This window comes from Clostridium sp., assembly GCF_050717535.1.
Lineage (GTDB): Bacteria > Bacillota > Clostridia > Clostridiales > Clostridiaceae > Clostridium_AD.
On record NZ_JBOITM010000080.1, the window covers coordinates 1 to 81954 of the forward strand.

At 30.4% G+C, this 81954-nt stretch carries 77 protein-coding genes, 1 pseudogene and 1 other annotated feature; of the genes and pseudogenes, 55 read left to right on the forward strand and 23 right to left on the reverse strand.

The features are described from left to right. Positions 1-338 precede the first annotated feature (338 nt). The 9 genes from ACREVU_RS16095 (at position 339) to ACREVU_RS16135 (ending at position 9953) form a co-directional block, all read left to right on the forward strand. A complete protein-coding gene (locus ACREVU_RS16095) occupies positions 339-1820 on the forward strand; it encodes a spore germination protein (RefSeq protein WP_431552621.1) in 1482 nt (493 codons plus the stop codon). A gap of 47 nt (positions 1821-1867) precedes the next feature. Then, entirely contained in the window at positions 1868-2923 is a 1056-nt protein-coding gene (locus ACREVU_RS16100; protein ID WP_431552622.1) for a GerAB/ArcD/ProY family transporter, read from the forward strand. Positions 2924-2925: 2 nt separating this feature from the next. Then, positions 2926-4032 carry a Ger(x)C family spore germination protein gene (locus ACREVU_RS16105; RefSeq protein ID WP_431552691.1) on the forward strand — a complete coding sequence of 369 codons (1107 nt, stop codon included), beginning with the start codon at positions 2926-2928 and terminating at the stop codon, positions 4030-4032. A 2-nt stretch (positions 4033-4034) separates the two neighbouring features. Continuing rightward, positions 4035-5120: a GerAB/ArcD/ProY family transporter gene (locus tag ACREVU_RS16110; protein ID WP_431552623.1), complete on the forward strand. Its 1086-nt coding sequence runs from the start codon at positions 4035-4037 to the stop codon at positions 5118-5120. Beyond that, a complete protein-coding gene (locus ACREVU_RS16115) occupies positions 5117-6238 on the forward strand; it encodes a Ger(x)C family spore germination protein (protein ID WP_431552624.1) in 1122 nt (373 codons plus the stop codon). The genes ACREVU_RS16110 and ACREVU_RS16115 overlap by 4 nt, the downstream gene beginning before the upstream one ends. 38 nt (positions 6239-6276) lie before the next feature. After that, positions 6277-7422 carry a Ger(x)C family spore germination protein gene (locus ACREVU_RS16120; RefSeq protein WP_431552625.1) on the forward strand — a complete coding sequence of 382 codons (1146 nt, stop codon included), beginning with the start codon at positions 6277-6279 and terminating at the stop codon, positions 7420-7422. Between the two features lie 19 nt (positions 7423-7441). Beyond that, positions 7442-8530 (forward strand): GerAB/ArcD/ProY family transporter, encoded by a 1089-nt coding sequence (locus ACREVU_RS16125; protein WP_431552626.1) that lies wholly within the window; start codon positions 7442-7444, stop codon positions 8528-8530. Between the two features lie 114 nt (positions 8531-8644). Beyond that, a complete protein-coding gene (locus tag ACREVU_RS16130) occupies positions 8645-9370 on the forward strand; it encodes a hypothetical protein (protein WP_431552627.1) in 726 nt (241 codons plus the stop codon). Between the two features lie 163 nt (positions 9371-9533). Next, positions 9534-9953 carry an acyl-CoA thioesterase gene (locus ACREVU_RS16135; protein WP_431552628.1) on the forward strand — a complete coding sequence of 140 codons (420 nt, stop codon included), beginning with the start codon at positions 9534-9536 and terminating at the stop codon, positions 9951-9953. A 138-nt stretch (positions 9954-10091) separates the two neighbouring features. Here the strand turns inward: ACREVU_RS16135 and ACREVU_RS16140 are convergent, their stop codons facing one another. Next, a complete protein-coding gene (locus ACREVU_RS16140; RefSeq protein ID WP_431552629.1) occupies positions 10092-10700 on the reverse strand; it encodes a 3'-5' exonuclease in 609 nt (202 codons plus the stop codon). Positions 10701-10939: 239 nt separating this feature from the next. Between ACREVU_RS16140 and ACREVU_RS16145 the strand changes: the two genes are divergently transcribed. The 4 genes from ACREVU_RS16145 (at position 10940) to ACREVU_RS16160 (ending at position 16522) form a co-directional block, all read left to right on the forward strand. After that, the gene (locus ACREVU_RS16145; RefSeq protein WP_431552630.1) at positions 10940-12613 is read left to right on the forward strand and encodes a LytS/YhcK type 5TM receptor domain-containing protein; all 1674 of its coding nucleotides are present in this window, start codon (positions 10940-10942) and stop codon (positions 12611-12613) included. 4 nt (positions 12614-12617) lie between these two features. Continuing rightward, positions 12618-13319 (forward strand): LytR/AlgR family response regulator transcription factor, encoded by a 702-nt coding sequence (locus ACREVU_RS16150; RefSeq protein WP_431552631.1) that lies wholly within the window; start codon positions 12618-12620, stop codon positions 13317-13319. Between the two features lie 103 nt (positions 13320-13422). Continuing rightward, a complete protein-coding gene (locus ACREVU_RS16155; protein ID WP_431552632.1) occupies positions 13423-14874 on the forward strand; it encodes a carbon starvation CstA family protein in 1452 nt (483 codons plus the stop codon). A gap of 211 nt (positions 14875-15085) precedes the next feature. After that, entirely contained in the window at positions 15086-16522 is a 1437-nt protein-coding gene (locus ACREVU_RS16160) for a carbon starvation CstA family protein (protein WP_431552633.1), read from the forward strand. Between the two features lie 68 nt (positions 16523-16590). Here ACREVU_RS16160 and ACREVU_RS16165 read toward each other — a convergent pair whose 3' ends face one another. The 5 genes from ACREVU_RS16165 to ACREVU_RS16185 form a co-directional block, all read right to left on the reverse strand. Then, the gene (locus tag ACREVU_RS16165; RefSeq protein ID WP_431552634.1) at positions 16591-17751 is read right to left on the reverse strand and encodes an amidohydrolase; all 1161 of its coding nucleotides are present in this window, start codon (positions 17749-17751) and stop codon (positions 16591-16593) included. A 339-nt stretch (positions 17752-18090) separates the two neighbouring features. Then, complete coding sequence (locus tag ACREVU_RS16170; protein ID WP_431552635.1) at positions 18091-18270, reverse strand: asparagine synthase; 180 nt, start codon at positions 18268-18270, stop codon at positions 18091-18093. A gap of 101 nt (positions 18271-18371) precedes the next feature. Then, positions 18372-18827: an anti-sigma-I factor RsgI family protein gene (locus ACREVU_RS16175; RefSeq protein WP_431552636.1), complete on the reverse strand. Its 456-nt coding sequence runs from the start codon at positions 18825-18827 to the stop codon at positions 18372-18374. A 53-nt stretch (positions 18828-18880) separates the two neighbouring features. Then, positions 18881-19222, reverse strand: coding sequence for a sigma factor (locus ACREVU_RS16180; RefSeq protein WP_431552637.1), 342 nt, complete (start codon positions 19220-19222; stop codon positions 18881-18883). Between the two features lie 469 nt (positions 19223-19691). After that, positions 19692-20105 (reverse strand): hypothetical protein, encoded by a 414-nt coding sequence (locus tag ACREVU_RS16185; RefSeq protein ID WP_216155640.1) that lies wholly within the window; start codon positions 20103-20105, stop codon positions 19692-19694. 517 nt (positions 20106-20622) lie between these two features. On the opposite strand from ACREVU_RS16185, the gene proB reads away from it, so the two are divergent. From proB to ACREVU_RS21365, 8 genes and pseudogenes are all read left to right on the forward strand, one after another. Beyond that, positions 20623-21426: a glutamate 5-kinase gene (gene proB / locus ACREVU_RS16190; protein ID WP_431552638.1), complete on the forward strand. Its 804-nt coding sequence runs from the start codon at positions 20623-20625 to the stop codon at positions 21424-21426. Positions 21427-21448: 22 nt separating this feature from the next. After that, positions 21449-22705, forward strand: a complete 1257-nt coding sequence (locus ACREVU_RS16195; protein ID WP_431552639.1) for a glutamate-5-semialdehyde dehydrogenase — start codon at positions 21449-21451, stop codon at positions 22703-22705. A gap of 240 nt (positions 22706-22945) precedes the next feature. Then, positions 22946-23641, forward strand: coding sequence for a YoaK family protein (locus ACREVU_RS16200; protein ID WP_431552640.1), 696 nt, complete (start codon positions 22946-22948; stop codon positions 23639-23641). 99 nt (positions 23642-23740) lie between these two features. Further along, the gene (locus ACREVU_RS16205; protein WP_431552641.1) at positions 23741-24637 is read left to right on the forward strand and encodes a DMT family transporter; all 897 of its coding nucleotides are present in this window, start codon (positions 23741-23743) and stop codon (positions 24635-24637) included. A 162-nt stretch (positions 24638-24799) separates the two neighbouring features. After that, on the forward strand, positions 24800-25543 hold the full coding sequence (locus tag ACREVU_RS16210; RefSeq protein WP_431552642.1) for a glycerophosphodiester phosphodiesterase: 744 nt from the start codon (positions 24800-24802) through the stop codon (positions 25541-25543). A gap of 227 nt (positions 25544-25770) precedes the next feature. Next, on the forward strand, positions 25771-26532 hold the full coding sequence (locus ACREVU_RS16215; RefSeq protein WP_431552643.1) for a YdcF family protein: 762 nt from the start codon (positions 25771-25773) through the stop codon (positions 26530-26532). Positions 26533-27102: 570 nt separating this feature from the next. After that, complete coding sequence (locus ACREVU_RS16220) at positions 27103-27483, forward strand: hypothetical protein (RefSeq protein WP_431552644.1); 381 nt, start codon at positions 27103-27105, stop codon at positions 27481-27483. A 178-nt stretch (positions 27484-27661) separates the two neighbouring features. Continuing rightward, positions 27662-27889, forward strand: a pseudogene (locus tag ACREVU_RS21365) (glycoside hydrolase family 31 family protein). A 238-nt stretch (positions 27890-28127) separates the two neighbouring features. Here the strand turns inward: ACREVU_RS21365 and ACREVU_RS16230 are convergent. The 3 genes from ACREVU_RS16230 to ACREVU_RS16240 all read right to left on the reverse strand — a co-directional run bounded on the left by ACREVU_RS16230 (position 28128) and on the right by ACREVU_RS16240 (position 30081). Next, positions 28128-29156 (reverse strand): DUF7852 domain-containing protein, encoded by a 1029-nt coding sequence (locus tag ACREVU_RS16230; protein ID WP_431552645.1) that lies wholly within the window; start codon positions 29154-29156, stop codon positions 28128-28130. Positions 29157-29334: 178 nt separating this feature from the next. Beyond that, positions 29335-29928, reverse strand: coding sequence for a CsxC family protein (locus tag ACREVU_RS16235; protein WP_431552692.1), 594 nt, complete (start codon positions 29926-29928; stop codon positions 29335-29337). Between the two features lie 3 nt (positions 29929-29931). Continuing rightward, positions 29932-30081: a hypothetical protein gene (locus ACREVU_RS16240; protein ID WP_431552646.1), complete on the reverse strand. Its 150-nt coding sequence runs from the start codon at positions 30079-30081 to the stop codon at positions 29932-29934. A 269-nt stretch (positions 30082-30350) separates the two neighbouring features. Between ACREVU_RS16240 and ACREVU_RS16245 the strand changes: the two genes are divergently transcribed. Together ACREVU_RS16245 and clpA are read left to right on the forward strand one after the other, a co-directional pair. Then, the gene (locus ACREVU_RS16245; RefSeq protein ID WP_431552647.1) at positions 30351-30668 is read left to right on the forward strand and encodes an ATP-dependent Clp protease adaptor ClpS; all 318 of its coding nucleotides are present in this window, start codon (positions 30351-30353) and stop codon (positions 30666-30668) included. Positions 30669-30670: 2 nt separating this feature from the next. Then, a complete protein-coding gene (gene clpA / locus ACREVU_RS16250) occupies positions 30671-32968 on the forward strand; it encodes an ATP-dependent Clp protease ATP-binding subunit ClpA (RefSeq protein ID WP_431552648.1) in 2298 nt (765 codons plus the stop codon). 56 nt (positions 32969-33024) lie between these two features. On the opposite strand, the gene ACREVU_RS16255 is transcribed toward clpA, so the two are convergent. After that, positions 33025-33393, reverse strand: coding sequence for a VOC family protein (locus ACREVU_RS16255; protein WP_431552649.1), 369 nt, complete (start codon positions 33391-33393; stop codon positions 33025-33027). A 216-nt stretch (positions 33394-33609) separates the two neighbouring features. Between ACREVU_RS16255 and ACREVU_RS16260 the strand changes: the two genes are divergently transcribed. The 6 genes from ACREVU_RS16260 (at position 33610) to ACREVU_RS16285 (ending at position 39902) form a co-directional block, all read left to right on the forward strand. Next, complete coding sequence (locus ACREVU_RS16260; RefSeq protein ID WP_431552650.1) at positions 33610-34347, forward strand: MBL fold metallo-hydrolase; 738 nt, start codon at positions 33610-33612, stop codon at positions 34345-34347. 277 nt (positions 34348-34624) lie between these two features. Further along, on the forward strand, positions 34625-35488 hold the full coding sequence (locus tag ACREVU_RS16265) for a YitT family protein (protein ID WP_431552651.1): 864 nt from the start codon (positions 34625-34627) through the stop codon (positions 35486-35488). A 134-nt stretch (positions 35489-35622) separates the two neighbouring features. Continuing rightward, complete coding sequence (locus tag ACREVU_RS16270) at positions 35623-35868, forward strand: hypothetical protein (RefSeq protein WP_431552652.1); 246 nt, start codon at positions 35623-35625, stop codon at positions 35866-35868. A 236-nt stretch (positions 35869-36104) separates the two neighbouring features. Further along, positions 36105-36860 (forward strand): acyl-CoA dehydratase activase, encoded by a 756-nt coding sequence (locus ACREVU_RS16275; RefSeq protein ID WP_431552653.1) that lies wholly within the window; start codon positions 36105-36107, stop codon positions 36858-36860. A gap of 93 nt (positions 36861-36953) precedes the next feature. Beyond that, positions 36954-37226: a binding site (T-box leader), on the forward strand. A 67-nt stretch (positions 37227-37293) separates the two neighbouring features. Next, a complete protein-coding gene (asnS, locus tag ACREVU_RS16280; RefSeq protein ID WP_431552654.1) occupies positions 37294-38685 on the forward strand; it encodes an asparagine--tRNA ligase in 1392 nt (463 codons plus the stop codon). A 365-nt stretch (positions 38686-39050) separates the two neighbouring features. Then, positions 39051-39902, forward strand: coding sequence for a YitT family protein (locus ACREVU_RS16285; RefSeq protein WP_431552655.1), 852 nt, complete (start codon positions 39051-39053; stop codon positions 39900-39902). A gap of 63 nt (positions 39903-39965) precedes the next feature. Here ACREVU_RS16285 and fdxA read toward each other — a convergent pair whose 3' ends face one another. Continuing rightward, positions 39966-40136 carry a 4Fe-4S ferredoxin gene (fdxA, locus tag ACREVU_RS16290; RefSeq protein ID WP_125001991.1) on the reverse strand — a complete coding sequence of 57 codons (171 nt, stop codon included), beginning with the start codon at positions 40134-40136 and terminating at the stop codon, positions 39966-39968. 591 nt (positions 40137-40727) lie between these two features. On the opposite strand from fdxA, the gene ACREVU_RS16295 reads away from it, so the two are divergent. The 7 genes from ACREVU_RS16295 (at position 40728) to ACREVU_RS16325 (ending at position 51279) form a co-directional block, all read left to right on the forward strand. Beyond that, entirely contained in the window at positions 40728-41231 is a 504-nt protein-coding gene (locus ACREVU_RS16295) for a DUF8052 family protein (protein WP_431552656.1), read from the forward strand. 55 nt (positions 41232-41286) lie between these two features. After that, a complete protein-coding gene (locus ACREVU_RS16300; protein WP_431552657.1) occupies positions 41287-42918 on the forward strand; it encodes a carbon starvation CstA family protein in 1632 nt (543 codons plus the stop codon). 310 nt (positions 42919-43228) lie between these two features. Continuing rightward, positions 43229-44620, forward strand: coding sequence for a PTS mannitol transporter subunit IIBC (locus ACREVU_RS16305; protein WP_431552658.1), 1392 nt, complete (start codon positions 43229-43231; stop codon positions 44618-44620). Between the two features lie 372 nt (positions 44621-44992). Beyond that, positions 44993-47116 carry a BglG family transcription antiterminator gene (locus tag ACREVU_RS16310; RefSeq protein WP_431552659.1) on the forward strand — a complete coding sequence of 708 codons (2124 nt, stop codon included), beginning with the start codon at positions 44993-44995 and terminating at the stop codon, positions 47114-47116. Positions 47117-47130: 14 nt separating this feature from the next. Then, positions 47131-49041 (forward strand): PTS mannitol transporter subunit IICBA, encoded by a 1911-nt coding sequence (locus ACREVU_RS16315; protein WP_431552660.1) that lies wholly within the window; start codon positions 47131-47133, stop codon positions 49039-49041. A gap of 23 nt (positions 49042-49064) precedes the next feature. Then, entirely contained in the window at positions 49065-49994 is a 930-nt protein-coding gene (pfkB, locus tag ACREVU_RS16320; protein WP_431552661.1) for a 1-phosphofructokinase, read from the forward strand. A gap of 25 nt (positions 49995-50019) precedes the next feature. Further along, positions 50020-51279: a zinc-binding dehydrogenase gene (locus ACREVU_RS16325; RefSeq protein WP_431552662.1), complete on the forward strand. Its 1260-nt coding sequence runs from the start codon at positions 50020-50022 to the stop codon at positions 51277-51279. A 140-nt stretch (positions 51280-51419) separates the two neighbouring features. Here the strand turns inward: ACREVU_RS16325 and tkt are convergent, their stop codons facing one another. From tkt to ACREVU_RS16340, 3 genes are all read right to left on the reverse strand, one after another. Further along, positions 51420-53411: a transketolase gene (gene tkt, locus ACREVU_RS16330; protein WP_431552663.1), complete on the reverse strand. Its 1992-nt coding sequence runs from the start codon at positions 53409-53411 to the stop codon at positions 51420-51422. Between the two features lie 130 nt (positions 53412-53541). Then, complete coding sequence (locus tag ACREVU_RS16335; RefSeq protein ID WP_431552664.1) at positions 53542-54888, reverse strand: chloride channel protein; 1347 nt, start codon at positions 54886-54888, stop codon at positions 53542-53544. Between the two features lie 200 nt (positions 54889-55088). After that, positions 55089-55805: a YesL family protein gene (locus ACREVU_RS16340; RefSeq protein WP_431552665.1), complete on the reverse strand. Its 717-nt coding sequence runs from the start codon at positions 55803-55805 to the stop codon at positions 55089-55091. A 327-nt stretch (positions 55806-56132) separates the two neighbouring features. On the opposite strand from ACREVU_RS16340, the gene ACREVU_RS16345 reads away from it, so the two are divergent. The 14 genes from ACREVU_RS16345 (at position 56133) to ACREVU_RS16410 (ending at position 68769) form a co-directional block, all read left to right on the forward strand. Further along, a complete protein-coding gene (locus ACREVU_RS16345) occupies positions 56133-57035 on the forward strand; it encodes a Gfo/Idh/MocA family protein (RefSeq protein ID WP_431552666.1) in 903 nt (300 codons plus the stop codon). Between the two features lie 284 nt (positions 57036-57319). After that, positions 57320-57922 carry an SHOCT domain-containing protein gene (locus tag ACREVU_RS16350; protein ID WP_431552667.1) on the forward strand — a complete coding sequence of 201 codons (603 nt, stop codon included), beginning with the start codon at positions 57320-57322 and terminating at the stop codon, positions 57920-57922. 43 nt (positions 57923-57965) lie between these two features. Then, entirely contained in the window at positions 57966-58706 is a 741-nt protein-coding gene (gene ymfI / locus ACREVU_RS16355) for an elongation factor P 5-aminopentanone reductase (protein ID WP_431552668.1), read from the forward strand. A gap of 132 nt (positions 58707-58838) precedes the next feature. Then, positions 58839-59168 (forward strand): hypothetical protein, encoded by a 330-nt coding sequence (locus ACREVU_RS16360; protein WP_431552669.1) that lies wholly within the window; start codon positions 58839-58841, stop codon positions 59166-59168. A gap of 178 nt (positions 59169-59346) precedes the next feature. Continuing rightward, complete coding sequence (locus ACREVU_RS16365; protein WP_431552670.1) at positions 59347-60033, forward strand: response regulator transcription factor; 687 nt, start codon at positions 59347-59349, stop codon at positions 60031-60033. Then, positions 60034-61416: a sensor histidine kinase gene (locus tag ACREVU_RS16370; RefSeq protein WP_431552671.1), complete on the forward strand. Its 1383-nt coding sequence runs from the start codon at positions 60034-60036 to the stop codon at positions 61414-61416. It abuts the gene before it with no gap. Between the two features lie 36 nt (positions 61417-61452). Then, a complete protein-coding gene (locus ACREVU_RS16375; RefSeq protein WP_431552672.1) occupies positions 61453-62973 on the forward strand; it encodes a hypothetical protein in 1521 nt (506 codons plus the stop codon). Positions 62974-63146: 173 nt separating this feature from the next. Further along, positions 63147-63995 (forward strand): phosphatase PAP2 family protein, encoded by an 849-nt coding sequence (locus ACREVU_RS16380; RefSeq protein ID WP_431552673.1) that lies wholly within the window; start codon positions 63147-63149, stop codon positions 63993-63995. Between the two features lie 45 nt (positions 63996-64040). After that, positions 64041-64199, forward strand: coding sequence for a hypothetical protein (locus ACREVU_RS16385; RefSeq protein ID WP_431552695.1), 159 nt, complete (start codon positions 64041-64043; stop codon positions 64197-64199). Positions 64200-64567: 368 nt separating this feature from the next. Then, complete coding sequence (gene cysS / locus ACREVU_RS16390) at positions 64568-65974, forward strand: cysteine--tRNA ligase (RefSeq protein WP_431552674.1); 1407 nt, start codon at positions 64568-64570, stop codon at positions 65972-65974. A gap of 173 nt (positions 65975-66147) precedes the next feature. Next, on the forward strand, positions 66148-66438 hold the full coding sequence (locus tag ACREVU_RS16395) for a hypothetical protein (protein ID WP_431552675.1): 291 nt from the start codon (positions 66148-66150) through the stop codon (positions 66436-66438). A 192-nt stretch (positions 66439-66630) separates the two neighbouring features. Beyond that, positions 66631-67116, forward strand: a complete 486-nt coding sequence (locus ACREVU_RS16400) for a hypothetical protein (protein WP_431552676.1) — start codon at positions 66631-66633, stop codon at positions 67114-67116. Positions 67117-67145: 29 nt separating this feature from the next. After that, entirely contained in the window at positions 67146-67982 is an 837-nt protein-coding gene (locus ACREVU_RS16405) for a type I phosphomannose isomerase catalytic subunit (protein WP_431552677.1), read from the forward strand. A 49-nt stretch (positions 67983-68031) separates the two neighbouring features. Continuing rightward, positions 68032-68769 (forward strand): peptidylprolyl isomerase, encoded by a 738-nt coding sequence (locus ACREVU_RS16410; RefSeq protein ID WP_431552678.1) that lies wholly within the window; start codon positions 68032-68034, stop codon positions 68767-68769. 124 nt (positions 68770-68893) lie between these two features. Here ACREVU_RS16410 and ACREVU_RS16415 read toward each other — a convergent pair whose 3' ends face one another. Both ACREVU_RS16415 and ACREVU_RS16420 read right to left on the reverse strand, forming a co-directional pair. Beyond that, positions 68894-69316: a hypothetical protein gene (locus ACREVU_RS16415; RefSeq protein ID WP_431552679.1), complete on the reverse strand. Its 423-nt coding sequence runs from the start codon at positions 69314-69316 to the stop codon at positions 68894-68896. A 64-nt stretch (positions 69317-69380) separates the two neighbouring features. Continuing rightward, positions 69381-69824, reverse strand: coding sequence for a cell wall hydrolase (locus tag ACREVU_RS16420; protein ID WP_431552693.1), 444 nt, complete (start codon positions 69822-69824; stop codon positions 69381-69383). Positions 69825-70225: 401 nt separating this feature from the next. Here ACREVU_RS16420 and ACREVU_RS16425 point away from each other — a divergent pair, with 401 nt between their 5' ends. Beyond that, a complete protein-coding gene (locus ACREVU_RS16425; protein ID WP_431552680.1) occupies positions 70226-71167 on the forward strand; it encodes a serine/threonine protein kinase in 942 nt (313 codons plus the stop codon). On the opposite strand, the gene ACREVU_RS16430 is transcribed toward ACREVU_RS16425, so the two are convergent. Then, positions 71159-71902, reverse strand: coding sequence for an alpha/beta fold hydrolase (locus ACREVU_RS16430; protein WP_431552681.1), 744 nt, complete (start codon positions 71900-71902; stop codon positions 71159-71161). The two genes, ACREVU_RS16425 and ACREVU_RS16430, sit on opposite strands and share 9 nt — an antisense overlap. A 208-nt stretch (positions 71903-72110) precedes the next feature. On the opposite strand from ACREVU_RS16430, the gene ACREVU_RS16435 reads away from it, so the two are divergent. Then, the gene (locus tag ACREVU_RS16435) at positions 72111-73328 is read left to right on the forward strand and encodes a C40 family peptidase (protein WP_431552682.1); all 1218 of its coding nucleotides are present in this window, start codon (positions 72111-72113) and stop codon (positions 73326-73328) included. 115 nt (positions 73329-73443) lie between these two features. Here ACREVU_RS16435 and ACREVU_RS16440 read toward each other — a convergent pair whose 3' ends face one another. Next, on the reverse strand, positions 73444-74541 hold the full coding sequence (locus tag ACREVU_RS16440) for a DUF3810 domain-containing protein (RefSeq protein ID WP_431552683.1): 1098 nt from the start codon (positions 74539-74541) through the stop codon (positions 73444-73446). Positions 74542-74783: 242 nt separating this feature from the next. On the opposite strand from ACREVU_RS16440, the gene ACREVU_RS16445 reads away from it, so the two are divergent. Continuing rightward, the gene (locus ACREVU_RS16445) at positions 74784-75176 is read left to right on the forward strand and encodes a rhodanese-like domain-containing protein (protein ID WP_431552684.1); all 393 of its coding nucleotides are present in this window, start codon (positions 74784-74786) and stop codon (positions 75174-75176) included. Between the two features lie 59 nt (positions 75177-75235). Here the strand turns inward: ACREVU_RS16445 and ACREVU_RS16450 are convergent, their stop codons facing one another. The 5 genes from ACREVU_RS16450 to ACREVU_RS16470 all read right to left on the reverse strand — a co-directional run bounded on the left by ACREVU_RS16450 (position 75236) and on the right by ACREVU_RS16470 (position 79588). Further along, positions 75236-75592, reverse strand: a complete 357-nt coding sequence (locus tag ACREVU_RS16450) for a NifB/NifX family molybdenum-iron cluster-binding protein (protein ID WP_431552685.1) — start codon at positions 75590-75592, stop codon at positions 75236-75238. 18 nt (positions 75593-75610) lie between these two features. After that, positions 75611-75844: a P-loop NTPase gene (locus tag ACREVU_RS16455; RefSeq protein WP_431552694.1), complete on the reverse strand. Its 234-nt coding sequence runs from the start codon at positions 75842-75844 to the stop codon at positions 75611-75613. Positions 75845-75982: 138 nt separating this feature from the next. Continuing rightward, positions 75983-78457, reverse strand: coding sequence for a CoA-disulfide reductase (locus ACREVU_RS16460; protein WP_431552686.1), 2475 nt, complete (start codon positions 78455-78457; stop codon positions 75983-75985). Between the two features lie 35 nt (positions 78458-78492). Then, the gene (locus ACREVU_RS16465) at positions 78493-78777 is read right to left on the reverse strand and encodes an ArsR/SmtB family transcription factor (protein WP_431552687.1); all 285 of its coding nucleotides are present in this window, start codon (positions 78775-78777) and stop codon (positions 78493-78495) included. Positions 78778-79081: 304 nt separating this feature from the next. Continuing rightward, the gene (locus ACREVU_RS16470) at positions 79082-79588 is read right to left on the reverse strand and encodes a CBO0543 family protein (RefSeq protein WP_431552688.1); all 507 of its coding nucleotides are present in this window, start codon (positions 79586-79588) and stop codon (positions 79082-79084) included. A gap of 391 nt (positions 79589-79979) precedes the next feature. Between ACREVU_RS16470 and ACREVU_RS16475 the strand changes: the two genes are divergently transcribed. After that, on the forward strand, positions 79980-80987 hold the full coding sequence (locus tag ACREVU_RS16475) for a DUF3231 family protein (RefSeq protein ID WP_431552689.1): 1008 nt from the start codon (positions 79980-79982) through the stop codon (positions 80985-80987). 84 nt (positions 80988-81071) lie between these two features. Continuing rightward, positions 81072-81839 (forward strand): DUF3231 family protein, encoded by a 768-nt coding sequence (locus tag ACREVU_RS16480; protein WP_431552690.1) that lies wholly within the window; start codon positions 81072-81074, stop codon positions 81837-81839. Positions 81840-81954 lie beyond the last annotated feature (115 nt).

Below are 81954 nucleotides of genomic sequence, written 5' to 3' on the forward strand. Positions count from 1 at the left end.
TAGTTTCTATATCTGAGACATATTTATTAAAACATTAATTTCTATTGAACCGCCGTGTACCGAACGGTATGCATGGTGGTGTGAGAGGTCGCTAAATAAATTAATTATTTAGCTCCTACTCGATTGACCATAATTACTTCAAATAGCTTCGTTTAAACTACGAGTACAACCGTAACATCATAAAAATATATGCACGTGCACAGTCTAAATTAATATATAAGAAATAAAAGTGGATATTTTAGATTAAATGAGAGAAACTACATAATATATAAATCAAAGTTAAAGTATGAATTTTTATTTTTAAGGTGCTTACTTATGAGAAGGGCGGGGTGATTGCGATGGAAAATGGAGATCTAGCTTTAAATATCGAGTTAATTAGAGATGGGCTTGGCGCACAAAGCCCTATGGTGGTAAAGCATTTTTATATTGGCATAGATGAACCGTTGGGAGCTGCTATTATCTACGTTAACGGAATTACAAACAAGGACATTGTTGATAGAGATATATTGAATCCTCTTATGATTCATATAGGAGAAAATTTAAATGGAAAGGCAAATATAGCTGATTATCTTTGTAAAAGGTATATTTCTATGAGTAACACATTGGTAGAGTTGGATTTAGAAGTAGTGGTTAATCATCTTAAAAGAGGGAAAACTGCCGTATTAATAAATGGTGCTTTAGAAGTAATAATAGCTGACACTACAGGTGGACAACAAAGGGCGATTATTGAGCCCATGAATGAAACTGCATCAAAAGGTCCAAGAGATGGTTTCGTAGAGAATTTAGAAGTGAATATTAGTCTAATACGAAGAAAAGTAAAAGATAATAACCTGACCATTGAGATACTTAATGTAGGTAGTAGAATGCAGAGTGATGTGGCAATGGTTTATTTAAATGGTGTAGCTGATGAACAAGTAGTTAAAGAATTAAGAAAGAGAATAGAATCTATTAATGTAGATGGTGTACTTTCAGCGGGAGCGCTTGACCAGTTTATTGAAACCTATACCTATTCAATCTTTCCACAAGCTGATAATTCAGAAAGACCAGACAGGGCTATTGGAAATATGCTAGAAGGGAGAATACTAGTTGTTTTAGAAGGAACACCAATGGTGCTTATGTATCCAGCGACATTTATGGATTTTTTTCAGGCTGTGGAGGATTATTCACAAAGAACTATAATAGCCTCTTTTGTAAGATTTCTTAGGATTTTGGCTGCTTGCGTTGTTATTACGCTACCCTCTATTTATTTAACATTAATAAAGTTTAATGTAGAACTGATACCCATAAAATTCGTTACCCCAATTGTTCAGTCAAGGGTGGGAATTGCCCTAACTCCATTTTTAGAGATTATGGCCATGGAAATAGTTGTTGAATTTTTAAGAGAGGGTGGACTAAGACTGCCTACTAAAATAGCGCAAACCTTAAGTTTAGTAGGAGGTATTATTATAGGAGATACGGCAATTCAATCTAAAATGGTCAGTCCTACTACCTTACTTGTAGTGGGAATTACCGTAATTACTACTTTCTTAATCCCCAATTATGATATGTCTCTTTCTATTCGAATATTACGGTTTCCAATGCTGATACTAGCAAATATCATGGGCATATTTGGGATAGCTGTAGGGTGGTTTATACTTTTAGTTCATCTTTCCTCTTTAGATAGTTTAGGAGTACCATACTTTGAGTTTCATAAAAGTGATATGAAGGATACCTTTATCAGAGCACCCTTGTGGAAGATGAACAAGCGGCCAGTGGGAATTCCTAATACAAATCCAATAAGGCAAACAAATTTCAGAAATAAGTTTATGAAAAAAAGGTAGTGAATAAAATGGAGGGAAGCTCTAACAAAAGGCAAAACTACTTAACGGTGAGTCAGTTTGTCACTATTATTTTCGGTACTATTGTTGGAGTTGGTATTTTATCACTTCCCAATGGTGTAGTAAAAGTCGCTCATCAGGATGGGTGGATTTCCACTTTAATAGGTGGCATATATCCATTATATGTTGTAATTATTGCCAGCTATATTGGTAAAAAGTTTCCTAATGATAACATTTTAATTTTAAGTAAAAAGTATTTTGGTAAAGTCCTTGGAACTTGCTGTAATTTAATATTTGCAACTTATTTTATTTTTATTGCATCATTAATTGCTAGTTATTATAGCAATTTAATGCGAAGTTATATGATGGGATTTCTTACTTCTTTTAAATTTCTAGCTATCATATTTATATGTATTATATATGCTGCTTCTAAAGAGTTGAAAGTAATAGGAAGAATATGTGAAATTTGCTTTTTGCTTACTATAGCTCTGATACTAACACCTATAAGTGCTTTAAAACTTTCACAAATGACAAATATTTGTCCTGTATTTGGTTCTGGTTTTGGTTCAATATTGAAGGGGGCTTTGGAATCAACTTTTGCTTATTCAGGGGCGGAAATAATACTACTCATTTATCCTTTTTTGAAAGAGAAAAAAAAGATGCTAGTCTCGTCTATTATGAGTGTAACTATAGCTATAGTTATTTATGTTTGGTGCGTTTTTATAACAATATATTATTTAGGCCCTGATATTGTAAACAAAAGTTTTTGGTCGTTTTTGATAGTGACAGAAAGTTTAAGCGTATCAGTAATTAATAATTATAGATACATTTTTATGTATGTGTGGAGCATAATTGCACTTAAAACTATTACCATTAACGGTTATGCAAGCGTATTTATTTTAAAGGATTTTGCATATAAAATACAGAAGAAAAAAATTTACTTTTTAATGTTTCCAATACTCTTATATTTAGCTTTTAATTTTGGAAATGAAATAAGTAGGCAAAACATAAGTAATAATGTTTTACCGTGGTATACCTTATTTAATTTATTATACATGACTGTTATTGCTGCATTTATATTTTTTAAGAGAGGAGGCAAATCTTGAACATGAAAAAATACGTCATCATAATCATTGGAGTTTTTATTTATGTATTTATTATGATTGGACAAGAAAGATTTCCTATTGAAGCGGTAGCGACTATTAATGGTATTGGCTATGATATTGAAAGAAAAGGCGAAGATATCATTGAATATAGTATACCTATTAGTACAAACGTTTATAAATCAAGTGGTACACAAGAGAATATTTTATTTAATGATAATGGTCAAAATTTAGGTGAAGTAATTCAGAAAAGACAACAAAAGATGGATAAAAAATTTGTCCAAGGGCAAGAACAGATAGTTTTGATTAGCGAGGAATATGCAAGATATGGTTTGAAAACTTTGATAGATGATAGATTTAGAAATCCAGAGGCAAGCGACTGGGCTTATATGGCAATATGTAAAGGAAAAGCAGAAGATTACTTAAAATACAAGAAAAGTGGGTATAATAATGCTTCAGAGTATATGATGGGACTTATAGAATTTTATAGTAATTACAGCTTTTTCTCTAGCAACTACAAGGTAATAGATGCATATGTTAGGATTGGAGCTGAGGGTAGATGTCTTACTATTCCATATTTAGAATTAACAAATGAAGGAATAGAAATTACTGGTATGGCTATTTTCAATAATGATAAAATGGTACAACTTGCAGATATACAAAAATCTAAAATATTTAATATTTTAAAAAATAACAGTGTACGTGGGATATTATCCCTTCAAAAGAGTGCTAAAGAGTATGTTGATTTTGACGCAATAAGTAAAAAGAGAAAAGTGAAATGTTATAAAAAAGGTGACAAATACAGTTTCAATATATATTTGACCTTCACAGGTACGGTTACTAATAATGAAATGTATGCTGATATCAAGGGGGATATAAACAAAAGAAAAGAATTTGAAAAAGATATGGAGAAGAGTATAGAAAAAGAGTGTGATGAATTTATAAAAACGATGAAGAGTGATTATAAGGTAGATTGTCTTGCACTTGGAAGAGAAGCAGCTGCCAAGTATGGAAGGAACAAAAATATCGATTGGAATAAAGTAGTTTCTAATGCAGATATTAAAGTATATGCAGTAGTTAATGTAGATTTACAAGGTAGAGGAGATTATTAGGGATGCAGATAGAAAAGAAAAATCTACTAACTCCAAATGAAGTTACTTTTATATTAATGGGAATTGTAATTGATGTAACAGTAGCAGGTTTAGCTAATAGTGTAGCGGTTGCGAAACAGGATGGGTGGATTTCTGTAATAATAGGGGCTATATATCCACTATATGTTGCTCTCTTAGCTATATATGTAAGTGGAAAATTTCCTAAGGAAAATATTTTAGTACTGAGTAAAAAATACCTTGGGAACACATTTGGAACCATATTAAATTGTCTTTTTTTACTAAGCTTTTTCAGCTATTTCCCAGCTCTAATTTCAATTATTGGGATAATTGTAAGAACAGATGCGACACCTTCTTTAACTCCTTTAAAGATTTATGTAGTTTTATTTATTTTAGGAACATATGCATCTAGTAAAGGAATTAAAGTGATTGGAAGATTATGTACTATAACATTTTGGATACTGATTGCAACTATAATCCCTACTATTTCTATTTTAAAGTATGGAAGCTTTTTAAACATAAGCCCTATATTTGGAACAAAAATTGTAAACATTCTAAGGGGAGGCCTAGATTGTTTTGATAATTATGCATTATTAGAACTCATATTCTTAATTTATCCATTTATAAATGATAGTAGTAAGATAAAGAGTTCCGTTTTAAAAGCAGTGGGATTTACTACTATTATATACGTTTGGATTACTTTTATAAGTATATATTATATGGGAAAAGATATTATTCCTAAGACAATATGGAGCTTTTTTACAGTGACGGCGGCAGTAAAGGTTGAAATAATAACTAATTTTAGATATATTTTTATATATTGCTGGATAATTATAGCGATAAAATCTGTAGCCATTTTTAATTATGTGTGTGTATTTATTTTAGAGGATATTAAAAAAATAAAAAGTAAAAAAATAATATATCTAGTTATGGCTACTGTGGTTATAATTCTTGCAGAGATTTATTATAAAGATATGCTAGCAATTGTTGAGATTATGAAGTATACCTCACCAATAAGTACTATATACAATTTAATGTATATAACCCTCATCGCCAGCTTAATATGGATAAAAAAAGGAAGGGTAAAATGAAAAAAATTATGAGCATAATTCCTATAACTTTTTTATGCATTACATTAATTCTAGTGTTTTTTGGCGGTGAGAAAATACACTTACTAAGTGTGGAGGACTTGGGTATTTCTGTGGGAATAGGGATGGGCATAGATAAAGACGACGAAGGGAATATACTCTATAGGGTTACTTCCACTGCTAATTCATATAAGGAAGATTTAAGTGTTGAAACTTTAATAGGTACTGGAGTAGGCAGTACTATTGGTAAAACAAGAGAAAACAGGCAAAAAAAAATAGGAAAAGAATTTTTTTTAGGGCTTTCAAAAGTCTATGTATTAGAAGAAGAATATGCCAAATATGGAATAAGATCTTTAATAGATGTTAATTTTAAGAATACTGTGGTTAATGACAATTCATTTTTAGTGTTATGTAAAGGTAGAAGTGAAGAATATTTTAAATATACTATTCCAGGCTATGATAACTCAGCAGAGTATATAAGCGATATGATTGAAAATTCAGCAAGCTATAACTTTTTCAAAGATAATTATCTATTTAAAAATGCAATATTATCAATGGATGCAGAAGGTAAAAATATAGTTAGCCCATATATAGAACTAATGGAAGATGGAATTAAGATAGCAGGAATGGGAGTTTTTAAAAAGGATAAGCTTGCTGCTCTTTTAGATATAAATGATACAAGAATAATGAATATGCTGAGAGAAAATAAGGTAAAGGGCATATTAACTATACAAGATGGAACAGGAAAATATGTAAACTTCGAGGCGAAGTCGAAAAGAAAAATTACATGTACAAAAATAGGAGATAGATATACTTTTATTATTGACTTAAATTTACAAGGGGAAATTATAAATAATGTTCTATATAAAAATATGGCTGGAGATACAGCGGTAATCAAAAAGTTTGAAGGAGATATGTCAAAAAAAGTTAAAGATTTGTGTGACATTTTTTTAGATAGGATGAAGAATGAATATAAAGTAGATTGCTTACAATTAGGATGGGTGGCCGTGGCGAAATATGGAAGAGATACTGGAGTAGATTGGGATCAAGTCGTTTGTAATTCTAACATTATAGTAAATGTAAAGGTTGATGTTGATAAAGTAGGAAGAGGAGAGTATTAAATATAGGATAAGTATGAAGAAATAGAAGGTGATACACTGTGAAAAAAAATATAGTGATAATTATGTTTTTATTGGCCCTTATAGTTCCTATTTATGTAGAAGAATTGAATGTAGCTCCTATGGAGCAGTTAAATATAGCTGCAGGCTATGGGTATGATATTGTTAAAGAGTTAACCGGTAATGTGCAGTACAATATTCCATTTAGTATATATGATTTTAAAAAAAAGGCAAAGGAGGGTGCGAGGATTATTAATAAAAATACTAAAATAACTGAACAAGGCAGTAGTAAAATAGATGCAAGGGCAAGAAGTATTGGTGAAACAAGGGAAAAAAGACAATTAAGCTCTAGTAAGCCATTAATAATCGGAACTGAAAAAATAGCTATAATAAGTGAACAAGCGGCAAGGCATGGAATTAAAGATATAGTAAATATACAATTTGCCAATGCAAAAACAAATGATAGAGGCGTTTTTACAGTATGTAAGGGCAAGGCAGAAGATATATTGAAGGCTAAGGTTGACGGGTATGCTAGTTCTTCAGATTATATGGGAGGTGTTATCCGAAATGCTATAGACTATAATTTTTCATCTAAGAATTATACACTATTGAACATATATGTAGCATTGGCATCAGAAGGAGAAAATTTAGTGATTCCTTACCTAGAGATAAAGGATGAAAACATTGCGTTTACAGGTTTTGCCATATTTAAAGGAGACAAAATGGCTTATGTATTACCTATGGAGGATAGCAAAATCATGAGTATGCTCAGGGAGAAAAATGTAAAAGGAATATTAAGTTTGCAGGAAAGCCCTGATAAGTATATAAATTATGATGCATTTGTTAAAAGGAAAGTGAATTGTACTAAAAAAGAAGATAAATATGAATTTAGTATTGATTTAGATTTCCAGGGAGACATTATACATAACACACTATATAGTGATATAAAAAAAGAAAATGAAAGTAAATTTGAAGAACTTATGGAAAAAAAGATAGAGAAAATGTGTTATGGGTTTCTGGATAAAATGAAAAATGTTTATAAAATAGATTGCTTAAATTTAGGAATGATTGCTGCAGCCAAATATGGGAGGGAAACTGGGGTAGATTGGAATGAAGAGATAAGTAATGCAGACATTAAAGTAAATGTAAAGGTTAAAATTGATAAGATGGGAATAGGGCAGTACTAAAAGTACACGGAGAGTAAATATGATGGATAAAACAAAAAAGAACTTACTGGAAGAGAATGAAGCTATAGCAATACTAGTGGGATTTATGATAGGAACAAGTATTTTAGCATTACCTAATAGCATTGTACAGGAGGCAAAGCAGGATGGATGGATAGCTATATTGGTTGGAAGTATATATCCTCTATATTTAGCATTGCTTGCTATCTATTATGTAAAAAGTCATCCCAATCAGGATATATTAGCTTTAAGTAAAATATATCTAGGAAAGGTCTTGGGAACTATATGCAATATTTTATTTATGGTTCAATTTGGTATATTTTTAATAATTACCATTGTTAGTTTAAGTAATATTTTTAGAGTATATGCAACACCTTTTTTAACACCAATAAAGATTTTTATTCCTACCATATTATTAGCTATGTATTTAAGTAATAAAGGTATAAAAGTATTGGGGAAAATCAATGTAATTTCACTGTATACTATAGTTATTTTAGAAGGGGCACTATTAGCAACCGTAAAAAATGGAAATCATTTAAATTTTTTTCCTATATTTGAAACAGGAGTTAAGAATATTTTGAGTAGTAGCATGGAATCAGCGTTAGCTTATGGAGGAATAGAAGCTGTATTTTTAATTTATCCTGTTTTTAAAGAAAAGAATAAAATAAAAAATATAACTTTAAAAGCCGTGTTTTTTACTATGGCAGCTTATTTTTGGGTTACCTTTATATGTATATATACTTTAGGGTATAAGGTTACATCTATAGCACTATGGCCAGTTTTATTAGCAACAGAAGCGGTAAACTTACCATTATTAAATAGTTTTCGCTATTTATTTCTATTTTTATGGAGTATAGTAATGTTTAAGATTATAGCAAATGATCAATATGTAGTTATGTATATTCTAAGTGATTTATTAAAAATAAAAAATAAAAAGTATTTTTATTGGGCTTTATTCCCAGTATTAATTTGTTTATGTTTTTTATTTAAAAACGAAGTTCAAAGAAGAGACTTCCTTGGGTTTGTTACTCCTAAAATAACATTGTTTAATATTGCATATATATCTATCATTGCTATATTGATATTTATAAAACACAAAGCCAAAAAGTAAAATAATAATTCGGAAAATTTATATTTATGAATTTTAAATAGATGTATAATACTAATATGGAGTATTTTATATGTTTATTTAATTTGAAAATAATTTATGAGGAAGTGACCTAAATTGACGTTTAATGTATATGATAAAAATAAAAAATATTTAGGATTTATTCAATCTGCATATCCAAAATACACCAATGTATTTATGGTGGCTAGTACAGATGTTAAATTAGGTGATGAGGATTTTCAAATAAATAATATAAAATCTGAATTAGCCGGGTATTTGGGGTGTAAAAGTATTCTAGGGAAAATTAATGAGCCAAGATTAAGTAAAAGCATAGATAATATTATAATTAAAGAATTTAGTAAATTTAAAGATAATACCTATGATGAATTATTGAAACTGGTATATCTTAGAGTACTACGTTATGAAGAAAAATCTTATTTTAAAGATATTAAAAATGAACAAATAAATGCATATTTTTTGCTAGATGTTAATAAGGTTGTAATTAAAAATAATGCTATGATCATAGATGAAGAGATAGATTATCTTAACACAGAAAAATTAGAAAATAATGTTCCTATGGTTGCAAAGATTATGGATTATCCAAGAATACAGATTGATAGTATGTCATCAGGACAAGGATTATTATTAGGTGCAGACCTTGCTGATTTAGCGGGTAGAAATCATGTTCACAAGACAAAATTAAAAATAAAATCAGGAAATTTTGCTTATGAACTTAATTTACCTGTAGAATTGTACTTGAAAAAAGGTGATACGATTCAAATTTATGTAGATAATAGAGTAATTAAAAGGGTATTTTGTGATGGTATTATATATGATTTTTAATGCTTTTGAACTATGCGCTTTTTCTTGGATTATGCTATAACTAAAAGTATAATCTAAGAAAAATAGCTGAGTTTCAGAAAAATTATTATTATATGGAGGCAAACATGACGTTAATCTATTTAGGAGAGTTGCCTTAATATTTATGTAGATGGGAGAAGTGGACATGTATATTAATGAAACAAAAATAAAAGTAAGGTATGTGGAGACAGATCAAATGGGTATAGTTCATCATTCAAATTATTATGCTTGGTTTGAAGTAGGTAGAGGAGAATATATAACAGAAATAGGTATGACATATAGCGAAATGGAAGAAAATAATATTATGATACCAGTAGTAGAAAGTGCTTGTAAGTACATAGAAGGGGCAAGATATGAGGACATACTTATAATTCAAACATTTATACAAGTACTAAATGGGGCTAAGGTAATATTTAATTATAATGTTATTAGAGAAAAAGATGGAAAAATCATAGCTAAGGGTGCTACTACCCATGCTTTTGTCAATGAAAAATTTAGAGTTGTAGACCTTAAAAAAGCTAATAAAGAGATGTGGAGTAGGTTTCAAAAATTATTTGAAGACTGAGGGTAATGTCTTATTATGAGTTAAAATTTTTTAATATTCTGTTAACAAAAAGATATATCGCTTAGAATTCATTTCTAGCGATATATCCTTGACCTTATATCAGAATATTAGAAAAAAATCGTAAATCGTAATAGCACATTACTTAGCAAGTTGCGAAAAATAATGCTTTGGGATAAAACCTTTCTTGATTCCTTCTGTAACTAGTAAGTATGTTGCAGTAGTATCAAATCTAGCGTCATGAAAATTTGCAGTATCTCCAAAATATTCATTGCTCTTTAAATTTATTTTACTCTCATTTAATTTGAGGAATGTAATGGCTTCTGATAATTTTGGGTTTTTATATCCACCACGAGCTGAATAAAGTTTGCATACATCTTTATAATATTTCATTGTACAAAATGTATGGCTAGGGGTTAGAGTATGTCCACAATTTTTAAGCTCATGAGTTAGAAATTTTATATCAAAATTAACATTGTGGCCAATAAGAATATCTGCATTGATAAAATCATCAATGAAATCTTCATAAGAATCTTCAAAAGTTTTGCCATTACTTAATTCAAATAGTCTATCTACACTAAAACCATGTACATCTTCAGCAGAGGGTTCAACATAATCCACCGTAAAGAATATATTTTTACCTATGGTTTTTATAGGCTTATAACTAGTATCAACAAGTATGTAACTTAACTGACATATGTTTCCTGGTCTTATACCAGTAGTTTCTGTATCAAAAAAAATCATTTTCATTAAAAACCCTCCTGCTGTTCTCTGTGGAACATAACAATTATTAAATGTTATGCCTTCCTTTGTTTTTATATCGACTAAAAATAATGTTGCATTAATTATAACATAGATTTTATATCTTTATATATTAGAGAATATTGTATATAATAATTATAAAACTTTCTTTAAAATGCATTATAATTTAATAGGCTAGAATAGACCTAGATTTATATATGTATTTAGGTGAAGTGGAGGTGAAAAGTATGATTGAACTTTTAAGAAGTCTTACTAATAATTTAGGTTATGTGATTCTTATTGCTTTTTTTGTTTCTAGGATAGGAAGTTTTAAGGTTATTGTTCAAAAAGAGAAATTTAAGCGAAGAGATTTAATTATGCTTTCAATAATTTTTGGCTCATTTGGAATTTTGGGAACTTATACAGGCACAGCAGTTAATGGTGCTATTGCCAACACTAGAATTATTGGAGTAATGGCAGGTGGAATACTTTGTGGGCCTTTTGTAGGGATAATGGCAGGGGTCATAGCTGGAATGCACAGACTACTAGTAGACATAAGTGGAATTACATCAATACCGTGTACAATAACAACTATAATCTCAGGAATAGTTGCAGGAATAGTATTTAAGATATCAAACGAAAATAATAAATGGGTGTATGGATTAATTAGTGGACTTCTAATGGAAATTTTAGAAATGATTTTAATACTTTTAATGGCACATCCTTATAATAGTGCATTAACTATTGTTAAAAGTATATATTTTCCTATGAGTTTTACTAATGCAATTGGAATTGCAATTCTAATAGTAATAATTCAAAAAATGCATGATGAAAAGGAAGAGATTGCAGCAAAGCAAGCAAAAATAGCACTGGAGATAGCTAATAAAACCTTGCCATATTTTAGAGAAATGGATGAAAATTCACTAGAAGAAATATGCGGTATAATAAGAGAGTCAATTGCTGCGGATGCGGTAGCTATAACAAATACAGAGTATATCCTAGCTCACGTAGGTGTAGGGTCTGATCATCATATAAAAGGGCATAGAATTATAACAGAAGCTACAAAAGAAGTTATTAAAGATGGAAACTTGCTTTCTTTAAGTAATGCAAAGCAGATAGAATGCCCTAATTTAAATTGTAAATTAAAATCCGCAATTATTGCTCCTTTAAAGGAAGGAAATAAAATGATAGGCACCTTAAAAATATATTATTGTAAAGAGGATGCAATCTCCTTTAGAAATATAAATTTAGCAGTAGGGTTATCCCAAATTATTTCTACTCAACTAGAAATAAGCAAACTTGGAGAGCTTAAAGATATGGCAAATAAGGCTGAAATAAAGGCATTGCAAGCTCAGATAAATCCTCACTTTTTATTTAATGCATTAAACACCATAATTTCCTTTATTAGAATCAACCCCAGTAGAGCAAGAGAGCTAATTATAAATTTATCTACTTATTTAAGGTATAATTTAGAAGCAGGAGAAAAACCAGTAGATATTTATAGAGAGTTAGAGCAGGTCAAAGCTTATATAGAGATAGAAAAAGCAAGATTTGGAGAAAAGCTTCATATAATTTACAATATTGAAGATGATCTAGATATTAATATTCCAAGTCTAATAATTCAACCAATAGTTGAAAATTCTATAAAACACGGTATTTTGGAAGGCAAAGGATATGGAACAGTAACAATTGAAATTAAAAAAATTGATGAGGATAATATTATGATAGTAATTGAAGATGATGGAGTTGGCATTTCGGAAAAGACTATAGAAAAGGTTTATAAAGATGAAATGGAAGAGAATAGAATAGGTATGGCAAATGTTCATAAGAGGTTAAAATATATTTATGGTGAAGGATTAAAAATAGAAAGACTTATCAATGGTACAAGAATTAATTTCAATATAAGGAAAATAAGGGAGTGATGATGTGAACTGTATTATTGTTGATGATGAGTTTCCTTCAAGAGAGGAATTAAAATATTTTATAAACAATTTTAGTAGTATTAAAATATTGGAGGAATTTGATGATTCTATTAAGGCGCTAGAGTATATTGAATTAAATAAACCAGACATTATTTTTCTGGATATCAATATGCCCAAGTTAGATGGAATGGCACTAGGCAAAATTATTAGCCATTTTCCTAAACAATCTCTTATCATCTTTATTACAGCTCATAAGGATTTTGCTGTAGATGCTTTTGCAATTCAAGCATATGATTATATATTAAAGCCCTATTCAGAGGAGCGTATAGTTAGTACATTATTAAACATTGAAAAATGTTCAGATAAAAAATGTACAAATAATAAAATAACTCTTTGGAAAGATGGTAAAATGATGGTAAAGAGTATAAGTGATATTTCTTACTGTCAAGCAAGTGAACGAGAAACATTAATTTATATTAAAGGAGTACAGTATAATGTGAATTGTAGCATTTCAGAATTTTACAATAGACTTCCAAAAGAATTATTTTTTAGAAGTCATAGATCTTATATTATAAATATTGATAAAATAACAGAAATAGTTCCATGGTTTAATAATACATATATATTAAAGATACAAGGAGAGAAAATAGATATTCCTGTAAGCAGGAATAATATAATTGAATTTAAACAGATAATGAGCATATAAGAGCACTTCGTGTGCTCTTTTTTACATTTCATGTATAAAAGTGTATTAAAAATTAAAATAATATATTACAATTCTGTTAATAAATAATTTAGGAGGCGTTGAAATGGTATCTTTTATTTTAGCAATTATTGCTCTTGTTGTAGGTTATTTTATTTATGGTACATTCGTAGAAAAAATTTTTGGGGCAGACGAGTCAATTCAAACCCCGGCTGTAAGGTTGGCAGATGGTGTGGATTTTGTTCAGATGCCTGCTTGGAAAATTTTCTTGATTCAATTTCTTAATATAGCAGGACTAGGTCCTATATTTGGTGCGATTGCAGGAGCAATGTGGGGACCAGCAGCATTTTTATGGATTGTTTTTGGCTGTATATTTGCTGGAGGAGTTCATGATTATTTTTCAGGTATGTTATCGGTAAGACATGATGGTGCAAGTATACCTGAAGTTGTGGGAAAATATATGGGTAATGGATTTAAAAACTTTATGAGAGTGTTTTCAGTAATACTTTTAGTGCTTGTAGGAGTTGTATTTGTAAGTGGACCAGCAAGTATATTACAAGGGTTAACAGGAATGAATCTTCAAGTACTAATATATATTATATTCGCGTATTATTTGTTAGCAACAATGATTCCCATAGATAAACTTATAGGAAAAATATATCCTATTTTTGGAGCATGTCTATTCATTATGGCATTTGGAGTAGCTGGTGCTTTGATTTTAGGAGGATACCATATTCCAGAAATAATACCAGCTAATTTAATAAATATGCATTCAAAACCAGGCTCTAATCCAATATTTCCTATGTTATTCATAACCATTGCTTGTGGAGCTATTTCAGGTTTTCACGCAACTCAATCACCATTAATGGCAAGATGTATAAGTAGTGAAAAACAAGGTAAAAAAATATTTTATGGTGCAATGATAGCAGAGGGTGTAATTGCATTAATTTGGGCAGCAGCAGCAATGAGTTTCTTTGGAGGGGTAAATGAATTAAATGCTACTATGGCTATAAAAGGTCATACAGCAGCTTGGGTAGTAAATCAAGTTTCAATTAGTTTACTTGGAAAAGTTGGTGGAATCTTGGCTATACTTGGAGTTGTAGCTTGTCCTATAACTTCTGGAGATACAGCATTTAGAAGTGCAAGACTTACTATAGCTGATACGTTTAAATTTAAACAAGGTCCTCTTAAAAATAGATTCCTAATCAGTATTCCATTATTTGTAGTAGGATTCATGTTAACTAAAATAGATTTTGCTATAATATGGAGATACTTTGGATGGTCTAATCAAACTTTAGCTACTATAGTATTATGGACAGCAGGAATGTACTTGGTCACTATAGGGAAAAGACATTGGATTGCAACGGTGCCAGCTACATTTATGACAGCGGTATGTACTTCTTACATTTTAATAGCACCAGAGGGATTTAAGCTATCTCAAAGTATTTCCTACCCAATAGGAATTATAGGAGCAATTGCGGCTATGGTAATTTTCTTAATGGCAGCAAAAAAAATAGTAGTAAAACAGACACAAGAAAATAAAGTAGCAAACATGTAAAAATTAAACAATACAAATAAAAAAAACTTATCACCATAATATTATGGTGATAAGCTTTTTTATAGAATCCAAACTATATATTACAAATTTTGATAAAATAATCGATATAAAAGCATTCTATGTACATTTATTGTTTATTCATGTATGAAATCGTCTTCAAATCACAAAAATATATTACAATTATGTTAACAAATAAATAGGAGGCGTTCATATGATATCGTTTATTTTAGCAATCATTGCACTTATAGCAGGGTATTTTATTTATGGCACAATTGTAGAAAAAGTATTTGGGGCAGATGAGACTAAACAGACTCCAGCTATTAGGCTAGCAGATGGTGTAGATTTTGTCGAGATGCCTGAATGGAAGATCTTTTTAATTCAATTTCTTAATATTGCAGGGCTAGGTCCTATATTCGGAGCAATTGCAGGCGCAATGTGGGGTCCAGTAGCATTTTTATGGATTGTATTTGGATGTATCTTTGCAGGTGGAGTTCACGATTATTTTTCAGGTATGTTATCAGTAAGGCATGATGGCGCAAGTATTCCTGAAGTTGTAGGAATATATCTTGGTAAAGGTTTTAAAAACTTTATGAGAGTGTTTTCAGTTATAGTTTTAGTACTAGTAGGAGTAGTTTTTGTAACTGGACCTGCAGGTATATTAAATAGTTTAACAGGGATGAATGTTACAACATTAGTATATATTATATTCGCATATTACTTAATTGCAACAATGGTTCCAATAGATAAGCTTATTGGAAAAATATATCCTATTTTCGGTTTTTGTTTGTTAATTATGGCAGTTGGAATTGCTGGAGCATTAATTTTCGGAGGATACCATATCCCAGAAATAACACCAGCTAATTTGATAAATATGCATTCGGCTCCAGGCTCACACCCAATATTCCCTATGTTATTCATAACTATTGCTTGTGGAGCTATTTCAGGTTTTCACGCAACACAATCACCACTAATGGCAAGATGTATATCTAGTGAAAAGCAAGGTAAAAAAATATTTTATGGTTCTATGATAACTGAAGGTATAGTTGCATTAATTTGGGCAGCTGCAGCAATGAGCTTCTTTGGAGGAGTAGAACAGTTAAATGCTACTATGGCAATTCCAGGTCATACAGCAGCATGGGTAGTAAATGAATCTTCAATTAGTTTACTTGGCAAGGTTGGCGGAATATTGGCTATACTTGGAGTTGTAGCATGTCCTATAACTTCTGGTGATACAGCATTCAGAAGTGCAAGATTAACTATAGCTGATGCATTAAAATTTAAACAAGGTCCTATTAAAAATAGATTCCTAATTAGTATTCCATTATTTATAGTGGGGTTCATGTTAACTAGGATGGATTTTGCAATAATATGGAGATACTTTGGATGGTCTAACCAAACATTAGCTACTATAGTATTATGGACAGCAGGTATGTATATGGTTAATATAGGTAAGAAACATTGGATGGCAACCATTCCGGCTACATTTATGACGGCGGTATGTACCACTTACATTTTAATAGCACCAGAGGGATTTAAGTTATCTCAAATGATTTCACTTCCAGTAGGAATTATAGCAGCAATAGCAGCAATGGTAATTTTCTTAAAAGCAGCAAAAAAGGTAGAAGTGAAAAATAGCATTAAAATGTAAGCTTTTTATAAATCTCATTTATAAAATAAAAAAGCTGTTAACATAATTATTATGTTAACAGCTTTTACTTATATATTTTTTATAATTTCACCATTTACCATTACAAATTCTACTTTACTTCTTAAATCAAAGGGATGTCCATTATATATAACAATATCAGCATCTTTTCCAATTTCTAAGCTTCCAACCCTATCCGCTATATCAAGTATTTCTGCAGCATTTATGGTTATAGCTTTAAGAGCTTCTTCTTCGTCCATACCTTCCCTTGCCGCAATACCTGCACATACTGGAAGATATTGAAGAGGAATTACTGGATGATCTGTCATTATAGCTACCTTTAACCCGGCTTTGGAAAGGATTCCAGGTGTTTTAAAAGTTAGATTTTGAAGTTCTACTTTTGATCTAGTGGATAATGCTGGACCTAGGATTATTCCCTTTTGAATGCCTTCTTTTAAATAATCTATAATTAAGTGGCCCTCTGTGCAATGGTCAAGGGTTATATCTATGTCAAATTCCTTTGCAATTCTAAGTGCAGTAAGAATGTCATCGGCCCTATGAGCATGAGCTTTTAAAGGTATTTCTTTTCTTATAACCTTCGCTAGAGCTTCCATTTTTATATCAAAATCGGGTATTTTATCCGGATTTTCTTTGGATTTGTTCTGTTTTTCTACATACATCTTAGCTTTAAAAAGATTTTCTCGAAGGATTGCAGCAGTGCCCATTCTTGTACTTGGAGATTTTTTTTGGGCATGATATACTCTTTTAGGATTTTCACCAAAGGCTACCTTCATAGCAAGACAATCATTTACAATCATATCGTCAATCCTATCACCGTAGGTTTTAATAACTGCAAACTGTCCACCAATTACATTAGCACTGCCAGGACCGGTTGCAACAGTTGTTATTCCAGCTTGTACAGCATCATTAAAACAAAGATCTCTAGGGTTAATGGCATCTATTGCTCTTAAATGAGGAGTAACTGGGTCAACGGCTTCATTACCATCAGCACCTTCAAAGCCCATTCCGTCCTCCCACATTCCAAGGTGGCAGTGAGCATCAATCATTCCTGGCATAACAAATTTACCTTTAGCATCAATGAGTTCTGCATTAGCCGGTGGCCTTACGTCATCTCCAATAGCAATAATTTTACCTTGATCAACTAAAATCATTCCATTTTCAAAATTTTGCTTAGCCATTGTATGGATATTTGCATTTTTAATTAAAATCATATAAAAACCTCCTGAATTTTTAGCGACTTATAGCAAAATAAAGTAAAATAGTCATTTTGCTATAATAATATTAATATATTGGAAATAGTATACTGAGAATATTATAACATATTTTTATGACCACTAATAAATACAAATGCACAAAAATTAAGCATTATTTTTAAGATGAATTGTACCCCTGTAACTTTGATGCTAACTTACATGGGAGTAATGATATTATCAGGTAAAAGTAGATAAAATTTCAACAGATAAATAGTAATACTATAAAAAAGCTGATTAGAAAGTAAAATTTTCTAATCAGCTTTTTTATTAATTATTATGTTTAAAAGATATTATTTATTATCTTCTATGCTCCACAAGATCAATTGATCCTAGTACAATGTGTGCTAGTCCAAATCCAATTACACCTGCTTCAATCATAGGAAGCATATTTTTCTTTTTCATATTAGACCTAGATAGTGTAGCGCCGGTAGCAGTAACAACTGCGCCTAACATAGTTGGTATTAATCCTTCACGCATACTAAAAACCTCCTTTTTAATATTATATTATTATGTTTTACAAATAAGAGATTTTTAATACTGTAAAATATATAGAATATATGCTTTATATTTCTAGTGGATTAATCATTAAAATTTTTCAGAAATTTATTCAGTGAGTTATTTTTTGTTTTTTGACTTTCGTAATTAGAAGAATGATCATTATTATTATTGTCTTTATTTCCTTCCTTAACTATAGAGGGTTTTTCCTCTATAGAAATATTTTTATTACTCTTAATATGGATACTAATAATTTTTTTGTCATTTATATATTTATCATTTATGAAGTTTTCAGCTTTAGCCTCTTTAACTAAAAGCTCAAGACCATTGTCTATAGATTTATTAGTTAGTACAATATTATTAAGAATTAGAGAACCATCAGAATCTAGTGCTTTAGAGCCAATAATTTTATTCCATCTACTAGCTTCAATAGAAATGGAAGGATTAATGCTAAGTACTAAGGTTGTAACTGGAGTGTAGTATGCATATGCTACAATACTAGAGATACATATAAACATCAAGGATGCCGCAGTTACCATATATTTGTAAATGAATGCAGGTTTCCTACATAATTCTCCTGTGTGAATCTCACCTACTTTAGGTAATGCTTTACGGAATTCTTATTTTTTCGAAAAAAATCTATCAGCGCATTTTTAATAATGATTTTACTAAAACCATAAAAATTAACTTTAGTTTTATCATATTTATTGCAGGCTATGTTAAAAGCCATAAGGAAAATACTTAGTTCTTCATCATTTTCCCAAATCAAATGCCTTTTGCATATTTTACTTGTAATTGAATAAATAAAGCCTTTGTTAGCTTCAATAAAATTGTTGCGATTTTCGGAAGTTAATTCATCTATATTAAAACTTTGTTCTTCATCTAAACTGGAGATTGTTTTTTTCTTTTTATGAAAAAGAAGTTTTAAGTTCATTTGTACACCCCTTATATTCTGTATACGTAAATACTACCAATTATAAGAGGGAAAAGAAACACAAATAAATTTTTAAGAGGAATATAAGGAATTAGAGATGATAATATGAAAAACAATAGTAAATCATCAATGAAAGAAATTAATGTATTAATTTAGAATAAAAGTTTTCTTATAGGGTGAAATTTTGAGTAGTATAGGAATTAATAATGAACTTAGAGGGGAATAATATAAACTAAGTTATTAAATAAATTTAAGGAGAGAAAATTATGCCAAAAAAAGGAATGAGTAGACCACAAGTTCAACCTAAAGGTGATAATAATAAAAAAATGAAGAATAAAGATGTGAAAGAAGTTCCGGAAGTAGGAAAGTAAAAAAATTGGATTAAAGCAAATTAAACACCATGTTGGGCATAGCTCAACATGGTGTTTAATTACCAATAGTTGGTTAACGTGATTACTAAATTTGCGATTTATTCATATAACCCAAATCCAGTTATAACTAGTGTGTCCCAATCAGTTTCCTCATTTTTAACCCAATCATATTCAATGCAAAGTTGTTTTAACCAAGCATTAAGGCCACTACTTTTTTTACTTGCATTTGGCGCTTGTCTTCCAAAACTTTCTTTTATGGTTTCAAGTAATTCTATTTGATCGTCTTTTGCTAGTTCATTATCTAACATTTCTTCTATAACATCACAGCATTCTTCATAACATTTTTTATCCTCAGCATACAATTCATCGGCGAGTAACTGCCTTTTGTTATTTAGTGTATCTCGGACAACATTAATTTCTTCTAAGTTTGATAAGTACTTTTTAGCTATGTTCATAGCGGCAATATCATTATCTATTCTAATTATTGCTCTTTCTAACTTCGCATTTCTCATTTTAATCTTCTCACTTTACATTTTTTATTTAGTCATTGATTAAGGCATCTTGAAAAAGATAACTAGTATGAAGGCTTGTTATTTTTTTCAAGATGCCTAATGACAATAAATTAATTATATCATAAATTCACTATGATACAAAACCCTGTTTATATTCTTTTAAATTAAACTAATTTACTTAATAATTTAACAATTAGCTATTCGCGCAGCTAATACTTTATTTATCTTTTTAAAGAAAATAATCGCTTCTTACTTATTGTGGTGTTTAGCTGAATAATTTTTCAAAAAGTCAATAATACTATTAAAGTCATTACAATTAACTTATTTATTAGAAAAAGGTTAAGAAAAAAAAAAATACCTTTAAAAATTTTAAAAAGTATGTTAAATTTAGAAAAATAGATAAGTAAATGCAATTTTTAGGATTAGACAAGTTATTTTAGGAATAATTCATACATGTATAATTTGTTAGTAATAAATAAAGTTTATTCTCGATAATATGATGAGATGAGGGGTATATATGAATAATAGAAAAGAATATTTAAAGGATGTAACAAAAATTGTAGTGAAGGTAGGAACTTCTACATTAACTCATTCTACAGGATTATTAAATTTGAAACGTATTGAAAATCTAGCATGTCAATTAGCGGATATTCATAATGGTGGAATTCAAGTTGTACTAGTCACCTCTGGGTCTATAGGGGCTGGTATGGGAAGATTAGGGCTTAAAGTAAGACCAAAAACAATGAGGGAGAAACAAGCCGCAGCAGCTGTGGGTCAAGGAATCTTGATTCACATGTACGAAAAATTTTTTTCCGAGTATGGTAAAACTATAGCACAAATTCTTTTGACAAAAGAGGATATTGTAGATAAAAAAAGATCTTTAAATGTTCATAATACATTTAATACACTTCTTACACAAGGGGTTATTCCAGTGGTAAATGAAAATGATGCTGTAGCTATTGATGAGATAAAGGTTGGTGATAATGATACATTAGCTGCTATGGTTACAAGTCTAATTGATGCAGATTTACTTATAATACTTTCAGATATCGATGGTTTATACGATTCCAATCCAAGAACAAATCCTAATGCAAAAATTATTTATAATGTAAAAAAAATAACTGATGAAATTAAGTCTGCTGCGAAAGGTGCAGGGTCAAAACTTGGAACTGGTGGTATGGCAACTAAAATTAAGGCAGCAGAAATTGTGGTAGCTACAAATGCCTCTATGATTATTGCAGAAGGTGCTGAGCCGAATATTATTTATGATATTTTGGACGGCAGGGAAATAGGTACATTATTTGAGCGAAATACAAAGTAATGAATGATGAGGAGGAGAAAAATTGAATTTTCAAGATTATATTATAGATATAGGTAAAAGTGCTAAAGAGTCTGCTAGAATTATGGTTACGGTTAGCACTGATGTGAAAAATAATGCGCTTGTGAACATGGCACAAGCATTGAAAAATAATGAAAGTCTTATAATAGAAGCAAATACTGTGGATATGGAATTAGGTAGAAAAAATAATTTATCAGAGGCAATGCTTGATAGGCTAATGATTAACCAGCAGAGAATTGAAAACATGGCAACTGGACTTGAAAATGTAGCATCACTTCCAGATCCAATAGGTGAAGGGGTAAAAAGATGGAAAAGGCCAAATAACTTAGATATTTCCATGGTAAGAGTACCACTTGGTGTAATAGGTATGATATATGAGTCAAGGCCAAATGTAACTGTAGATGCAGCTGCACTATGTTTAAAAGCTGGCAATTCAATAATACTTAGAGGTGGTTCAGAAGCTATAAACACTAATATAGCTTTAGCTAAGGTTATTAAAAAAGCTGCCACGGAATCAGGGCTTCCAGAAGGTTGTATTCAGCTTATTGAAATGGTAGATAGAGAACTCGTAAATAGTTTAATAAAGCTAAATGATTATGTAGACGTAATTATTCCTAGAGGTGGAGTGGGTCTTAAAAAAGCTATTATTGCAAATGCAACTGTACCAGTGATTGAAACTGGGGCAGGGGTATGTCATATATATGTGGATTCAGAGGCTGATTTAAGTATGGCGGAAGAAATAGTAGTTAATGCTAAAACCCAAAGACCGGGAGTTTGTAATGCAGTAGAAACAATACTTGTACATGAAAATATCGCAAGTGAATTTTTGCCAAGACTTTCTCAAAGACTTTATGGACTAGGGGTGGAAATTAGAGTATGTAAGAAAGGAAATGAAATTCTAATAGGTGCAAAGGATGCAGTGGAAGAAGACTGGTCTACAGAGTATTTGGATTTAATACTTTCAATCAAAGTTGTTGAGTCAATGGAAGAGGCCATTGATCATATTTTCAAGTATGGAACAAAACATTCAGAGGTTATAGTAACAAACAATTATACTAAATCTCAAAAATTCTTGAAGGAAGTAGATGCTTCTTGTGTATATGTAAATGCTTCAACAAGATTTACTGATGGCTCAGAATTTGGATTTGGCGCAGAAATAGGTATAAGCACTCAAAAGCTTCATGCAAGGGGACCTATGGGACTTGAGCAACTTACAACTACAAAATATCTTATATATGGGGAGGGGCAAGTTAGAAAATAGGAAGATATTTGGATTTAAAGCACTATACATATTATTGAATTTTAATAGTATCTATAGTGCTTTTTAATAATTATAAATCATGTGGAAAAGCAATTCTTTTTTCATTTTTTGTATTTATATAGTCTAATAATATGTGTTAAAATAAAGATGAAGATATATATTTTTTATGTTTATACTATATTAAGATATTATTAATGTTTAATCATAAAAATATGCGACTATAAATGGAGGTTTAGAATTTTGATTGATAATGTTTTTAATATAATACAAAGAAATTTACATTCACAACATAAGATTCATGAATCTTTCCGATTTGCAATACTCCTTGCAATTGTGGGTGGATTTTTGGATTCTTATACATACATAGGAAGGGGCGGTGTATTTGCTAATGCCCAAACTGGAAATATTGTGCTCGTAGCTATATATGCTTCGAAAGGAGAATGGATGCATTCAGTGGCCCATATTCCACCTATATTCGCTTTTATAATTGGAATAATTACTACCCAATTAATACAAGATAATTCATCACGTTTATTTATACTAAGTTGGCAACGGGCAGTTTTAATTTTTGAAATTATAGTCTTTTTTATCATAGGATTTATACCTAACACCATACCGAATATTATTGTGACTGTTACAGTTTCGTTTATGGCTTCGGTTCAAGTAGCCTCGTTTCCTAAACTAGTTGATTCCGCATATAGTTCAACTATGTCCACAGGAAATTTGAGATCAGCTTCGAAGGCCGCATATATTGCTTTTGTTAAGAGGGATCGTGAATCAGCTATTCGAAGTATTCGTCTTTTTATTGTAGTTCTCTCATTTTTCTTTGGGGCCTTTTTAGGTGGAATTTTAACATTTGATTTTGGTGTCAAAGCAATATGGGGTGCTGTAATTGTACTGATTTTTGCTCTTATATTATTTAATATTTACGAATGAAAATAAAACAAATGCATTCTCAGTATCGAAGAAATATGGTGAATTTTAATATAAAATATGATACACTTAAATTAGTAATAAAGGATTGGGAGGATATACATGTTTGATTTGAATATAGGACAAGTAGCAGCATTTGTTACAGCTATTTGTTGGACAATAACTCCTATTGCTTTTGAAGCAGCTGGAAAAAGAGTAGGTTCACTTTCTGTAAATTTTATAAGACTTATTATAGCATTTTTGCTAATAGGTATATTTACTTTATTTACTAGAGGAATGTTTTTGCCACTTGATGCTTCGGGGACTACGTGGATATGGCTAAGTATTTCCGGAATTATAGGATTTGTTTTAGGAGACCTATTTTTATTTGAAGCCTTTGTGCTTATAGGTTCACGCATATCCTTATTAATTATGGCAGTAGTGCCACCAATAACAGCATTAATTGGATTTCTTATTTTAGGCGAAAGGCTTACAGTTTTAGATCTTTTAGGAATGTTTATAACTATGAGTGGTATTTTTCTTGTTATATTAGTGAAAGGCTCTAAGGGGAAAAAAGTAAAATTGTCTCATCCTATTAAGGGCATTTCATATGCATTCGTTGGTGCTATAGGGCAGGCTGCAGGTATGGTCTTCAGTAAACTAGGTATGGGTAGTTACGATGCTTTTGCTGCTACTCAAATTCGAATTATTTCTGCTACAGTTGTATTTGCAATAATAATTACCTTGAAAAAAAATTGGGGTAAATTAGCTTTAGCATTAAAAGATTTTAAGGCTATAAAATATATTATCATAGGGTCATTTTTTGGTCCCTTTATAGGGGTATCTCTATCCTTATTGGCTATTCAATATATATCTACAGGTGTAGCATCAACAATTGCCTCAACTTCACGTATATTAATTATACCTATTGCTATGATTGTATTTAAAGAAAAGGTATCAGCAAAAGAGGTATTGGGAGCAGCTATAACTATTGTTGGAGTTGCATTATTTTTTATCTGAAGATAATTTTAATAATTTAACAATAAATAACATAATATAAGGAATATTGATGATAAAATTAAATTATACTTTATTAACAATAAAAATTTTGGCTAAAGAATGAATAACTCATAATCAGATGCACATAAAAATTTCAGAATGTTTTGGGGAGGGGCTGGTATTATGACAATTAATTACGCACACAGAGGTGCAAGTGCATATTACCCGGAAAATACACTGATTTCATTTGAAAAGGCTATAGAAATGGGAGCTACAGGCATTGAAACAGATGTACAGCTAACGAAGGATGGTATATTAGTACTTATTCATGACGAGATGGTTAATAGGACAACTGATGGAGAGGGACTAGTAAAGGACTATACCTATAAGGAGCTAAATAAATTAGATGCTGGAAGCTGGATGGGTGAGAAATTTGCAGGAGCTAAAATACCTACTGTTGAGGAACTCATTTACTTAACTTTAGATAGTGATATTGTTATTAATTTCGAAATTAAAAATGGAATAGTAATATATGAAGACATTGAGCAAAAGTTAATTGATTTAATTTATAAGCATAAGATAAATCACAAAGTTATTTTATCAAGTTTTAATCATTACTCTATAGCTAAGTGCAATAAAATATCTAAAGCTATTAATACCGGAGTATTGTATATGGAAGGAATTTATAAACCATATAATTATGCAAGCACTGTTGGGGCGAAAGCTATCCATCCATATGTTCTTGCAATAAATGAGGAAGTAATTAAAGAAACTAAAAAGCACAAAACTCAGATTAATGTGTTCACTGTGGATGATGAAGAGAAAATGAAATTTTTATTAGATATGAAGGTTGATGGTATTATAACTAATTGTCCAGATAAACTCCATAAATTAATGTTAGATAATAATAGAAAAGCAGAATTATAAAAAAGCATTTTTGTTATGGATAGGATCTTCTAATTGGTATTATTAAAGAATGTAGGGTACATAATTGTACGATATGTTCTTTTTTTATTTATTAAAAACTTATAAAAATTACAGAAGTATTTACAATCTTTAATATGAATTGTTATTAATATGTCACCGTTTATGTGGGAAAAAATGATACTATATAAGTAAAATCATTATAATCCACAGAGAGGATAGGGGAAATCATGAAAAACAGGGGTAAGTTATACATAGCTTTAGGCTTATTATGTGAAGTCTATTTTATAGGAACAATAATATTTGGAGGGAGAGTAACTTTTGCAGAGTTTTATTTGGCTCTGGGGGTATTATTGATAACACTTGGATTAATTAGAACTAAAAGTAAAAAAGAATATATTTTACTGAAACCCGGCAAAATTCGAAGTGCAATAAAAATATGCTTTTTTATAGGACTAGCGTCCTTTGTAGTTATTGAAGGATGCATAATTGGATCGGCTGTATCAAAGCATAAAGAGAAAAGTGATTATTTAATGATTTTAGGTGCAGGTCTTAGAGGCGAAGTTCCTTCAACGGCACTTTATCAACGGCTTTATGCTAGTTTAGAATATATTGAAATCAATCCTAGTGTTAAAATAGTAGTTTCAGGAGGAAAAGGTTCTGGTGAGAGTATTACTGAAGCAGAGGCTATGAAAAGATTTTTAGTTAACCATGGAGTAGCAGGTGCTCAGATAATAAAAGAAGAAAAATCAACAGACACTTTAGAAAATATGAAATTTACAGCAGAGGTTTTGAAAAAACTAGACAAAAGTAAAAATATAGAAATAACAATTGTAACAAATAATTTTCATATGTTTAGAGCAAAATTTTTAGCACAAAGGCAGGGCTTAAAGGTATATGGTTATCCGGCACCACTTCATCCTATGCTAATTCCTACTTGTTTTGTCAGGGAGTATTTAGCGGTAATAAATTCCTATATATTCGATAGGTAATTGTGGACTGAAATTTTTCTTATATTATACTATAAAGAAAAGTATATATCACTAGGAATGCATTCATTTCGTCAAGTAATTCTAAAATTTATTTTATTTACAGTTGCTAAAAACCGCAAACTCGTTATCGCTCAAACATGCGATTTTCTTTACGCACCTGAAAATAAAATAAATTGTGAATTACTAAGGCTTATTCAAATGCATTTTACGTGATATATACTTTTGTTAGCATAATATAAGAAAAATAGTAGTTTCTGAATTGTTATTTAAGTAATTGCATAGGGTGTTATAAACTGGCTTAGCGATTTCATATGCTATCATTACTTGAATTTTAATTGATAACAATATACAGTTCAATGAATAATTATTCACAAATGATTGTTCAAAAAATAATCTTATGTCAATTAATTAGAATTTACACTGCGTTAAACGGCTTAAACACGAGAAGTGCGGCATAAATTAATTAAAATATATTTTTAGATATTACATTATACTATTGACTTATGTATTAAAATGCAATACAATGTATAAAAGAAACAATCTGGTTTAATAATTTAGGGGGTAATATAAATGCCAAATACACAATTATTTCAATCAAAGCAGGAATTAGTGGGTTTTATTTCGGAATATCTTATAAAACATGATGATACTATAGCAATCATAAAAAAAGATTTAAGAAAAGATGTTATTAACTCTTTACTTATAAATGAAAATTTTAATATCTTTAAAGATCTTTCTGATGAGGAAGAAAATGTTTTGTTCTTAATTAAGACTGGCGATAAGCAAGGAAAGAATTTAAGCATTAAGATTTGTGATGCGCATAATAAAAACACTAAAGCTTTTAAAATGGTGGATATTGATAATATACTACTTGTAGATAATTTAATCACAAGTGATGAAGCTAAAAGTATTACTTACTATAAAGAAATTACTAAAATGACATTACAATAAATCTTGTCTAACTTGCATTTAACTAATCTGAAATCAATTCATACAAGAGATCAAGAACCTTGGGCTTTTGATGAAATAACTGAGAAAATATATAAAATAACGATATAGGTTACTCCCATATCTTTATGACATGATGTGGACTTCAGAGAACAAGGGACTTCCAGTAATAAGGCCCTTAATGCTACATTATCAGCAGGATCAAAAAACTTATGAAATTAATGAAGAATTTATGTTTGGTGAAAACATTCTTGTGGCTCCAGTTTTAGAGCAAGGCTAAAAGGCAAGAACTGTATATTTACCACAAGGAACTTGGATAGATTATTGGACAAAAGAAGTTATAGAAGGAGAAAGATATATTATTCATTTTGAAATTGTTGAAGATAACAAAAAAAAACTACCTTTGTAGTTTCGGTTGGAAATTCAAAAATAGACATAAGATAATAAGAACCAAGGCAACGATAAAAACCCCAATTTACCTTGGGGTTTTCACCATTTGAAAGAGCTTTTAAAGAATATGATTTAGTATAATTGAGTCAACTGTAAAATGAAAATTATTTGTTAGGAGAATAAAATAAAGATCACTTAACATTTAATAGTTTTGCCATAATATATTTATTTATACAAATATTATTATACAAAAAAAATTACTCGGGATTGTTTTTATAATTTACGGCCACATCTTGTTCCTGCAGCAAGGTTATTGAAAGATTTACTATTATCTTTTCTTTGATAGTATGAAATTCCATTTCTATAGGAAAGTTTTTATTAAAGGGTGATTTATCCATAAGAGTATATGTTTCGTGAATTTTAGCTTCTTTTATTTCGCAATTTATAGGATGAATGCCATAATCAATATATTTTTTAATATTTACACAATGTGATGATATATATATGGGTATATAATCTGGATTTTTTTCTTTAGATAAAACTGGGGGAGTTTTAAACTGGATTAAAGTAGTACATTTAAAAGGAATATAAGTTATTACACTTTGAGAAGCTAAATTAATTATCCCATTATGAACATCTTTTGCTATATAAAAATCTAATTTATTTCTAATAAAGCCTTCCAAAAAAAGTTTTCCACTTAAGGAAGGAGAAATATCATGGTTATCATAGATTGGGAGCAGTATACTATTAGTTAAATATAAGTCCTTTTTAATGTTTTTTATATCTAATGCAGAATTTTCTGATTTAAGAATTGATTCAATAGGTATGTCTATGTTCTTTTCTGTTAGTACAATATTTAACATAGTCACTACGGGCTCATTAGTACCGACGGGTGCAATATTAATCCCACTATTTAAAGGAAATGTATGCGAATTAATAATTTCAGATTTTTCTTTGTAACTACAATTATTTGGGTTTACACTGTTTGTATTCTTAATATCGTCAGTGGTGTAAATACTATTATCAATTTCATTTTTTCCATTTATACATTTCGGTTCATTTCCAATATTTACTTGTTGTATAGGAGGTATGCATTCTGTATTGATTTTATCTTTCCATTCTTTTTCTACACTTAAATTATTTGAGTTCATGTTACTTTTATTATTCACTAAGTTTTTTTTGATTGGTTTATTTCCGAATACATTACAAGGCAATTGTTCTAATAGTTCCCAAATAATAAGTAGTTGTAACATGCCTAAATTATCATAGTTATTGAATGGTATCATTAAAATTCTCCTTTACTTTAGAAATTTGGCATCTTAAATAGACTAGAATATGCTGACTAGTTATTCTTTAGTTGTCTTATGTATTTAGGTATCATTAATATAAAACAAAACTATTTTATAATAATGGCCGTTCTTCTAACATAATATTAATTTTAGAAGAACGGCTATGATTAAATGACTATAAAATATTTACTTGTTGTAATTGTAATACTTTAACCGTTACATATATAACCATTTTTTCGATTACTTTATCATAAAGTTGTACATTAAATTCAGAATAAGTGTCTACGGGATTTCTATGAAGATCTTCTTCAATAATTCTTACTAATTCTAATTCACAGTATGGTTTTTCAGTAAAAGGTACAACATCTTCAAAAGATTGTTGACAACCTAACTTTCCAATAACAGTTCCGGTACAGTCATGACACGCACAACCACTTAAATAATCTATTTCAGTTTGAATTCCACGAACATTAATTATTGGTGCTATAGCATATATAACTTCTGTTACTGTTGTAAATGGGACATCTATTGTTGTATGAGCTATTCTACCACTTACAATTTTATCTTCTACACAGTCAGCAGTAGCATACTCTATATTTTTTCTTACAAATCCACTTATAAATAACTTCCCGGATATGGGGATGCCAATAGGGCTTACGTTTGTCCTTGGAAGTAGTTCACATTGGGTTAAATATACATTTTTCTTTATTCTTTTAATTTCAAAGTAGGGTTCTTGTAATCTAAACTCAGCTTCAACATCTATTTGAATCTGTCATTCGCCAAGAACAACAGGAATCTTAGCTACTAGCGGTCCATTAACACCAAGTGGGTTAATAGTAACTCCGCTGCTTAAAGGTAAGGTTTGTGAACTGATAATTTCTCCACAAACTTGATTAGGTTGAAGGACTTGATCGTTGCGCAAAGGTAATTCTTCCTTTTTTTAAGGTCTTAAGACCTACTACATAATATGTAGAAAACAAATAAAAGGTTACTTTGAATATGTGCATATTATAAATTTTACACATAAAAGAAAAAAGCATAGAATAGTTGATATTATATAGGTAAATGCAGTAATATATAAACAAGTAGGATATAATAGTCTTATAGTAAGATACTAGAAATAAAATAGACTAGTTATTATTTGAATAGGTACAAAGATAAAATTTGATTAAAACAGTGGAGTTGGTAATTATGTCGCAGCAAAGTATTTTTGATGAAAAGGTCGATATTAAGGATAAAATAGAAATGGAGATTAGAGAACCCAATAAGTACAATGTAATTATTCATAATGATGATTATACAAGTATGGAGTTTGTTGTGCAAGTATTGGTGGGAGTTTTTAAAAAACAGGTTGTGGAAGCCACGAAAATTATGTTTGATGTACATAAAAAAGGTAGAGGCATTGCAGGAATATATAGCTATGACGTAGGTGTAACAAAAATCATTCAAGCTATGGAAATGTGTGAGGAAAGTGGTTTCCCATTAAAATTGACCTTAGAAGAGGAGTAATTATGCAATTAGATAATATAGTAAATGAGATTATTACGGCGGCTTATAACGAAGCTCAAATGTCCAATCATGAATATTTCACCCCAGAACATATTCTTTATGCCTCTTTATTTTTTGATGAGGGAATTGATATAGTAGAGAATAGTGGTGGTAATGTTAAAACTCTAAAAAAACAGATAGTAAAATTTTTAAAGGAAAATATAGATGTTGTGGAAGATGCAGAGCCAATCCAAACAATTGGTATTCAAACAATTTTATCAACAGCAGAAGATCACGTTATGCTTTCGGGAAAAGAATTGGTTAGAATAGGTGATTTAATTGTAGCCATGTATGACGATGAGGAAAGTTTTGCTTCGTATTTTTTGCGTAAACAGCAAGTGAAGAGGCGGGATCTTCTTAATTATATAGCCCACGGCATATCTGTAGTAGATACTTTTGACTTTGCAGGTACAATAAACCATGAGGAAGAAGAGTCCGTTGAATTTGAAGAAAACGAAGAAGATGTAGACCAAGCATTTGAAGAAGATATGAATAACCCAAAGGGGGAAGAAAACTTTCTAAGCAATTTTACTGTGGAGTTAACACAAAAAGCTAGGAGAGGGGAAATGGATCCGCTTATTGGGAGACAAGACATTCTTCAAAGAACACTGCAGGTATTATGCAGGAGACTTAAAAATAATCCGGTGCACGTAGGAGAACCAGGGGTAGGTAAAACTGCTATTACTGAAGGACTTGCACAACTAATTATGGATAATAAGGTACCTAAGTTATTACAAGGAAGTAAGATATTTTATTTGGATATGGGGTCTCTAATTGCAGGTACAAAGTATAGAGGAGATTTTGAAGAACGTATTAAAAGAGTATTAAGAGAAATCAGTAAAGAGGAAAAACCTATAGTCTATATTGATGAAATCCATACTATAGTTGGTGCAGGGGCAGTTTCTGGGGGGGCCATGGATGCATCAAATATTCTTAAACCTTTTCTTGCAGATGGTAAGGTAAGATTCATTGGATCAACTACTTATGATGAATATAAGAAACATTTTGAAAAAGACAGTGCTCTAGCTAGAAGATTTCAAAAGATTGAAGTTCCAGAGCCTTCTACTAAAGATACTTTTGATATTCTTATGGGTTTAAAAGACAGATATGAAGATTACCATAATGTTATATATAAAGAAGAGGCTTTAAAAACAGCAGTTGGGTTATCTAGCAAGTATATTAAGGATAGATATCTACCAGATAAGGCAATAGATATTATGGATGAAGCAGGTGCTTATGCAAGGCTTAATGCACAAAATAATCAAGAACCTGTTGTTATTACGGTGAGTGCAGTGGAGAAAGTAGTAGCTTCAATTGCAAAAATTCCAGAGGAAAGTGTATCAAATAATGAAGTTCTTACACTAAAAAACTTAGACAGCGATTTAAAGAAGCAAGTTTTTGGTCAAAACGAAGCTATAGACACTATGGTAAGAGCCATAAAGAGATCTAGAGCAGGGTTTAATGAAGAAGACAAGCCAATAGCATCTTTACTTTTTGTAGGACCTACAGGAGTAGGAAAAACTGAAGTAAGTAAGCAATTGTCAAAAAATTTGTCTATTCCCCTCATTAGATTTGATATGAGTGAGTACCAAGAGAAGCATACTGTGGCTAGACTGATTGGTTCACCACCAGGATATGTGGGGTATGAAGAAGGAGGACTATTAGTTGAGGCTATGAAAAAGAATCCTCATTGTGTTCTACTTCTAGATGAGATCGAAAAAGCACATCCTGACATATTAAATGTGTTGTTACAGGTTATGGACTATGCAACACTTACAGATAATACTGGTAAGAAGGCAGATTTTAGAAATGCTATTTTAATAATGACTTCTAACGCAGGAGCAAGGGAAGCTAGTAAAAATATAATTGGATTTGGAGATAGAATAGGGTCAGGTGGAGCAATTACTAAAGAAGTTGAAAGGGTATTTTCTCCAGAATTTAGAAATAGATTGGATAATATAATTGTATTTAATAAAATTGATGAGGAGATGGCACTTCAAATTGCTAAAAAGGCAATGAAACAGTTTGAAGAAAAACTTTTAACCAAAAATATAAAATTAGTGGTTACAGAAAATCTATATGATTGGTTAAGTAAAAAAGGTTTTTCTGAGGCTTATGGAGCAAGAGAAATCAATAGAGTGGTCCAACAGGAAATAAAGACTTATTTTGTAGATGAAGTACTGTTTGGAGAACTTTCGCAGGGTGGTAGTGCTGTAGTTGATATTGTGGATGGTAAACTTTCAATTATTAAAGCAAAGTAAAAAAATGATAGTTTAAAAAAGATGTTGCTTTAGATGCAACATCTTTTTTATAATGATTACCTTCTTGGAATAATTTCTGTCCAATATCCATCTGGATCCATAATAAAATATATCCCCATAGGTTTATTTTCATAACATATACATTTCATCTTTTTATGGTAATCATAAGCTTCATCAAAGTCATCTGTAACTACAGCAAGATGGAACTCATTTTCACCTAGATTGTAGGCTTGAGTTCTATCTTTCATCCAAGTGAGTTCTAACTTATGTTTAGTTGATTCATCCCCTAAAAATGCAAGGGTAAAGCTATCATCTGGTGCATGAAACCGCCTAATTTCTACAAAACCCAATGCTTCTTTATAAAATTTCACACTTTTTTCTAAATCTAATACATTTATATTATTATGATCAAAGGAAAACTTCATTAATATAACCACCTTTTCTAAAAAGATTAATATATATACTATAACATTAATACATTTATTTTGAATTTTTAATTTGTAAGTTTTTATTGATTTTCATCATTCATTTTGGTAGTATCATAGCAAGATTAACATTTTAATTACTAATAAATATTTAATTATTTTAACATGTATATGATATTATTCCGATATAAGAAAAATATGAAGGAGAGATACTTTATGAGCGAAATGAGAGCTGAAATATACTATATATATCATAGCGGGTTTGCTATTAAAACTAAAAATCATTTTTTAATATTTGATTATTATAAGGAATCTTTAGAAAATGATGAAACACATCATAAGTTAGAGTTGTTATCACCTGAAAATATAAAGAGTATGAAAAACGTTTTTGTATTTGCGACTCATAGTCATGCTGATCATTTTAATTCTAAAATTCTAGAGTGGGAAAAGTATAATAGTAATATAAAATATATTTTTAGTGAAGACATAAAGCTAAATGTAAATAAACCTAGTTATAGCTTTATGGAGGAAGGCGAAGAAAAATCATTTCAAGGTATTTATGTAAAAGCGTATGGTTCAACAGATATTGGTATATCTTTCTTAGTTAAAGTGGATGGGTTAACTATTTTTCATGCTGGTGATCTTAACTGGTGGCACTGGAAAGAGGATAGTATAGAGGAGCAATCTTTAGCAGAATCTTCATTTAAAGCTCACATTAAGAAACTAAAAGAAGAAAAACCTATTGACATAGCATTTTTCCCCGTAGATTCAAGACTCCAAGAATTTTATTGTTTAGGCGGAGAGTATTTCTTGAAAAAAATCCATCCTAACTTATTTATTCCTATGCATTTTGGAGAGGATGTTGGAGTTACTAAAAAATTTGCTGATAAAATGAGAAAAAGCAAGGTGAAAACAGTTGAAATAAATTATTCAGGACAAGAGATAATTTATTGAAATTATTTTTAAACAATGTGAATAAATATAGTCATTTATGTTAATCATTTAAATAACAAAATAAAAAAGCACTACATGCGATATTTTTAGTCCCCCTAAATTAATATTGCATGTAGTGCTTTTTATATTGGGATAGATTTGTTGTAATAAATTCATACGAATTCAAAAAATAGTCAATATTAGTGGCTTTTTCATTTACAATAGGTAATAATTGTGATAACTTTATTGAGGGGAAATAATAGGTAGAAAGCATGAAAAAGGAAGCGGGTTAAAGCAAATGAGAATAGAAACTAAAAATGAAAATATTTTAAATTATATTTATATTATTATTGGAAGTACAATACTGGCAGCAGGGGTAAATATGTTTTTGGCGAAAATAAGATTAGTGACTGGTGGATTATCAGGTCTTGCCATTATAATTCAATATATTACAGAAAAACAATATGGAAGAGGAATACCTTTATGGCTTACTAATATTGTAGTGAATATACCATTAATTGCTATTGCTATAAAACTTAAGGGAAGAAAATTTGTAGGCAAATCTGTGTTCGCTGCAGCCTATTTATCTTTTGCATTGTTTTATACAAGCTTTATACCAGCACCAGAGGTCGATGTTTTGCTTTCAAGTATATTTGGTGGGGTGTTCGTTGGAATAGGATTAGGCTTTGTATTAAGAGCATCTGCTAGCACTGGGGGTACTGATTTAGCTGCAAATATAATAAAAGTTTATTTAAAGAATGTTCCAATAGCTAAGATTATATTAGTAATTGATTCAACTATAATAATAATAGGTGCTTTTGTATTTGGAATTGAAAAAGCTATGTACGCACTTATATCTGTATATATAGTTTCAAAAGTTATAGACAGCATACTTGAAGGAATAAATTTTTCCAAAGCGGTATTTATTATCTCAGATAATTCTAAGGAAATAGCGGAAGCATTATTGAAGGATTTAAAAAGAGGTGTTACTGGAATAAATGGTACAGGAATGTATACAAAGGGAGAAAAACAGGTGCTATTTGTAGTAGTTGGTAAAAATCAACTAGTGCCTCTGCAAAAAATGGTTAAAGAAATAGATGCTAAAGCATTTATCACTATTGCAGATGTTAGAGAGGTATTAGGAGAAGGATTTACAGAATAAAGTGGTTATTGAAATAATGAATTAAAATTTTTTTAGCTTTTTAATTTTATAAAGATGTAAATTAGGCAACATTTTCAAAGTATATTTGGATGACTTCCTGCACAAAATACTATTAGAAAGGAAGTGAATATACAATGAGTGATAGATTAAATAATAAGCCTATTACATTTGATCATCCAGAAAAACTTACACAAGGAGTAGCTTTAGAAAAAGGCGATGTTACAGCAAGAACTTTTATAAGTGAAGAAGATGGATGTGTAAAGTCTAACATTATTGTTGAGAATAAGGTTACTGGAGAAGTAGCTAAGAGTGATTCAGTTATTGGTGAAATAGTTGAAGATGAGTTTGAAGACGAAGATGAGTATGAAGATTTTGATTAATGGCACACAAAAGGTTGATAAATTAGGTTAAAGGATTAATTAGAAAATTAAATAAGATAGATTTATTAATAATATATCAGGATGTAGATAATAAAGATAGAATATGGAAGAACAACTATTAAATTGCTAATAGTTGTTTTTTCATTATAAATAGTAAAATAATTTGAGCATTTAAGATAAAATGTACTATAATCATATATATAGCTAAAATAAATATAATATAAGGAGAGACAAATATGTTTTACATAGGAATAGACATTGGTTCAACAGCAGCTAAAGTAGCAGTATTTAATGGCGATAAGTTAGAGAAATACTTTGTAATGCCCACTGGATGGAGTAGTGTCGCAACGGCTAATACTATCAAAGAAAAACTGAATTTATTAGGAATAAATAAGGGGAATTCAAAATCTGTAGCAACAGGGTATGGAAGAGTATCTGTGCCCTACGCAGATAAAACCATAACAGAGATAACTTGTCATGGTAAGGGTGCGGCATATTTATTGTGTACTGACTGTACAGTAATCGATATAGGTGGACAAGATACAAAGGTTATTACCGTAGAAAATGGTTTGATAACTGACTTTATTATGAATGATAAATGCTCAGCAGGCACTGGTAGATTTCTGGAGATTATGGCTAATGCTCTAGGCATGGATATAGATTCACTTTGTGATTTAGCAATTCAAGGTAGTGGAATTACAATAAGTTCAATGTGCACTGTTTTTGCTGAATCTGAAGTTATTAGTCTTATGGGTAGGGGGGAGAAAAAAGAGGATATAGCCTATGCTATTGTTGATTCAATAGTTAGTAAAGTTAGTTCATTATGTGGAAAACATTCTGAGGGATTTAATTATTTTCTTACAGGAGGGTTATCAGGGAATGATTATATTTTAAGTAGTTTATCAGAAAAATTAGGAAAAAAAGTTACTGCAAACTCATTAGGACGATATGCAGGGGCTATAGGGGCGGCAATAATGGCAAGTAAATTATAAAAAAAATTTGACAATTATTATTAAAAATATTATAATTCAAATTAGAATATAAAAATTAATTAGTTCAGATACTAATTATTATAATTTTCACATATAAAGACTGTGAAGAGAAGAGTAAATATAAGAGGTAGTCATAGCGAGTTGGTGGTGGTGAAAGACCAATACGAAGTTTATATTGAAGAACATCTCAGAGTTTCTAACCGAAATCCTCAAGAGAGTAGGCTTAGACGGGTCCAATCCGTTAATTATTGGTCATTATCGAATTATAATTCACAACATGAATTTTATAATTCTGTATTGAATAGAGTGGTCATATTTTATGACAAATTGGGTGGTATCGCGAAATTATAGTCTTTCGTCCCTTTATTTATTAAGGGAGGAAGGGCTTTTTTTATTATCTAAAAAAGTATAAAAATATAAGGAGGGCAATTTTATGGAAAAATTGTTAGTAAAACAAATTTACAGAGAAAAAGAAAAGTATGATGGATGCGAAATATCTATTTCAGGATGGATAAGAACTTTAAGAGCTTCTAAAGCATTTGGATTTATAGAAGTAAATGATGGAAGTTTCTTTAAAAATATTCAAGTAGTTTTTGAGGAAGGGTTAGAGAATTTTCCGGAAATAGCAAAGCTTCCTATAAGCTCTTCTTTGACTATAGAAGGAACACTACTTGTAACACCAGGAGCTAAGCAACCATTTGAACTTAAAGCTACTAAAATACTTTTAGAAGGAATGTCAGATACTGACTATCCATTGCAAAAGAAAAGACACTCTTTTGAGTATTTAAGAACTATTGCACATCTTAGACCTAGAAGCAATGCTTTTTCAGCAGTATTTAGAGTAAGGTCACTAACTGCTTTTGCTATACATGAGTTTTTTCAAAAGAGAAACTTTGTATATACACATACACCAATAATTACTGGTAGTGATTGTGAAGGTGCAGGTGAAATGTTTAGAATATCTACTCTTGATGCAAATGACATGCCTTTGGATAAAGACAAAAAAGTTGATTTTACGCAAGACTTTTTTGGTAAAGAAACTGGCTTAACTGTAAGTGGACAATTGGCAGCAGAGGCATTTGCACTGGCTTTTAGAAGTGTTTATACTTTTGGGCCAACATTTAGAGCAGAAAATTCTAATACAGCAAGACATGCGGCTGAGTTTTGGATGATAGAGCCTGAAATAGCTTTTGCAGATTTAAAAGATGATATGCAACTAGCAGAAGATATGATGAAATATATTATTAAATATGTTATGGAAAATGCTCCAGAAGAAATGGAATTTTTCAATAGTTTTGTAGATAAAGGTCTAATTGAGAGACTAAATAGTGTCGTTAATGCAGATTTTGGCAGAGTGACTTACACTGAAGCTATAGATATTTTACAAAAATCAGGAAAGAAATTTCAGTATCCAGTAAATTGGGGCTGTGATCTTCAAACTGAACATGAAAGATATTTAACAGAGGAAGTTTATAATAAGCCATTATTTGTAACTGATTATCCAAAAGAGATAAAATCTTTTTATATGAGAATAAATGATGACAATAAAACAGTTGCTGCTATGGACTTACTTGTACCAGGAATAGGGGAAATTATTGGTGGAAGTCAAAGAGAAGAAAGGCAAGATGTCTTAGAAGCTAGAATGGAGGAATGTGGTCTTGATAAAGAAGATTACTGGTGGTATTTAGAGCTAAGAAAATATGGCGGAACTAAACATGCTGGATTTGGACTAGGATTTGAAAGGGCTATTATGTATATTACAGGAATGAGCAATATTAGAGACGTTATTCCGTTCCCAAGGACAACTGGAAGTGCTGAGTTTTAATATTACCTTGTAATTAATTTATACTTTTTAAAGTAGCTCCTAATGTATATAAATTGGGAGCTACTTTAATTTAAGTACCTGAAAAAATAGCAAGAACGCAAAGAACACAAAGAACTCATATATAATTAGCTTAACAAAACTGATATTTTAGTGTATAATTTTAGATGTGCAGTTATATAGCCTATTAAAAAAAGAAAATAGATATTTTATATTAAGATTCTAAAGATCCAGTAAGTGAATACTGGTGATGAGTATACTCTTGACCTATGGTTAAGGGTTTTTTATGGTTATAAAATAATAATTATAAATATTAAATATATTTTAAGGAGTATATATAGAGAAATACAAATGAGGAGGGAATAAGTATGAAAAAAATCATTAAAGAGTACATCTTAATAACTATTGGACTAGCGCTCGTAGCTGTAGGAGTGTATTTCTTTTTAGTACCAAATAATTTAGCTGTAGGTGGAGTTAGTGGCCTTGCTATGATTATAAATTCGTATATGCCAAGTATTTCTATTGGGGCTATAATGCTTATATTAAATATAATCCTATTCATTATAGGGTTTATATTTATAGGATCTAGCTTTGGAGTTAAGACAATTTATTCTAGCTTGGGATTATCTGGTATGATATGGGGATTAGAGAAGATTTACCCTATGAGTGGTAGTATAACAAACGATTTATTTCTGGAGCTAATCTTTGGAATATTAATTGGAGCAGTGGGCATGGGTATGGTGTTTAACCAAAATGCTTCCACAGGAGGAACTGATATCATAGCCAAAATACTTTATAAGTATTTTCATTTAGATATAGGCAAGGCTTTACTTTTGTCTGATTTTTTTGTAACTATTTTCGCAGGTATTGCCTTTGGACCTAAAATTGGAATGTATGCATTGCTTGGAGTCATTATCAACGGGTTTACCATAGATGCAGTTATTGCAGGAATGAATATTTGCAAGAAAATTGAGGTTGTTAGTTCAAGAGGCGAAGATATAAAAAAATATATTATTGAAGAGTTAGATAGAGGGGCGACTTTATATACAGCTAAAGGAGCATATACTAATGAGGAAAAAGAAATTATAACTACTGTTTTAGGTAAAAAGGAATTTATAAAATTAAAGATTTTTATAAAAGAAATTGATAAAAAAGCATTTATAATCTCATATAATGTACATGAAATTCTTGGAGAGGGATTTAAAGATATAAATGATTGAAAAAATATAAGCTACTGACAAAGTCAGTAGCTTATATTTTAATTATGTGAAATATGTTTTTAATTAAGCTTCGACTGGAGCGCCTACAGGGCAAACACCAGCACAAGCTCCACAATCGATACAAGTATCAGCATCTATAACAAATATAGAATCTCCTTGGCTTATAGCGTTAACTGGACATTCTGGCTCACAAGCTCCACAACTTACACATGCATCAGTAATTTTATATGACATAATAATCAACCTCCTTTTTTAATAATCCACGTACATAATACCATAATTGGCCTAATAAATAAAGTATTAAGATTAATTATTTTTGATTTAGTTATGGATGGGCTAAACATTAGGTATAAAACTAAAACCATAGAATTTAATCTATGGAAAATTAGAGGTGCCTAATTTGTGGATATAAAAAAAGTGGGGTATTAAGTGAACTGAATTAAATGTAGTCACAGCTAAAAACTAGATTTAAAACAGTTAACTTAATACATTGGTAGTTAATAACTTTAGCTGTATATATATTAAAGATGAGCTCATCTATTTAGCTGCGAGTTAATAACTATCGGTAGTATTATATGTAGAAAATTAACAGACTATTCAGTATAAAATAAAAAAACATATTTTTATATTCAGCGCGAATAAGAGAAAACATAATAGTTTTTCCTCGTAAATGTAGAAAGGCGTAGGATTTATAGTTATTAAATAGTTTTTTTAAAATATAGTGTATATAATTGCTTGATTAATAAATAAAATAGAGGTATTATGTAAGAAAATCAATTATATAATGTATAGGTTTACCTAAATAAATAATAGGTGGTGTTTTTGATGATAGAAAACATTTACATGGAAAATTTATTTGCAAAATACAATAAAAATTTTGATATAAGTAAAAACATAGAGCTATGTGATAAAAAAATAAGTCTCTTCGCTGAATACAGAGGTGTAGGTGGGAGAACTTTTATGACGCAAACAGATATAATTGATAGATTTGAATTTAACGAATATTGTGTTGTAAAGGATTACAAAAATGTTAATATGGAAGATGTTGTTGAGTATACAGAATATTTGAAGACGGTGATTAATACTTTAGTAAAGCCGCATAGAGAGCATAAGAGTTCAACTATAACGGGAGTAATTGTATGTAGTACACCTATAGATAAGAGTACAGAAAATTTCATAGAAAAATTTAAATTTAATAAACCCTACAAATTCTATTTTCATGGCTGGAGTGAAATACGGCTATTATTAGTTGATTTAAGTAATAATCTAGTTATTTCAAATAAGCAAGGCAGAAGAGTGAAAAAGGTGTATATTCCTACATCTTTATAATAGATAAAAAGGTGTATATTTTTACATCTTTATATAAAAAGAAGGGGGACTATTAATGAATTCTATAGTACTATTACTTCTAGGAATTATTATTTTCTTAACCGCTTATGCTACTTATGGTGGATACCTTGCTAAAAAATGGGGTATAGACACTAAAAAAGAAACTCCAGCTTATACAAAACGGGACAATATAGATTATTGTCCTGCAGATGCAAAAATTCTTTTAGGACATCATTTTTCATCTATTGCTGGTGCTGGACCTATAGCAGGACCAATTCAAGCTGCTATTTTTGGATGGATACCAGTTTTATTATGGATTTTGATTGGTAGTGTTTTTATAGGTGGTGTGCATGATTTTGGATCACTATTCGCATCCATGAGACATGAAGGAAAATCCATAGGTGAAATTATTCGTATTAATATAGGCGAAAGAGGCAAAATGATATTTAATATTTTCGCATGGGTTACATTAGTCCTTGTGGTTGCAGCTTTTACAGATATATGTGCTTCAACTTTTGCCTTTGATGCTATGAAGCCGGAACTTATTACTGGGGCTCGTGCAGGGACTGCATCAATATTATTTATTTTCCTTGCAATGGCATTTGGTTTTGTTGTTTATAGAAAAAATGCAAGCATTGGTTTATCTACGGTTATAGGTGTTGCACTATTGTTTTTATGTGTATACCTTGGCTATACCTTCCCAATTGCTAAGCTTACAAAATTTCAATGGGATATCATTCTTTTAATTTACATTACGTTGGCATCTACACTTCCAGTTTGGATGTTATTACAACCAAGAGATTATTTATGCTCTTTCTTACTTTATGCAATGCTGGCTGGTGCAGTAGTGGGAATACTATTAACTCATCCTACTATGAAGTTACCAGGGTTTACATCTTTTACAGTTAAAAATCAAACACTATTTCCATTCTTATTTGTTACTGTTGCCTGTGGAGCCGTTTCAGGTTTTCACTCTTTGGTGGCATCAGGAACTACATCAAAACAAATTAATAAAGAGGGTGATGCGAAACTCATAGGTTATGGTGCAATGCTCATTGAAGGATTAGTTGCAATAATTGCTCTTATTTCTATTGGATATGTTGCTAAATCGCAAGGTACTCCAGCACAAATTTTTGCTAGTGGTGTTGCTACGTTTATGAATAGTTTTGGATTGCCAATGCAGGTTGGAAAAGTTTTTGTTATTCTTGCTTTCTCTGCCTTTGCTTTAACAAGCTTAGATACTGCTACACGAATAGGTAGATATATATTTCAAGAATTTTTTACAAATGCATCTGAGAAAACTAAGAAAACCTATGCAAACATGTATACCGCAACTTTTATAACGGTAGCTGCATCTGCTGCATTATTAGCATATGGGTATCAAAAAATTTGGCCAATATTTGGTTCAGCAAATCAATTATTAGCAGCCTTAGCTTTACTTGCAGTAACTTCATGGCTTGCGAAAGTTGGAAAGAAAACTATTATGACTTTAATTCCAATGGTCTTTATGTTTATAGTTTCGCTTTCAGCATTATTCCTACTTATTAAACAATATTTATTCAGTGAAAATAAAAATATGATTCTAGGTTGTTTTGCAGTTTTATTATTCATTCTTGCAATAGTATTAATAATAGAAGCTTACAAAGCCTTAAGTGGTAAATCAAAAGGCAAAAACGTAAGTGTTTAAAGAAATAGCCTAATTATTCAGATAAAAGGGTAGAGCAAGTTCGTGATTTTCATGGACATGATCTACCCTTTTTTATATTTTGGATCGTACTACAAGATGCTACAAGGTTATAATTGCCACCCACATGCCAATTGCCATGTGGGTGGCACTTTTTTAGATATTAAATAATGTCATCATCATATAATGACTAATTAGTTTATCTTTGGATTGTATGTAAATGTTTACTTGTATATAATTAAATTAAAGTAATTAAGAAATAGTTTCTGCAGAAATTTTCAGCAATTACGAAAAAATATAGGGGGCAATTTAAATGTCAAACCTTCAAGTAAATGCTAAAATAAAAACCAAAGGAAAAACTCAAGAAAGAGTACAAGGTTTCGGACGATTTTTAAGTGGAATGATACTTCCCAATATAGGTGCATTTATTGCATGGGGGCTAATAACAGCATTATTTATACCAACTGGCTGGCGCCCTAATTCTAATTTTGCTAAATTAGTTGGTCCAATGATAACATATCTTCTGCCTTTATTAATAGGTTATACTGGTGGTAAAATGGTAGGTGGGACACGAGGCGGAGTAGTTGGTGCAATTGCAACTATGGGTATTATAGTAGGAGCAGATATTCCAATGTTCATGGGCGCAATGATAATGGGACCATTGGGTGGTTATGTTATAAAGGAATTCGATAAATCTATCGAAGGGAAAGTGCCGGCTGGTTTTGAAATGCTAATTAACAACTATGCAGCGGGTATAATTGGAGCTATTCTAGCATTGGTTGCATTTGTAGGAATTGGCCCAGTAGTACTAGGGTTAAATGGTGTTCTAAAAAATGCAGTGGAAGTCATAGTAAAAGCAGGGTTATTACCACTGGCAGCTATATTTATAGAACCAGCAAAAATATTGTTTCTAAATAATGCAATAGGTAATGGAATTTTGGTGCCAATAGGTGCACAAGAAATTAAAACAATGGGAAAATCAGTATTTTTCTTATTAGAATCAAATCCAGGTCCTGGACTTGGAGTACTAGTAGCCTATTGGATGTTCGCAAAAGGCGCAGTAAAAGAATCAGCACCTGGAGCAATAATAATTCACTTTCTAGGTGGAATACACGAAATTTATTTTCCTTATGTTTTGATGAACCCACTACTTATAATAGCAGTAATTTGTGGTGGAGCAAGTGGAATATTTACCTTCCAAATTTTTGGAGCAGGATTAATTGCAGCAGCATCTCCAGGAAGTATAATTGCTATAATTGCAATGACTCCTAAAGGAGGATATTTAGGAGTACTGGCAGGTGTGCTTGTAGGCGCTGTGGTTTCCTTCTTAATATCATCTGTAATAATTAAAAGATCAAATGGCAAGACAACAGGAAATGAATTGGAACAGGCAAAAGAAAAGGTTAGTGAGTTAAAGGGAGTAAGAGTTAAAACTTTTAAAAAAGTAATATTTTCATGTGATGCAGGAATGGGATCAAGTGCAATGGGAGCAACAACATTAAAGAACAAGTTTAAAAAAGCAGGTTTTGATATAGAGGTTGTTCATTGCGCAATAAACGAAATTCCGATTGATGCAGAACTTGTTATTACTCATGAAACATTAGCAGATAGGGCAAGAAGCAGAGCACCAAAGGCGGAAATTATTCCAATTAAAAATTTTATCAATAGTCCTGAATATGATAAATTAGTAAATAGACTTTTATAATTAGAAGCTTATACATAAAAACAGTAAATTAAGGTTTACTGTTTTTGTGTATAAATATAAATTGTAAGTAATTTATATATAAAGATATTTTGAAAATGCAGTGAATTCATATAAATAAATTTTTGTGAATATGTGGATAATAAATAGGTGGAATAGTTCTAGATTAATTTGGTATTGTGTTTAATATTTATTACATATTAAATATTGTCATCATTAGCTACTGACTAATCAATATATCTTTGAATTGTATGCAGTTGTTTACTAGAATATAATAAAGTTAAAGTAATTGAGAAACAGTTACTTCAAAGATTATTTTAATAAAAAATTCAAAGTAACATTAATACAATCTTTTAATAAATTTGGAGGAATTTTATGAAGGATTACAAGATTAATTTACGCGTAAAGAATATCTTGCAAAATATATGTAATGAAAATGATTACATAACTATAGGAAAAATCGCAAAAGATCTAGAAGTTAGTGGGAGGACAGTACGCAGAGAAATCCCTGAGGTAGAGAAATTTCTTAAGCAAAATGGAGTAAGTCTTGATAAAAAAACTGGAGTTGGCATTAAAATAATGGGTACGATTAAAGAGAAACAAGCTATTATTCAATTATTAAATGGAGAAAAAGGAGAAATAATATTTACTCCACTAGAAAGAAAAAATATAATTATAAGTGAACTACTTCAAAACCAAGAGCCAGTTAAGTTATATAATTTTACTAGAATTCTAAAAGTTACAGAAGCAACTATTAGTAATGATTTAGAAAAAACAGATGAATGGTTTAGAAAGCATAGCTTAAATCTAATTAGAAAACAAGGACTAGGTGTATATGTAGAAGGTAAAGAAAATCATATAAGAAAAGCTATGGTTAGCTTAATCTATGAAAATACAAATGAAAGCCAGCTTTTAAATTTAATAAGAGAAAATTTAGATAACTCAGAAGTTGTAGCACAAGACATTAAGGTTTCCTCTCGTAATAGATTACTTAATTTAATAGATAATGAGACAATAAAGAAAATAGAAGTTTTAATTGAAACTATGGAGAAAGAAAGAGATTATAAGCTAGTTGATAGTGCCTTTGTTGGATTAATTGTTCATATTGCACTTGCCATTGAAAGAGTAAAGAAAGGTGATAAAATAACTATAAATGGCGAGTTCTTAAAAGAACTTAAAACAAGCTCGGAGTATTTAATTGCATCTGATTTGGCTATCAATATATCAAAATGTTTCATGGTGGATATACCAGAGGATGAAATTGGGTATATAACAATGCATATAAAAGGATCTAAAAATTTTAAGGAGAAATACAAGACAGAAAATAAAACAATAGGAAGCTTTGAACTTGTAAAGTTAACCAAGGAAATTATTAAAATCGCAGAGATTGAAACAGGAAGATTCCTTGGAAATAATGAACATCTTCTAAATGGTCTGGTAAATCATCTTGGAACAGCCATTACAAGATTAAAAATGAAACTTGATATTAGAAATCCACTGTTAAAAGAAATTAAGGCTAATTATACTGATTTAATGAGGACTAGCACTAAATGTGCTAAGGTAGTAGAAAATTATATAGGCATAAAAATGCCTGAAGCTGAAATTGCATTTATCGCTATGCATTTAGGAGCTGCAATTGAAAACAGCGAGAAAATAATCAAGCCTATTTACAAGGTGGCAATTGCGTGTGCTACAGGGATGGGAACTTCAAGACTTCTTGCAACAAGGATAAAAAATGAGTATGATAACATTCAAATTGTGGATATTATATCTACAATTCATATCAAAGAGAGCATGCTAAGAGAGAAAGAGATAGATTTTATTATATCTACAGTTGATATAGATAAATGTTTTAAACCAGTAGTTAGAGTAAACCCACTACTTTTTAAGGAAGATAAAGAGAAAATTTCAAAACAAATAAAAGATTTAGAAAGCGCAAATATTACTCATTCAAATAAAAAAATAAATAATATGGAATATAAGGAAGAATTGATTTTATTAAACATATATAGTGAAGCAATAATACAGATCTTAGAGAATTTCTTCTTTAAAGAGATTCATAAAATAAGTAGTGTAGATGAGCTAATAATCGAAGTGAGTAAGCTAATAGAGCATGATTCAAAACTTGAAGAAAAATTAATAAGAGCACTAAGAGATAGAGAAGAAAAAGGAAATACAGTTATAACAGGACATGAGATGATATTACTTCATTGTAGAACTGACGCAGTAAAGGAACTATATTTTGGTGTGGTAAAGCTTTCATCAAATTTAGAAATTTTAAATGGCTTAAATAATATTGAGCATATTATGATTGGAATTATATTGCTTGCACCAGAAGACTGTAGCGCAGCTTATCTAGAAGTTATTGGGTATGTAAGTAAGATGTTAATTGAAAGAGATAATTTCCTTAGGTATTTAAAAGATGGAGACAGCGATAATGCGTTTAATGAATTAAATGATATATTAAAAGAATTTTATAGACAAAAGGTAAATAATTAATGGGGGTATGAGTTATGGATAATACATCGCATACAAAAAATAAAGGTAAAACTAATGAACGAGTACAAAGTTTCGGGCGGTTTCTAAGTGGAATGATACTTCCCAATATAGGTGCATTTATTGCATGGGGATTGATTACAGCATTATTTATACCAACTGGCTGGCGCCCTAATTCTAATTTTGCTAAATTAGTTGGTCCAATGATAACCTATCTTCTGCCTCTATTAATAGGTTATACTGGTGGTAAAATGGTAGGTGGAACACGCGGTGGAGTAGTTGGTACAATTGCAACTATGGGTATTATAGTAGGAGCAGATATTCCAATGTTCATGGGCGCAATGATAATGGGACCACTGGGTGGTTATGTTATAAAGAAATTCGATAAATCTATCGAAGGGAAAGTGCCGGCTGGTTTTGAAATGCTAATTAACAACTATGCGGCGGGTATACTTGGAGCTATTCTAGCATTGGTTGCATTTGTAGGAATTGGCCCACTAGTACTAGGGTTAAATGGTGTTCTAAAAAATGCAGTGGAAGTCATAGTAAAAGCAGGGCTATTACCACTGGCAGCTATATTTATAGAACCGGCAAAAATATTGTTTCTAAATAATGCAATAGGTAATGGAATTTTGGTGCCAATAGGTGCCCAAGAAATTAAAACCATGGGAAAATCAGTATTTTTCTTATTAGAATCAAATCCAGGTCCTGGACTTGGAGTACTAGTAGCCTATTGGATGTTCGCAAAAGGTGCAGTAAAAGAATCAGCGCCTGGAGCAATAATAATTCACTTTCTAGGTGGAATACACGAAATTTACTTTCCTTATGTTTTGATGAATCCACTACTTATAATAGCAGTAATTTGTGGTGGAGCAAGTGGAATATTTACCTTTCAAATTTTTGGAGCAGGATTAATTGCAGCAGCATCTCCAGGAAGTATAATTGCTATAATTGCAATGACTCCTAAAGGAGGATATTTAGGAGTGCTGGCAGGTGTGCTTGTAGGCGCTGTGGTTTCATTTCTAGTATCATCTATTATAATAAAGAGTAGTAATAAAAAGATAGATGATAAAGAATTCGAACAAGCAAAAATAAAATCTAGCAGTCTAAAATTAAAAAAGACAGATGAAACAAGTGATGTTATAGCTGAAATTTTTAACAAAGTAATATTTGCATGTGATGCTGGTATGGGTTCAAGTGCAATGGGAGCAACTACTTTAAGAACTAAATTTAAAAAAGCTGGATATGACATTGAAGTAGTGAATTGTGCAATCGAAGCTATCCCATCGGATGCTCAAATTGTTATTACTCATGAAAGTTTAACAGCAAGAGCTAGAAGTGTAGCACCAAAAGCTGAGCATATAGCAGTTAAAGATTTTCTTAATAACCCAGCCTTTGAGATTTTATCTAGCAGATTAAAACCCAATACTGACACGAAAAGTGATGTGAAAATAGAAACAAAAATAAATAGCAATGAAATGAGTGATAATAAAATTCTTCAAAAGAAAAACATAAAACTAGGGCTGGAAAGCACAGATAAATATACAGCAATAAAAATGGCAGGAAGACTATTGTATGAAAGTGGATACGTAGAAGAAGAGTATATGGATGCTATGATTCAAAGAGAAGATGACCTTTCAACCTATATTGGTAGTGGTGTAGCAATCCCACATGGAGTTGGGGAGGCTAAGAAAAATATTAAGAAGACCGGAATGGTAGTACTCCAATTTCCAAAAGGTGTTATGTTTGAAGATGAACTAGCTTATTTAGTAATTGGTATTGCTGGGGTTGGAAATGAACATTTACAAATACTTTCAAATATTGCCAATGCTATTGAAGGGGAAGATGATAGTATTACTAATATGTTAAAGAGTACAAAAGACGTTGAATACATCTATAACGTATTTACAGAGAAATCTGAAGGCTAAATTTGAATTAAAGAGGTGAAGGTATGATTACAACTATAACTTTAAATCCAGCAGTTGATAAGACTATTGAAATAAATAACTTTAGGGTAGGGAACGTTAATAGAGTGACATCCATAAGAATTGATGCTGGTGGAAAAGGAATTAATGTATCAAAAGTAATAAAAAATTTGGGTTCTGAGAGTAAAGCGATGGGAATTGTTTCTGGTAAATCGGGTCAGTTCATAAAAGAATATTTGGATGAGATAAGGATTGTAAATGACTTTGTTTTTTCAGAAGGAGAAACAAGAACAAATATAAAAATTGTAGACATAATTAATCACACCAATACTGATATTAATGAAGCAGGGCCGCAGGCAAGTTTAAAAGACTTAAATGAGGTAAGTGATAAAATTTTTAATAATATAAGCAGTGAAGATATACTAATTCTGTCAGGAAGCGTGCCTAGCAACGTAGATAAAAAGATTTATGGTAATTGGATTACTAAGGCAAAAGAAAAAGGCGCAAAGACTATATTAGATGCAGATGGTGAGTTACTTAAATATGGTATTTTAGCTGGACCTTATCTTGTGAAACCTAATATCGATGAGCTTGAAGGCATGTTTAATAAAAAGATAAATGGTGTACAAGAAACCGTGGAAATAGCAAAAGGTTTGCTGGAATATGGTATCATTATTGTAGCGGTATCTTTAGGAGGCCAGGGAGCAATTTTTGTAACTAAGGAAAACACTATATATGCACATGGACTTAAAGTAGATGTTAAAAGCACAGTAGGAGCAGGAGACTCAATGGTTGCAGCTCTTGCATATTCTATCGAAAAGGGTCTTAGCTTTGAAGAAACCGTGAAACTATCTGTAGCTACTGGTGCAGCTAATGTGATGACAGAAGGAACAAAAGCAAGTGATATCAAAACAATAGTTGAACTTGAAAAGCAAGTTGTATTTGAATATTTATAATAAATAAACAAAGGTGGTAATTTATATGAAAACAAGAGCAGTAAGATTATATGGTAAAAAAGATTTAAGAATGGAGGAATTTGAACTACCTGAAATAAAAGATGATGAAATACTAGTGAAAGTAGTATCAGACAGTATATGTATGTCAACCTATAAAGCAGCAATACTTGGAAGTGACCATAAGAGAGTACCTAGTGATGTAGCAGTTAACCCAGTAATTGTAGGACATGAAATGGCAGGAGATATAGTGCAAGTAGGTTCAAAATGGAAAAATGACTTTAAAGTTGGAAATAAATTTTCTATGCAACCAGCATTAAATTATAAAGGAAGTATGGATTCACCAGGATATTCTTATAAATATTGTGGTGGAGACGCGACTTATATAATAATGCCACAAGAAGTAATGGAACTCGGCTGTTTATTAAATTATGATGGTAAAGCATATTATGAAGCATCACTTGCTGAACCAATGTCTTGTATTATCGGAGGTTTTCATGCGAGTTTCCATACTGTAATGGGTAGTTATGAGCATAAAATGGGAATAGTTGAAGGGGGCAAGCTTGCAATGCTCGCTGCTGCTGGTCCTATGGGTCTAGGTGCAATTGATTATGCTATGCATTGCGCACGAAAGCCTGGTCTAATTGTAGTAACTGATATAGAACAAAGTAGATTAGACAGGGCGAGAGCAATATTTACAAAGGAAGATGCAAAGGAAGCTGGAATAGAATTGATATTTGTAAATACAAAGGATATAGCAGATGTTCCTAGCTATTTAAGGGAATTAACAGGCGGAACAGGTTTTGATGATGTATTTGTATATTCTCCAGTTAAACCAGTGGTTGAACAAGGAGATCAAATATTAGGTAGAGATGGCTGCTTAAATTTCTTTGCAGGTCCTACAGATACTAAGTTTTCAGCTACATTTAATTTTTACAATGTGCATTATCAATCTACTCATACTATTGGAACCACTGGTGGAAATACAAATGATATGATTGAGTCATTAAGAATGACAGAAAAAAATATTATAAATCCAGCAGTTATGGTTACTCACATTGGAGGACTTGATGCCGCAGCTGACGCAACACTTAAATTAACGCAGGCGCCAGCAGGTAAAAAATTAATATATACAAATATATTTATGGATATTACTGCAATTGATGAGTTTGAAGAAAAAGGTAAAGTAGATCTGCGTTTTAAAAAATTGGCGGAAATTACTAAAAACAACAAGGGTCTTTGGTGTGAAGAAGCAGAAAATTACTTGTTGCAAAATTGGAAAATGTAGTAAAAGAATAAAAAAATTATGGAGAAAATAAATAAAGATGATATATTCAAAATATTGAATATATCATCTTTATTTAATGAAAAAATTATAATTTAATAAAGATGCCACTTGCCACGTGGGTGACAAGTGGCATCTTTTTCTTATTTGTTCAGAAGTCTAAGCGCTCTATCAACAACATTTTCTGTTGTAAATCCGAACTCTTTGAATAGTTTATCTGCTGGAGCAGAAGCTCCAAATCTATCCATACAAATTATATCTCCGTCTAGACCAACATATTTATACCAACCCAAAGCAGAAGCTGCCTCCACTGCCAGTCTAACTCTTAGAGCTTTTGGCAATATAGATTCCTTATACTCATCCGATTGTGCATCAAATAGTTCTAAACAAGGCATGCTTACTACTCTAGCCTTTATCCCTTTTTCATTTAATACTTTGGCACCCTCATAAATAAATTCTACCTCAGAACCAGAAGCCATTAAAATGATATCAGGGTTTTTACCTTTATCTTCATAGGTCTTTAATACATAGGCACCCTTTAAGGCTTCCATTGAGGTCTCTGCATATAAAGGAAGATTCTGCCTTGTAAGTATTAATGCCGTAGGTGTTGTTTTTGAAGTCATTGCAACATACCATCCAACTGCTGTTTCTTTAGAATCAGCTGGTCTAAATACATTAAAGTTTGGTAGAGCCCTGAGTGCTGCAAGATGTTCTATTGGTTCATGAGTCGGACCATCTTCACCAACTGCGATACTATCATGAGTTAAAACATAAGTTACTGGAAGACCCATAAGAGCAGATAATCTCATAGCACCCTTCATATAATCACTAAATACAAAGAAAGTCGAAACAAAAGGTTTAAGACCACCATGGACATAGATGCCATTTGCTATAGCTGCCATGGCATGTTCTCTTACTCCAAAATGAAGATTAGATCCATTTCTATCGTCGACAGAAAAGTTGCCCATGCCTTTCATATACGTTTTATTAGAGGGAGCAAGATCTGCTGAACCTCCTATAAGGTTTGGTACATATTTAGCTAATATGTTTATTATTGCGCCAGAAGAGTTTCTTGTTGCAGCTTTGCCTTCAAACTTCCACATTTCTTCTACCTTAAGTAAATCAGTAGAAAGTTCGCCACTTTGCCATGATTCATATTCACTAGCAAGTTCAGGATTCTTTTCTTTATATTGAGTGTAAAGTATGTTCCAATCTTCTTCTTTTTTTGCAAGTTCTGATTTTATGTTTTCCATATGTTTAGTTACTTGCGTTGGAACTGTAAAAGGTTCTTCACTCCAGCCTAAGCATTTTTTCATCTCTATTATATTGGCTTCTCCAAGAGGTTCGCCATGTGCTGATGCGGTACCTTGTTTTTTAGCACAACCAAATCCTATAATAGTTTTCACTACAATAAAGGAAGGCTTATTTAGTTCAAGTTTTGCAGTTTCAAGGGCATTACTTATTGCTTCCATATTATTGCCATCTTCTACATATAAAACCTGCCATCCATAGGCATCAAATCTTTTTCCTACATCTTCTGTAAATGCTATATCTGTACTTCCTTCAATAGATATACTATTTGAGTCATACATTACAATAAGTTTAGAAAGGCCCAAGGTACCTGCAAGAGATGCTGCTTCTCCAGAGATCCCTTCCATATTGTCACCATCACCACAAATAGCAAAGGTATAATGATCTACAATAGCATGTTCACTTGTATTGAATTTTGCTGCAAGATGGCTTTCAGCTATTGCCATACCTACTGCATTAGCAATTCCTTGACCTAAAGGGCCAGTGGTAACTTCAACGCCTGTTGTATGACCATACTCAGGATGACCAGGTGTTAAGCTTCCGAATTGTCTGAAATTCTTTATATCTTCAATAGTTAAACCATATCCAAAAAGATGGAGAAGTGAATATTCAAGCATTGATCCATGTCCTGCGGATAATATAAATCTATCTCTATCTTGCCATTTTGAATTTTTAGGGTTGTGCTTCATATGTTTTGACCATAATGTGTAAGCCATTGGTGCCACTCCAAGGGGAAGCCCCGGATGTCCTGAATTTGCCTTTTGTATTGCCTCTGCGGATAAAATCCTTATAGTATCTACGGTTAATTGTTCAATTTTACTCAATTTAATTTCCTCCTTATTTATATATGTTATTTTTGAACTTTTAAAATTAACTTATAATAAATGTATGTCTTATATAAATATAAAAGATTATTCTGTAGATTGCAAGAACTTATCTTTTTGATAAAGATAATTATTCCTTATCTTTATCACCAAACAGTTTTTTTTGAAAATTATACTTTAAGACAACATCTATACTTGTAGAATCACTTAGTTCTTTGCTTTCATCATATTTAATTGATGGAGTTTTACTTGTGACAAGAATTTGTGTTGGATAAATACTTGTATGGCCCATAATTAAATATGCAACTACACAGGCTATAGATGTATATATACCTGTAGAATGCCCAAATAGTTCTAAGGCTATTATAATAGCAGCGATAGGTGTATTAGCACAACAACCGAAAAACGCTGCCATACCTATAGCAGAAAAAAAAGCTATATTTTGGTTGAAAATAGTAGCCCAGGTATTTCCAAGAGAACTACCTATGTAAAGCATAGGTGTTAAAATTCCGCCGCTTCCCCCACTTGATAGTGTTATAGCTGTGGTAAACATCTTGAATAGTGATGAAAAACCATTCAGTTTCTCACCTGCCATAGCCCTATGTAAAACCTCTTCTCCTATGCCAATGTAGTCATTAGATCCAACAAGAAGAACAAATACAATAATAATTAATCCTCCGACTATACCCTTAAGTGGGTTATAAAATTTTATTTTCTCAAACAATTTTTCTACAAAATTAACAAAGGCGATAAAAAATCTTGCAGCAATTCCTATGAATATACCAAATGCAATTATCTTCAAAAACATTGTTATACGATATTTAGGTACAAATGCTATTGAGAAACTTAAAGCACTAGTCCCTATATATAGTCCTGTAAAATAGCTGGCATAAGATGCTATAACAGATGGTAGGAGGGATACATATGAAATTTTACCAATGTATAAAACTTCAGCTGCAAATATTGCCGCGCCAATGGGTGCACCAAAAACTGCAACAAAACCTGCACTTATCCCACAGACTACAAGTCTTTTTGTATCGATGTCATCCATTTTAAAAAGCTTACCTACAAGGGAGGCAATTCCACTTCCTATCTGAGTTCCGGGGCCTTCCATTCCTACTGAACCACCAAAAATTATAGTGATTAGTGTGGAAACAAGTTTAATGGGAACAATTTTAAAGTCGCTTCTTCCTGAATTTTTATGAACAGTTTCAATTGCCTTTTCTGTTCCGTGACCTTTTGCATCCGGGGCAAATTTTATTATTATAAAAGAACTTAAAAATAAGGCTATTGGGAGGAAAAGATAATAGTAATTTATATTAGATACATAGCTAACTCCAAAGGAGACTAGCTTAATAAAAAGCGCAACCACAGTTCCTACAATAATGCCAATGAAAGTTGATATACATATCCATTTTATTGCACTTATAAAGAAAATAGATTGCTCCTTATAGTAACTTTTGATTTTTTTATCCATTTCAACCCTCTTTCTGTTTTACATTAATATTGATGAGTCTAAAGTATATTATGTAATTGTCTCATACTTTATATTTTAGCACACATAGAGGTAGAAATGAAAAAAACTTAACATAACGAGTAGATACTATTTTAAATTTGTTAAATAGTATCTACTCGCCCCCTGCTTATAGTTTTATGTTTTTAGTTTTATAATATTCTTTATTCTTGAATATTCTCAATATTTTTTTTAATCTTGTCTTCAATTTCTAGTAGTATTTTTTGTTGGTAAAACATTAGCAAATAACAGATAATACTTGATGCAAATACTAATATAAATGTAGACACTTTAAAAAGTACAAAGCCTACAACTATAAAGCTAGCTAAATTTAATAGTGTAATATGAATTTTTTTAATGGAGTAGTACCCTGCAGTTTTAAGAACATCTTTCCAACCTAAATAAAATCTTGATATTATTGGGTATACATAAAGACTTATTAAAAAAATAAGTGTAATAATTATAAAAATAAGGGAAATTAAAATCTGAGGGTAACCCTTTGAAATAAAAAATTTAGAATCAATAAAAAGTATACCTATCAGAATTATTTCTAAAGTCCAAAAAAATAATGACTGAAAAAAATTGGCTTTATAAGCTTTAAAAAAATCTTTTGTAATACTGATGTCTTTTTCTCTGATGAGTTTTCCCATTACACTAAGTAGTGCAGTGGCGGCAGGTCCTACTGGAATACAACATAAAATAATAACAGAAACAAACCAGGGTGGTATTTGTTGCCCACCATTAGAGAGAATCACAAGCAATATGAAAAGTAGTGGAATATTGAGAAGGCAAAAATATAGATTGCCCAGGAAAAACCAAAATATGTAGTTAGTTATGGTGTGAATAGGTCCTTCACCAAATTCTCTGTTTGTTTTAGCCATTTTATCCTCCAATTGCATTTATGAAATGCTACTATCTAAATAAGATTTAATCAAGTATATAAGTAAGTAAATCTAAATAAATATTAATAAAGTAAATTTTTTAAACTACTTAAAATGTAACATAAATTGTGTGAAATGCAAATAGGTAGAAGATATAAAAAACATAACAGGATTTTGTAACTATTCACCTACTATTTTAAACATCCCATGAAGTCACATGATATAATAAATGATTATTTATCATTGCACTTATAATTATATTGTTTTATTATTGAATTATACAGTGATACAAATTATTGGATATAACTAGATAGGGGGATGTTAAAAATGAAGGTCGGAATTATTGGACTTGGAGATATAGCGCAAAAGGGATACTTACCCGTTCTAACCCAAAAAGAAAATATAGAGCTAATACTCTGTACCAGGAATATGGACACACTTAAGAAGTTATCAAAAAAATATAGAATTAATCAATATGTTCAAACCATAGATGATTTAATAAAAAAGGGCATAGATGCGGCTTTTGTTAGTACTGCCACAGAGGCACATTTTCAAATAGCAGAAAAGCTTCTTACAAACGGAATTAATGTATATATAGATAAACCCATATCCTTAAATTTTAATGAAACTCAAAAGCTAGTAACTCTAGCCAAGGAAAAGGGTTTAGTTGCTATGGTAGGATTTAATAGAAGGTTCGCTCCTATGATAAAAGAACTAAAAGAACATGGTAAAGCAGATATCATTATTATTCAGAAAAATAGATTTCAATTTCCAGATTACACAAGACGTGCTATTGTTGAAGATTTTGTACATGTTGTCGATACTCTTCGGTTTTTAATGGACAGTGAGGTCAAAGATATTAAAGTTCGCCATTTAGAGAAAGATAACTTACTTCATAATGTAGTTATTCAATTAACTTCTGAAGAATGCACTGCTATTGGAATTATGAATAGAAACAATGGTGTTACTGAGGAAATAATAGAATATATGACAGCTGAAAATAAATATGTGGTAGAAAATTTTGTAGAAACCACTGAGTTTCATAATAAAGAAAAGACTACATCAAAATTTGGTGATTGGGAGCCTACATTATATAAACGTGGATTTTATCAAATAGTAGATCATTTTTTAAATTGTGTTGAGAATAATATAACACCAAACCCATCTATTTCAGATTCACTAATTACACATGATATTTGTGAAAAGATTGTAATGATGATAACAAAATAATTTTAAAAGAGAACAGACCATATTTCTATTGGAAATATGGTCTGTTTTATACTAATTGCTGGATATTACAAATAATCTTAATGCAGGGGTAATAATGGTTTAATTTACTTAGTTAATATTTTTAGTTTATTTTCTTCATTAGGAGTTAGAATTTTGAAATCTCTTGAAGCTTTCACAGGACAACTAAACTTGTTTTAATCATAGTTTTAAAATCTAAAATTTTTAATTAATTGTTGCAAAATACTTTTAATAGAATGATAATAATATTGAGGTGAGCTATTATTATGAAATCACTATATAAAGTATGGAAAGACACAAAAAAAGCCCATGAAGACAAAGAAACTTGTATTAGAAAATTTAATGAAGGTGGTAAATCTATTGCTAATATTAAATGTGCTTTTAATGCCAATATATTAATAAATAATTTTGGAATTTTATATAACACTACAATAGACTCTGAATATTTTTTTATACCAATTCAAAGCATAAAAAAAGTTGAAGTTAAAACTGATGAAGAACTTTCAAATCATGTTATTGATAATAAAATACCTCTAATTGGTGATTTAAATTTTCTACGAAAAGTTCATTTTTTCTTAAAAATAAACTATATAGAGAACAATATTGAATTAGAGAAAACTATAGAATCTAAAATGGCAGCTTTGGGGGCGACTTCAATTGTAAAAGCTAGAGCACAGTATAATCAAGATAACCCAAAGTCTTTATTGCAAGAGCTTAAGTATATACCTGAATCTAGGTCCTTTAATGAGGGCGATAGAGCTATAGATATACCAGAGCAAATAAATAAGTTGTTTGAGTTAGTAGAAAAGGGAGCCCTTTCTTTAGATGAGTTTAATCAAAAGAAAAAAGAACTTCTATTAAAAATGTAAAAAAAGAATATTATAAAGAAAAATTATAAGTTAGGAGATATATATGAATTTAAAAGGTAAGGTAGCTATAGTTACAGGGGGATCTAGAGGAATTGGAAAAGGTATTGCTATAGAACTAGCGAAAGCTGGGGCTTGTGTAGTTATAAATTATAAAAGTAATGATGAAGCAGCTGAAAAAACGCTGCAGGAAATTAAAGAAATAGGGGCTTATGCCATAAAAATCAAAGGTGATGTAAGTGATTATGAATTTTCAAAGGATATGATAAAAACTACCCTTGAAAAACTAGGTAAAATAGATATCTTGATAAATAATGCAGGTATCTCAAAGGTAGGGTTATTTATGGATGCGTCGCCAGTTGAATGGGATAATATTATAAATGTAAATCTTAAGGGTACCATTAATTGTTCTCATAGTGTAGTAAAAGAAATGATAAAGCAAAAGAGTGGAATCATAATAAATATATCTTCCATGTGGGGGAATGTAGGTGCTTCTTGTGAAGTGATTTACTCAGCATCTAAAGGAGCGATTAATTCTTTTACAAAGGCACTAGCTAAGGAACTGGCACCTTCAAATATTAGGGTTAATGCCATAGCTCCAGGGGTTATAGATACAGAAATGAATGCTTGGCTCAGCAGTGAAGATCGTAAATCCTTAACAGCTGAGATACCTATGATGAAGTTTGGAGAAGTTTGTGACGTTGGTATGCTTGTAACTTTTTTAGCCAGTGAAAATTCAAAATATATTACGGGACAAGTAATAACAATAGATGGGGGAATGCAATAGCCGCTTTAAATAAATTAATAAATTATTAATACTTTCTTAAGGTACAGTTAATATTTGACTCCATTTATATGATATAATTATGTTATCACTTAGAAAATAAATACTATAAAATGAAAGAAGGAAAATATTATCATGGAATATACAAAGGGCAAAAACATAATTTCAAAGTTAATGAAATCAGCAATATCTATTGGTATTTTTATTATTTTAGTAGTCACAATACCTTATATAGCTATCTTTGTTATTAGAGCCTTATTTTTTATTGCTGTTTTCGGAGTTTTAGCATGGTATGGGTTTAAACTAGTAAAAACAATTAAAAGTTATATATATAAAATAAGGACGAAAAACGATGCTACAATAAAATCTGATATATCTAGCAATGACACATTTACAGCAGATTCCATTGATATTAATTATGAAGATAGCACTGTTATTGATGTGGATTATGAAAAAGTAGAATAAGGCATATTCTATTAAAGTTATAGTATGTTTATAAAGGACATTTTAGAGACCAGTCTATATCTTAGATTGGTTTTTTGCTTGTTTATTTTTATAGGCACTTTACTTTAATTTATAAAGCCCTTATAACTTATAGCAATATTTGATATAATTTTAGTAATAGCTTGATTGGGGGTCAGCAATGAGCAGAATATTAATAGTCGAAGACGAAGAGTCTATTAGGAAGTTTATTAAAATTAGTTTAAAGAGAAAAAAATTTGAAGTTTTTGAAGCTGGATCGGCAGAAGAAGGTTTGCAAAAAATACTTCAGGAAAATCCAGACCTTGTTATATTAGACATTATGCTACCTGGTATGAATGGGTTTGAACTTTGTGAAAAATTAAAAAAGCAAAATGAAAACATTGGAATAATCATTTTAACAGCCAGAGGTCAAGATATGGATAAGATAATGGGACTAGAATTTGGTGCAGATGACTATATGGTTAAGCCCTTTAATCCATTAGAACTTATTGCAAGAATCAATTCCCTCTTAAGGCGAATGAATCATAAAAATAAAGAACAATCGAATTTTATTAATTCACGAGAATTTAGAATTGATTTATATTCAAAGAAAATCTTCAAAAATGATATAGAATTAGATTTAACTCCAAAAGAATTTTTGCTTATGAAAATGTTTATACAAAATCCTAGTAAAGCATTGAGTAGAGATGAACTTTTAAATGTAATTTGGGGATATGAGTATATAGGAGATACTAAAATAGTTGATGTGAATATTAGAAGACTTAGAAGCAAAGTTGAAAAAGATCCATCAGAGCCTCATTATATAGAAACAGTTTGGGGTACAGGGTATAGATGGGGGGAGTCTTAAGTGAGCTCCATAAGAACAAAGCTTGTTGGAAGTTATTTATTGGTTATATTGATTACTGTCATAATTGTAGAGGGATTTTTAATAGCAGGAACTCGGAAATACTATTATAAAAATGTAGAGTCAAATTTATCCAATCAGTTAATGTTATCCACTAGCTTTTATAATACATATTTAGCATCAGCAAATGTGAAAGAGAATGTAGCTAATAATGTAGATGTGTTTTATGAGAAGATTAATGCGGAAGTTCAAATTATAGATTTAAATGGATTTGTAATTATGGATTCCTTAGGAGTAATGCCAGCAGGAAAATTGGAGAGTAATGATTTTATAGAAGCCTCGGCTGGAAAAATCGGTAGCATAATTGATAGACAAAAATATGAAAATGAGGGAGTTATGACAGTAGCATATCCATTATTTTATAATGGAAAAATAAATGGTGTATTGAGATTTATAACTTCACTTAAGAAGATTGATGAGGATATTTATCAGCTATCTAGATTTTTCTTAATTACTGGGGGAGTAGTTATTATACTTTCTGGAATAGTAAGCTTATTTATTTCTAGTCTTATTACAAGTCCTATAAAAAAAATAATGAATGGTGCGGAAAAAATGGCCAGTGGTAATTTCATTGAGAAAATCAAAATAAATTCAGATGATGAATTGGGGCAACTTGCAAAAACCTTGAATTATATGACAGAGGAAATATTGAAAAGTGAAAGAATGAAGGATGAATTTATTGCTTCTGTTTCACATGAGCTCAGAACTCCATTAACATCTATAAAAGGATGGTCTATTGTTTTAAATTCTAGTGAACTAGAGGATGTAGAAGAACTGAAAGAAGGACTTGAAATTATAGAACAAGAATCTGATAGATTAACTTTTTTAGTTGAGGACTTGCTTGATTTTTCTAAATTATCCTCAGGAAAAGTATCTATAAAAAGGGATTTTGTTGATATAAAGGATGTGTTAAATAATATTAAAAAGCAGACCATACCTAGGGCTTTAAAGGAGAATATCCATCTTAATTTAGTTATAGATGAAGATTTACCTAAAATATTTGTAGATAAAAACAGATTAAAACAAGTGTTTATAAATGTTTTGGATAATGCCTTTAAATTTACACCTGATGGAGGGAATGTAAGTATAAGAGCTAATTTAGAAGGCGATAATATTGTTATTCAAATAATAGATACAGGATGTGGCATACCAAAAGATGAATTACCAAGGGTAAAAGAAAAGTTTTTCAAAGGTAAGAATGCTAATTCTAAAAATGGTATAGGACTTTCTATATGCGACGAAATTATTAAGCTTCACGAAGGTAAACTTCATATTACTAGTGTGCTTGGCAAAGGAACGGAAGTATGCATAATTATTCCAATATAAGATGAAAGCATTTATTCTATGCAAGGGAGAAAAGTTATGAAAAAAATATTATCACTATTTATTTTAGTAATAGTACTTATAAATTTAACAGCCTGTAGTAATGTTGATTTATCAACATCAAGCAGAGTAATCCCGCCTAAAGTGCCTCTACCAATAGTTGGTGTTTGGAAGGTTGAGAGCTATGCTTATTCAGCTGTATCTAAAATGCTTGAAGAGGAAGCAAAGGAGTGGATTGGAAAAAAAGCTTATTTTGCAGAACAAAAAATTGTTCTGCCAGATGATAAGTGTGAAAAACCTGAATTTAAAATTAAAAGTGTTGATACAAAGACATATTTATATAACAATTACAAATCTTATATGGAAGATCTTCGTATAAATCAAAATGAAATTAAGATTATTACTATTACTTCTAATCAAAATTATTTTAGAGATATTATAAAAATTGATGATAGTAAGATCGTTTTAATAAAGGATGGTGTATTTTTCTTTCTTTCAAAACAAGCTAATGAAAACAAAATAAGCATAGATGATATTAAAAATGAAAAGCAGTTACCCTATAGTAAATTAGAACCATATGTAAAGAAGCATCAATCTGGTCTTTTATTGGGGTTGAAATATTATAAAACTGTTGATTCTAAATTGCCCTATGATAATAAAAATAGACCAATATTGGAACCTATATATAGAACATTATGGATTAACAATGATGGGTCAATTCAGCCAATATTAGAACTGCCATTTTTATTTGTTCCAAGGAGAACTGGATTTTGGAAACTCCAGGTTAAGAGAGAAATTACTAATAATTATGGTAGGGATTTCTTAATAGCATCTCCCGTAGAAAATGAAATTAAAACAGAAAAAATAAAAGTTAATAGTGAATACTATTATGATTTTAAAAGCATTAATTTTGTTGGAAACGATTATGTGTGTTATGAAAGAGATATGGCAAGTGCTGCAAATGATGATAAGCAAACAACAGAGGCTCATTCATTGGAAGTGGTTCCACTTGACACAATATACACTGGGTCAGAAGTCCCGATTTCTGCATCAAAAGTGTTAGGAGAAAAGGGAATGGAAGGTCTAAATTCTGGTGCAAAATCATATTTAAGGACTATACCAGAAAGAGATAAAAATTTATTGAAAGATACTCCATCACCAACAAATTTTGGACTTTTTAGAGAAAATGGGAAATGGTTATTACGTGGAAGATTGGACTATTTAAATCCATCTGTAAAAAATGAGTATGTGGACTTTAATCTTCCTAATAAAGCCCCTGATAATTTAGTGAACTATGATTCAATATTTCCATCATGGGAGGTTATAAAACAAAAGGTACCCAATGCAGTAGATGGATATACTTCCCCTAATAAGGATATTGTAGTTGTGCTAACAAAATCAAAATTATTAGTTTATGCTATAAAAAATAATGCTTTAGGAGAATCACCACTAAAAGAGCTCCAACTTAAAAGTTCAGAGATATCGGTTATGGCACAATGGGCCACGGATGATTACGTTAAAATTTGGTCTGATGCAGTAAAGAAAATAAAAGGGAAATAGTATATTCACAATTATTTATAAAAAGTATTCTATGATTACAATTAATGCAAATGAAATTTTAAAAATTAACTATTTTATAAAAATTACCAGGAAATATAAAGGAGTTTATTACACTTTTGAAGAATACCATGCAGTATAAAAGCTTTACACAGTAGATAAGGGGGACATACAAAATGCAAATAGAAATTATCAAATTTATACAATCTATAACATCACCATTTTTGGATGTATTCTTTCAAATAGTTACAATGACTGGGGAAGAGTATTTTTATATTATTGCAGCAGCCATAATATTTTGGTGTGTAAATAAAAAGTTTGGGTATAAATTAGGGTTTGCGTTATTGACAGGAACAATTGTAAATACTGTGTTAAAAAATTTAGTAAATGCATCAAGACCTATAGGAGTTATAGGGATAAGATCACTAAGAGTTCAAACTGCTACAGGACAATCTTTTCCAAGTGGACATACCCAAGGAACATCTACCTTTTGGGTTTCATGGATGGTTCAGTTGAAAAGAAAATGGATTTATATATTTGGAACCATAGCAATCATTTTAGTCGCATTTTCTAGGATGTATCTTGGGGTGCATTATCCAATAGATGTAATTGGTGGAATGATAGTTGGAACTATATGGGTTTTTATTTCAAATTATATTTTTGAATATGCTGAATCAACTAAAAAAACTTGGGTATTAATGATAATTGTTGTGCCCATGCTTATTGGGATGATTTTTCTTAGAGAAAAGACTTATTACACAATATCAGGAACAGTTTTGGGGTTCTATATTGGATATGTACTAGAGTCAAAGTATGTGCAGTATGATGTTAGAAATACTAAGATAAAACAGCTAATAAAATTATTGTTTGGATTAACTGTACTCATAACTTTAAAATTCATATTAAAGAAAATTTTACCTATTAATATTCTTGCTGATTTTTTTAGATATTTTGTAGTTGGATTGTGGATTACCATTGGAGCACCTTGCATATTCAAAAGATTTCGTGGAAGCATCGAATTTTAAAAAAATAAAAAGAATATAATTTTAGAAATAGAAGAACCTATAGGTATGAATATAGAAAAGGGAGATGTTTTTATGCCTAAAGATAGTCAACCTGATAATAAATTTTCTAGATTAGTTAAAAGTAACTATGATACTCCAATAACTAGAGAAACTGCAAAAAATAACAATGCTACAAATAAAAAACAGTCTACCAATAGAAAATAAGAAAAACAGGAGTAAATAAAACTTATTTACTCCTGTTTTTTATACAGGCCTGTAAATTAAACATAGCCTCTAATGAGTTAATTATTAGGCATAAGTCATATAATTACCTAAGAAATAAAAAAAGTTCTCATAATTTATTGCATTATCACAATATTATGTTAGAATTTATATATGTTATTATTTTAAAAAATAATAACATATATAAATTCTAGATAGTTAATCCCAGGTAAAAGTCTGTGGTTGTTTATGATTTAAAGCTGCAGTATGCCTGTGGCTTTTTATATTTTTAAATGCAGAAGTTTAATTATTAGTGTAAGTTACTACAAAGTAGTAGCTGCTATTATACTATTTAAAAAGGAGTGAATATATTGAGTTTTTATGTTTATAATACTTTGACTAGAAATAAAGATGAATTTATACCTTATAAAGAAGGTAAGGTAGGGATGTACACATGTGGACCTACAGTGTATAATTATGCACATATAGGTAATTTAAGGACATATATTTTTGAAGATGTACTTAAGAAATCCTTAGAGTATGTAAATTATAAAGTTAAACATGTAATGAATGTAACTGACGTTGGGCATCTTCAATCAGATGGAGACGAAGGTGAAGATAAGATGGCCTTGGGCGCAAGCCGTGAGCATAAAACTGTATGGGAGATAGCTAAGTTTTATGAAGACTCTTTTTTTGAAGATTGTAAAAAGCTTAATATAAAAAGACCAACTATTGTATGTAGAGCAACAGATCATATTCAAGATATGATAGACCTTATAAAGAAACTTGAAGAAAAAGGTTATACTTATGTTTCTAATGGTAATGTATATTTTGAAATTGATAAATTTTCAGATTACACTAAACTTGCAAATATTAGTATAGATGAACTTAAAGCAGGAAGTAGAGTTGAGATAGACCCTAATAAGAAAAATCCACTTGATTTTGTATTATGGTTTACAAATTCTAAATTTTCTAATCAAATTATGCAGTGGGAGTCACCATGGGGTAGAGGATTTCCAGGATGGCATTTAGAATGTTCTGCAATGTCTATTAAATATATTGGTGAATATTTAGATATTCATTGTGGAGGAATAGATCATATTGCTGTACATCATACTAATGAAATAGCTCAATCTGAAGGGGCACTAGGACATAAATGGGTAAAATACTGGATGCATGGAGAGTTTTTAGTATTAGATAGTGGTAAGATGTCAAAATCTACTGGGGAGTTCTTAACAGTATCAAAACTTGAAGAAGAAGGTTATACACCTCTTGATTATAGATATTTTTGTCTTCTATCTAAATATAGAAAGCAACTAGTGTTTAGTTTTGAAAGTTTAACGGATGCTAAAAAGGGACTTAGAAAACTTAAAGATAGAATTGCCACTGTTTTAATTGCTGTGGATAAAAATGATGTAGTAAGTGATGAAAAAATTGCAGAGTATAAAGAAAAATTCACATCTTATATCAGTGATGATTTAAATATAGCAAATGCTTTTACTGTACTCTTTGATGTTCTAAAAGATGAAGAACTTAGTAATAAGGAAAAATCTATACTTGTAGAAGATTTCGATAAGGTATTCTCTTTAGACCTTATGACAGTGGAGAATGAAGATCCACATGTAGATGAAAAACTTATAAATAAGCTTATAATCGAGAGAGCTGACGCAAGAGCTAGTAAAAATTGGGCAAGAGCAGATGAAATAAGAAATGAATTTATAGCTATGAATATTGAACTTCTGGACACTAAAGAAGGAACAACTTGGAAAACTAAATAGATATATTTAAATAAGCTGGTATTCTAGCTGATTTAGATGTGGCTAAGTATGAATTAATAAAGCGCCTGTGAGCAAAGCACATAGGTGCTTTGCTTTAGCCCTAGGATTAATTAATATATTTTTAAAGTTTAATATGATATTAGCAGAAATTTATTAATAAAGGAGAGGATATAATGACAAGATTTATATTATTAGTGTCAGCGGTATGCATTGTAGTAATTGGTATAACGTACTTAATCCATAGGTTAGTGGGTAGAAAAAAATATGCTAAATATATTCCTGCGTTTATTTTTCTTCTTATGGGAGTATATAATGTGTATATTATTAGGACTAATTCGGGTGAAGGTTTTGGAGATTTAATAAAAGCATTGTATCTATTTGTGTGCACTGCTTGTGTTATAAGCGGAGTGTGCGCGGGGGTGTTTATTGACTTTATTTTACCCAAACTATCTTCGAAAAAATAGAAAAAGGGTGATAGATAGCTTTTAACTTTTCATGATTACTAAGTGAATGTATTAATATAGCATCTTAACTTCTCTTTATGCGCAACTTTACTTTTTCTAGTGCACTATAAGATAATTTAGTTTATAATATTATGTATAGTTGGGAAAAAGTAAATATTGTTAATGAAATAATTTAGATTTGAGGTGATGAATATGGATAGAGTATCTTTAAAAGCTTCAATAGTAATTGGAATTATTGGTATAATTTTAATATCACTTATATATTTTAGACCGGTGAGTATTGAAAGAAACTATAGTGCATTTATGTATGCGGACAATAGTGAATTTCAAAAGGTAACTGAAATAAAACTTGTTGGAAAATTGAAAAAGAAATTATCTTTAAATCATGTATTTACTGGAAGTGTAGAAGTAGATGGAATTAAAGAACAAGTTATTTTACATAGGATATGCGCTAAAAATAATGCTTTTAAAACTATGGGATATAATGCTTTTATAGAAACCCAAAACAGTAAAACAGGTCAATATGAAGTAATGGGAACACTGGACACATCAAAGGACTTCAATGAAATACTTATAAGATTGGGTACAATAGACAGTAAATATAATGGAAAGTTCAATATTTGTGGGCCAAGTAGTACGAGAGAAGAAGCAATAGGTGTTGTAAAGGATAGGGAATAAAACAATTAAGGATTATTGGAGGTATTGTAATGTCTAATGAATTAATTTTGAAATTAAAACCATACATAAGTGAAAAAATATGGGGATGGGAGAAATGGGTACTTTCTTGCCATGAAGATGGGAAAGCTACAATAGAAGAAGGAATTTATAAAGGTCAAGAATTATCTCATGTTTTAGGATGTGGTAGCAATTTTCCTATACTAAATAAAATTATAAAAGCAGAAGATAATTTATCTGTTCAAGTACATCCAAATGATGAGTATGCTAGAAGAGTAGAGCATTCTAATGGTAAAACTGAATGTTGGTACATATTAGAAGCAAAAGAAGGCGCAACCTTAATATCAGGAATAAAGAAAGGGTTAAACAAAGAAAAGTTAAGTCTAATTATAAAAGAAGATAAATTAGATGATTATTTAGAGCGAATTAGTATAAAGAGAGGAGATTTCATCTATATACCAGCGGGGACTGTACATGCAATAGAAGCAGGGATAAAGCTTATTGAGGTACAGCAAAGTAGTAATATTACATATAGGCTTCATGACTGGGGACGCGGTAGAGAACTACATATTGAAAAGTCCTTAGACGTTATAGATTATGAAGGCAAAAATAATGGAGGCAAAATTGATAATTTCTCTAAATTAGAGACACCATATTTTAAAGTGGAAAAGATTATTGTTAATAATAATTATGTAGATAAGGTTGTAGAAAATTTTCATAGTTATATAGTAATAAGTGGCGAAGGTGTAATAAAAGCTAATAATATGCAAATGAAATTAAAAGAAGAAGAAACAATCTATATATCAAAAGGAGTAGAATATATACTTAAGGGAAATATGGAATTAATTAAGGCAAGTGTAAAAAACTAACCCGAAGTAGTATTTTACTTATTAATAAATGAAAAGGAGCACTCATAAGATGAAGAAAATTAAGAGTTTAAAAAAAGTAATGGCATTATGTACTGTGTTTTTGGTGATTTTTGTTGTAGGATGTTCTAGTAAGGAACAAAATAAAGTTGAAGTTGAAAGTGCCCCAAAAGTGACAGAAAAAGTAGAACCTGCAAAGGAAGTTAAAACAGAAAAAGGAGCAAATGACAAAAATCCAATAGTTACTATAGAAATGGAAGATGGCGGAGTTATAAGGGTAGAATTATATCCAGAGATTGCACCTAATACTGTTAGAAATTTTGTTTCACTAGTTCAGAGCGGTTTTTATAATGGATTAATTTTTCATAGAGTAATACCAGGATTTATGATACAAGGAGGAGACCCAGAGGGAACAGGCTTAGGTGGACCAGGTTATTCAATAGCTGGTGAGTTTAGTAATAATGAGTTTGAAAATTCTTTAAAGCATGAAAGAGGAGTAATTTCCATGGCTAGAAGTGGAGAGCCAAACTCAGCTGGATCCCAATTCTTTATAATGGTTAATAGTTCGAGTCAATTAGATGGCGATTATGCTGTTTTTGGTAAGGTTAAAGAAGGAATGGAAACAGTCGATAAAATTGTAAACACACCAAGAGATGAAAATAAATTCTATCCAGTTGATACAAAAAATGACAATCCAAAGTTTAATAGACCTATAAAAAATCAAAAAATGAAAAAAGTTACTGTAGACACCTTTGGAGTAAAATATGGTGAAGTAGAAAAGGTAAAATAAAGTATAAGAACTGCCCCTAATGAGTTAAAGTAGGGGCAGCTTTTTATTTTCTTATATAAAAGTTTTGTTTACTATAACTTATAACTAATATACTACATATTGAAAATTATATTTATAATTTATGTTACTTTTGACATTTTAGATCTTGATTGTTATAAACTGTTACAAATTTAATAGAGTACATATCACACATTATTAAATCATTTGTAGAAGTTTCTTTAAGAATAATAAAACTAATTCCAACTTCTTGTATAGTTCCAGTTCTATCTTGAAATAGATTGGTCCCAAGTAAAAATGCTATTCTTACATATTTACCTATTTGTGTTGTTAACCAACCTTGATTATAAAGTGGATTATTTACTATTGGGGAATCAGGTGCAATTTGAAAGTCTTGGTTAATAGGAGGGGCTTGGGGTATAGGTCTTTGCCTTAAATGATCATCATTCACATCTGAATTTGGCAAAGGCATCATTGGAGGTTCTGAAAACATTGGATAAGCATTCCACATTGGACTTCCATTAAAATTGTTAGGTGGTACTATAAACATAAAATATCCTCCTTAAAAATTATATTTACTTATTATTTAAAGGTATTGTTAGTAAGTTTATTAATTAAGTTGTAAAATATTTGGCTGTGGGATTATAAAAGCAATGTTGAGCTACACTAGCTTGATAGGTTCCACTTCCATTAAAAGGGAATAAATATGGACAACCTGGTGCAAAGGGATTAAAATACCACAGAGAAGAACCTGTTGTATATAATCTATTACCAGATAGTGCCCAATCAGCAATATCATAATGTATTTGTTCTGGTGGACTAGACCATATGGTTTGTGGATTAGACATACCATTAAGTACAGAAGCTACACAATCAAATTGCCCCGGCTGAAATACGATTTTTATTAGATCACCTTGACCTAGTCTAAGATATTCGCCATCGGATACATTAACTCTGTTCATAACTACAGAAGCCACGGCTTTCATTCCATTTTCGCCTTCTCCACCAGCTTCACATTTTATTATTCTAGCTAATAACTCTCTAGCACTGTAAGCCATCATTAGTCATCTCCTCAATTTACTTTACAGTATTATTATATTCATCATGTTAAATATGGTACATAAAAATTAAAAGAAATTACAGCTAATAGTGATATTCACCCAACAACTGATTAAAGGGTTTTACGTACAAAATCTTGTAAATTTATTTAAAGTTTGATATAATTAATTAGCATTTGCATTCTCATTTTATGAGATATTATTATTACTTGAAGTAAAAAAATAATAGCAAATGTATTTTTTATTTGTAAATAATTTATATATGAAAATATCACATTAGTATATATATATATGCTAATGTGAGGTGAGATATGACTATAAGCGGACTCCCCTTAAAATTGGGTAACTATACGTATATTATAAATAGACAAGTTATGAAACATTTATACAAGAGGTGAATTATGCTAAATAGTGGAGATATATTAGATGAAAAATATGAGGTAATTAAAATTTTAGGAAAAGGTGGTATGGGTACCGTTTATTTATGTAAAAACACTCGGTATGGAAACCTTTGGGCTATAAAAGAAGTAATAAAGGATATAAAAAATACAGGTATTTTAACAGAAGCAAATATTTTAAAAGATTTAAACCATGTAGGTATTCGCCGGATAGTTGATATATTTTATGAGAATAATTATCTTTACATGGTTCAAGACTATGTGGAGGGTCAAACACTAAAAGAATATGTGAAAGTAAATAGTAAAATGCAAATGGAAAAAATTTGCCGGATTACATCGGATCTATGCGATATAGTAGGTTATTTGCACAATCAAAATCCAGCTATTATTTATAGAGACATAAAACCATCAAATATAATGATAACTCCCAGTGAAAAAGTAGTTTTAATTGATTTCGGTATTTCAAAAGTTTATAAGAGTGATATAGATAAAGATGCAAGGAGTGCAGGTTCTAATGGATATGCAGCTCCAGAGCAATATGGTTTAGGAAAATGTTGCAAGCAAACAGATATATATGGAATAGGAATGTTAATATATTTCATGGTTAAAGGAAAGACTCCTACCACAGGGGTGGAGCCTCTTATTGATGAAAATTATGAGGAGGATATTGATAGAAATTTAAAAGCAATAATACAAAAGTGTGTTAAAATCAATATCCTGGATAGATATAGTTCAGTTGAAGTCTTAAAAAAAGAAATTTTGGAAGCATTAAAAGTGAGTGTATATGAAAAAACAGCGAAATTGAACGAGTATAATATTAGAACGAATAGGTGTACTAAAAGACTCCAAGAAAAGATATACAAAGGAGGAAAATTAAGAAAAAAAATTGTAGGATTTTTATATTTTATAGTTGCAATTTTAGTAGTCATTTATATTTTATTTTGATATTTTCAAAAGAATAGCTACTGTGCTTTTTACTGCTATTTGTTGTTGCTCATTTGTAGATATATTGGGAATGTTATCTCCCTTTTGAATGCCATAATTGCCAAATTGACCATGGTTTCCGCCTTCTATGCTTTGAAAAACTGAATTTCTAGGTAAGAGCTTTTTAGAGCCTTTAATTTTATTTATATCTGCCACACCATCTTTTGATCCCCAGGTAGATAACACTATTATATTTTGGGATGACATATTATTACTGTTCTGTGGATAGGAAGCATATAAAATTAGCGCTTTTATACTTGAAGGGTTTTTATAAGCATAATTAGCTGCCATAACACCTCCAAGAGAGTGTCCACCTATTGCCCAATTTTTAATTTCAGGATATAATGCTTCTACATCAGTTGCTCTATTTTTACCAAAGACAGCTAATTTTAATGGCATGGGAACAATTACTACTTTATACCCTTGCTTAGCAATGCTCTTACAAAGAGGTGCATAGGCATTCTCATCTACTTTTCCACCTGGATAAAAAATAAAACCAGTAGTAGTAGCAATTTTGGGAGTAAAGGTTATATACTTTTCATGATTAACAGTAACACTACTATCCGTTTTTAAAAAAACTAGTGTTTCATCTGTAGCTTTATAATAACTATTTGACCAAACAACGAAGGATATGATAAAGATTCCTATCAATATAACAGGAGCCAATATCAACCTTTTTTTTGAAGATTTTTTCATTATATACCACCCTTCTTATGAGTAAAATATAAAACTTGATTTATACATACCTAACATATTTGAATAATAACATTATGTAAAATTTTAGTCAATAGAGTACATTTTTTTATTCCCTTGGGTTTGTCCCAATATAGTGCTATAATATTTTTATGAATAAAAAAACAAAAATTTATAAAAATTTAACAATATTTGATGTGGGGGAATAATAATGAGAAAAAGGATATTATCTCTACTCATAGCTACAGGACTAGCTATGTCAGCAAGTATGCCAATAGTAGCAGCACCACTAAGTGAACAACTAAATAATCAAAAGAAACAGCTTGAAGTGCAAAAAGGTTCATATACTAAGTTGCAGGAGGATTTTGAAAAATTAGAGATATCTATTGAGTTGCTGGATTTTGATATTGAAAGTATATATTCAGGAATAGATAAAGCAAAAGAGCAGATAAATGATGCTGAAAATAAAATAGAGCAGAATACTAAGAATTTAGCAATTGCTCAGGAAAATATAAAGGGCGAAGAAGATTTGTTTAATGAAAGAATGAGAGTCATGTTTATGAATGGAGCAGATACATATTTAGAAATTTTGCTTGATTCTCAAGGGTTAGAAGACTTTATTTCAAGAGTAGAAAATGTTAAAAGGATTGTAGAATATGATAACCAAATTATTAGTGAATTAAATGTTAAAAAACAAGATATTGAGCATCGAAAAGAAAATCTTGATGATAACAAGAAAAAAATATTAGCATTACAAGCTGAGAATGAAGACAAATTGGACAAGCTTAGTGTAAAGAAAAAAGAACAAAGTAAATTAATAGTAGAAGCAAAAACGGAGCAAGAATTACACAGGAATGAAATAACAGAAACTGAGGCATTACTGGGTAGTACTATGATCCAAATAAAAAATGCATCAAATCAAACACCTAAATATGAGGTGGCAGTAGCTACTCAAAATACCAGAGAAATTACTCCATCAAGAGGTTTGGCAAGTAATGTAGTAAATAATGTAGTAAGAGAAGAACCCGCAAAAGAAGAACCTAAAGAAGAACTAAGTCAACGTCAAAACACATCATCAGTTAGTTCAAATGAAGTAATAGCTTATGCTGAAGGTTTCCTCGGAACCCCTTATGAGTGGGCAGCAACAGGCCCCAATACCTTTGATTGTTCGGGCTTTGTTCAATATGTATATGCACATTTTGGAGTTAGTACAGGTAGATCTACCTATGATCAGATAACTAACGGAGCATTTGTGTCTAGGGAAAACCTACAGGCTGGAGATTTAGTGTTCTTTGGATCAGGAAGTCCTCATCATGTTGGTATTTATGTGGGAAATAATTCATACATACATGCCCCAAGCACAGGGGATGTAGTTAAAATATCACAATTAACCAGAAGTGATTATATGTCTGCAAGAAGAGTTAGATAATAAACTGTAAACATGTTAAAAAATTGCCATGCACTCTTGTTACTTTTGGTCATCTGAGATTCACTTAATGATTCTTTAAATACCCTATTTATAATTGAACAGGGTATCTAAAGAATTATTTTTTTCTGTATTCGGCCAGAAGTAAATCCACCATTGCACCATAACTCTTTGTTCCAGATCCTTGATTTTGAGCCTTAAGATAAGTGTCATTAATTTTATCACCCATTGATTCTATAGGGCCAGAGTAACCTTTCCAAAAATGTTGATTGTAGTTCAAGTCATTTAGTACACTAGTACTACAGGTTAAAATCAATTCTTCGAATTTTTGAGAATCGTTTTTCCGTAATGCATTAAATGAATAAGATAAAGCTGCAAGTGTACCTGAATATTGAAAGTTTACATCAGGATGATTTATACAGACTATATATGCAATAAAATTTGCTTCATCTTCCTTGGCGAATCCTCTTTGATGAGCCATTTCATGAGCAGTTGTAAAGGGAAGGAATGAATCAGGCTCTGCCATATTAATATTAGCTTCATTGGTAAAAGGAAAATAAAAGCCAGTAATTCCTGTATAACACATTGGGATTGATAGTAATATGCCCTTAGGTGTTCCATAGTTACCTTTTAATTTACTATATTTTAGTGAAGCATTATCATACCCTAATTGAGCAGTTTCTAGCATATACTTTTTATCATAGGGAAGTTCCATTATGCCATTCTGATTTTGCTTTAATTTTTTTCTTAGAGTATTTGAATTATTTATAAGCATTTTACAAAGGTTGGCAACTTCAGCGGATGAAGAATTACGTATATTTAATTGGAATATTTTATCTAGAGTTAGTCTTTGATAATTAAATCCCCATAAAAGCTGAAATGAGAAATATATTACTCCTGATATAGCAAGTATATTTAATCCAAAGTTCTTTAAAGTATTTAATCTTTTATTTTTGTATTTATATAAGCGGAAAATTGTTTTTGAAATATAAAATATAACGAAAGTTGAAAAAGAGACAATTATTAATTCTGCAAGAGAAAAGGGTAAAAATCCTGTGACTGCACTTAAAATATTGGCAATTATTTTATAAAAAAATGAAGAATAAAATTTTTCTATAAAATTTGGGAGAATTCTAGAGAACTGTGATAGAAAAATACTTAAAGGCAAAAGCAAGATTAAAAATAATTGCTTAGTGGTTACAAATTTTTTCAGCATATATAGAACACTTCCTTTTAAATTCTATTTTACCAATTTACTGAGGAATTATCAAAGGTATTTTTTATGAACAATTATTTTTAAAACTTATTTCATTATTTTTGATATCTTATATTGTATTTATTGAATATTAATGATATTATATACCTATAGGGGGTATAACATCATTATTAATCTTAAAACACTAAAAAATAAGAAAAACATATATAGCAATAAAAAAATAAAGTTTAAGGGAGAAAAATATGAATAATTTATTTACCATAGCAGCTATTCTTTTGCTCGCATACATGCTTTATCCTAGAATAATACTTAAGTTTAATAAGAATGTAAAAAATGTTTCTGGGGTAGAGGCAACTTCCTTCATCAAAGATACTAAAGATCTTGTTATTCTGGATGTTAGAACTAAAGGTGAGTATAAATCTGGGCATATAAATGGATCTAAACTAATGCCTGTTAGTGAAATTGCTTCTAGGATTACAGAACTGGAAAAATTTCGTGGCAGGCCAATGTTAGTTCACTGTGCATCGGGGAGCAGAAGTCCTAAAGCAATAAATGTATTGTTAAAAAATAATTTTGGGCCAATTTATCATATGAATCATGGGTTATCAGGTTTTAATGGAAATTTAAAAAGGTAGTTCATTAATTTAATTATAGAGATGAAAATATAAAGGAGCACAATTGTGCTCCTTTATGTTTATTGGTGATGATGTTCACCATGATGATTGCAAGTTACATCTTTATCTTCTAAGGTTTCATTAATATATTCCTCAATAACTTTTTTATATTCACCAGATGCTCCTTTTATTACATTAAGGCCGTTCTGTTGTAAGCCATTGATAGCTCCACTGCCAATACCTCCAGTAATAACTACTGTTGCTCCCTTTGCTGTAAGTAAGTTTGCTAGACCTTGATGATTATGTGCCAGTTCAACTGAAGATATTTCTTCAATGCTAACAATTTTTTTGTCCTCTATAGTTGCAATTACAAAACTTTCACTCATTCCAAAATGTTGATTCACCATATTTCCCTTATTAGGTAGTGCTATTTTCATACATATTACCTCCATTTTTTATTTTTTTATGTTAGTGATAATTTTATTTATAAGATTCTCAGTTAATTCAGTATTTAACTTGTATTGACCTTTGTTTGAAATATTAACTATTTCTTTACACATTGGAATTTCACCAAGTAAATCTAAATCATTTTTATTTAGAAATTCTTGAATGTTATCTGATTCAAAGATTCTTATTTTCTCACTGCATCCAGAGCAAATAATATAACTCATATTTTCTACGAGTCCTATTACATCAAATTACAAAAGGTAGTATAAAATTTATAAGAATAAAGAATATTAATTTTGATCAAGGAATATTGAGTCTAATATAAGAAAAAGAAGCATGAATAAAGTAACCACACTTCTTTAAGATATTTGCTAAAAACATTAAATAAACAGATTTACATTTGAGTTTTCAGCTTCACCTAAGTAATAGCCTACTCCTCCAATTTTAACTCCATCAATAAGTTCTTCTTTTGTAATACCCATAACATCCATAGACATTGAGCAAGCAACTACCTCTACGCCACTATCAATAGCTGATTTTATTAAATCTTCAAGAGAACTTATATTTTTGTTTTTCATTACGGAACGGATCATTTTAGCTCCCATTCCCATCATGTTCATTTGGGATAGTTTAAGTTTTTTACTTCCTCTTGGCATCATAAACCCAAACATGGAATCAACTATTCCTTTTTTTACAGATACTTTTTCAGGTTTCCTTATAATGTTAAGACCCCAGAAGGTAAATAGTATGGTAACTTTACTGCCCATTGCAACGGCTCCATTTGCAATAATAAAGGCTGCAATGGCTTTGTCTAAATCACCACTAAAAACTACCATGGTTTTATTGCTTTTTTCTACAGTATCTGAGTCAATAAACTTATTTATTTTGTTTGTCTTATTGCTTTTTTTTATATAAGCATAAACCATGCCCTTGTCTTTTCTTAAATCTAATAATTCATTATTTGTTTTAGTACACCAAGATTTAATGTCTTCATAGAAGCCAGGATCAGATGCTGTTACTTTTAATATTTGACCTTCATTTAAATCATCAATATTAGCTTTAACTTGAATTAATGGGCCAGGACAACACAAACCACAAGCATCTAGAGCTTTATCATAATTAGAAGCGCCATTATCTAAAGAATGTTTTATAACTTGAGTATCGGGATCTACAGACTGCCTTTTGGCCCCTTCACTAATACTTACTTTATCTAGCTTTATTTTTGAATTTAAAGCTGATTTATATCCTCCTGTTAAGTTTTTAACCTTAAAACCATTTTGAGATAAAATTCTAGCGGCTATATAACCTCTAATACCTACCTGACAGTAGTTAAAAATCTCTTTGCTTTTATCAAGTTCATTAATTCTTTCTCTTAAATCATCTACAGGGATATTTATAGCACCTTCAAGATGTCCATTTTCAAATTCAATGTCAGTACGTACATCTACAAGAACAGTATTCGATTTATCGTAGGCTAAGAATTCATCTGTAGTTATTACATCACTTATTCCCTTTAACACATTTTCAGCCAAAAAACCGGCCATATTTACTGGATCTTTAGCTGATGAGAAAGGAGGCGCATAAGAGAGCTCTAGTTCTGTTAGATCGGTAACTGTTCCGCCGAGGCGTATAACTGTAGCAAGTACATCTATTCGCTTGTCTACTCCATCATAACCTACACCTTGAGCTCCAAGGATCTTTCCTTCATCATTAAAAATGAGTTTTAAAGTCATAGTAAGAGCACCAGGGTAATATGATGCATGAGATACAGGATGTACAAATACAACTTTATGAGGAATGTTAAGGCGTGTTAAATTTCTTTCATTATTGCCTGTACCTGCAGCTGTTAAACCAAAAACCTTTATAATTGAAGTTCCTTGAGTTCCTTTATAAGTAGTTCCAAGCCCTGCTATATTATCGGCTGCAATCCTACCTTGTTTATTTGCAGGTCCAGCCAGTGGAACTGCTGATTTTTGTTTGTTTACAAAATCAACTATTTCTATTGCATCGCCCACTGCATACACAGATGGCACGGCTGTCTCCATTTTATCATTTACTATTATATGACCTCTAGGCCCAAATTCTATTCCACTATTTTTTAGGAAGCCAGTATCAGGAACCACTCCTATTGCTAAAATAACCATGTCAGCACTTAGTTTTTTATCACTATTTAAAATTATTTCTACACTATCTTCATTATCTTTAAAAGCTTTTACACCGTCATTTAAAATTATTTCAATGCCGTTATCTGAAATTTCCTTTTCAACGGTTAAAACCATATCTGTATCTAAAGGGGCCATTATGTGGGGAGCAGCTTCTACTATAGTAACGTCAAGACCTCTTTCTTTTAAGTTCTCAGCCATTTCAATGCCAACATAGCCTCCGCCAATAACAATAGCAGAATTAATACCTTTTTTATCCACAAATGCTTTTATATTATCCGTATCTGGTATATTCCTTAATGTAAATATTCTTTTACTGTTAATGCCTTCTATATTAGGTTTAATTGCTTTAGAACCTGGTGATAGGACTATATAATCATAACTTTCTTCATAAGTACCGCGAGTCTTGCTATTAACTGTCACAGTCTTTTTATCTGTGTCAATGGAAGTTACATCGCAGTTATTTCTTACATCTATATTAAATCTAGCTTTCATACTTTCAGGTGTTTGTACTAAAAGATTATCTCTTTCTTTTATAACTTCACCTATATAATAAGGAAGCCCGCAGTTTGCAAAAGAAATATATTCATCTCTTTCAAACATAATAATTTCTGCAGTTTCATCAAGTCGTCGTAGTCTTGCCGCTGTTGAAGCACCACCAGCTACGCCACCTACTATTAATACTTTTTTCATCTAAATATTCCTCCTCGTATAGTCATTATCTATTATTAACTCAATATTAAAATTGAATTTATTAACTTTATTATTCTTTCATCTCTAATTTTATAGTTTACGTTAAGCCCCTTTCGATTTCCCTCTATAACGCCTGCATATCTTAGCTTTTGTAGATGTTGGGATACAGTAGATTGAGGAACCTCAAGGCAAGTATGCATATGAGAAACATTACACTCACCCTGGTCTAATATACTTTTTACTATACATAACCTAATAGGATGTGCCAATACTTTTAGGACTTCTGCAATTTCACAGTATTTCGTATAATCTGTATCCATAGCTTTTCCTTTCCTGAATTTTAAATCAGCATTATTTAGTTAAATTGTAATTTTAAGTAGATCATTAAATTGGTATATTGTAATATTAAGATATAACAATATAATATCACATATAAAATTAAAATCAATAGAAATATCAATCTTTGTTAAATATTTATTTAAAACTTTTATTAAAAACAAATAACAAGTCTAGTATGCTAGCATACCGACTTGCTATTTGTTTAATATATTAGTATTCACCTTAACAAATTCCTTCCTTCTTTTAAAAATTTTACATCATATTCGATTATTTTTAGTATTTGTTTTATCTAATAATATTATATGGTATTTTTAAAAGAAAAAATAAAATATGAGGACTTATCAATGCAATGCCCCAAGCATATAATGGTTTTTTATAATGAAGAATTAGCATTGGGAACATCAAACAATTAAATATGAGAGTACACCATATATTCCATCCGTTAAAGTATGTAAAATAACCTAATTTAATAGCAATGAATTCTGGAATGGTATAAATAGCTACATAAATAGAAATATGAAGAATTATTTTTGTTATTTTGCTTGGTAAATGAGGGATGAACATCATAACTGTACATGGATATACAGTTATTGAAATAAGCAAATCTGTAAAAGTATGATTTATTACTACTGATTTGTATAACCATAATGGATGATCGTATGTTAAGAAGGCGGAAGCTACACTACTTAATATAAAAAATAAGATAGTAGAGTAATACTTCTCCCAATTTTTCCAATCACCTAATTTGTAGCAAATGTATATTGAAATTAATGAAAGAAAGATAAGGTACATTTAAACACTTCCTTATAATACAAGTTTGATAAATACAATAATATATTTACTTTCTCTAATTAATCCATTTTAATTTATAACAATAATAACAAGAATACTTGTTATTATTGTTAATAAAATTAGTGTTTCCTTTTTTATAAAATTTATAAGTATGAAATTTAAAATTATGCTTTGCAATTTAATAATTTGCAATTTTGTGATAAATAGTTGATAATACTTTATTTTAAAAAGCTGATGTATGCTTGGATTATCGCACTCGTAAGTCCACATATTTTATTTTTTATAATGGAAATACCTTATAACAGTATAAGATGAGAAGAATTCAAACATAATACAATTAAGAAAACTATAATTATATATTTTTAATATAATATATGAAGGGTGGATTAAAATGACAACAGAAGCAAAAGTACAATTAACTTCAACAGAATTAGGTACATTATGGATGAGTTATCAAACATTATCAGCAGCCATAGCATTTTGCAATCTATTTAAAGATAAAGTTATAGATAAGGAGGCTAAAAATATACTTACCTCCTATTCTATTGCTAGAAAAAATACAATTAATGAAATTACAAATATATTTAATAATGAAAAAGCTGTTATTCCAGTAGGGTTTGGGGAGCAGGATATTATGTTAGAAGTACCACCTCTATTTGATGATATCTTTTGTATAATGTATCTTCGCCAGATTTCAAAGTTACATTTAGGTCATTCTGCTGTATTTTCAGCAATGTCATATTTGAAAGAAGTAAATGACGTATTAAAACAAAAGTACGATGTTTCTAATAAATATTATATGATTACTACAAATTATCTATTAGGAAAAGGCGTGCTTGCAAGACCACCATATGTAACTATGCCAAAACAAGTAGAATTTATAGAAGGTAAAAATTACATGAGTGGATTTAATCCTTTTTCTGAAAAACGTTCATTAAATACAATTGAGGTTGGTTATATTAATGAAGCTATAGAGTATAATATTTTTAATATGCAACTACTTACTGGATTTGCGCAAGTTGCAAAAGAAAGCGAAGTTAAAAAATATTTCATCGAAGGTAAAGAATTATCAAAGAATGTAATTACAGAATTAAGTGGTGTGCTATTACAAAGTGATATTCAACCTCCAAGTGCTTGGGCAGGTAAAGCTACAGATTCTAATCAGGCTCCTTTCTCAGATAAACTTATGATGTACACAAATAGTTTAACAGCCGTCACAGCATTAGGCTTCACTGGACTGGGTACATCTTTTAGCATGAGAAAAGATTTACCTGTTAAACTTGGACTTATTTCTAAGGATACATTTGAATATTCAAAAAAAGGTGCGAAATTAATGATCAAATATAAATGGATGGAAGAGCCTCCTCAAATGGAAGATAGAAATCAACTTACAAAATAGAAGATTAATTATGCTTGTCAACTACCAACTACACTAAAGTTATAGTGGGTTTACACCTATTTTATAAAAAAAGGAGGCATTTAAATGACTACAGAGGCAAAGATACAATTATCATCGTCAGAATTAGGTACAATATGGATGGCATATCAATCTACAACAGCAAATTTAATGATATTTAATATATTTAAAGATAAAACTGTTGATAGTGAAGCCAAAAACATATTAAATGAGTATATTACTGAAATTATAAATGTAAAAAATAATATTGTTAATATATTTAATAGTGCAAATGCAGTTATTCCCATGGGCTTTGATGAACGAGATATACTAAGAGAGGAACCTCCACTATTTGATGATATTTTTAATATAATGTTTCTTCGTCAGATGATGAAATTAAAACTTGGTCATTGTTCTGTATTTATAGCTATATCTCATATGAAAGAAGCTCATAATTTATTTAAACTTGAATATGATATTGCTTATAAATATTATGTTATCACAACCAACTACCTACTAGGAAAAGGAGTCCTTGCACAGCCACCAGCTGTAACTATGCCAAAACATATAGAATTTATTGAAAACACAAATTACATGAGTGGATATAATATTTTATCTGAAAAACGCTCATTAAATACAATTGAGGTTGGGTATATTAATGAAGCTCTAGAAAATAACATTTTAGGAATGCAACTGATGACGGGATTTGCACAAGTTGCGAAAGAAAATGAAGTGAAAACATATTTTATAGAAGGTAAAGAAATATCAAAAAACATTATAACCGAATTAAGTGCTGTGTTATTACAAAGTGATATTCAACCTCCAAGTACATGGGCTGGCAAATGTAAGTGGTAAACTAAAACCATGAGATTTAGGAAAATAAGAACCCGGAATAATTTCCAAATAACCACAAAAACAAACACCTTTTCTGTACAATAGAATTGAAGAGGTGATGAGAATTGAAAAGATT

Bases quoted from the DNA above. Each gene is read 5' to 3' on its own strand.
- ACREVU_RS16095 (WP_431552621.1), top strand. From the start codon at position 339: ATGGAAAATGGAGATCTAGCTTTAAATATCGAGTTAATTAGAGATGGG.
- ACREVU_RS16105 (WP_431552691.1), top strand. From the start codon at position 2,926: ATGAAAAAATACGTCATCATAATCATTGGAGTTTTTATTTATGTATTT.
- ACREVU_RS16110 (WP_431552623.1), top strand. From the start codon at position 4,035: ATGCAGATAGAAAAGAAAAATCTACTAACTCCAAATGAAGTTACTTTT.
- ACREVU_RS16115 (WP_431552624.1), top strand. From the start codon at position 5,117: ATGAAAAAAATTATGAGCATAATTCCTATAACTTTTTTATGCATTACA.
- ACREVU_RS16125 (WP_431552626.1), top strand. From the start codon at position 7,442: ATGATGGATAAAACAAAAAAGAACTTACTGGAAGAGAATGAAGCTATA.
- ACREVU_RS16135 (WP_431552628.1), top strand. From the start codon at position 9,534: ATGTATATTAATGAAACAAAAATAAAAGTAAGGTATGTGGAGACAGAT.
- ACREVU_RS16140 (WP_431552629.1), bottom strand. From the start codon at position 10,700: ATGAAAATGATTTTTTTTGATACAGAAACTACTGGTATAAGACCAGGA.
- ACREVU_RS16145 (WP_431552630.1), top strand. From the start codon at position 10,940: ATGATTGAACTTTTAAGAAGTCTTACTAATAATTTAGGTTATGTGATT.
- ACREVU_RS16155 (WP_431552632.1), top strand. From the start codon at position 13,423: ATGGTATCTTTTATTTTAGCAATTATTGCTCTTGTTGTAGGTTATTTT.
- ACREVU_RS16160 (WP_431552633.1), top strand. From the start codon at position 15,086: ATGATATCGTTTATTTTAGCAATCATTGCACTTATAGCAGGGTATTTT.
- ACREVU_RS16165 (WP_431552634.1), bottom strand. From the start codon at position 17,751: ATGATTTTAATTAAAAATGCAAATATCCATACAATGGCTAAGCAAAAT.
- ACREVU_RS16170 (WP_431552635.1), bottom strand. From the start codon at position 18,270: ATGCGTGAAGGATTAATACCAACTATGTTAGGCGCAGTTGTTACTGCT.
- ACREVU_RS16175 (WP_431552636.1), bottom strand. From the start codon at position 18,827: ATGGTAACTGCGGCATCCTTGATGTTTATATGTATCTCTAGTATTGTA.
- ACREVU_RS16180 (WP_431552637.1), bottom strand. From the start codon at position 19,222: ATGAACTTAAAACTTCTTTTTCATAAAAAGAAAAAAACAATCTCCAGT.
- ACREVU_RS16185 (WP_216155640.1), bottom strand. From the start codon at position 20,105: ATGAGAAATGCGAAGTTAGAAAGAGCAATAATTAGAATAGATAATGAT.
- proB (WP_431552638.1), top strand. From the start codon at position 20,623: ATGAATAATAGAAAAGAATATTTAAAGGATGTAACAAAAATTGTAGTG.
- ACREVU_RS16205 (WP_431552641.1), top strand. From the start codon at position 23,741: ATGTTTGATTTGAATATAGGACAAGTAGCAGCATTTGTTACAGCTATT.
- ACREVU_RS16210 (WP_431552642.1), top strand. From the start codon at position 24,800: ATGACAATTAATTACGCACACAGAGGTGCAAGTGCATATTACCCGGAA.
- ACREVU_RS16215 (WP_431552643.1), top strand. From the start codon at position 25,771: ATGAAAAACAGGGGTAAGTTATACATAGCTTTAGGCTTATTATGTGAA.
- ACREVU_RS16220 (WP_431552644.1), top strand. From the start codon at position 27,103: ATGCCAAATACACAATTATTTCAATCAAAGCAGGAATTAGTGGGTTTT.
- ACREVU_RS16230 (WP_431552645.1), bottom strand. From the start codon at position 29,156: ATGATACCATTCAATAACTATGATAATTTAGGCATGTTACAACTACTT.
- ACREVU_RS16245 (WP_431552647.1), top strand. From the start codon at position 30,351: ATGTCGCAGCAAAGTATTTTTGATGAAAAGGTCGATATTAAGGATAAA.
- clpA (WP_431552648.1), top strand. From the start codon at position 30,671: ATGCAATTAGATAATATAGTAAATGAGATTATTACGGCGGCTTATAAC.
- ACREVU_RS16255 (WP_431552649.1), bottom strand. From the start codon at position 33,393: ATGAAGTTTTCCTTTGATCATAATAATATAAATGTATTAGATTTAGAA.
- ACREVU_RS16260 (WP_431552650.1), top strand. From the start codon at position 33,610: ATGAGCGAAATGAGAGCTGAAATATACTATATATATCATAGCGGGTTT.
- ACREVU_RS16265 (WP_431552651.1), top strand. From the start codon at position 34,625: ATGAGAATAGAAACTAAAAATGAAAATATTTTAAATTATATTTATATT.
- ACREVU_RS16270 (WP_431552652.1), top strand. From the start codon at position 35,623: ATGAGTGATAGATTAAATAATAAGCCTATTACATTTGATCATCCAGAA.
- ACREVU_RS16275 (WP_431552653.1), top strand. From the start codon at position 36,105: ATGTTTTACATAGGAATAGACATTGGTTCAACAGCAGCTAAAGTAGCA.
- asnS (WP_431552654.1), top strand. From the start codon at position 37,294: ATGGAAAAATTGTTAGTAAAACAAATTTACAGAGAAAAAGAAAAGTAT.
- ACREVU_RS16285 (WP_431552655.1), top strand. From the start codon at position 39,051: ATGAAAAAAATCATTAAAGAGTACATCTTAATAACTATTGGACTAGCG.
- fdxA (WP_125001991.1), bottom strand. From the start codon at position 40,136: ATGTCATATAAAATTACTGATGCATGTGTAAGTTGTGGAGCTTGTGAG.
- ACREVU_RS16295 (WP_431552656.1), top strand. From the start codon at position 40,728: ATGATAGAAAACATTTACATGGAAAATTTATTTGCAAAATACAATAAA.
- ACREVU_RS16300 (WP_431552657.1), top strand. From the start codon at position 41,287: ATGAATTCTATAGTACTATTACTTCTAGGAATTATTATTTTCTTAACC.
- ACREVU_RS16305 (WP_431552658.1), top strand. From the start codon at position 43,229: ATGTCAAACCTTCAAGTAAATGCTAAAATAAAAACCAAAGGAAAAACT.
- ACREVU_RS16310 (WP_431552659.1), top strand. From the start codon at position 44,993: ATGAAGGATTACAAGATTAATTTACGCGTAAAGAATATCTTGCAAAAT.
- ACREVU_RS16315 (WP_431552660.1), top strand. From the start codon at position 47,131: ATGGATAATACATCGCATACAAAAAATAAAGGTAAAACTAATGAACGA.
- pfkB (WP_431552661.1), top strand. From the start codon at position 49,065: ATGATTACAACTATAACTTTAAATCCAGCAGTTGATAAGACTATTGAA.
- ACREVU_RS16325 (WP_431552662.1), top strand. From the start codon at position 50,020: ATGAAAACAAGAGCAGTAAGATTATATGGTAAAAAAGATTTAAGAATG.
- ACREVU_RS16335 (WP_431552664.1), bottom strand. From the start codon at position 54,888: ATGGATAAAAAAATCAAAAGTTACTATAAGGAGCAATCTATTTTCTTT.
- ACREVU_RS16340 (WP_431552665.1), bottom strand. From the start codon at position 55,805: ATGGCTAAAACAAACAGAGAATTTGGTGAAGGACCTATTCACACCATA.
- ACREVU_RS16345 (WP_431552666.1), top strand. From the start codon at position 56,133: ATGAAGGTCGGAATTATTGGACTTGGAGATATAGCGCAAAAGGGATAC.
- ACREVU_RS16350 (WP_431552667.1), top strand. From the start codon at position 57,320: ATGAAATCACTATATAAAGTATGGAAAGACACAAAAAAAGCCCATGAA.
- ymfI (WP_431552668.1), top strand. From the start codon at position 57,966: ATGAATTTAAAAGGTAAGGTAGCTATAGTTACAGGGGGATCTAGAGGA.
- ACREVU_RS16360 (WP_431552669.1), top strand. From the start codon at position 58,839: ATGGAATATACAAAGGGCAAAAACATAATTTCAAAGTTAATGAAATCA.
- ACREVU_RS16365 (WP_431552670.1), top strand. From the start codon at position 59,347: ATGAGCAGAATATTAATAGTCGAAGACGAAGAGTCTATTAGGAAGTTT.
- ACREVU_RS16375 (WP_431552672.1), top strand. From the start codon at position 61,453: ATGAAAAAAATATTATCACTATTTATTTTAGTAATAGTACTTATAAAT.
- ACREVU_RS16380 (WP_431552673.1), top strand. From the start codon at position 63,147: ATGCAAATAGAAATTATCAAATTTATACAATCTATAACATCACCATTT.
- ACREVU_RS16385 (WP_431552695.1), top strand. From the start codon at position 64,041: ATGAATATAGAAAAGGGAGATGTTTTTATGCCTAAAGATAGTCAACCT.
- ACREVU_RS16395 (WP_431552675.1), top strand. From the start codon at position 66,148: ATGACAAGATTTATATTATTAGTGTCAGCGGTATGCATTGTAGTAATT.
- ACREVU_RS16400 (WP_431552676.1), top strand. From the start codon at position 66,631: ATGGATAGAGTATCTTTAAAAGCTTCAATAGTAATTGGAATTATTGGT.
- ACREVU_RS16405 (WP_431552677.1), top strand. From the start codon at position 67,146: ATGTCTAATGAATTAATTTTGAAATTAAAACCATACATAAGTGAAAAA.
- ACREVU_RS16410 (WP_431552678.1), top strand. From the start codon at position 68,032: ATGAAGAAAATTAAGAGTTTAAAAAAAGTAATGGCATTATGTACTGTG.
- ACREVU_RS16415 (WP_431552679.1), bottom strand. From the start codon at position 69,316: ATGTTTATAGTACCACCTAACAATTTTAATGGAAGTCCAATGTGGAAT.
- ACREVU_RS16420 (WP_431552693.1), bottom strand. From the start codon at position 69,824: ATGGCTTACAGTGCTAGAGAGTTATTAGCTAGAATAATAAAATGTGAA.
- ACREVU_RS16425 (WP_431552680.1), top strand. From the start codon at position 70,226: ATGCTAAATAGTGGAGATATATTAGATGAAAAATATGAGGTAATTAAA.
- ACREVU_RS16430 (WP_431552681.1), bottom strand. From the start codon at position 71,902: ATGAAAAAATCTTCAAAAAAAAGGTTGATATTGGCTCCTGTTATATTG.
- ACREVU_RS16435 (WP_431552682.1), top strand. From the start codon at position 72,111: ATGAGAAAAAGGATATTATCTCTACTCATAGCTACAGGACTAGCTATG.
- ACREVU_RS16440 (WP_431552683.1), bottom strand. From the start codon at position 74,541: ATGCTGAAAAAATTTGTAACCACTAAGCAATTATTTTTAATCTTGCTT.
- ACREVU_RS16445 (WP_431552684.1), top strand. From the start codon at position 74,784: ATGAATAATTTATTTACCATAGCAGCTATTCTTTTGCTCGCATACATG.
- ACREVU_RS16450 (WP_431552685.1), bottom strand. From the start codon at position 75,592: ATGAAAATAGCACTACCTAATAAGGGAAATATGGTGAATCAACATTTT.
- ACREVU_RS16460 (WP_431552686.1), bottom strand. From the start codon at position 78,457: ATGAAAAAAGTATTAATAGTAGGTGGCGTAGCTGGTGGTGCTTCAACA.
- ACREVU_RS16465 (WP_431552687.1), bottom strand. From the start codon at position 78,777: ATGGATACAGATTATACGAAATACTGTGAAATTGCAGAAGTCCTAAAA.
- ACREVU_RS16470 (WP_431552688.1), bottom strand. From the start codon at position 79,588: ATGTACCTTATCTTTCTTTCATTAATTTCAATATACATTTGCTACAAA.
- ACREVU_RS16475 (WP_431552689.1), top strand. From the start codon at position 79,980: ATGACAACAGAAGCAAAAGTACAATTAACTTCAACAGAATTAGGTACA.
- ACREVU_RS16480 (WP_431552690.1), top strand. From the start codon at position 81,072: ATGACTACAGAGGCAAAGATACAATTATCATCGTCAGAATTAGGTACA.